This is a genomic window from Erythrobacter westpacificensis (assembly GCF_039542285.1).
GTDB classification, from domain to species: domain Bacteria; phylum Pseudomonadota; class Alphaproteobacteria; order Sphingomonadales; family Sphingomonadaceae; genus Alteraurantiacibacter; species Alteraurantiacibacter westpacificensis.
The window spans coordinates 446,660-553,625 of the sequence record NZ_BAABHV010000010.1 but is presented as its reverse complement, the minus strand read 5'-3'; the positions used below and the strand labels follow the sequence as shown (position 1 = coordinate 553,625).

Here is a 106,966-nt window from a genome sequence, read left to right as displayed (position 1 = left end):
TGGTCAGGAAACCATGGAACTTACCGTGCAGGATGATATGCGGCCCCTTGGCTCTCCTGTCGGGTGCGCCAGCATTTCGATATCCGCCATCGCATGGTTCCCGCAGGTGCAGCTGCGGGCAAGTCAGGCACCGGCAGTTTTCCGTCTCTTCTTCGTTCGTGTCAGCCGGCGCCAGCCCATCCAGCATCCGGTCAGGCACAGCAACGACACGCCCAGCATCAGCGGCAGTGTGACGATGTCCCAGACGGGGCGCGTCCGGAGGCCGGGGAAATCCAGGCGGTGTAGGCCGTAGTGCAGCCATCGATATGCCCGGGCCTCGGCGTCCACCTTGCGGATGGCCTCAGCCGTGCGAGGATCGAAATAGAGCCGGGTCTGCTCTTCGTCGGAGTAGATGACGCGCCATGCCGGAAGGATCACATCCTGCTTGTGGGCATAGTGATAGGCATCTCCGCGCGTGATCATGCTCATGCCCGCGATCGGGTCGGCAGGCCTCGCAAGCTGGGCGCGCCGCGCCAGTTCGCTTTCGCCTGGAGGAGAAGGCGCCAGGCTTGGCAGGCTCGCGCGGCCAAGGCCGCTGTGCGCATCGGCCAGGATGGCGAAGGGAGCGCCGCCTTGCACCGTGAGTTCGGCCCGGACCGTGTCTCCTGCCGGTTGCGCGGTGAGGGCGCGGACGAGAGCGGCCACGTCCTGCGATGTCGCCGGACGCTCCGCCAGCGCCATGTGCTCTGCTTCCGGCCCTTCGCTTTCGAACCAGCCCCACGGTTGCATGGAGAACAGGCCGCTGACGACCCATGTCAGCGTGAAGATGCCGAAGGCCAGGCCCGTCCAGTGGTGCCACAATGCCGCGCCGCGATAGGGTGAGCGGGTCTTGCCTCGGCCATATTGACGCAGGCCGATGTAGATGCCGGTGACAGTAAGGAAGGTGCCGAGTACGGATGTGTAGACGACGAAGTCATACCACAACCACTGTATCTCGCGGAACGCTGTGAAGTAGAGCCAGTGCGGCACAGCGCCCAGCCAGTTCCAGAAACGCTCGTGCGCGGTCGTATCCTGCACCACTTCTCCAGTCAGGCCTGAAACGTAGAGGACGGTTCCCGCTTCATCGCCGAAGCTAGCCTTGTAGAGCGGTCGATGCTGGCGGAACCGCCCGTAGACCGTCCATTGGTCACGATCGATGGTCTCGACTGCAAGTCCAGCTGCCGCCCCGGTCGCTTCGCGGTAGTGGCTGCTTGCGATGCGTCCCGCATGGCTCGCGTCGATCACCGGCGTCTCGCCGGTTGTCAGGTCGATGACCTGCGGACCATCGGGACCGGACCATCGCAAGACTGGCCGATCGACCAGCATCTCGACGGACGGGCCTTCAACTGCGCCATCCTCCAGCGCCTCGAGGTATCCGGACGAGCAGCATTCACCCATTTCCAGGTCGGGCAGGCCGGCGAGGCGCTCGGATGAAGTCGTCTCGGGGAAGGAGACGTACATCATCACCACGCCTGAAACCGCCCATACCGCCATCAGCAGCGCGATTGCGATGCCGATCCAGCGATGCAGCAGGAATGTCATGCGCCGCACCCAGCGCCCCGCCCTTTTCAAGGGCGAGGTCTTGCCGGGCGCGGCGCGGCGGCCAGCGGGGAGGAGGGCCCCGCCATCCGCGTCAGAGCGAGAGGCGATAGGTTGCATGCAGCGTCAGCGGCGTTCCGAGGTTGTCGGCGGCGTAGGATGAGCCATCGGCATCGCGGCGAACGCGGGTGATCCGCGTTGCGTAATCGGCGTCGAACAGGTTTTCGAGCCGGACCCCGATCCGGTGGCGCTGATCGCGATCGGGATATGCAAAGGCCGAAAGGTCGACCACGGCATAATTGCCATGCTCTACGCGCCCGATCCCGCCGGAGACGCTGTCAAAGACGTCGCCGACGTAATTGACCGCCACGTTACCGCCGAACTGGCCGTCGGTGCTGCGCGCATTCAGGATCAGCTTGGCGAGATCGCGGGGTACGTCCTGGATCTGCTCGTCTGTTCCTTCTTCTTCCGCCTCGGTATGCGTATAGTCGAGGGTGACGCTGAATACGTCGCTGAGCTGTGCGTTGACGATGAATTCGCCACCCCAGACCTTCACCTGGCCATCGGTGTTCACGAGGAACCCGTCGGGATAGGCCGGCAGGTCGTATGTGATGCCGATCAGGTCCTCGACCTCGCGATAGAAGCCGAGCAGCTCGACATTGACGCGATCGCCGATGAATCCGAAACCGAGCTCGGTGTTGAAGCTGCTTTCGCCGACCAGGTTGGGGTTGCCGGTCTCGCAGCAAGGATCGATCACGTAGAGTTCGTAGGCGGTGGGAAGCCGAAACGCGGTGCCTACGAGTGCGCGGCCGAAGAAGCCGCTGTCATCGTCATAGCGACCTGACAGGTTCCACACGGTCTTGTCCTCGCCGTCGCTGGGACTGTTGTGCCGGATGCCGGCCGCAAGGGCCAGGTTGTCGAGATCGAATCTCGCCTGATCACACCGCCGACCGCCTGCGTTCCGTAGAACAGCGCCTGCGGGCCTTTCAGCACCTCGATGCGCTCGATCATGTGCGCGGGGATCGTGTCGAGCGGTGTCGTGCCGGCATAGAGGCGATTGGAAATGCGCACGCCGTCGACGAGGAACAGCACCTCGCTGCTGCGCGATCCGGCCAGTGACACGTTCACGTAATCGAAGGCACCGTTCTTGGGCGCGACATAAAGCCCGGGCACGAGCGATTGAAGCGCCTGCGAAGCGTCGACGTAACCCGCTTCGTCGATCAGTCGGCCATCGACGATTTCCAGCCGCGAGCCGTACTCCTCGAGCTCTTCGGGGACCGACTCCTCGAGACGGTCGCCAAGCACGATGATCGCCTCACCGCTGCTATCATCCTGCGGGACTACGCCCTGGGCGTGCGCCTGAACCGTAACCGCAGATATGGCTGCCCCACCCAGCAGCGCAAATTTCACCCTCATGTATTGAATTTCCCTCATCTCCATCTCGGAGCGGGGGCGTTGTGATATAGAGGGGGCCGCGCCTACGTAAATTACGGTAATCCGTACGTTACACGCCGCGTTACACATTGGCGCACTACACGGCCGCAGCTCGATTATTCCAGGTTCATGCGGTCGCGATCGAGTTCGCCGTTACCCGTAATCGTGACCGGCTGAGCCGGCTGCGGTCCTGGTGGGGGCGGCAGCACCTGGACCTCGTCCCCCGCGTCCATGAACCAGGACCAGTCATCGCGTTCCGGGCCTTCCATCGGAGGCGCCTTGGCCTTGGCCACGATCACGTCGGATGCGGTCTCTCGGCCGGACTCCACGTCGGCGCTGGCGATGTTTTCGCCCTCGGAATTTCTCGCAATACTGTCGATTGCGCCACCTTCTTCCACAAGCATGCTCACAAGCAGGAGGACGACGATCGCCACGGCGGCTGACATTCCCTTCGTCATGCTTCGATCCCGGCCATGATAACGCCCTCTTTCCCCGGCCCTGACCTTACGAACACGAGGAGTCCCCTCCGGACCCGGTAACGCCGGGGGCAAGATTGCGGTCGTCCCGGATGGTGAATATGGCTTCCTCGCGGAACAGTGCGGCTTCGGCGAAAGTGCCGCGCAGGATTCCGTCATGCTCGTAATAGATTTCGGCGACCATCACGGCAGAGCCGGGTGCGGCGGTAATCAGATTGTCGGCACTGCCGACCCCCTCGATCTCGCTTGAACCCAGCCCGTTGTTCTCGTCATCGTCGCCGTAGAGAGACGCCTGCTCCAGATCGCCGCGACAGCGCTGCCAGTGGATGTACTGCAGGCCCGTGGTGTCGTCGTATTCGAGACTGGTGAGGATGATGCGGCCATTGGCCTCAAGGTCGTAGTTCTCGCCTTGCCGCAGCGCGCCCGACATGATGGAATCGATATCCGCCTCGGTCACGGTCGGCGTCACGCTGCTGTTATCCGTCTGGCCAAGGCGCGAGGCGTTGTCGGCCAGCGAGGTCGCCGTCTGGCTCACCTGCATGTTGACCGTGGACATGTAGGCCAGTTCGACCCCGGTCAGCCCAAGGCCGATGAAAAGCGGCAGGATGAGGGCGAACTCGATGGTGGAAACCGCGTCGGTGTTGCCGCGCATATGGCGCAGCAAGCTCCGGATGCGGGCGATCTTCCCGGCATTCAACTGCATGTTCCCGCCTCCGACGAATACCCCGACTGATTGGCGAACGGCTGGTTCTTCTTGATCGCGCTGGATGAAAGAGTGCGCGCACCCCATGCCTCGCGCATGAACGGAACCCTGAACGGCGATGTGTAGGTCGCCTCGACTTCATAGATGACCACGTCGTTCGCGCCGCCGTTGCCGGAGACGCCGATATCGTCGTCCCACTGGCCGTTGCGGTTCTCGTCGACGAAAGCCTCGCCGTCGTTGCAGATCCCGTTGTCGTCCGCGTCGTTCCACTGCTCCGCCCGTTCGATATCGGCGAAATCGTAATAGCTCGTGCGGCTGGTGTTCAGTTCGACACCGGGCATCACGCCGCTGATCTGTTCCAGCACCATCGCATCGGCGGCGGCGGTATCCCCGCCCTCGAGCGAGGCATCGCGCGCGGCCGTCTGCACGGCCCCGTTAAGCACGGACTGCGCATAGACCATCTGCCCGATATCGAGCGTGCCCAGCAGCAGCAGCAGGAACGTGGGCGCGATCAGGGCGAATTCCACCACCGTCACGCCGCTCTCGTCCCTGCCGAGATCGCGAACAAGGGTGGTGCAGGTGCGCAGGGCCGTCATTGCACAATCCTCAATTCGCCCACTTCCTTGGCGATTTCCTGGAAGGCCTCGTTCAGCTCGTCCGCGTCTTCGGCGAGGAAGGAGCTGTCGTCGGAAGAGCAGGTTTCCAGATCCTCTGTCAGCCCTGTCGCAAAGGCGATCACCCACAGGCGGATGCCCTTGGCCTTCACCGCCTCGCAAATGGCCAGGAACCGCTCCGTATGCCGGCGCGAGTGGTGGTTGGAACCGTTCGCCGTCACGCGGCGGTCGTGGTATTCGATGCCGTAGGCGCTCTGGATCGAGATGCTCGGCATCATCGCGCCATCGGTCATGAAGATCAGGTGCCGCGACACGTTGCCGCCATTGCCGGGGGCGACGTTGACATTGCTGGCAAAGATGCCCTCCGGCGAACTCAGGCGTGCGCCCCACAGCAGTCCCAGGTCGTGATAGGTGTTGCCGCGGGCGACGAGGGAATCGGCGTAACCGTCGAAATCGTCCTCGTTCATCTCTTGCAGCAGCTGGGCCCGCTGGGGGCAGTGCGACACGGCCGGCCCGCCGTAATCGCTTTCGTGCGCGTTGGTGAGGTCCCAGTAGCCGCCGTACCAGTTTCTCACCCATTCGGTGCGATAGAAGGCCACTTCGGGCCACATGGGCCGCCACTTCGTATCATCGTCCGAAGTGGGTTCGGAGTCGATATCGAGGTCGTTGGCGCTGACCGGGGTGATGCCGACGACCGAGTTGTAGGTGAAACTGGCCGCGGGCGTCGTATCGCGTTCCTCGATGCAGCCCCCCCCAGGTCGAGGAGACGTCTGCGCCGTCGTCGCCGGTGGGCGTCGTGACGGATGTGAACGTCTTGTAGGTGCTGACGTCGTAGCTGACCTGCTTGTAGACGAAGTGCGAGAATTCCGTGCTCTCGATCGTCATCATCACCGGATCGCGGGTCTCGAAATCGTAGTCGTACCGGTCGCGGGCGTATTCGGTGTATCGCGGCGCCCAGTAACGCACCCTGTCGCGCCCCCATCCGCGCTCTTCGCGCGTGCACTGGTAGGTCCGTCGGGTCTGACGCTGGGTTTCGGTCGTGGTGGTTACCTGCTGGCCGTTCCGGTTGATCGAAACGTCGGTATCGGTCGAGGCTGGACCGGAGTTCGACCAGTTGGTGTCGGCTGGCAGAGAGCGGTTGCAGCTGTTGCGCCCGGAATATTCGCTGGCGTTCAGAAAGCCTTCGTCGGTGACCCAGGAATCGCTTTCGCCCGAGGAGCTGGAATAGTCCGGATCGTCCCAGTGCGAGAATTCGCCATCTTCGACGACCACGGTTTCATATTGCGGTTCGCGCGACTGGATATCCATCCGGTCGACCAGCCAGTCCGCCTGCAGCAGGTGGCCGACGTTGATCGACTGGCTGTACGGGACGAAGGCATAGCGGATCCGCGCGTTCCCGCCCGCGGTGGACGCCTGTACGGTGTCGTAGAAGTTCTTCATCGCATTCTGCAGCATGAGGAGCTTCGTATCGCCGCCCGCCTCGATCCGGTCGCCCATCGAACCGGTGCTGTCGAGAACCATCGTGACATCCGAGTTTCCAACGCCCATCGATGCCGAGCAGGTCACGTTGATGGGAACCGTGTCGATCCCGAATATCCGCATGATCGCGGTTTCGACATCGGCCGAAGCGTTGCCGGCCACCGTGTTGCCGTCGTCGTCCGAGCTCGGCGTGAAAACGACATTGCGCGAACGTTGCCGGTCCGGGTCGTAGTTATTTGCGAAATAGGCCTCGGCCTCGGCTTCCACGTCCTCGTCGAAGCCGTTGGTGCTCACCGCCTTGCGCCCGGCGAGAACGCCCGCATCGCATGCCGACTGGAGCCTGCTATGGGCCTTGTAGGCAGTGGCCATGTCGAGACCGCCGCCGACAATGGCTGCCAGAACGACAAAGCCGATGGCCGCCATGGGAAGCACGCTGCCCGCTTCGTTCAGGAGAAGGTTCGCCTGCCGGTGCAGAGGAGACTTCTTGCGCATCATTTCCGTGCCCCCTTGTCGAGGAAATCCCGACTGGTCCCCACTGCAACATTGGTTTCAGGGAGGGCGGCTATGAGGAAAGACTGAAGATTGTGCTAAAAGGCCGATCCGTATGGGGGAGACAATGGGCGCGCGGATTTCAATCGTGTCAGCCGGCTTTCCACCCGGACCTGGGCGCTCTTGTCGGGCTGGCGATGTGCCCGGAGCGGAGCCGCCGCTGGCGCCTAGCTCCAGCCCACCTGCAGGAACTGCACCGCGCATCCCGCCAGGAAGGCGCTGCCTTTCGGCATCACGCTTTCGTCCACGATCATGCGGCTGGAATGGAGACCGCAGCATCCCTGCCAGTCGACGCCCTGTGCCGCGACGCCCAGGAAGAACATCGCTCCGGGCACCTTTTCCAGCACGTAGGAGAAGTCCTCCGCCCCCATCGTGGGCGCGGGGCGAGTGGCCCAGGGTTCCTCGCCGCCGAGCCCCTCTGCAACCTGCTGCCCCAGCGCCACGGCACGGGCATCGTTGATGGTGGGCGGGAAGCCGGGCGTGATCGTGACCTCTGCGGTGCAGCGATGGGCCCTTGCGATATTCTCCGCGACTTCGCGCACCGCATCCTTCATCGCCTGGCGGCGTTCGGGGGAAAGGTTGCGCATGGTGCCGAGCAGATAGGCGCTGTCGGGGATGATGTTGTTGTTGCTGCCCGCCTCGATCTTGCCGATCGTCAGCACGCTGGCCTCGGCAGCGGCAAAGCGGCGTGTGATCATCACCTGCAGGGCCAGTACGATTTCGGCGGCGACCGGCACCGGGTCGATCGAATCGTAGGGCATGGAAGCGTGGCCACCGCTGCCTTTCACGGTGATTTCCAGCATGTCGGCGGATGCCATCATCGCGCCCGATCGCGCTTCCAGGCGGCCATGCGGGGCATTGGGCCAGACGTGCAGGGCAAAGGCGGCATCGGGCAGGGGATAATCATCGGTGCCACCCAGCAAGCCATCTTCGAGCATGTGCCGCGCGCCGTGGAAGCCTTCCTCGCCCGGCTGGAACATGAAGCGCACCTCTCCCGCCAACTGATCGGCCTGCGCGGCCAGCACGCGCGCCGCGCCTACCAGCATGGCGGTGTGGGCGTCGTGACCGCAGGCGTGCATCCGGCCCGGCACGGTGGAGGCGAATTCCAGACCCGTGTGCTCGTCCAACGGCAGGGCGTCCATGTCGCCGCGCAGCAGCACGGCCGGGCCGGGCTTGCCGCCCTTCAGCACGGCGACCGCGCCGGTGCACGAGGGGCCTTCGCGCCATTCCAGCGGCAGGTCGGCGAGGGCATCTTTCACTTTCGCCAGCGTCCTGGGTGTTTCCAGTCCCAGTTCCGGCTCTGCATGGATGGCCCGGCGCAGGGCGGTGATCGCATCGGCGTGGTCGCGAGCGGCGTCGAGAAGTTTTTCAGTCAGCATGGATGGCCTCGGGTGTTGATTGCGGCCTTATGCCACCCATTTCCACCGCGCGCATCCACGAAACCGCCAAGACTTGTGATGCGAGAAGGGCACAGTGCGCCAACGACTTGTTGCAATGCGGCGACAGTTTGCGATCCTTTCCGACAAAAGCATAGTATTTGGCAGGGACCCATGTTTAAGGCGACAAGGTCATGCACGAGAGCATCCATCTCTTCGAGCGCTTGCCGCAAATAGGCGCGATCCCGCACGCGACAAACGACCCTGCGCCATCCCCGGTGCGCACGCGGCCGCTGATCGGCGTGATCCGCAATGCCCGCAGCCACCGCAACGAGGGGCGCTCCGGCACGGAGGAATTGCGCGAGGGCGTGCTGCTGGCAACGCCGCGGCGCCGCAGCGAACTGTTGGGCGTGCTGACGGACTTTGCCGAAAAGCGGGTGGATTACATTGCCATCGACGGCGGTGACGGCACGGTGCGCGACGTGCTGACTTGCGGCGCGGGGCTGTTCGGCGACAGCTGGCCCATGCTGATCGTGCTGCCGGGCGGCAAGACCAATGCGCTGGCGCTGGACCTTGGCGTGCCGACGGACTGGTCGCTCGACGATGCGCTGGCTGCGGTGCAGCGCGGCAAGCTTGCCCGCAGGCAGCCGCTGGTCATCGCAGAGCGCGGCGACGAACGCTCGCAGGTGCGCGGTTTCGTGCTGGGCGGAGGTGCCTTCAACCAGGTCATCAATCTTGGCCAGCGCAGCCACCAGCTTGGCGCATTCAACCAGGCGGTGGTGGCCGTCACCACGGTGTGGAGCGTATTGCAGGCCATGTTCGGAAGATCGGGCAACAAGTGGCGACAGGGCACGCCCATGCGTCTACACATGGCCGATGGCAGCGAACTGGCGCACCGGGGCGGCTTGCCCGAGGACGAGCGTTACCTGCTGTTCGCCTCCACCCTGCAATCCTTCCCCGCCGGGCTCGATCCCTTCCGCGATGTGAAAACCGCGCTGCAGGTCGCGATAATGGACAACCCGCGACGCGGGCTCTTGCTGCGCCTGCCGTCGATCTTCCGTGGCACGGCCTCCGAAGAAACGAAACGCCGCGGTTATCACGTTTTCGGCGACGAGGCCGTGGACCTCGATATCGGCGATTCCTTCATCCTCGACGGGGAGGCTTTCCCGGCTGGGCAGTATCGCCTGTCCGCCGGGCCGAAGTTGCGGTTCGTCGTCCCGTGAACCTGCGCGCGCGCGTCCGCGCGGCGCTATCGCGGGATGTCGATCCTGCCGTCACCGCCTTTGCCGAACGGCTGGCGAGCGAGGCGGATGCGCGGGCGGTGCTGTTCTACGGCTCCAACCTGCGCACCGGATCGCGCGAGGGCGTGCTCGACTTCTACGTGCTGACTGACGGGGAGGCCGAGAAGGGCCTGTGGCCGACCGTATCCTACCGGGAATGGGAACACGACGGGGAACCGCTGCGCGCCAAGATCGCCACGATGACGCTGGCCAAGTTCACCGAGGCCGCGCGCGGTGAGAGCTTCGACACCACGATCTGGGCGCGCTTCGTGCAACCCAGCGCGCTGGTGTGGCAGGCTGACGAAACTGCGCGCGAGCAGGTCTGTGTCGCTATCGCGGCAGCGGCGATGACGGCGGCACGGCTGGCCGTCGCAGTCGGCCCGGACAGCGGCACGGAAGACCAGTTCTGGCGCGCCCTCTTCCAGGCGACCTACCGCGCCGAATTCCGCGTGGAGAAGCCGGGGCGCGAGGACTCGATCCTCACCCTCAATGCCGAGCATTTCGATGGCCTGCTGCCTGCCGCCCTCGCGGCGACGGGTATTCCCTATGGCCGGGACGGCAAGATCCTGACCCCGCGCATCACCGTGGCGGAGCGCGAGGAAGTGCTGCGCTGGTGGAAGAAGCGCCGCCGTATGGGAAAGCCGCTGAACGTGGCAAGACTGGCGCGCGCCACCCGCACGTTCGACGGGGCCGCGCGTTATGCCGCGTGGAAGGTGGAGCGCCACACCGGCACGAAAATCGAGATCACGCCGTTTCGGGAAAAGCACCCGATCCTGTCCGCGCCCGCCGTTGCTTTCCAGCTCTGGCGGGCGAAGCGGAAACACCGGGACTAGTCCCTAGAGGTAGCGCATCCGGATCGCCATCGGCAGCACTTCGCGGCCGATCGAGAAGCGGGTCTTGTCGATCGACGGCTTGCCGAGATTGAACACGTTGATGCTGGGGTTGTTCGACATGCCGCCGCCATCGCTGGTGATGTCGGTGCGGCCGTTGTTGTTCTTGTCGTGACGGATCGCGATGGCATAGTTGCCCGGACGCGGCACCGGCATGCAGACCTGCATCGAACCTGCGCGTGCGGGCACTTCGATCCGGTTGATCCAGCGGCCCCTCTCCAGCCAGTCGGCCGACGTGCCGGGATAGAGCTGGATGCGCATGGTGCCGCTCGACCCTTCGATGCCGGAAACCTGGATCCACACCGCCGGGCCATTGCCCTGGCATGGTGCGACGGAATGGGTAATCTCGTTGCGGAACTGCGCGCCTGCCGGGGCGGATAGTCCCACCGCGATGGCCGCTGCTGCGGCGAAGCGAAGAATGCGCTTAGTCATCGAAAACATAATTCCTTTTCACCAGCGAAACGCCCGTGCCGCAGACAATGGGCATCGATCCGGCAATTTCCACTGACAATAGCTGTTATTTGCCAGTCTTTTGCTGCCAGCGCAGTGAACCGGGGCTGAAGCGTCCCGAAATCGCACGGCAAGGGCAACACGTCGCAACACTGGTGGAAAACGCCGCGCACGGCGCTTGTTAGGCGATTCGCACCCCTCTAACGCGAATAGTTAATCATGGCCCGACCACTCATTTCACCCTCGATCCTTTCCGCCGACTTTTCGAAGCTGGGCGAAGAAGTGCGCGCAATCGATGCCGCAGGCTGCGACTGGGTGCACGTGGACGTGATGGATGGGCATTACGTGCCCAACCTCACCATCGGGCCGGACGTGGTGAAGGCGTTGCGCCCGCACTCCGAAAAGACCTTCGACGTGCACCTGATGGTGTCGCCGGTGGACCTGTGGATCGAGCCTTTCGCCAAGGCCGGGGCCGATATCATCACCGTCCATCCCGAGGCGGGCCCGCACGTGCATCGCAGCGTACAGGCGATCCGCGCTGCGGGTTGCAAGGCGGGCATTTCGCTCAATCCCGGCACGCCTGCCAAGATGCTCGATTACCTGCTCGAAGAAATCGACCTGGTGCTGATCATGAGCGTGAACCCCGGTTTCGGCGGGCAGAGCTTCATCCCCTCGCAGCTTCGCAAGATAGAAGCCGTGCGCAAGGCCATCGACAAGGGCGGGCATGATGTCCTGATCGAAGTGGACGGGGGCGTGAACGTCGATACCGCCCGGCAATGCGTTGATGCAGGGGCCGACGTGCTGGTGGCGGGATCTGCCACCTTCAAGGGCGGGCCGGATTGCTACGCCGCTAACATCGCGGCTCTTCGGGGAGACAGTCGGTGAACGCACATTCTGCCGAGCTTTCGCGCAAGGTCTCGAGGGAGAGGCTGGAGAAAGCCGGTCAGATGGCAATGCCGCTCGGTGCGGAACAGCGAGAGGACCTTATCGAGAGCGAAGAGGATAACGGCAGGACGGAAGACCTCGCGCCCGATCGCGCACTGGTGATCACCGATTTCTCGCCGCCCGCCGCCTCGCCCGCCGATCGCCTGATGCGGCTCGCCTTCAGTCTCGGCGTATCGCACTCCACGATTGTCGCGCCCTTCCGCAAACCCCTGCGCCCGCGCCTGCTGGCGACGGTGGAAGCGCCGCTGGAAGGCGACCGCGCGGCGGGCATGGCTCTTCGGGCGGGGCATTTCTACATCCACGGTGTGAAGGCGCCTTTCGCGCAGGTCGACATGGGCCCGCTGGGCAATCTCAGTCCCCCGTTCGAGCGGGTGGTGCAGGGCTTCACCTGGTTGCAGGACCTGTCCAGTTCCGGCCTGCTGCACCAGTGCCGCCCGGTGGGCGAGCGATTGGTCGCCGCGTGGCTGGATGCCAACCCGGTCATGGGCAAGGGGCCGGCATGGCGGGTGGAAAACGTGGGCCTGCGCCTGCTGAACTGGCTGGTCCATGCGCCGCTGCTGATCTCGGGCGAGGACCGCGCACTGCGCCACCGCGTGCTGGGCGTGATGGCTGATACCGCCCGCTGGCTGGACCGCAACGTGCGCAAGGCCGACGACCGGCTGGGCGAAGTCATCGGCTGGTGCGCGATCATCGCCGCGGGCCTGCTACTGCCCGAAGGCAAGCCGCGCCGCCTATTCGGCGAGGCTGGCCTGGCCAAGGCGCTGGGCGAGGCCGTGGGAGAGGACGGCGGACTGCTGTCCCGCAGTCCCGATGCGCAGATGCAGGCGATTGCCAGCCTCGTCGACCTGAAAGCCTGTTACGAGGCGGCAGGGCGCGAGGCGCCGCAACTGCTTTCCACCATGCTGCATATGCTGGTGCCGCCACTGCTGGCGCTGACGCACGGCGATGGCGGGATCGGCAACTGGCAGGGCAGCGGGGCGATCAAGGCCTCCCGCCTCGCCAGGCTGATCGAGGCAAGCGGCGTGCGCGCCCGTCCGTTGAAGGACCCGAGTGGCTGGGGCTACCAGCGCGTGACCGCGCGCAAGGCCACGCTGCTGGTGGATGGCGCACCGCCGCCCCACGGCAAGCACGCGCGCCACGGCTGCGCGTCAACGCTGGCGTTCGAATTCAGCCACGGCGAGCATCGCCTGATCGTCAATTGCGGTGGCGCTGCATTGGCGGGCGGACAGGTGCCGGTGCGCATCGAGCAGGGGCTGCGTGCCACCGCGGCCCATTCCACCATGGTGCTGGGCGATGCCAATTCCACCGCCGTCATGATCGACGGCAAGCTGGGCGCAGGCGTTGGCGAGGTGGAGATCGACACCCGGCAGGTGAAGCTGGGCAATGGCTCTGCCACCCGTATCGAGGCCAGCCACGATGGCTATGCCTCGCGCTTCGGCCTCGTGCATCGCCGCATCCTGATGCTGCGCGACGATGGCCATGAACTGCGCGGGGAGGACGTGCTCGTCCCCTCCGGCCGCAAGGGCAAGCGCGGCAAGGTGCCCTTCGCCATCCGCTTCCACCTAGGCCGCAATATCGAGGCGAAGGTTGCCGACAATGGCAAGGGTGCCAGCCTGCTGCTGCCCGATGGCAGCCTGTGGCAATTCATGACGGGCGCCGAAGGCGTGACGCTGGAAGAAAGCCTGTGGGTCGATGGCAATGGCAGGCCTCATCCGGTACAGCAGCTCGTGATCGAGGGATTCGCCTCGCGCGGGGGCGGAAATTTCGCCTGGCTGCTCAAACGAATGGGATAGATTTAACGCGATGACTGATGTTGCGATCAAGCGGGCACTGCTCTCGGTGTCCGACAAGACCGGTATTGTGGAACTGGGCGCCAAGTTGGCGAAGGCGGGAGTGGAGCTGGTGTCCACCGGCGGCACGGCGCGCGCGCTGCGCGATGCCGGGCTGGACGTGCTCGACGTGTCGGACATCACCGGCTTTCCGGAAATGATGGATGGGCGCGTGAAGACGCTGCACCCGATGGTTCACGGCGGCCTGCTGGCCGTGCGCGACGATCCGGATCATGCCGCGGCGATGGAAGCGCACGATATCGGCGCGATCGACCTTGTCGTGGTCAACCTCTACCCCTTCGTGAACACCGTGATGAGCGGCGCGGACCGCGACACCATCATCGAGAACATCGACATCGGCGGCCCTTCCATGGTGCGCAGCGCGGCGAAGAACCACGCCTATGTGACGATCCTGACCGATCCGGCGGACTATCACGGCCTCTACGACGAGCTGGCCGAGCACGACGGCGCCACGACGCTGGCCTTCCGCAAGGCCATGGCGGCCAAGGCCTTTGCCGCGACCGCAGCCTATGATTCCGCCATCAGCAGCTGGTTCGCCTTTGCCGACCAGCACGAGCAGTTTCCCGCCGCGCTGACGGTTGCCGGAAAGCTGGGCGATACGCTGCGCTATGGCGAGAACCCACACCAGCAGGCGGCGCTCTACCTGCCGAACGGCCCCGCCACCCTGGGCGTGCCGCAGGCCGAGCAGGTGCAAGGCAAGGCGCTCAGTTACAACAATCTCAACGATGCCGATGCGGCGCTGGGCCTTGTCGCGGAATTCCCGGCGGACAAGCCGGCCATCGTCATCGTCAAGCACGCCAACCCCTGCGGCGTGGCCGTGGCCGACACCTTGCTGGAAGCGTGGCAGGCCGCGCTTGCCTGCGACAGTGTTTCCGCATTCGGCGGCATCGTGGCGGCGAACGTGCCGCTGGACGGCGCGACGGCGAAAGCCATTACCGAGATCTTCACCGAGGTCGTGATCGCGCCGGGCGCAGACGACGCCGCGCGCGAAGCCTTTGCCGCCAAGCCGAACCTTCGCCTGCTGATCCTGGGCGAAATGCCCGACCCCGCGCGTCCGGGCCTCGACATGAAGACCATCGCGGGCGGCATTCTGTTCCAGTCGCGCGACAACGGCGTGATCGGGGAGGGCGACCTGAAAGTCGTCACCAGGCGCCAGCCGACCGACCAGGAAATTGCCGACGCGCTGTTCGCGTGGAAGGTGGCCAAGCACGTGAAGTCCAACGCCATCGTCTATGCGAAAGACGGCGTGACGGCGGGTATCGGCGCAGGCCAGATGAACCGCCGCGATTCCTCCCGCATCGCCGCCGTGCGTGCCGGAGAGGCGGCGGAGGCTGCCGGTTGGAGCGAACCGCGCACCGTGGGCAGCGCGGTTGCTTCCGATGCGTTCTTCCCCTTTGCCGATGGCCTGCTGAGCGCGGTGGAAGCTGGCGCGACCATGGTGATCCAGCCGGGTGGCTCAATGCGAGACGATGAAGTTATCGCCGCTGCCGACGAAGCGGGCATCGCGATGGTCTTCACCGGAATGCGGCATTTCCGCCACTAAGGCGACCTTAACCATGTGCGACAAGGCGTGGCTCGCCTGCGATGGGCGCGCGATGCTGCGCGTCAAGTTCAGTCGGTCGTAAGTATCTGTTTGCTAGATCCTGATCGAACACGAAAACAGACACACGACCCGACTGGACAATTCCCGATGGAACTCTTTAACTCCGAACTCTACCGCTCTTTCCTTGCCGGATTTGCGGTAACCGCTGTAGTACTTGCAGCGAATATTCTGCCGCAAATCGGAGGAATGTAATGCATATCAAGTCGCTTTTTGCTGCCGCTGCGCTGGGCCTGTCGGCCTGCGCGCTGCCGAGCATGGCGATGGCGGACGAAGTGTTCGACGCACCCGTGGCCACGCGCCAAGCCAATGAAACCGGCCTGCAGACCGCAATTTTCGCCGGTGGCTGCTTTTGGGGGATCGAGGGTATTTTCAGTCACACGCGCGGCGTGACCAGCGCGGTATCGGGCTATCACGGCGGAACGGCCAATACGGCCACCTATCGCCAGGTTGTCAGCGGCACGACCGGCCATGCCGAATCCGTGCGCGTCACCTACGATCCCAGCGTGATCCGTTACGACCAGCTCTTGCAGATCCTGTTCTCGGTCGGTGCGGACCCCACGTTGCACAACCGCCAGGGCCCGGACCGGGGTCCGCAGTACCGCGCGGCCATCGTGCCGACGACGGACGAGCAGCGCGCCGTGGCGCGAGCTTACGTGGCGCAGATGGAACGGTCCGGCGTGTGGGATCGGCCCATGGCCGTCTCGATCGAGCGTTACCGGACGTTCTACGAGGCCGAGGACTATCACCAGGACTACATGCTGAAGAACCCGCGCGCCGCCTATATCGTGCGCTGGGACGCGCCCAAGGTGGAGGCGCTGGAGGAGATGTTCCCGCAGTTCTACCGCGCCCGCTTCCGCACGGGCTGAGGCCGGATGACGGCAACCGCCTTTGGGATAGATTGCCGTTCCCTGTCGCCCGTCCTATGTAGGTGCGATGGCTACGCAGCATAAGCATCACGAACATTCGGGCGACCGGCTCGTTGACGAGGCGGGCAAGGTTCTCGCCGACGCCGGAGAGCAGTGGACCACCATGCGCGAGGACGTTTTCCGCGCGCTGGCTGACCATGACCGGCCCGCATCCGCTTATGACATCGCGGAGGAAGTGGGCAAACGCCGCGGCAAGCGCGTGGCGGCAAACTCCGTTTACCGCATCCTCGACCTGTTCGTGCGCACCAATCTCGCCAACCGGATCGAGAGCGCGAACGCCTATCTCGCCAATGCCCATCCCGGCTGCCGCCACGACTGCATCTTCCTGATCTGCGACGATTGCGGACAGGCGGAGCACTTTGACGACGACAAGCTGACAGGCGCCCTGCGCGAGGCGGGCAAGGCACATGGTTACTCCGATGTGCGCCCGGTGGTGGAATTGCGCGGCCTGTGCAGCGAATGCGCCGCGTGACGCTCGATATGACAGCGATGAGCCGTGCCAATTTGTCGATGAAGCGTTCATCGACAGGCCAGATTTGAGCGTGTAGAGCCGAAGGTTATGACAGCCAAGCGCCCCGACACTCCCCTGCTCGACACCGTCGACACGCCCACCGATCTCCGCCAGCTCAAGCCGGAGCAATTGCGCCAGCTTTCGGACGAATTGCGGACCGAGATGATCGATGCCGTCGGCTCAACCGGGGGCCACCTCGGCTCCGGCCTTGGCGTGGTCGAACTGACCGTGGCGATCCACTACGTGTTCAACACGCCCGAAGATCGCCTGATCTGGGACGTTGGCCACCAGGCCTACCCGCACAAGATCATCACCGGCAGGCGCGATCGTATCCGCACCCTGCGCCAGGGCGGCGGTCTCTCGGGCTTTACCAAGCGCAGCGAGAGCGAATACGATCCTTTCGGCGCGGCGCACTCGTCCACCTCGATCTCGGCCGGTCTGGGCTTCGCCATTGCCAACAAGCTGAACGACAAGCCGGGCAAGGCCATCGCCGTGATCGGCGACGGCGCGATGAGTGCGGGCATGGCCTACGAGGCGATGAACAATGCAGAGCAGGCGGGCAATCGCCTGATCGTGATCCTGAACGACAACGACATGTCGATCGCCCCGCCGGTGGGCGGCCTCTCGGCCTATCTTGCGCGCATGGTGTCGAGCAGCGAGTACCTGGGCCTGCGTTCGCTGGCATCCAAGGTGGCGCGCAAGCTTTCGCGCAAGGTTCACCACGGCCTTGAAAAGGCGGAGGAATACGCTCGCGGCATGGTGACCGGCGGGACCATGTTCGAGGAGCTGGGCTTCTACTACGTAGGCCCCATCGACGGACACAACCTCGACCACCTTCTGCCGGTGCTGGAAAACGTGCGTGACAGCGAGCAGGGCCCGGTCCTGATCCACGTCGTCACCACCAAGGGCAAGGGCTACGAACCGGCAGAGAACAGCGCCGACAAGTACCACGGCGTGCCCAAGTTCGACGTCGTGACGGGCGAGAAGGCCAAGTCCAAGGCTGGCCCGCCTGCCTACCAGAACGTGTTCGGTGAAACGCTGGCCAGGCTGGCGGAGACCGACAAGCGCATCTGCGCGATCACCGCCGCCATGCCCAGCGGCACCGGCGTGGACAAGTTTGCCAAGGCCCATCCCGAGCGCGCTTTCGATGTCGGCATTGCCGAACAGCACGGCGTCACCTTTGCCGCCGGCCTTGCCGCGCAGGGCATGCGTCCGTTCGCGGCGATCTATTCCACCTTCCTTCAGCGCGCCTACGACCAGGTGGTGCACGACGTGGCGATCCAGAACCTGCCCGTTCGTTTCGCCATCGACCGCGCCGGACTGGTGGGTGCCGACGGTGCGACCCATGCGGGCAGCTTCGACGTGACCTACCTTGCCAGCCTTCCCAATTTCGTGGTGATGGCCGCCGCCGACGAGGCGGAACTGGCGCACATGACCTACACCGCCGCCGAGTACGACGAAGGCCCCATCGCCTTCCGCTACCCGCGCGGCAACGGCGTGGGCGTGGAAATACCCGAGACGCTGCAGAAGCTGGAAATCGGCAAGGGCCGCATTGTGCGCGGCGACGCGGAAAAGGGCGGCAAGGTCGCCATCCTTTCGCTCGGCGCACGCCTGGAAGAAGCGAAGAAGGCTGCCGACCAGCTGGAAGCCAAGGGGCTTGCCACCACGGTTGCCGACATGCGCTTTGCCAAGCCCATCGACAGCGAATTGATCCGCAAACTCGCCGCCACGCACGATGTGCTGGTGACGGTAGAGGAAGCGGCCATCGGCGGCCTCGGCGCGCACGTGCTCACGATGGCGAGCGACGAAGGCCTTACCGATGGCGGGCTGAAAATCCGCACGATGCGCCTTCCCGATGTGTTCATCGACCATGACAGCCCCGAAAAGCAGTATGACGAAGCACGCCTCAACGCGCCGCACATCGTCGATACGGTGCTCTCGGCGCTGCGTCACAACAGCGCCGGCGTAGAAGAGGCGCGGGCTTGATACTTGCCCTCATCGTGGCGGCCGAGGTGTCGACCGCCGCGCCGCAATGGCACGTCGATGGCGCGTTTCCAGCACCTGAGGCCGTGACGAGTGTCGAACAATGCGGCGTGCAGCACGCGCAGGCGGGTTTTGACGAGGTTCTGCAATTCGAAGCGGTGACGCTTCCGGAAGACAGCGTGCTCGATGAGCCGCAGATAGACTGTCTGGCCGAGGTCTCGTTCGAAACCGGCTATTTTCTCATCGTTCCTCAAGCCTATCGTCCCGCTCTCATTCGGCGTGAACAAGAGCTTGCCGCACCTTGGAGCCGCGAACTTGCGGCACACCATCTCGAGGAGATGGGCATCTCCGAGCCTGTTCCCCTTCGCAATGAAGAAGAAACGGACGAGGCGTTTGCGCGAAGGCTCGAGCTGTTTTGCGATGCTCCCGGCGCACTTACGTCTGAGTATGGACCATACACCATCGACTCGGAATGGATGGCAGGACGCGCTGGCGATTTCCAGGGAACGGGGGAAGCGCTGCTATGTCTGACAAGTGCAGGCACCTTGTCGAACTTTCGCATCGGATTCATCGGCAACGAAAAATTGCGCACAGACCCCGCAGCGACAGGGGACCGGTAGACCAGGATAGGTCTCGCCTGCGGGACGTTCGATGAGGACCCCCTGAAATTTGCCCTGGCATTGGCCCTTGGGCATAAGGCACAGTGTCGCAATGGCTGGACTTTGGCAGCGAAAGGGGGTGCGAATGTTCGTCTATTTCGCCGTTACCCTGACCGTCATCTACGGCGGGCTCGTTTCCATCGTCTATTTCAACCAGCGCCAGCTGATCTATCCCGCCCCGCCGGTGCAGACCGATACGCCTTCGGGCTTTGAGCGTGTGACCTTCCCGACGCCCGACCGGCTGCAGCTGATATCGGGCTATCGCCCGGCGCGCGAGGGGATGCCCACGCTGCTGTTCTTCCATGGTAACGGCGCAAGCTGGCAAAGCTCGACGCTGGTAACGGCCCGCCTCGTGGCGCAGGGCTATGGCCTGCTGGCAGCGGAATACCGCGGTTACGGCGGCAATCCGGGGACTCCCTCGGAAGAAGCGCTCTACCAGGATGCGCGCGGGGCGTGGAACTACTTACGCGGGCAGGGCGTGGATAATGGCGACATCCTGCTGGTGGGCAACTCGCTAGGGGCCGCCGTAGCTCTGCAGCTGGCCACCGAAGTTACCGCGCGGGCGCTCGTGCTGGTCTCGCCCTTCAACAACCTCGGCGATACGGCCGCGCGGCGGGCACGCTGGTTGCCGATGCGGCTGTTGTTGCAGGATCGCTATGCCAACGAGGAGAAGATCGTCCAGATCGGCGAACCCATCCTGATCCTGCATGGCGAGGAGGACTCGCTCATCGCGCTGGAACAGGCGCAGGCGCTGGCCTCCGTGCGCGACGATACGGTGATCGAGACGTTTCCCGGCTGGGGCCATGACCTGATCGCTCACGAGCCCGTGCAGGAGCGGATTGCCGCTTTTGTCGAGGCAATTCCGTCTTCCTAGAACCAGAGCCAGGCACCCGCGGGAATATCGGCCAGCCACAGGTGCAGCCACGTAACGCCCAGCCATGCGGCGATCGCCGTCAGCCACAGACCCCAGCCTGCCGACAGCAGCTTGCTCCACCGAGGCCAGTAGCGCGTTCTCGCTTCCCAGGTGGCCCAGGCGTTGCCCATCAGCGCTTCCTTCTTCCGGTCCTGCAAATGCGCGCCGACAAGGGCGAGAACGAGGATCGCCAGCGCCACCACGTTCGTGCGCCAACTCCACCACAGCACCCCGTGAGACACGGCCCAGAGCGCGAACGCCCACATCATCGGATGCCGGGTGACGGCGAACACGCCGGTCGGCTCGCGCGTGGCGGCAATGTTATCGGCACCGGGCGCGGGAAGGGCAGGGTTGGCGCGGAAGGAGCCGAGCAGAAGCACCAGCGCCGCTACGGTGAGCACGCTGGCGATGATCCAGCCGAGAGTGCCGCTCCCCCAAGCGATGCCGGGGCGGCGGCCTTGAACGCCTCGGACATCCAGTAGAGGCAGGCCAGCGCGACGACGGAATAAAGGGCCATGAACCCGTTGTCGCCAAGCATCCGGACGAGCGGTGCGCGTAGCGGGTGGGACAGGGCGAAGTGCGTGCCGACGAAGGCCGTGGAGGCAGCGATCAGTTGAACCAGCGACTCGTCCACGGCAATCCCCTCCGTCTTCTGGCGCAGGATATCATGCGGGCTGCCGATGCGAAAAGGGCGGAACCTTTGCGGTTCCGCCCTCTCCCCCCGTTCAGGATGGCATCACCATTCGTAGGCGCGCGGCCGCTCGCTCTCGTCGAGCGAACGGTAGCGGTCGCGCAGCCGCGTCTGGTGGTTGGTGAGCGGTTGCTCCACGCCATCCACGAAAACCCTGACAGGTGCCGAACTGGTCTCCAGCGGGTCGCCATCCCATACCACGAGATCGCCGTGCGCGCCCGCGGAAAGTACGCCCACGCGCCCGCCCAGCCCGGCGACTTCGGCGGGCACGGATGTGATCGCGGCGAAAGCCTCGCCCCAGCTCAGTCCCGTTGCCCCCGGCACCCGGCTCAGGGCGACCATGTTGCCCGCCTGCTGCGGCAGGTTGCGCGGGTGGTCGCCGCTGCTGTCGTAACCGCCGATGGCGACTTTCACGCCCGCATCAACCATGCGTCCGACGTTGCTCTGCGTTGCCGCAAGCTGTTCGAAAGACGCGGGCAGGTCACGCAGGGCATTGGCGATCACCGGCACGCCCGCTGCGGCGATCCGGTCCGCCACCATCCAACCCTCGGTCGCACCGACCAGCACGATGTCGAGCGCCGGGAATTCTTCCTGCATGGCGAGCACGGCAAGAATGTCGCTGGCGCGCTCGACCTTGACGTAGAGCTTCTGCTCGCCGCGAACGACGGGCACCAGGGCGGCGGCATCGAAACGCGTCAGCAGCACATCCCCCTGCCGGTCGACATTGTTGGGCATACGCGAATCGAGCCCCAGACCCTCGCGCTGGCCGCCCGCGCTGCCTGCGGTCCGCAATTCTCCAGCGCCGCCGTAAGTGCCCGCTTCGTGCAGCGCGTTGCGCAGCAGGGCGTGGACCGAGGTGCGGCTTCCGCCTGCAAGGCGTGCGCCGCGTTCGCCGAATTCGACGACCTGGAAAGCGCGCGGGTGGCGCACCGCGTCGTAATCGGCGCCAAGGTCTATGATCGCGCCCTGTCCGCCGAAGATCGAGGCTCCGGCCTCAGGCATCACGCTGGCGCGGGTGACGCCGCCTGCACGGCTGTAGCCGAAATCCTGCGCGTTGGGATTGATGACGGGGGACACGTCAAGCGCCGCGCCGAACGGCGAATCGTCGGCATCGGCATCGTTGCTTTCCGATACGGCCCCAACGTCTACCAGCCCGAGGTTGGTGATCGACGCGAAGATGCCGGGCGTCACCCAGGTGCCGGTGCCGTCCAGCACGGTCATGCCCGCAGGTACGGTCACGCCTGCGCCAGCGGCCACCACGCGCCCGCCGCGCACGACGACGGTAGCGTTCTCCACCGGATCGCTGCCATCGCCCAGCGCGACGGTAGCGCCGGTAATGGCGATATCCTGCGCGGCGGCGGGAGAGGCGGCGAGGGACAGGGAAGAGACTGCGAGGGTCAGGAGGCGCTTCATTTCACGTCTCCTTCACCCGGCTGGCCCAGTTCGAAATCGCTCACCGGGCGCATCTGCGGATCGTTCATGTCGTACATCACCGCGCCGTCGATCCAGACCATTTCCGGCCGCGAATAGATGCTGAGCGGATCGCCGTTCCACAACACCACGTCGGCCATCTTTCCGGCTTCCAGGCTGCCGGTGACATCGCCGATGCCCATGGCGCGCGCGGCGTTGAGCGTGATCCAGCCGATCACGTCCGCATCGGCAATGTCGATGCCCATGCGGCGGCCATCGGCCTGCGCCTTGGCGGCTTCCTGGTTGAGGCGCTGGATGCCGTTCTCGTCGTCCGAGTGGATCACCACGCAGGCACCCTGATTGTGGATGAGCGCGGCGTTTTCGGGGATGGCGTCGTAGGCTTCCATCTTGAACCCGTACCAGTCGGCCCAGACAGCGCTGCACACCTCGTTGTCGCGTAGCATGTCGGCGATCTTGTAGCTTTCCACGGCGTGATGGAAGGCGGAGACGCGGTAGCCGAATTCGTCTGCCATGCTCAGCACCAGCGCCATTTCGTCGGCGCGGTAGCAGTGGTTCTGGATCATGATCTCGCCCGAGAGCACCCCTGCCAGCGTTTCCATCGCGAGGTCGCGGTCAGGCTCTTCCTCGGCCATGTACTCCTGCGCTTCGATCCACGTCTCGCGGTTGACGGCGAAGTTGCCCATGCGCGTGCTGGGCATGCGGTTGCGCCCGCCGTAGACGCGCTTGGGGTTTTCGCCGCAGGCCATCTTCAGCGAATAGGGCGCGCCGGGGAATTTCATGCCCTGCACGGTGCGGCTGGGCACGTTCTTCAAGGTGACCGAGCGGCCACCCATCAGGTTGGCCGAGCCGGGCAGGATCTGCAGGCTGGTGATCCCGCCGTTGGCCAGCGCGCGGCTGAAGCCGGGGTCCTGCGGCCAGACGGAATGCTCTGCCCATACCTCGGGCGTGGTGGGATCGGTCGCCTCGTTACCGTCGCTGTGCGCGTCGACCGAGGGCGTGGGATAGTCACCCAGGTGCGAGTGAATATCGATGATGCCCGGCGTCACGAAACGGCCCGTGCCATCGACGCGGGTGTAGCCAGCGGGAATGGCAAGGTCCGCCCCGCCGATGCCGACCACTTCGCCATCGGCGAACAGCACCGTGCCGTTCTCGATCATACCACCCGCGCCATCATAGATCGTGGCACCCACGATGGCGGTCGGCACGCCGGGATAGCGTTCGTAGGTGGAGGCGTAAGGCTCCTCCGCCCCGACAGGCGCTGCCGCCACGGCGGGACGATCGCTGCCCGATGCCGAGGTGCAGCCTGCCAGCGCCAGCGATGCGGCAGTGGCAAGCAGCAGGGCGACAGGGCCGCCCTTTTTCACGTGACGACCCATGTTCTCTTCTACTCCTGCGGGCGGGTGCTGGGATGGATGCCTGCGCCCTGCGGTTCGCCGGGGCCTTCGGCCTGACCTTCGAGGTCGTCACCGACATCGTCGTCGCCCAGCGTATCGAGGTGCATCAGGTTCTTCACGAAGCGGGCGATCACGATGACCACGATGCCGACGACGATCGCGACCCAGCCGATCTGCTGGTAGACCGCCAGCGTGCCTTCGCGGGTCATTTCGCCGTCTTCGCCGCCGGTGGCCGCACCGATCAGGCCGGCCACGAAATTGCCGCCTGCCGTGGCGAAGAACCATGCGCCCATGATGAGCGATGCCAGATGCCTCGGCGCAAGCCGGTTCATGGCCGAAAGGCCGACCGGGCTGAGGCAGAGTTCGCCCGTGGTGTGGAACAGGTAGATGCCGAACAGGAAGACCACCGGGATCAGCGCCTCCGGGCTGACCGTGGCGGCGCCCCAGACCAAAACGAGGAAGCCGAAGCCCAGCTGCACCAGACCGAGGCCGAACTTGGCCGGGGTGGACGGTTCGAGCCCGCGCCGGCCCAGCCACGTCCACAGTCCGGCGAACACGGGTGCCAGCAGGATGATGTAGATGGGGTTGATCGACTGGAACAGCGAAGCAGGCACGCCCTGGCGATCGATGTAGCGATCGGTGAACAGGTTGAGCGAGCCGCCGGCCTGTTCGAACAGGCCCCAGAACAGCGGCTGCAGGGCGATCAGGAAGAGGATCGCGAACATGCGTTCACGCGGGTGCTTTTCCAGCTTGAAGGCTTCGACAAGCACGTAGAGCAGCAGCGCGGCGCCGCACACCAGCATCAGCCAGCCGACGACCGACTGGTACTGGATCAGCACCCACATGATGGCCACGCCCAGCACGCCGATGGCGTACATCGTGGTCTCGGTGCGCTTGGCCAGCGGACGCGGCGGCTCGCCACGGCCCAGCAGCAGCGGCTTGCCGAGGATGAACACGACGAGGCCGAGCAGCATGCCGATGCCGGCCGCGCCGAAGCCGTAGGCCCAGCCCAGCGTCTGGCCGAGGTAGCCGGCGATGATCGTGCCGACGGCGGCGCCCACGTTAATGCCCATGTAGAAGATGGTGTAGGCACCATCGCGGCGTACGTCGGTGCGCGGATAGAGCTGGCCGACGATCACCGAGATGTTGGCTTTCAGGAAGCCCGAGCCGACGATGATGAAGCTGAGCGCCAGCCAGAAGATGTTGATCGTGGGATCGTTCTGCCCGCCGGTACCCTCGAAAGCCATGAAGAAGTGGCCCAGCGTCAGCAGCACCGCGCCAAACAGCACGGCCTTGCGCTGGCCGAGGTAGCGGTCTGCCAGCCAGCCGCCCAGGACCGGCGTGATGTAGACGAGGCTGACGTAGGCGCCGTAGATGATGTTCGAGGAGCTGTCGTTGTAGAGCCAGTGCTGCGTGAGGTAGAAGATCAGCAGCGCGCGCATGCCGTAGTAGGAGAAACGCTCCCACATCTCGGCGAAGAACAGGATGTATAGACCCTTGGGGTGTCCGCCGACCTCGGGCTCCCTGCGGGTAACCGCCCAGGCGCCGGCGATCAGGAACAGCGCAAGGACGACGGAGGCAATCGCCACGATCCAGTCGCCCTCGTTCCACAAGGCCATGTCTTTCATTCGTCTTCCCCGAATATCTGTTCGTCCGGTGTTCCGGACTTGTCCCGAAAATCGGGCACCCTAACGATTGTTTCGGGCATGTGAAGCCAAGTTGCGCATGAAACCGAATTTTGTTTGGCCGCCTCCGGGTCAATCGCTTGACCTGACCCGCTGTATTATGGCACTCACTCACCTATGGCCGACACCCGCCCCGTCTACCTTCGTTTGCGCGAGCAGATTGCCGCTGCGATCATCGACGGCAGCTATCCCGAAGGTGAGATGCTGCCCTCCGTGCGGGCTTTCGCGGCGGAGCAGGGCGCCAATCCCCTGACCGTGGCCAAGGCCTACCAGCAATTCCAGGCGGACGGGCTGATCCGGGTCCAGCGCGGGGTGGGCATGTTCGTGCGCGAGGGCGCGGCGCAGGCATTGCGGCAGGCGGAGCGGGAGACCTTTCTGAAGGACGAGTGGCCCGACATTCGCGCGCGGATAGAGCGTCTGGGCCTCGACCCGGCAGACCTGCTCGATCACGCCTAGCTTCCCGGTCGATCCAGCCCTTCGAAAATTGACCCAAATCATTGCGCTAGCGCGCATGTTCTGGCACGTTAACAAATGTTAGCTGCGCTTCGGGTCGTGCGCATTGGACGATAACATCGGCAACGCAATTGCGTGACCGAGCCTACTGGGGGGAATAAAATGATAAGGTCAGAACTTCTCCAAGCTCTTTCGGCAGACAATCCCGACCTGCGACCGGAAGAGGTCGAGCAGGTGGTTGACATCTTCTTCGAGGAAATCACGCAGCGACTGGCAGAAGGCGGCCGGGTCGAACTGCGCGGTTTCGGCACCTTCTCTACGCGCGAACGCGATGCCCGCACGGGCCGCAACCCGCGCACCGGGGAGACGGTGGACGTCCCGGCCAAGCGTGTGCCCTATTTCAAGCCGGGCAAGGAAATGCGCGAGCGGCTGAACCCGGAGGGCTGATCCTTCCGGCACATTTGCCTTGCTGGGAAGGAAGGCCCCCGCCGAAGCGGGGGCCCCTTTCCATCAGAAGCGGCGTTCGACCGACAGCGACCAGGTGCGCGGCAGGCCGGGCACGCCGGTGACGACGCCGAGCGAAGTGGTCACATCGCTGACCGAGTTGAAATAGTACTCGTCGAAGATGTTGTCGACGCGCAGCGCAAGCGTCCACTGATCGCGCGGATCGGTGAAGGCGACGCGGGCGCCGCCCACGAAGTAGCCTTCGATTTCCGACCAGACGGTGTTGAACACGTCGGTGTAGATCGTCGACTGGTAGCTGCCGTCGAAACGGGCCGAGATCTGCGCCCCGTTCTGCAACTCGTGGTCGTACTGGGCACCGAAGCTCCAGGTCCATTCCGGCGTGTAGGGGGTGATCTCGTCACCCGTCAGGCCGGCAGGGGCCACCGAGGCATCATCGTAGTTGAAGTCGATGTAGCTCAGCGCACCGTCGAGCGAGAAGCCATCGGCCGGGTAGGCCGTCACTTCCAGTTCGAAGCCCTTCACCTCGGCCTCGCCCACGTTGCGCGGCTGCAGGCAGGGCACGCTGGGGCAGGCGGGCAGCGTCAGGATGATGTTCTTGTAGTCGTTGTAGAACGCTGCACCGTTGAGGCGCAGGGCACGATCAAGAGCATCGACCTTGAAGCCGATTTCGTAGGTGGTGATTTCCTCCGGATCGAAGGAACGCAGCTGGTTACACGGCGCGGGGGCGACTTCGAGCTCCGGCCCGAGCAGCGAACCGTTGTCCACGAACGGTACGGTCCCATCGGGGTTCGAACGGAAATAGGTGTAGAGCTTCTCGTCCTTCGTGTAGCGGATACCGCCCGTGATGCTGAACACTTCGCTGGGCGTAATGGTCAGCGTGCCGAACACCGCCTCGGTCGTGCTTGGCGTGGTGTCCGGACCGTGGATGAAGTCGATCCCGGCGTAGTTCAGGTCGACGCGGGCGGTGTATTCGCCGTCCTGGTCGAGGTAGAAGCCGCCGACCGTACCCTGCACCAGTTCGTCCGCGAATTCGAAGTTCAGGCGGACTTCCGCGCTCCAGGCTTCGTGGTCGAGCTGGTTGTCCAGCTGCGCGACCGGAACCGGGGTTGCATCCTGGTCCTGGCCCCAGCGCGAGGTGTAGGTGCGGTAGGAGCCGATGGCCACCAGTTGCAGCGCATCGGTGAAGTCATAGGTGACGTTCGACATCACGCCCCAGCCTTCGAACTCCGTGATCGGAAGGGCGAAGTAGGGCTTGTACGGTGCCTGGCCGGTCGGAACCTTGGTATCGGCGAAGTTGGAATAGCTGACGTAGCGCGGATCGTAGCCGAGGCTGGAAAGGTTGGCGCTGTCGCAGCTGTACTGTCCGGCGGGCACGAAGCGGCAATCCACCGGCACCGGCTGGCCGTTCACGCCCGGCAGCCACGCATTGCCGTTGGCATCCGTCGCCGGGTTGCTCGAAGTCGGATCGAAGTTGGCAGCATTGCCCACCGGCGCACCGGCTGCGAGCAGCACGGTCGGGATGGCGTCGGAGTCCTCGCGGTTGAAATCGCCCGCGACGTAGACGTTGAGGCGATCGTTGGGCTCCCACTCCAGCGCGACACGGCCGGCGACGACGCTCTGGCCGCCCATCGTCTCGTAGCTGGTCTGCGCGCCGCGCGCATTGTTGGACGGCACGTTGGAATTCGGGTGGGTCAGCGAATAGTCGACGATATCGACGTAGCCATCGCGCGAGCGGCCCATGCCGGACACGCGCATGGCAAGATTGTCGGTCAGCCCGATATCGGCCATGCCGCGGATCGAGATGCTGTTGTAGGAACCGTACTCGGCGCGCAGCGAGCCCGAGCCGTCACCAGTCGGACGAGCGGAGAACAGCTTGATGGCGCCGCCCAGCGAGTTCTAGCCGGCAAGCGTGCCCTGCGGACCGCGCAGGATTTCCACCCGGTCGAGGTCGACCAGTTCCAGCAGCGAGCTGGAGAGCGTGGGAATGTAGACGTCGTCCACATAGACACCCACTGCCGGGTCGAGCGCGTAGTTGAAGTCCGTCTGGCCGACGCCGCGGATGAAGGCGATGAGGCCCGAACCACCGTTCTGCGGCTGCGGGCGCAGCGTCACGTTCGGGGCCTGGGCGGCGACCTGGGAAATATCCGTCTGTCCGCGGGCTGCCAGCATTTCCGCGTTCACCGCGGTAATGGCGATCGGCGTTTCCTGCAGGTTCTGTTCGCGGAACTGCGCGGTCACGACGATGACGTTGGTCTGGTTATCCCGACGCTCGGCCGTTTCCTGGGCGTCCGTTTCATCCTGGGCGAGGGCCGGCGAGGCCATGCACACGGCAATGGCCAGCGACGACGCTACGCTGAGCTTCTTGAATTTCATCAGGCATCCTCCCTATGGCGCGCCGCCCTTTCGGACGGAACGCAAATGCTATGTATTCCGAGCGCCCATTATTGGCGGGTCGCTTCGAAGTCTGGCGAGGGTGCAAATGCAGATACGCCGCCTGCAAGACGCGGGTTTCTGCCATTTTCCTCTCCAGTCGTCTTTTTACAATCACGACTGTTACAATCAAGCGCGTTGCGCACGAATCCAAGAAGCTGGGCGTGATTGTCGTAATCAAGCAACAGCATTGGTCGATCTGCTTGAAACGAATAGCAAGCTTCGAGAGGGAATTGGCACCTGCGCGACTTGCGGCGCACCAGCGCTTGGCGATATGGCGGGCGTGGAGAGCGGGAGGTTAGGCAAGGCCGATGCAAAACGACAGCGATACGATCACCCACGATGTGGAGGCGGAAATCCGCTATGTCGTGCGAGGAGAGAAGGCGACCTTCTACGCCGGCGACCGCGACCGCAGCTACTGGCCGGGGGAGGACCACCTCGTCACCATCCACGATATCCGCGGCGAGAAGGACCGGCTGGCGTTCGACCGCAACGGCTTCGTGGTGCTGGACGAGCCATCGCCCGTTTCGGACTATGCCGATGCGGACCAGCTCGCCGCATACTGCCGCTATTGCGAGGACACGGTGAAGCGGCTGACGGGCGCATCGAAGGTCGTCAGCTTCGGGGCTATCCGGCGCACCAATGCCACCGGCACCCACGGGCACAACCAGCCCGCCAACGGCGCGCACGTGGATTACGGAGCGAAGACCGTGGCCGATTACACCCGCCAGATACTTCCCGCCGACGAAGCAGAGGAGCGGCTGGCGAAGCGGCACATGCTGTTCAACCTGTGGCGGCCCATTTCCACGGTCGAAAGCGCACCTTTCGCCCTGTGCGATGCCAGCACGGTAAAGCGCGAGGACCTGTTCCCCAGCGAGATCGTGGGCGGCCTTGGCGGCGTGGATTTCTCGCTGTGGGGGTTCAACCTCGCTTACAATCCGGCCCATCGCTGGTGCTGGCTGCCTTACCAGCGGCCCGAGGAAATGATGGTGTTCAAGCTTTTCGACACCGAGGACGATGCCGTCCAGTTCACCGCGCACACCAGCTTCAACCCGCCGGACGTGCCGGGTGACGCCGCACCGCGCGAGTCCATCGAACTGCGCACCATCGCCTACTTCGATTGAGCTTGATGCGGGGCACAAGCCTCGCCTACGCTAACGATCGTTAGAGTCGACCGGAGAACAAACCAGGCGGCTTCACAAGGGGAGAGCAGGATTGGCGCACGTCGAAATCGCGCAGGATATCGAAGCGCGCGGGAGTACGTTTCCGCTGCACGGCCATGTGGCCGCAGGGTTCGAGGGGGTGGCAGAGGCCTTTGCCACCAATTTCCGCGAGGAAGAGGAACTGGGGGCTGGCTGCTCCGTGGTTGTCGACGGACAGACCGTGGTGGACCTGTGGGGCGGCTTCGCTCGGGCCGACCGTTCCGCCAAGTGGGACAAGCATTCCACCGTCTGCATGATGAGCGTTGCCAAGGGCGTGACCGGCATCGCGTTCAACATGCTTGCCGACCGGGGGCTGGTGAACTTCGACGAGCCGGTGGCGACCTACTGGCCCGAATTCGCGCAGGGCGGGAAAGAGGCGATCACCGTGCGGATGATCCTCGATCATACCGCGGCCATCCCGGTGCTCACCAACGATGTCATGTATCCCGGCGGCCTGCTCGATTACGATAACTACATCCGCGTGCTGGAAGTGCAGGAACCCCTGTGGGAGCCGGGCACCGTTGCCGCCTACCACGTGCACAACCAGGGCTTTCTGCTGGGCGAGATCATGCGCCGGGTGACGGGCATGACCGTCGGCCCGTTCCTGCGCAAGAACGTGACGGGTCCGCTTGGCGCGGAATACTACATCGGCGGGATGAACGCCGAAGAGCAGGGCCACGTCGCCGAAGTGCTACCCAACACCAAGGCGCGGCTGTTCGCGGCGAAGGACCAGCAGGTGCCCGACAAGCCGACCACGCCCGAAGGGTGGCAGGACGGCGCGGTGCTACGCAGCTTTGCCTTCCTGCAGAACGCGAAGGAGCCGTGGTACGATACGATGAACTCCGCCCGTTGGCGCGAGGTGGAGATCGCCAGCGGCTCCGGCCACGGCAACGCACGCGGCGTGGCGCGCATCTACGGCGCGGCGACTGGCGTTGTGGACGGCGTGGACCTGCTTTCCGATGGGCAGCTCGAAGCGATGATTACAGAGCAGCACAACCAGGTCGAGCTGCTGCAGGACCGGCCCTACCACCAGGCCAACGGCGTGCTGCTGAACACGCCCGAGGCCGTCTACATGGGGCCCAACATGCGCAGTTTCGGCCATCACGGCCTCGGCGGATCGATCGGTTTCGGCGATCCCGATGCGAAGCTCGGTTTCTCCTACTGCTGCAACCAGATGCACGCCGTGGGCGACAACGGCCCGCGTGCGCGGCGGCTGATCGACGCGGTCTACGCGGCTCTCTGAAAAGGACACACCATGGACAAGGATCTCTTCGACAAGGGCATGAAAATCCGCCGCGAGGTGCTGGGCGATGCCTATGTCGACAAGGCGACGGCCAATCCCAACCCTTTCAACGACCCGCTGCAGGAACTGGTCGCCACCTATTGCTGGGGCTGGACCTGGGGGCGCGAGGAAGAATTGTCGCGCCGTGATCGCAGCCTGATCAACCTCGCCATGATTTCCGTGCTGGGCCGCAAGCACGAGCTGAAGGTCCACACGCGCGGGGCGCTGAACAACGGCCTCTCGCGGGAGGAAATCCGCGAAGTCCTGCTTCAGGTCGGCATCTACGCCGGCATTCCGGCGGCGGTCGACAGCTTCCGCATCGTGAACGAGGCGCTGGCCGAGATCGACGCCGAAAACGACAATGCCGAGAATCCCGATGGATGACGGGCATCGCCTCGCCATAGAACTGGCCTGCGGCAAGCTGCCGCTGCTGTTCGCGAAGTATGCCGACAACGGCGATGCCGGGGCGTTGGCGCAGCTGTTCACCACCGATTGCGAATTCTCCCGCCCCTTCCAGCCGGAATACCCGTTCTGCGGGCGCGCGGCCGTGGAACGCGTGTTCCGCAACCGCCCGCCGATCCTCGTGCGCCACGTGGTCACAAACGTGCTGGTGGAAGCGATCACCGAGACGCGGGCGCGCGGGACGAACTACCTCACCATGCTATCCAGCCACGCCAGCACCGAGCCGCCGCAGGAAGCGGGCGCGCTCTACGTCGGCGGGTTCGAGGATGAATACGTGCTCGACCAGTCGGAGCCGGGCGGCGTCTGGCGCTTCGCCAAACGCGCCGGGATGGTGGCGCTGCACATGGGCGGGGCCATGCCGGAGATTCCGCCACCCAGCGACGAAGCGCGCGGGCTGGCCTGAGACAAGAACGGAGAGGATGATGGCAGTCGAGGCAAAGAACGAAAACGAACAGCTGGTGCTGGATTTCTTCGAGGTGCTCTCCTCGGGCGACCTCGAAAAGCTGCGCACCTTCTATCACGAACACTCGGTGTGGGAGCCGAAGGTGAAGGACATTGCCGGTGCCGGAAAGCACGTGGGCATGGACATCATCGACAAGTTCCTCGCCCCCGTGCGCGGCATGTTCGAACCCGGCGATCCCAAGGTCCACGTGCAGAACATGTTCTCCGTCGGCCCGTGGGTCTGCGTGGAGAGCAATTCCACCGGCAAGACGATGGATGGGCTGGTCTACGACAACGATTATTGCTGGGTGTTCGAGGTCTCGAACGGCAAGATCGATGCCATGCGCGAATACATGGATAGCCACTACACCGCCAAGCTGTTCGGGATGTGACGATGGACGGCCGGTTCGCAAAACAGCCGATCCTGATTTCCGGCGCCGGGCGCGGGCTGGGCGAAGGCATTGCGAAACACCTCGCCAGCGAGGGCGCGATCATCGGGATCGTCGACATCAACGGCCAGTCCGCGATGGACGTGGCAGAGGCGATCAACGATGCGGGTGGACGCGCCTACAGCTACGGCGCGGATTGCGGCAGCCGTGCGGCTTTCATGGAAGCCGCGCAGGACTTCGCCAGCGATGCGGGGCCGCTTCGCGCCGTGATCAACAACGCCAGCGTGCTGGTTTACGAGCCGATCGAGGCCGTGACCGAGGAAACGCTCGATGCCATGCTGTCGGCGGGTCTGAAAAGCGTGTTCTGGGGCGTGCAGGCTTTCCTTGCCACGCGGGACGAGGACGCGCCGGGCAATATCCTCAATTATTCCAGCCCCGTCGCCTATCGCGGACGGCCCAACACCGGAGCCTACACTACCATCAAGGCCGGCATCGCCGGGCTGACGAAAGTGCTGGCAGGCGAACTGGGACCGCGCGGCATCCGCGTGAACGCGATGGCGCCGGGCAGCGTGCCCACGCCCGCCACCGAAGGCTTCGTTACGCCGGAGCAGTACGAGCAGCGGGCGAAGAACATCCCGCTTCGCCGCAACGGCACGGTTGAGGACGTCGCGCAGGCGGCGGCCTTCCTGCTCAGCGACGAGGCGAGTTTCATCAATGGCGCGATGCTGGCCGTGGACGGCGGCATCATCGCGGCGGGCTGAGGGGAATTTGGCATGAGCAGGATCTGGCAGGAACGGCTCGACCATCTGAAAGCCGTGATCGAGGCCGATATCGAGCGCGGCGACTATTTCGGCGCGGTGCTGAAGATCGGGCGTGGTGACGTGGTGGTGTTCGAGGAAGCCATTGGCCACGCCTATGCGGACAAGCGGCGCCCGCTGAAGAACGACGATGTCTTCTCGCTGTTTTCCGTCACCAAGGCGTTCACCAACGTCCTGATGATGAAGGCGATCGAGGAAGGCCGCTTCCAGCTCACCACCAAGGTGAAGGAGGTGCTGCCGGAATTCACCGGGCAACCGCGCGAGGAAGCGACGTTCTACCACCTGCTTACCCACACCGCCGGGATGCCGGGCGTCTGGTCGCCCAAACCCGGCATGTATCTCGACCGTTTGCAGGAGCTGTTCGAGGAAAGCATTGCCAATGTCCACGGCGCGACGCCGCCGGGCGAGCGGTGCGACTATTCGCCGCTGGTGAACCACGTGCTGATGGGCACCGCGCTGGTGCGCACCGACCCCAAGGGCCGCAATTACCAGACGCTGCTGGCCGAGGACCTGTTCGAACCGCTGAAGATGCACTCCACCAGCATGGGCCTGCGTGCCGACCTCAACGAGCGGCACGTTCGCCCCGACATGCGCGGCACGGTGCCGATCAAGCACCTGTCGCGAAACCTCGAGGGCGATCATGCGCTGTTCGAGGACCCGGAAGTGGAGGCTCCGCATGTCGGTTGCGCGTCGACCTGCGGCGATCTGTGGCGATTTGCCGAGATGCTGCGGCGCGAGGGTGAGCTGGACGGTGTGCGCCTGCTGTCCCCGCGGATGGTGCGCCTCGCCCGCAAGGTGCACACCGGCGACAAGCCCAACGAACTTTATCGCGGCGTGGCGCTGCGGGCCGGGTGGGAAGTGCCGCCCGCCAACCAGGGCATCGGCTTCCAGGTTCGCGGGGAAGGCGTGTTCCACCACCTCTTCGGCCAGCTCTCCAGCCCGGAAACTTTCGGCAACTACGGCGCGGGTTCGACGATGTTCATGGTCGACCCGGAAGCGGACCTGTCTTTCAGCTTCCTCAGCGCCGGGGTGATGACGCAGGCCGCCAATATCGAGCGCATGGGCAAGCTTTCCGACATCGCGCTTTCCGCCTGTCTCTAGAGGATACCAAATGGCAGACGCAGACATCATCATCATCGGATCGGGCCACAACGGGTTGGTCGCGGGCGCCTATCTCGCCGTGGCGGGCAAGCGCGTGCTCGTGCTGGAACGCAACGAATGGCACGGTGGTGGCGTGGTCAGCCGGGAGCTGACGCGCCCCGGCTTCATGCACGACCAGCATTCGATGAGCCACATCTTCATCCAGGGTAATCCGCTGCTGGCGAGCGACGATCTTGGCCTGAAATCGAAATACGGCCTGAAATACGTCTTCCCCGACGTGCCGATGATGAGCGTTTGGGAAGACGGCACCACCCTCCCGCTCCACCGCGATCCAGCGAAAAGCGCAGAGGCCATCTCCCGCTTCTCGCAGAAGGACGCCGAGACGTTCCTCAAGATGAGCCAGCAGGCCGCGCAGTGGCTGCCGATGATCCAGGCGGGGCTCTATTCTCCGCCCATGCCGCAGGGCGCGCAGGCGGCGATGATGGACCAGTCGGTCGAGGGGCGTGAAATGTGGCGCACGACGCAGGTCTCCACCTTCGACCTGATGGAAGAACTGTTCGAGCACGAGAAAGTGCGCGCCCACTTTGGCCGGGTGGCGGGCGAGAACCTCGTCTCGCCCGATGAAAAGGCGACCGGCATCGGCGCCTACGTCTTCCTCGGCTTCCTCGAGAAATACGGCTTCGGCGTGCCGGTGGGCGGTTCGGGCAGTCTCACCAATGCGCTGATCGCCTGTATCGAGGGCCATGGCGGCAGCGTGCGCGCCTCCGCCAGCGTCCGCGAAGTGGCCACCGAAGGCGGCCGCGCGACGGGCGTGGTGCTGGACGATGGCGAGCGGCTGTCGGCTAGCGACGGCATTATCGGCGCGCTGCACCCGCATATCCTGCCCGATATGGTCGACGCCCTGCCCGCCGACGTAGGCCACCGCGCGAAACGCACCCATATCACCGATGCCGCCTGCTTCACCGTGCACGCCGCGCTCGATGCGCCGCTCGAATTCCGGGCGAAGCGCCACGATGGCGAGCCGCTTTCCGCCGTGATGTACGAGCTGATGCCCGCCAGTTACGAGGACATGCGCCGCGCCTTCGATGAATTGCGCTATGGCAACATGAGCCCCACCCCGCTGGTGGGCGTGGGCCAGTTGCCGCAGCACGATCCCACCCGCTGCCCCGAAGGCAAGTCCATCTTCCACGCCTGGGACTACGTGCCCTACACCCGGCAGGACGGCAGAAGCTGGGACGAGGCGAAGGGCGAATTCGCCGAAAAGATGATCGCGCAGATGGGCAAGTACATCGCCAACGTGCCCGATGTGGTGCTGGACTATCACTGCGACAGCCCTGTCGACATGGAGCGCACCAGCCCCAGCTTCTATCGCGGCGACCTGCACGGCATTGCCACCACCACCTACCAGTCCGGCAGCCACCGCCCGACGCCGGACCTTGGCCAGTACCGCGTGCCGGGCGTCGACAGGCTCTACCTCGTCGGCCCGTTCCAGCATCCGGGCGGCGGAGTGTTCGGGGCAGGGCGCGCCACCGCGATGGTCGCCGCCGAAGATCTCGGCATCGATTTTGACGAGGTGCGCGTGTCATGAAGATACACGCTGCCGACAAGAGCGAGCTGATGCAGGTCAGCAAGATCGAGCGGAAAGGGAACGACCTTGTCCTCAAAGGCAAGGTCTACGGCACCATGCCGATGACCGCGACGCTGACGCCGGAGGAGGCGAAGAACTTCCTCAAGCTGATGACGCCGAAGCTGGCGCTGTTCCTGCTCACCATGCCGTTTCGCAAATCGAAGAAGGATTGATCGCATGACCAGACGCCACGAGGGGAAGTCCATGCTGGTGACCGGCGCTGCCGGTGCCATCGGTTTTGCCACCTGCGAAATTCTCGCCCGTGAAGGGGCGCGGGTGATGATGGTGGATGTCGACGAAGGCGGGCTCGCAGAACGCGTGGAAGCCATGACCAAGGCCGGCTACGAAGCGATCGGCCACGTGGCGGACGTGTCCGACGAAGCGCAGACCATCGGCTATGCCGAGGCGGCGCTGGAGGCTTTCGGACAGGTTGACGGGTTCTTCAACAATGCCGGGATCGAAGGCAGTCTTGGGCCGACCCACACCTATGACGTCGATGAATTCGACAAGGTTCTGCGCGTGAACCTGCGCGGCATGTTCCTCGGGCTTCGCTACGTACTGCCCGACATGGTGCGGCGCGGATCGGGCGCGGTGGTGAACACTGCTTCCATCGGTTCCGAACGCGGCCTCGCGGGCGCCTGTGCCTACAATGCCGCGAAGCACGGCGCGGTCGGGCTGACGCGCACGGCGGCCAGCGAGGTCGCGCAGATGGGCGTGCGGGTAAACTGCGTGATGCCCGGCGTGATCGAGACGCCGCTGCTGGTCGGGATGCTGGAACAGATGTTCGACAGCGTGGAGGCCGGGATGCAGAAGCTGGGCGAAGTCGCGACGCTCAACCGCGTGGGCCAGCCGCGCGAGGTTGGCGACGTGGTCAGCTTCCTGCTTTCGGAAGAGGCCAGCTACGTCAACGGCGCCAAGTGGGAGATCGACGGCGGCGCGCTGGCCACCATTCGCAACGATATCTAGAGCCGCGAGACCACGAAGTTGGCGGCCATGCTGCCCCGGTTGGAGTTCGCCGTGCAGGCCACGGTCGAAACCTCCTCGTTCGCGAAATAGATTTCGCACACGCCGCGCACTTCGTAGGTGCGCCCATTCGGGAGGGTGACGGAAGAAACCGTCATGCGGCTGCCTTCGAAAATGCCGTTGAACTGCGTGCGGCTTTGCCAGCCGCGCTGGCCGAAGCTGATCTGCCCGTCGCTGATATGCACTTCGTTACAGGAGACGAGTTCACCCGGCGCAGCGCGTTCCTCGACCGCTTGCGGGTAGAGGCAGGTGCCGCTGTAGGTGCCGGTGGGCAGGGCATCGGCGGCGAATTGCGCGGCCAGAAGGAAGGCGAGACTCAGCATGGGGCCGAACATGCGCCTGAAACGGCCGACCCGCAATCGCGGTAACCATGATTCGTATGGTCAGCGCTCCGGGTCCAGCCCGGCGGCCTCCTCCACCACCTTGGCAATTGCGGTGAAATCGGCCTGCAGGCCTTCGCGTTCCAGCGTGCGCTCCAGGTAGTCAGCCACGATCCGGCCCAGCGGCAGGGGCACCTCGGCCGCGTCCGCTTCGTCCAGCAGCAGCTTCGTGTCCTTCAGGCTGAGCGCGGCGGCAAAGCCGAAGTCGAAGGTGCGCGGCAGGACGGATTGCGGCCACTTGTCGCGGGTGGCGGAATTGATGCCGGTGGATTGGTTCAGCACCTCGATCATGCGCGCCGGGTCCAGCCCCTGCTTGATGCCGAAAGCCATGCCTTCCGCCGTCACCCCGATGGCAACCGCGCCCAGCAGGTTGTTGACCAGCTTCATGGTCTGCCCGGCACCGGGCGTCTCGCCCATGTGCGTCGGCTTGCCCATGGCTTCGAGCAGGGGGCGCACCTCCTCGAAAGCCGCTTCCGGCCCACCGACCATTATGGAAATCGTGCCCGCCCTGGCACCGGCGATTCCGCCTGAAACGGGTGCATCGAGGCAGGCCGTCCTGCCTTCCAGCGCCTCTGCCAGCTCGGCGGCGAGTTGCGGGCCACTGGTGGAAAGGTCGCAGATGATGCGCGGAGCCTTGGTCGTCGCAATGCCATCCGCCCCCAGCACCGCCTCGCGCACGATTGGCGGGGTCGGCAGGCTGGTGAAAACGACGTCGCATCGCTCGCCAAGGGTCGCCGCGCTGCCCGCGGTTTCCGCCCCCTTTTCGACCAGCGCGGCGACGGCCTCTTCAGAAACATCGTGCACGAGCAACTGGCTGGTATGGCGCAGAAGGTTTTCCGCCATCGGGCCGCCCATGCGGCCAAGGCCCAGGAATCCAACAATCATGGCAAGCCGACGATCATGTTAAAGCATCTCCGTAACGGGTGTATGCGGGGGCAGGTCCACCAGCGCGATATCGTTTTCGCTCTCGAAACATGCCAGCACCAGCGGATCGTGTCCCGGTATCAGGTGATCGAGCGACCCGCCCGCAAGGTCCAGCGCGCGGGCCTGTGCGCGGGCGTAGTCCTCCTCGTCAACGAAGATCGGGAAGGGCAGCTTGCGCGTGATATTGGCGTAGAGGTGCGCCGCATCGCTGGCGAGCACCACGGGGCCGCGCGCCGTGTCGCACACCACCAGTTGCAGCCCGGCCGTGTGACCGTGCGCGAGGCGCAGCGCGATGCCGGGTGCGAATTCCTCGTCCCCGTCGTGAAAGACCACGCGGCCTGCGTAGAGCCGCCGCACCAGTTCGGCGACCGGCTCGCCATCGAACGGTGCGCGTGCCGTCTCGTCGCAGACATGGCGGCTGGTGGCCCAGGCAAGTTCGGCATCCTGCACGTGGAAACGGGCATTGGGGAAATCGTCGAGCCCGCCTGCATGGTCGTAGTGCAGGTGCGTGAGGATCACGTCCTCCACGCCCAGCCGGTCTATCCCCGCATCGCGCAGGCTCTTGCGGATGGGGCGGGTGATTTCGCGCCCGCGCGCTGCCGCCGCTTGCGCGCCGAAGCCTGTGTCCACGATCACGGGCGGATGGCCGTCGCGGTGGATGGCCCAGACATAATAATCGAGCGGCATCGGCAGGTCGTGATCGTCAACGGCTCGCGTGAAATTGGCCTGCGCGGTGCGCTCGTGCCGGGCGTAACGAATGGCCTGGATCGCGGTGACGGGCGCAGGATTTCCGGGCGGTCGCACGGTTAATTCAAGCTAGCTTGAGCTATTGTGGAGAAAGCCGGAATCACCGGTCCGCCACGCCAAGGCCGCGGAACCACGTCTCGCCATCGCTGCCGGTGACGAAATGGCCTGCCGTCGGCTCGAAGAAATGCATGCCCACCACCAGAGTGCCGCTATCGCGGTACTTCTCCACGAAGGCCTGCCGCGTTGCGCTGCCCGCCTCGCGGTTCATGTCGAACGTCGCGTGGCGATGCGGCATGGCGCACTGCATCGGATGGTGCATCAGGTCGCCTGTCACCACGGCGCGCTCGCCCTTGCTTTCGATCACCACGTGGATGTGGCCCGGAGTGTGGCCGTGGCTCGGTTCGGCAAAAATGCCCGGCGCGATCTGGTGATCGGCATCGATGAAGTCGACCAGCCCCGCCGCCACGATGGGATCGACGCTTTCCACCATGTGCTTGTCGTCGTGGTGGCCGTCCTTGCGCAAGTCGTTCTGCCACGCTTCGTATTCGGTCTTGCCGAACAGGTAGCGGGCGTTGGGAAAGGTCGGCCTGTATTCGCCCGTTTGCGGATCCTTGTAGGTGTTCCAGCCCACGTGATCGAAATGCAGGTGGGTGCAGAAGACGGTGTCCACGTCATTGTGGGTAATGCCGAGTTCGGCCAGGTCTTCGAGGAATCCCTCGGGCAGGTCCGTGAACACTTCGTACTCGCGCTCCCGCCCGGCACCGATGCAGGTATCGACCACGATGGTGCGATCGGGCGTTTGCAGCACGATGCCCTGGAAGTTCATCCGCATCTGCCCCTCTGGCGTGGCGTAATGGGGGTGGAGCCAGTCCATCGCCTTCACTTCCTCCGGCGTGGCATCGGGCATGGCCATGTGGATGTCATCCTGGAAGTCCCAGATCTCGACGATGCGGCTGATCTTCACATCGCCTACCTGCCAGGTCTTGATATGCTCCTTGGCCATGCGGACTCTCCCTCTCTCTCTCTTACTTATAGCGTGCGACGCTTTCGGGCGGCAGCTGCGCCGGTTCCATCGGCGGCTTGCCCAGGATGAAGTCGGCGCAGCGTTCGCCGATCATCACGCAGGGCGCATTGGTGTTGCCCCCGATCACCGTGGGCATGACGCTGGCATCGGCAACGCGCAGCCCCTCGAGCCCTTTCACGCGCAATTGCGGGTCGACCACCGTTTCGGCTGCCGCCGGATCGCCCATGCGGCAGGTGCCGACGGGGTGGTGGACGGTGTAGCCGGTCTCCCGGATGTAGGCGTCCCATTCATCGTCGCTCTGGCAATCGGGGCCGGGGGCGACTTCGGTGCCGTTGTAGCGGGCAAACGGCTTGCTGGCGAAAGCCTCTCGCGAGATTTTCAGCGCGCGGATCAGCGGCTTGATGTCGTCGGGATGCTCCAGCAGGTGCGGGTCGATCAGCGGGTCCGCAGCCGGATCGGGTGAGCCGAGCCGAACCGTGCCCCTGCTCTTGGGATAGAGCGCCACCGGGCTGATCGCATAGCCGTGGCCCAGCGGGAACGGTATCTTCGGATTGGTGAGCCGCTTCGCAGGCTGGAAGACGAACTGCACATCCGGCTTGGGCAGCGAGGGATCGGTGCGCAGAAAAGCTACGCTTTCGAATACGTTGCCCGCCAGAGGTCCGGTGCGTTTCAGCAGGTATTCGATGCCGTAATAGATGTCTCGCGGCAGCACCTTCCAGCTGATGCCGTAGCTGGTGGTGTCGTCCGTTTCCATGTGGATCGGGCTGGCGACATGATCCTGGTAGTTCCCGCCGACGCCTTCCAGCGAATGAACCACGTCGATGCCGTGTTCGCGCAAATGCTGGGCGGGGCCGATGCCGGAAAGCATCATGATCTGCGGCGTCTGCACCGTGCCCGCGCTCAGCACGATTTCGCGCCGCGCGCGGATCGTGCGCCCGTCGACCAGTTCGACCCCGGTGGCGCGGCCATTTTCCACCACGATGCGGGCAACGCGGGCGTCGGTCTGCACATGCACGTTTCCGTGCGCGAGCGCTGGCTTCAGCATCTGCTGCCACGTGCTTTGCCGCTGGCCGTTGCCGATCAGGCCCTGCCGCCTTCCGTAGCCTTCCGGGTCCGGCCCGTTGAAATCGGGGCAGGCGGGGAATTGCAGCGAGCCGAGCGCATCCATGAAGGCATAGTTCAGCGCATTCGGATTCTCGACCAGCTTGACGTTGATCGGCCCATCGGTGCCGTGGAAGACGCTTGCGGGATAATCCTCGTTGCGCTCCGTCCGGGTGAAATAGGGCAGCACCTCGCGGTACGACCAGCCCTTGCACCCGGCATCGGCCCAGTCGTCGTAATCGGTGGGGTGGCCGCGGAAATAGACCATGCCGTTGATAGCGCCCGAACCGCCCAGGACGCGCCCGCGCGGCACGCCGATCTGGCGGCCCGCCATGCCCGCCTGCGGCACCGTGGCAAAGCTCCAGTTGCTCGCCTTGCGCCCGATGGCGGCGGCGACGAAGCTGGGCACGTGGAAGAAGGGGTGCGTATCGTGCCCGCCCGCTTCCAGCACGCAGGTGGTGGAGCCAGTGTCCTCCCCCAGGCGTGCGGCCAGTGCGGCACCGGCAGAGCCTGCACCGATGACGATGAAATCGAATTCTGCTGCGCACATTATCTTTCGGCGCCTCTCCCTAACGAGCGTTACAGTGCGCGAGGCGGGGGGTGAAACGCAAGAGCCAATTGGCAAGGGCACCCGATAGCGGCTAGGGCGCTTGGCGAGTGCGGGCGTGGCGGAATGGTAGACGCCGGGGACTTAAAATCCCCTGTCCTTTGTGACGTGCCGGTTCGAGTCCGGCCGCCCGTACCAGCTTGTATTGCGGGCGTTTCATGCTCCTTGTCTCCGAAACGCACACGGCGACCGCTTCCGCCGACTTACCCCCACCGGCGCCGAACTAGAGATTGCCGGGCAGGCCTTCGACGCTATACAGCCGGGCCATGTGGGGTCAGACAGTACAACTGCGGCGGCCGGTGAGCGGGTTCGCCTCAACTCATCCATACTACGCGCATCTCGATGGAATCCGTGCGCTTGCCGTCCTGTCTGTCTTACTGTTCCACCTCGACCACTCGATCTTGCCCGGCGGGTTTATCGGAGTGGACGTTTTCTTCGTTCTTTCCGGCTACCTCATAACCGGGGTTATCCTCCGCGAGATAGAGCAGGGGCGGTTTTCCGTCGCCCGCTTCTATCAACGGCGCATCGCCCGTATTTTCCCGGCATTCGCGGTCGTCATAGCAGCAACCTACGTCGCCAGCCTCTATCTCTATTCGGCGCAGGATATCGCATCCGTGGGGACGAGTGGCGCGGCCGCCGCGCTGTCACTCATAAACATGAAACTGATCTTCCAGGGGGACTACTTCACCATTTCGCAGGATGCCCAGCCGCTCCTGCACTATTGGTCGCTGTCGGTAGAGGAACAGTTTTACTTCCTGTACCCGCTCGCGCTCCTTTGGCTGACGAAGCGGCGGATCCTGCCGCCGTTGCTGGGCGCGGCCGCGGTCAGCTTTGCCTGTGCAATCGTGCTCACTTACCTCGCGAAGGACATTGCCTTCTACACACTTCCCACGCGGGCATGGGAACTGCTGGGTGGAGGTGCCTTGGCTGTCTGGCACGCAAGACGCGAGGCAACGCGCCGACCCGGACTGGCCGAGCTTGGACTCGTGGGTCTGCTGCTGTCCTTCCTGTTCCTGGGCCCGGAGCATTTTCCAGGTCCGACGGCGGCATTCCCGGTTCTGGCAACGCTGGCAATTCTGGAGGGATCGCGGGCCGAGGGATCACGGGTTCAACGATATCTGGCGTGGCGTCCCGCAGTTGCCATAGGACTGCTCTCCTATTCGCTGTACCTTTGGCATTGGCCCATCTTCTCTTTCATCGACTACCGCCTTTTCGCAGCCTCGGCAGAAGTGCGACTTGCTCTCAAGGTGGTGCTTACAGTTGTGCTGTCGGTCGCGAGCTATTTTCTGATCGAGCGTCCGGCAAGAAGGTACTTCAACCGGCAGGGCATGGTTCGCGCAGCGCTGTTGTTCTTCGTGACCGGCGTGCTCGCTCTTTCGGCAGTCGGCTACTATCTTCGGGAAAGCCACTATCTCGGCGCGGATCGCGGGGACATTGCCGCCGGCGGAATCGAAGCCGTGTCCGGCCACGATCGAGACGTTCTCCTTCTCGGAGACAGCCAGGCCTACATGTATGCCCTCCAGTTGGCAGAACTGGCTCGCGAGGAAGAATTCAACCTGAGGGTAGCGGGCATGCCGGCGGGCAACCTCCTGCCTGGAGAAGAGGAAACGGTCTGGAGCGACGTCGCCAGCATGGTTGCGCGCGAGCAGCCCGACGTGATCGTGTTTGCCTATGCCTGGGGCATAAAGATCGGCGAGCATCCCGAGCGGCTCGCGCAGGCCATGCGCCACCTTACATCGCACACTGGCAACATCGTCCTCGTCCAGCAAATGCCGCTTCTGTCGGACGCCGTGACCCGCCAGTCGATCAGGGAAGGTCTGAGGCCACCATTCGTCGAGCCGGAAGACAGGGGCAGCAAACGCAGGTCAGGCGCGGCTGTGGTAGACACCTATGCCTCGCAGGCGACCATCGTGGACGTGTTTCCGATCTTCGACGGTCCCGATGGCACGAGGGTCATCGGCGAGGATGGACGCTTCCTCTATCAGGACGCCGGCCATCTTTCCGATTCAGGCGCCGCGCTGACGATGCCGCTGTTCGAAGAGGCGATCAGGTAACCGCGCCGAGTCTCCGCGCAAAAGGAGTGATCGGGCGGTTAACCACCAATCACAGGGAAATACGCATGGAAGCGCTCTAATGGCGGTAACGACAAGCCAATAGGAGTGAGGTCTGTCAGCAAGCTCGGCCAGCCCGGCCGCCGGCAACATGGGGACCATATGCACAACGCGCTACATCAGGACGAGGTGCTGTCGGGCGCCGGTAACGCTGCCGCCAGCGATGTCGAGCAACGCGCGGCAACACGTTACACCCTGCTGATCCGTGCCGCGAAGCTGTTGTGCAATGCCGGTGAATTCCTGTGCGTCATTCGCGACGTATCGGAAAGCGGGATCAGCGTGCGCACCTTCCATCGCCTGCCTCCCACGGCGCGCATGGTGGTGGAATTGCAAAACGGCGACCGGCACGAAATGGAGCCGATCTGGCAGAAGGACGACCGCGCCGGTTTCCGGTTCGTCCACCAGGCCGATATCAGCCGGATCATCGCCAGCCCCAGCCGCTATGCCAAGCGCGCCATCCGTCTCAATCTCAGCGCGTCCGCCGTGATCGAGACGATGGACGGACGACGCGAGGACGTGGAGATCGTGGACCTCTCGCAGCAGGGCGCGAAGGTCGCCTGCGAATGCCGTTTTGCGCTGGACGAGCGGGTGAAGATCTCGGCGGCGGGTTTGCCCGAAACCCATGCCAAGGTGCGCTGGCGCAAGGATGGCGGTTGCGGGCTGATCTTCGAGAACACCTACCAATACGGCGATTTCGCGCGCATCGCGGCAGACCTGCAACTGGGCGAATAAGCCTTCGCAACGCCTTGCTCGAACAGGCGTCTTAACCGGCTCATAACCATTTTCCTTCACTCCCGGTCAGGACCAACAACCGGGGGCATTCATGCACGATCTTTCCAATGGCAACGCGGGTTTCGCGAGCGGCGAAATCGAAGTCGACGTGGCCATTATCGGCGCGGGTCCGGCAGGGCTTACGGCGGGATACCTGCTGACGAAGCAGGGCAAGTCCGTCGCCATCATCGAGAAGGATGCCACCTACGTCGGCGGGATCAGCCGCACGGTCGAGCACGAGGGCTATCGCTTCGACATCGGCGGGCACCGCTTCTTCTCGAAGAGCCAGCAGGTGGTGGACCTGTGGAACGAGATCCTGCCCGACGATTTCATCCAGCGCCCGCGCATGAGCCGCATCTATTACGAGGGCAAGTTCTACAGCTATCCGCTGCGCGCGTTCGAAGCGCTGTGGAACCTCGGCGTGTGGCGTTCGACGCTTTGCATGCTCAGCTACGCAAAAGCCAAGGCCTTCCCGCAGCGCGATATCCGCAGCTTCGAGGACTGGACCAGCAACCAGTTCGGCAAGAAGCTGTATTCCATCTTCTTCAAGACCTACACCGAGAAGGTGTGGGGCATGCCCTGCAACGAGATGAGCGCTGACTGGGCCGCGCAGCGCATCAAGGGCCTATCCCTGTGGGGCGCGGTGGTCGACGGGCTGAAGCGCTCGCTCGGCCTCAACAAACTGAACGACGGCAGCGGCAAGCAGGCCAAGACGCTGCTCGAAACCTTCCGCTACCCGCGCCTTGGCCCCGGCATGATGTGGGAAGCCGCGCGCGACAAGATCGTGGCTACCGGCAAGGGCGAGGTGCTGATGGGCCATGCGCTCAAGCAGCTTGCCGCAGACGGCAAGGGCGGCTGGCGCATGACGACCGAGAGCGAGCAGGGCGAAGTGGTCATCCGCGCGAAGGACGCGATCAGCAGCGCCCCGATGCGCCAGCTCGCCGCGCGCATGCACCCGCTGCCTGAGACGACGCTGAACGCCAGCAATCTCAAATACCGCGACTTCCTGACCGTGGCCCTGATGATCCGCAGCGAGGACCTGTTCCCCGACAACTGGATCTACATCCACGATTCCAAGGTGAAGGTTGGCCGCGTGCAGAACTTCCGTTCGTGGTCGCCCGAAATGGTGCCGGATGAGAACGTGGCTTGCGTTGGCCTCGAATACTTCTGTTTCGAAGGTGACGGCCTGTGGTCGATGGACGACGATGATCTCGTCGAACTGGCCAAGAAGGAAATGCACATTCTCGGCCTCGTCGCGCCCGAAAAGGTGATTGGCGGCGCGGTGGTGCGGCAGGAAAAGGCCTATCCCGTCTATGACGAGGATTATGCCGCCAACGTCGATGCCATGCGCGCCGAACTGGAAGCGAAGTATCCCTCCCTGCACCTCGTCGGTCGCAACGGGATGCACCGCTACAACAACCAGGACCACGCCATGATGACGGCGATGCTGACGGTCGAGAACATCCTCGCCGGAGAGCACCTGTACGATACCTGGTGCGTCAACGAAGACGCCGAGTACCACGAGGCTGGCGACGAGGGCGCGGAGAAGGTGCTGCCCGAGAGCCGCAAGAGTGTGACCGAAGACCAGGCCGCCGCGCTTTCCTCCGTGCGGGACGTGCCGGAACGCGTTGCCTCCAAGGGCAAGAGGGCAGCCTAGGCCATGCCCGCCGTGTTCATGCGGATGATCGATACGCGGCTGGTGCGCTACCTGCTGGCGAGCGTGGGCGCGCTGGCTGTGGACATGGGCACGTTCCTTGCCCTGCTGTCGCTGGGTATCTGGGCGGCGGGCGCATCTGCCGTGGGCTATTGCCTCGGCATCGCGGCGCACTGGCTGATGAGCAGCCGCGCGGTCTTCATCGGCAATGTTGCCGAGCGCGGTGCGGCGCGCACGCGCCAGAAGGCGCTGTTCGTGATCTCCGCGCTGGTGGGCCTTGGCCTGACCACCGCAATCGTCTGGGCAGGCGATGCCAGCGGGTTCGACCCGCGCCTTGCCAAGCTGTTGGCGATTGCCGTCAGTTTCGTTGCCACATGGCTCCTACGCAGCCGCGTGGTTTTCCGTTAGGGACTTTGCCCGATGATCGGTCGGGGGTTCGAGTGGCGCAGGTTCGTGCGCACGTGGCAGGCGGTGCTGGCCGTGTGGCTGGCCTATGCCGTCGTGCGCATCGCCATCCAGCCGCTGCTGGGGTGGGAGCCTGTCGACCCCGATGACTGGACTCGCCTGTTGCAGGTGCGCGCCTGGCTGGACGGGCAGGCGTTCTGGGACGTCACGCAATACCGGATGAACCCACCCGAGGGCTTTTCCATGCACTGGTCGCGCCTGGTCGACCTGCCGCTGGCCGCGCTGATGCTGCTGTTCGGGGAGAGGGCCGCGCTGGTGCTGGTGCCGCTGCTGTGGCTACTGCCCGCACTCTTCGCCCTGCGCGCGATCATGCTGCGGCTGGATTTCCCGCCGCTGGCCTTGGCCTGTGGCCTGCTCATCATGCCGCTGTTCCCGATGGTGCCGGGCAATTTCGCACCCATGCGGATCGACCATCACGCGCCGCAGGCTGTGCTGGCGCTGGTATGCGTGGCGCTGCTGATCCGGGACTCGCGCTGGAGTGCAGTCGCCTGCGGGCTGTGCGCGGCGGCGTGGGTGGTGATCTCGCTGGAGGGCCTGCCACTCGTCGCCGTGATCGCGGGCCTCTACGGTGTGCGCTACTGGTTCGGAGAGCGCACCTTGCTGCCGTGGTTCCTCGGCTCGCTAGCCATCGCGGCGACGGCGCTCGCCTACGGTACGCGCGGCCCGCTCGACACCGCCTACTGCGACGTGCTGCTCCCGGGTCACCTGCTGACCTTCGCCGCCGCTGCGCTGATCGCGGCGATCATCCCCTTCCTGCCATGGCAGGACCGGGTTCAGGGCCGCCTGCTCGCGCTTGGTGCGATGGGACTGGTCTGCCTGCAACTGGCAAGCGCGCTGCTCGGTCCCTGTGCGACAAACCCGATGGCAGAGCTCGATCCCATGTTGCAGGAATGGTGGCACGGCATGATCGCCGAAGGTCTGCCGATCTGGGAGCAGTCGCCTTCGGTCGCGCTGTCGCTGGTGTGGACCATCGGCCTCATCGTGGTGGGCTGGTGGCGCGCGCATTGCCGAGGACTGTTCCACCAGGGCCGCGCCCTGCCCTGCACCCTGCTGTTCCTGTTCGCGCTGGCGGCAGGTGGCTATTCATTGCTGGTGATGCGCGAGGGCGTGGTGGCGCAGCTCTTGGCCATCCCCTTCGCGGCGCTGCTGATGGCGGAATTCCTGCCCAAGGCCCGCGCTATTGCCTCGCCGGTGCCGCGTATTGTCGCCACGCTGGCAGCCGTGGGTCTGACGACGCCGCTGTTTGCGAGTGCCCTTGTCGCCCCGCTGGACGACTACGTGTCCCGCGACGGCGTGCCGCCGGATGCGGAGGATTTCACACAGCGATGGGGCTGCAATTACGGTGCGCTCGCCGATCTTCCGCCCGGCCTCGTCATGGCGCCTTTCGATGGCGCGCTGGAGATACTCGGCAAGACCGATCACACGATCATGGCAGCCAGCTATCACCGCAACCAGCGCCCGATGGTGGACCTGCTGCTGGCGATGACCGGATCGGTCGACGAGGCCGAAGCCATCGTGCGCGAATACGGCATCGATTACGTGGTGATCTGTGGATCGGCGAGCGACGTGGCGTTCTACCGCACGGCCTCGCCGAACAATTTCGCGAATGCGCTCGTATCAGGCGAGCCTCCGGAGTGGCTCGAGCCAGCTCTGACCCCCAGCAACTCTTCGCTGCGCGTCTACCGCGTCGAGCGTTAGGCGGGGCGGAATTCCAGCGCCACGCCGTTGATGCAGTGGCGGTGGCCGGTCGGCTCCGGTCCGTCGTCGAAGCGGTGTCCAAGGTGCCCGCCGCAGTCGGCGCAGTGTTCTTCGGTGCGCGGATAGCCGAGGTTGTAGTCGGTCGAATATCCCACTGCGCCGTTGTCGATCGCACGCCAGAAGCTGGGCCAGCCGGTGCCGCTGTCGTACTTGTGCGCGCTGGAGAACAGGCGGTTGCCGCAGCCCTGGCAATGGTATGTGCCCCGGCGCTTCTCGTTATTCAGCGGGGAGGTGTAGGGCCGCTCCGTCGCGGCTTCGCGCAGCACGCGAAATTCCTGCGCGGTCAGGCGGCGACGCCATTCGGCTTCGGAATAGGATACCGGGAAGTTGCCCTGCGCACGCGCCTCGTTGCCGCCACAGGCGGCGAGGACGGGAACGGATGCTCCGGCACCTAGCCAGGCGAGGGCGGAGCGGCGATTGGCGGTAATCTTGGTCATGACAATGGATTCTATTCCATAGAGGTCGAACGGTTCCTGAACATACCGCCCACCAGCTTCAGGAGCGAGCGCGAACCCCTTGCGCTGCGGGGGCCGCTCTTCATCACCCGCTTGCGGAACAGGCTGGCCCCGGCTTTCACGAACACGGCCACGCACAGCGCCTGCCAGGCGAGCGCCAGCAGGTGCGGCCACAGCGTTTCCTCGGTCGCGGCGCGCGCCACCATCGCGAAGGGCGAGGACAGGGGGAATGCCATGGCCGTGTATTCGATCCATCCCCCGCGATCGGTGACGGCAAGGCTGGCGAAGAAGAACACGATGATCTGGAACATGGTGGCCGGCATGGACAAGGTCTGCACCTCGCGCACGGTGGTCGCCAGCGATCCGACGGCGAGGAAGATCGCGCCCAGCAACAGATAGCCCATGCCGAAATAGGCAGCGAAGAGCAGGAAGAACATCGGCCAGCCGACCCCCGGATTGGCATAGTCCGAAAGCGTGACGCCCCCCGCCGTCAGCACTGCAAAGCCGGTGGTGCCCCACACCGCGATACCCACCACGGAAATGCCCAGCATCGCGAAAAGTTTTCCCAGGAATACCGCGTCCATCGGGATGGCGGCTGCGAGGATCTCGATGATCTTGTTCCCCTTCTCCTCGACGAGGTTGGAAAGGACCATGCTGGCCAGCAGCATGATCAGCAGGAACAGCAGCAGTTGCCCGCCCTGCGCGGTGCGCAGCCGCCCGGTATTTTCCGACGCACCGCTGGTTTCCACTGTCGCCGTCGATACCGCAGGGTAGGACTGCGCGCCGGGCTGGCTGGCGTGGGCGGCGACCAGTGCGACCATGCCATCCCAGCGCGCCAGGCGACCGGCGGTGGCGGTCAGCACCGGGGCTTCGGGCGAACCGGTGACGATGGCCGCGAGGCTGCCTTTCTCGTTTTCGAGGTAGGTGGAAGCATTGAATGTCTCGCCGGGTGCGACCCGTTCCAGCTCCACCATGCTGGGCAGGGCCGGGCCGACGAGATCGTGCACCTCTTCCCGCGCTGCCAGCATGGCATCGACATCGCGCGATTCCATGGCGATGCCGACATCGGCGGAAATCGCTTCGGACTGCACCTGTGCGCCGACCCCGCCCGCCAGCGCCATGACCATCACCGGGAACAGTGGGCCGAGCAGGAAGAAGATGAACGCGCGGCTGAACAGGATTGCGGTGAAATCCCGCCGGGCGATGACGTAGGCGGCCTGCCAGATGGAGAGGCGACCCGGATTGCGCGCGCTCATGCCTTTTCTCCCTCGGCGCCGGAAACCATGTCGCGCGCGGCGGCCTCGCCTGCGATAGCGACGAAGGCATCGTGCAGGCCCGCCCGCTCGATGGAGAGCGAAAGGATACCTGCCTCGCCTTCGATCAGTGCCTTCAGCAGTGGCTCGATCCCGCTTTCGGGTAGCGGGAAGTGGAAGAAATCGCCCACCTGCCGCGTTTCAGGGGGCAGGGCGGCGCGCCATGCCCCGTCGCGCTTGTGCGTTTCCAGTCGCACCTGCGCCGGGATCCGGTCGCGCGCTTCTTCCACGCTGCCCGCATAGGGCACCTTGCCGCCTGCGATGATGGCGATGTTCTCGCACAGACGCTCCGCATGGGCGATCACGTGGGTGGAGAAGATCACCGTCGTGCCCTTGTCGGCAAGGCCGCGGATCAGCCCTTCCAGCTTGCCCTGGTTGATCGCGTCGAGCCCGCTGAACGGCTCGTCGAACACCACCAGTTTCGGCTCGTGCACCAGCGTGCCGAGCAGCTGCACGGTTTGCGCCATGCCCTTGGAAAGCTGGCGGATCTGCTTGTCGATGGCGTGGCCCAAGCCGTGGGCCTCCATCAGCTCCTTGCCACGCTCTCGCCCCACGTCCAGCGGCAGGCCGCGCAGCGCGCCCATGAAACCGATCGCCTCGTAGGCTTTCATCGCCGGATAGAGCCCGCGCTCCTCGGGCAGGTAGCCGATCAGGCGGGCAACGTGCTGCGGGTTCTCGGCCCCCAGCACCCGGCGATAGCCTTCGTCCGGGTCGATGATGCCCAGCAGCATCCGCAAGGACGTGGTCTTGCCCGCACCGTTGGGGCCGAGCACGCCGTAGATCGCCCCTTCGGGCACGGCGATGTCCACGCCGTCCACCGCCAGTGTGCCGTCGAACCGCTTGACGAGGCCGCGCGCCTCTATCGCCAGATCGCGTGCCGTATCCACGCCCGCCTGGAATTCACCTGTCGCCATATCCATGCCCTATCAGCTATCGCGAAGGAATGAACGGGTTGAACGTGCATAATGGTTAATAGCCGCGATACCGCTTCGCTTGAGGATGCGCTGAAAGCAAAGGCGCGCGAGCTTGGCTTCGCGGCCGTGGGCATTGCCCCGGCGGCGGACGACCCGGTGCGGGCCGAGCGGCTGCACGAATGGCTTGCGGCGGGTCATCACGGTGACATGGCCTGGATGATGGACCGCGCCGATGTGCGGCAGGGCCCGCAAAGCATGTGGCCCGCGGCGAAAAGCGTGATCGCGCTGGGCATGAGCTACGCGCCCGAGGTCGATCCGCTGGCCGAGGGGGAGGCAAAGATATCGGTCTATGCCCAGGGCCGCGATTATCACGACGTGGTGAAGAAGGCGCTGAAGGCGCTGGCACGCTGGCTGGTGGAGCAGCGACCGGGCACGGAACTCAAGGTCTTCGTCGACACCGCGCCGGTGATGGAAAAGCCGCTTGGCGAGGCGGCGGGCATCGGCTGGCAGGGCAAGCACACCAACCTCGTCAGCCGCGAACACGGCAGCTGGCTGTTCCTGGGTGCGATCTACACCACGCTGGAGCTTGCCGCCGACGCGCCGCACGACGATCGCTGCGGTTCGTGCCGAGCCTGTCAGGATGCCTGCCCGACCAATGCCTTTCCCGAACCGTATCGGCTGGATGCGCGGCGCTGCATCTCCTACCTGACGATCGAGCACAAGGGGCCGATCCCCAAGGAGTTTCGCGAAGCCATCGGCAACCGCATCTACGGCTGCGACGATTGCCTGGCGGTGTGCCCCTGGAACAAGTTTGCCGACACCGCAGCGCGGCACGCGAAACTCGCCCCGCGCGAGGATCTGGTCGATCCCGATCTGGAGGAATTGCTGGCGCTGGACGATGCAGCCTTCCGCGCGAAATTCTCTGGCAGTCCGATCAAGCGGGTGGGGCGCGACCGCTTCGTGCGCAACTGCCTGATCGCGGCGGGCAACAGCGGCGATGCCGCGCTGGTTCCGAGGGTACGTGCCTTGCTTGGCGATGATGACCCAGTCGTGGCCGAGGCTGCGGAGTGGGCGCTGGCGAGACTTACAACATCTCCTTGAGCGGCACATCGGTATCCATCAGCAGTTCCGGCGCGACCTGCGCGCGGGCCTTCACCAGCTTGCCGCCCTGGGCATAGTCCTTCGTACGGTTCACCGCGTCCACCGCGATCACCACGCCGTCGCGCAGGTAGATCACCGAGAAGCTGCGCTCTTCCGGATTCCCGCGCAGCACGGTGGTATCGTAATCCACGCTGAGGCCGGCGGTCTGCAATTTCAGGTCGTACTGGTTCGACCAGAACCACGGCATGGCATCGTAGGGTTGCGGATCGCCGCAGATTGCTTTTGCCACGGTCGTGGCCATGTCGTTGGCGTTCTGCACGCTTTCCAGCCGCACCACCGCGCCATTGGCATATGGGTTGGCATGGGCGGCGCAGTCGCCGATCGCGTAGACCTTTTCCAGGCTCGTGTGACAGGTGTCGGAAACATCGACGCCGTTGGCACCGGCGGCCCCGGCGGCAATCAGCGGGCCGACCGAGGGGACGATGCCGATCCCGGCCACCACCGCGTCGCAAGCGATGGTCTCGCCATCGGCCAGCGTCACGCCCGTCACTCTCTCCTCGCCCTCCAGCCGCTCGACCTGGCAGCCCAGTCGCACGTCCACGCCCTGGCGGCGGTGCTCTTCTGCGAAGAACCGTGACATGTCCTCGCCCGCGACGCGCGACAGCAGCCTGTCCTCCGCCTCGACCAGCGTGACTTCGCACTCAAGCTTGCGCAGCACGGCGGCAGCTTCCAGGCCGATGTAGCCGCCACCGATCACGACGAACTTCCTCGCGCCTGCATCGAGGTCTGCCTTCAGGTTCTGCACGTCGCGCCGGTCGCGCACGGCATGAACGCCATCGAGGTGCGATCCGGGGCACGACAGCCGCCGGGCGTCGCCGCCGGCGGACCAGATCAGCCTGCCGTAGCCCACGCGTTCCCCGGACCCGAGAACCACTTCCTTCAATTCGGGTTCGATCTTCGAGACCGTTTCGCCCAGCGTCAGGCCGATATCCTTGTCGGCCCAGAATTGCGCCGGACGGATGAGGATCCGCTCGAACGGCTTCTCGCCAGCGAGGTATTCCTTGGACAGCGGCGGGCGCTCGTAAGGCGGGTTGGCGTCGCGCCCGATCATCTGGATCGAGCCTTCGAAACCGTTCTGGCGCAGGGCTATTGCGGCCTGTGCGCCGCCATGTCCGGTGCCCACGATGACAACATCATATCGGGTCATGGACATGGCGGTCGCCAATATCGGGCCGTGCGTCAAGCCTCATGAGCTCGGCGCGCCTTACCCCAGCAACAGGTTGCGGGCCTGGCTGGCCACCTGCGCCAACATGGCGGGAGCGACGGGCGTGGCCGCCTGTGCGCGCTTCACCATGCGGCGGAACTGGTCGACAGGCTTCTCGTTCGCGTTCGCCCATTCCTCGATCAGGGCCATGGGGTCGCCTGCCGACTTGCCGCGCTTGCGGGCAAGGCCACGCAGGAATTCGAAGCGCATCGCCTGGAAATCGCGGGCGAGCCCTGCCACCAGCAGCCGCTCCCACGGGTCGGAGGGCGACATGACTGCGGCGCGCGACTGCGCCCAGTCGATGCCCAGCAGGTGGCCCAGCTTCACGAAAGCGTGGGCAAGGTCCATCGGCGCGATTTCGGTTTCGCTGCCGAGGCAGGCGAGGCCGATCACGCCATCGAGTGCGAAGAGCTGTGCCACCTTCTGCGCCAGCTTTGCAGGCGCGCCCTTTTCGCACATGCGGTCGGCAATGTCTTCCACGTGCGCGCGTGCTTCGTCGCCCAGCAGGCTGTCGACCTTGTCCGACAGCTCGGCCACGGTATCGCCGATTTCCTCGCGCAATTGCGATGGCGACTTGGTGCCGCCGCCCGAACGCAGCAGGTCCGCGATATGGCCGCGCAGCGCCAGTGCGGCCTGGTCGAACAGCATCAGGCGCGCGTTTTCCGGCATCTTGGTGCTTTCGATCGCGTCCCAGATATCCTCCATGCCGAGCAGGTGACTGGCGGCGACGAAGCCGCTGCCGATCACGTCCAGCCCGGAACCCTCTTCCTCTGCCAGTTCGAAGGGATGGAGCATGCCCATGCGGTTGACGATCCTGTTCGCCACCACCGTGCCGACGATCTCGTTGCGCAGGCGGTGGTCCAGCAACTGCTTGCGGAACCCCTCCTGCAACTGCGGCGGGAAATCGCCCAGCACCAGCGGATCTGCCGCGTCGTCGCCCGCCAGCGGGCTCGACTCGACGGCGTCCTGCAGAACCAGCTTGGAATGCGAGAGCAGGACGGCAAGCTCGGGCCGCACGAGGCCGCGGCCATCGCTGGCGCGGCGCTTCAGGGTCTCGGCATCACCGAGTCCTTCGTTGGTGCGGTCCATCCCGCCCAGCTCTTCCAGAGTCTCGATCAGGCGGGCCTGCGCACCCACGGTGCGGCTGCCGCCCTGTTCGGCGATGGAGAGGGCGAGGGCCTGGAGGCGGTTGTCCTCCAGCACCAGCTCGGCCACTTCCTCGGTCATATCCTTCAGCAGCGCATTGCGGCGTTCCTCGGACAGGCGACCGGCCTCGCGCGCAGCGGCCAGCGCGATTTTGATGTTCACCTCGTTGTCCGAGCAGTCGACGCCTGCCGAGTTGTCGATGAAATCGGTATTGATGCGCCCGCCGTTCAGGGCGAACTCGATGCGCCCCTCCTGCGTCACGCCGAGGTTCGCGCCTTCGCCGATCACCTTCACGCGCAGGTCCTCGCCGTTCACGCGCAGCCCGTCGTTGGCGGGGTCGCCCACTTCGGCGTGGCTCTCGTCGCTCGATTTCACATAGGTGCCTATGCCGCCGAACCAGAGCAGGTCGTTTGGGCTTTTGAGGATCGCGGCAATCAGGCTGTCGGGATCGATCCCGCCTTCCTTGATATCGCCTTCGGCAATGCCGAGGGCATCCATCGCGGTCTTGGTGAGTTCGATGCGCTTCATTGTGCGCGGGTAGATGCCGCCCCCGCGCGAGATCAGCTTCTCGTCGTATTCGGCCCAGTTGGACCGATCCATCTCGAACAACCGCTTGCGTTCTTTCCAGCTGGCGGCGGGATCGGGATCGGGGTCGATGAAGATGTGGCGGTGGTCGAAGGCGGCAATCAGCTTGATCGACTTCGACAGCAGCATGCCGTTGCCGAACACGTCGCCCGACATGTCGCCGCAGCCGACCACGCGCACCGGATCGGTCTGCACGTCCACGCCCATTTCGAGGAAATGGCGCTGCACGGAAATCCACGCGCCGCGCGCGGTGATGCCCATGGCCTTGTGGTCATAGCCGTTGGAACCGCCGCTGGCGAAAGCGTCGCCCAGCCAGAAATCCCTTTCCAGCGCGATGGCGTTGGCGGTGTCGGAGAAGGTCGCCGTGCCCTTGTCTGCGGCGACGACGAAATAGGGGTCTTCCCCGTCGTGGATCACCACGCTTTGCGGGTGAACCACCTTGTCGCCTTCGTAGTTGTCGGTGATCGACAGCAGCGAGCGGATATAGAGCTTGTAGCTTTCCTTGCCCTCGGTGAACCAGGCGTCGCGGTCGATCGCCGGGTTGGGCAGGCGCTTGGGGTAGAAACCGCCTTTCGCGCCGGTCGGCACGATCACGGCGTTCTTCACCTTCTGCGCCTTCATCAGGCCCAGCACTTCGGTGCGGAAGTCGTCGCGCCGGTCCGACCAGCGAATACCGCCGCGTGCCACGGGTCCGGCGCGCAGGTGCACGCCTTCGACGCGGCGCGAATAGACGAAGATCTCGCGCCACGGAACGGGCTTGGGCAGGCCGGGCACCTGCGCGGAATCGAACTTGAAGGCGAGGGCTTCTGCCGCCGACGGGGCAAAGGCATTGGTGCGCAGGATGGCGCGCAGCGTGCTCCAGTAAAGGCGCAGGATGCGATCGTCGTTGATCGCGGTGACTTCGGCGAGGCCGGAGCGGATTTCGTCGTCGATGGCTTCTGCGGCCTTGGCGCGGTCGCCTTTTGCGGACGGATCGTGCAGCGTCACGAACAGGTCGATCAGCCCGCGCGTCACCTTGGGTGCAGCCGCCAGGGCATCGACCACCGTGTAGATGGTGAAGGCGATGTTGGCCTGGCGCAGGTAGCGGTAGAAGGCGCGCAGCCAGTCGGTTTCGCGCGCCACGAGGCCGGAGACGACGACGAGGCGATTGAACACGTCATCCTCGGCGCGTTCGTTGAGGACGGCGGAAATGGCCTCCTCGATATCGGCGGAGCGAACGAGGACGTCGTCGTGCTCCACACCGGCCGGCAGGCCGAGCGTGAAATCGTGGATGGTGCCTGCGTCCTCTCCCTGCAGGCGGGCGGGAATCTCCGAAAGCACGCGGAAGCCGAAGTTCTCCAGCGCGGGCACGGCATCGGACAGCGGCAGCGAGCCGTGGTGCTGGTAGACCTTCAGCCGCAGCCGGTCATCGTCGTCAGCTTCGGAATGGTAAAGGCGCACGTCGCGCGCCTCTCCGCCATCCTCTGCATGGGCGGCCAGCAGGCGCAGGCGGCCGATATCGGCGGCGGCATCGGTGGCGCTGTAGGTGGTGCGATAGAAGGTCGGGAAGCTCTCGGCATAGCGCAGCGCGAGGGCGGCGGCGCGGCTGGCGTCCTCGGTTTCCAGCAGCGCGTCTTCCACCGCGTCCTGCCACCCGCGCAGCATGGCGTTCAGCGCTGCGTCGACCGCGTCGGCATCCACGCTGGTGCCCTTGCCGCGGAAATCCATCACATAGCGCAGCAGGGCGAGGTTGCCGCCTTCCACCATCAGGCTCCAGTCGAGCGTGATCGCCCCGGTCTGGGTTTCCAGCATGTCCTGGATCTGCAGGCGCACGGCGGTGGAAATCATGTCGCGCGGCAGCCAGACGAAGCCGAAGACGTGGCGGCCCAGCGGCGCGGTGACGAGCGTGGCGCGCGGGCGCGGACGATCGGCGAGGCCCATCATGGCCGTGGCGACACGGGTGATGTCGTCGTCGGAGAAGCTGATGATAATGTCGTGCGGCAAGGCAGTCAGCGCGTGGACCAGCGACTTGTAGTCGTGGCTACCCGGCTCGAAATCCAGCCGGTCCATGATCGTCTTCAGCTGCTGGCGCAGCACCGGCACGTTATCGGGCGAAGTGACCAGCGCGGCGCTCGTCCAGATGCCGGCGTGGACGCTCAGCGCCTCGACCCGGCCACCTTCCATGCGCGGCACGATGAACAGGTCCAGCGGGACGCGGCGGTGCACCTTGGACAGGCGGTTGGCCTTCACGATCAGCGGGGCGCGGCCCTGGTGGCCCTTGTTGCCGTCGAACCAGGCGAAGGCCTTGTCGTAGGCATCGTCGGCCATCAGGTCCGGCGTGGAGCGGCGACAGATGCCGAATTCGTCGGACTGGCTGCCGTCGCGCTTGCGGGTGACGTGGCCAAGCTGCGTCATCATCCCGTCGCCCAGCCAGCGCAGCAGCGCCGCGCCCTCGGCATCGGGCAGGCGGTCGGCATCCTCGCCGATGGCCTCGCGCAGCTTGGGCCAGTCGGCTACCGCAGCGCGCACATCGAGGATGGCGGTGCGAAGCTCCGCTTCCAGCTCGCGCCGGTCTTTCGCGTCGATCCGGCCTGTCTCGATGTAGACCCAGCTTTCCTTTTTCTCGCCGGTGCCGTCGCCCTCGGGCACTTCGACCAGCGCCTCGTCACGCCGGCGCACGGGCAGGATTGGGTGAACCAGCAAGTCTATCGCAAGGCCGCGCGCAGACATGGTGGCGGCGATGGAATCGACCAGGAACGGCATGTCCTTGTTGATGATGGCGATGCGCATGAAGCGGCGTTCGCCCGATTCGGTGCGCAGCAGGATGGAGGGCTTGCCGTCCTCGCGGGTGCGGGCGGCCTCGACGACGAAGGCAGCGGCCTCGTCCATCTGTTCGCCTTCCAGCGCGCTTTCGCCCGGCAGCAGCGAATCGCTGATCCGGTCCTTCAGCACGGCGGCAAAGCCCCGTTCTTCCTTGGTGAGTTCCTTGAAAGCCGCGGACTTGCTGCTCGATTTCGCCATGCCTGCCTGTCTCCTCTAGAGCCCGGCCCCACGGGCTGGCGCCGCGACTCCCTCTTCCAGCGATGACCCTTACCGGAAGTTCCCAAGCGCCTCTATCGCTGTCGTTCGGCGGACGCGAGTGAAAAGTTACGAGTGAAACCTTGTTAATTAGTCCCTCAAGCGCCGGGCGGGGCGCGCCCTCGCCCCTTGGCTTTCCTCGCATTGGCTCGGGCGCGCGTTCGCGCTTGCGGTCGCTGCGCGCCCGTGTCCCGCGCGAGACCTCGAGTTTGGCAAAAGTTCCGGTTCGCGACTAGCGGACCGCCACGCCGAACGGCCGCCCGCAGCGGGCGCGTAGCGTAGCGAAGCGCGTCTAGCGAGGATGTGAGCGCGGAGGCGCTCACAAAAACAAACAATCCCTACCCCAGCGCACTCATCGTCAGCTTCAGAGATTCCTGCCTTGCCGCCGGGTCATGCGTCGCGCCTGCAACGACGATCTCGTCCGCCTTCGTGCGCTCTATGAAGCGGCCGATCTTCTCGCGCACGGTGGCGGGTGAGCCGACGGCGCGGGCGACGTCCATCCCTTCCAGCATGGCGCGGGCCTGCATCGGAAGGGTGTCGCGGTAGCCGGGGATCGGCGGGGGCAGCTTGCCGGGTTCGCCCGTGCGCAGGCGGACGAAGGCCTGGTCCTGGCTGCTGGACAGCAGCTCCGCTTCCTCGTCCGTCTCGGCGCACATCACGCCCATCGCGGCCATCACGTGCGGCTTCTCAAGTGCTTCGGACGGGCGGAAATCCTGCCGGTAGATGCGCAGCGCCTCGTCGAGGTGGGTGGGCGCGAAGTGGCTGGCAAAGGCGTAGGGGAGGCCGAGGCGCGCGGCCAGTTGCGCGCCGAACAGGCTGGAGCCGAGCATCCACATCTCCACTTTCGCCCCGCGTCCCGGCGTGGCGGTGATCGGCAGATCGACGTCGCCGGTGAACAGCGCGCGCAGTTCCACCACGTCCTGCGGGAAATATTCCGATGCACGGTGCAGGTCCTTCCGCAGCGCCTGCCCGATGATCGGCGCGGAGCCGGGCGCGCGGCCAAGCCCAAGGTCCACGCGGCCGGGGAAAAGCGCATCCAGCGCGCCGAACTGCTCGGCGATCACGAAAGGGTTGTGGTTGGGCAGCATGATGCCGCCCGCGCCGATGCGGATCGTGCTTGTGACATGGCCGATGTGGCTGATGACGACGGCGGTGGGACCACCCGCGATACCCTCGCTGGCGTGGTGCTCCGCCACCCAGAACCGCTTGTAGCCCGCTTCCTCAGCCACCTTCGCCAGTTTGCCGGCCTCGGCAATGGCCTCGGACACGTTGCTGCCCACGCGAACGGGCACGAGATCGAGAACGGAAAAATCGGTCATAGTATCTCCACGGTGCGCAGCAGCAGCGCGATATCGCCGTCGCGGGAAAGGCGGTGGTCGCCGCCTTTCACCAGCGTCACCTGCACGTCCGCGCTCGCCAGCGCACGGGCGAGGCGCAGCGATGTTTCGGGCGGAACGTCGGTATCCTCCTGCCCGTGCAGCAGGCGCACCGGCGCGGTGATCGGCACCTCGCGGTGGAGCAGGCGGTTGTCCTCCGCGTCCTGCCAGAAATTCGCATGGGTCGGCGTGGGGTCGTAACCGTAGTTGTTCTTTTCGTAGATCGTCGCGCCGCTTCGCAACTGGCTCTTCTGCACCTCGTCGAAACCCCAGTCCGAGAAATCGGGCGCGGCCGCAATGCCCACGAGGGCGTGTAGCCTCTCGCCCAGCGCCGCGCCGACGAGCAGCATCAGCCACCCACCCATCGAGGAACCGATCACGATCACCTTGTCCGATGCAATCTTCGCCTGCACCAGCGCCAGCACTTCGTCTCGCCAGCGGCTGAGCGCGCCATCGGCAAAGTTGCCGCTGCTTTCCCCGCAGCCGGAATAGTCCAGCAGCAGGCACTCGCGCCCGTTCGCGGCGCACCATTCGAACAGCGCGGTCGCCTTGCCGCCCGCCATGTCGGACATGTAGCCGGGCAGGAAGACCACGGCGGGTCCGCTGCCCGGATTGTGGCGGTAGGCGATGCTCTGGCCGCCCACGTCGTGAAATTGCGTTGTCATGACACAACTATGGGCGCGAAAATGCGGCCTGCAAGGATGATTGCAGGCTTGGCGCAATCGCCTTGGCGCACTAGGTGGCTTATCCATGACCGAACTAGTCCAGATCAGCCTTCCCGATGGTTCCACGCGACAGGTGGAGCCGGGCAGCACTCCCGGCGACGTCGCCGCCGCCATCGGCCCCGGCCTTGCCAAGGCTGCACTTGCCGCGCGCGTGAACGGCGAGGTGCGCGACCTCAACCGGCCTTTCGATTGCGACAGCGAGCTGGAACTCATCACCGCGCGTGACGAGGAAGATGCGCTGGAACTGGCCCGGCACGACTATGCCCACGTGCTGGCCGAGGCGGTGCAATCGCTGTGGCCCGGCACGCAGATCACCTTCGGCCCCGCCACCGACGATGGCTTCTACTACGACGTGAAGGCCCCCGACAGCCGCGAGCCGTTCTCGATGGACGACCTGCCGCAGATCGAGGAGCGGATGCGCGAGATCATCAAGGCGGACAAGCCGCTGGTGCGCGAGGTGTGGAGCCGCGAACAGCTGATCCAAAAGTGGGAAAAGGAAGGCGAGACCTTCAAGGCCGAATGGGCGAAGGAACTGCCCGAGGACGAGGAACTGACCGTCTACTGGTCGGGCGAACCGGGCAGCGACGGCGCCTGGCTGGACATGTGCCGCGGCCCGCACCTCGCCAGCACCGGCAAGCTCGATCCGCAGGCATTCAAGCTGATGCGCGTGGCCGGTGCCTACTGGCGCGGCGACCAGAAGAACGCGCAGCTCACCCGTATCTACGGCACCGGCTGGCTGAACAAGAAGCAGCTCAATGCCCACCTCACCCGGCTGGAGGAAGCCGCCAAGCGCGACCACCGCAAGCTGGGCCGCGAGATGGACCTGTTCCACCTGCAGGAAGAGGCGCACGGCAGCGTGTTCTGGCATCCCAACGGCTATCGCATCTGGCGCGAGCTGGAGAGCTACATGCGCCGCAAGATGGACGGCGCGGGCTACCGCGAGATCAAGACGCCGCAGGTGATGGACGTGCGCCAGTGGGAGCAGTCCGGCCACTGGGGCAAGTACGCGCAGAACATGTTCGCCGTGCCAGACATCGTGCCCGAGGTAGACGAGGACAGCGGCATCGCTTCGCCCACCGTCGCCAAGGATGCGGACTGGATGGCGATCAAGCCGATGAACTGCCCGGCGCACGTGCTGGTGTTCAAGCAGGGCATCACCTCCTATCGCGACCTGCCGATCCGGCTTGGCGAGATGGGCTGCTGCCACCGCAACGAACCGCACGGCGCGCTGCACGGCCTGATGCGCGTGCGCCAGTTCACGCAGGACGACGCGCACATCTTCTGCACCGAGAAACAGGTGGTGGACGAGGTGCGCGCCTTCATCGAGCTGGCGGACGCGGTCTACAAGGATTTCGGCTTCACCTATTCGATCAAGCTGGCCCTGCGCCCCGAGCAGCGCTTCGGCAGCGATGCGGACTGGGACAAGGCCGAGCAGGAACTGCGCGATGCCGTGCAAGAAGCCGGCATGATGAACGAGGAATACGGCTGGGAAGAACTGCCCGGCGAAGGCGCGTTCTATGCGCCCAAGCTGGAATGGCACCTCACCGATGCCATCGGCCGCACATGGCAGGTCGGCACGATCCAGGGCGACCGAGTGCTGCCCGAACGCCTCGATGCGACTTTCATCGGCGAAGATGGCGAGAAGCACCGCCCGGTCATGCTGCACCGCGCGATCTTCGGTTCCTACGAACGCTTCATCGGCATCCTGATCGAACACTTCGCCGGACGCCTGCCGACATGGCTCGCCCCGGTGCAGGCGGTGGTCGCTACCATCGTCTCCGATGCGGACGACTATGCGAACGAGGCGGTCGCCAGGCTGAAGGCGGCGGGCATTCGCGTGGACAGCGATCTTCGCAACGAGAAGATCAACTACAAGGTGCGCGAACACTCGCTGGCGAAGGTTCCGCACATGCTGGTGGTCGGCAAGCGAGAGGCCGAGGAAGGCACCGTCGCCATGCGCACGCTGGGCGAGAAGGAGCAGAAGTTCATCTCGCTGGATGAGGCGATCGCGCTGATCAAGGGCGAGGCGACGCCGCCGGACCTGCGATGATCGTCCGCGAAGGGACTTCGCAGGACGCCACCCGTGCGCTGGTAATCTGGCGTCTGGCGGTTGATGCGACACATGGCTTCCTGTCCCCCGCGGACCGCCGGTCGATCGACGCGAAGGTCAGCGGGTTTCTTCCCGCAGCACCACTGTGGATCGCGGAATGCGAGGGCGAAGGTGCCGGCTTCATGGTGCTGGACGGCGACAAGATAGAAGCCCTGTTCGTCGATCCCGCCAGGCACGGACGCGGTGTCGGCACGGCGCTGGTCGACCACGCGCGCTCGATCGCTCCGTGCGTGAAGGTCGACGCCAACGAACAGGCGGACAATGCCGTGCCGTTCTATGTCGCTCGGGGATTCGAGCGCATTGGCCGGTCCGACAATGACGAGCAGGGAAGGCCCTACCCCATCGTGCATTTCCGTTATCCCGGGATAGACTAGGACGGCCATGGATCTGCTCGCCGGGTTCAGTGCGATCCAGATCGTGGTGGCGGCTGCCAGCACTCTGGGCGCCGCTTTCATTCGCGGGCTGACGGGCTTTGGCTTCGGCATCCTGCTGGTGCCGATCCTGGCGCTGGCGATCACTCCGGTCGAGGCGGTGCTGGCATTGAACATCATGGCCGGGCTGCTGGCGCTGAGCGAGATCCGCTACGTGTTGCGCGAGGCCGAACGCTCGGCGCTGAACATCAGCGTCTTGCTGGTGATCACCACCTTGCCCGGCCTGTTGCTGCTCGATGCGCTTTCCACGGGCCTCGCCCGCCTGCTGATCGCGCTGGTGGCGCTGTCCGCCTTTGTCGCGATCCTGCTGCCGCGCCGCGCGGCGCATGTCCCCGGACCGATGACGACGGGCCTGACCGGCCTTTCCGCCGGAATCCTCACCGGGTTTGCCGCCATGCCGGGACCGCCCGTGGTGCCCTATTATGTCGGGCGCGACATCCCGCGCACCACCGCGAAGGCCAGCATGATCGGCATTTTCGGTGTCGCGGCGATGGCGGGTGTTACGTCGGGCGCGGTTTCAGGCTTGCTGGAATGGCGCATCGTTGTGCTTGGCCTCGCGCTGTTCCCTCTCGTGCTGCTGGGCAACTGGCTCGGCTCGCTCGCGTTCGGCAAGGTGAGCGACAGGGCATGGCGCATCTTCGTGGGTCTGGTGCTGGGCGCGGCCGCGCTCGCCGCGCTGGTGAAGCTGGTCTAGCCGATGTTCGGCTTTCCCATCGAAGCGGTGATCGTCGCCGTGTTCGCGGCCGTGGCGGCTGGGTTCGTGCGCGGTCTCGCAGGCTTCGGCCTTTCTGTGGTGCTGGTGCCAGTGCTGCAACTGGCGATCGCGCCCAGCGCCGCGGTGCTGGTGGGCATCGTATCGCTGTTCCTGATCGGATTGACCGACGTGAAGCGCATCCATCGCGATGCCGACCGCTCCTCCGCCGTTCCGATCACCTTGCTGGCGCTTGCCTGCATGCCGCTGGGCATGTGGGCGCTGGTCGCCCTGCCACCGGCGTGGGCGCGCATGCTGATCGCGCTCGTCTCGCTCGGCGCATTCGTGCTGGTGGTGGTGCCGCTGGGCAAGGTGGCCATGCCGCGCCGCCCGGCGATGGCGCTGTCGGGTTTCTTCACCGGCTTCTTCGGCGGGTTCGCCGGGATGCCCGGGCCGGGGATGGCGCCGTTCTACCTGCGCGGACGGCTGGAGCCGAAAGTCGCTCGCGCCTCCATGATGGCGATCTTCTTGGTGCTGACGCCGCTATCGGCGGTGCTGTTCATCTGGCTGGACGTGGGCGGCTGGCCCGAAGTGGAACTGGCAGCACTGCTGTTTCCCGCCGTGCTGCTGGGCGACTGGTTCGGGCACCGCGCCTTCGGCCGCGTGAGCCAGCGGCAATGGCAGGTCGCCACCGCGCTGGTGCTGGGCGGCGCAGCGGCCGGCGCGCTGTGGAAGCTGGCGGGCTAGGCCGCGATCATCTTGATCGCCGAGACCGCCAGCATCGCCGCCAGCGCGTAACGCACGAGGTTCTCGTCCACCCGGCCGCTAGCGAGCGAGCCGAGGATGATGCCGGGGATCGAACCGATCAGGAGGCTGGCGAGCAACCATCCGTTGACGTTGCCGAGGAAGCTGTGGCCGGTCGCCGCCACCAGCGTGAGCGGGACTGCATGCATGATATCGGTGCCACGATGGTCTTGGTGGAAAGCCGGAGCGGATAGATCATGGCCAGCACCACGGCCACCAGCGCGCCCGCGCCCACCGAGGTGAGCGTGACGAGCGCGCCGATCGCCGCGCCGCTCCCCACGGTAAGCACCAGTTGTTGCGAGCGGATCGTCGGCCCGAGGCTGTCTTTCAGCTTGCGCATGGCCGGCTGGATCTTCGGCTTGCAGATCATCAGGGCGGACGTCAGCAGCAGCGCACCGCCCAGCAATCGCATCAGGAACGTGCTGTCGAGCCGTCCGCCCTGTATCAGCCACAGCCACATCAGCGTGAGCATGGCGATGGGAATGCTTCCCAGGGCCAGCCGTTTTACCAGTTGCCAGTCCACCGTGCCGAGGCGGTGGTGGACGGCACCGCCGGCGGTCTTGGTGATAGCGGCAAACCACAGGTCGGTGCCGATGACGACCGCCGGGTTGATGCCGAACAACAGGATCAGGATCGGCGCCATCAGCGAACCGCCGCCCACGCCGGTTAGGCCGACAAGGAAGCTGACGAAAGCCCCCGCGACCGAATAGCCTAGGTCTATGCCCCCCAGCATTCGGTCAGGCTGTTGCCAGTGCCCTGACCTCGGCCAGCACGCGTTCCGCCCATTCAGGACGGCAGATCAGCAGGTCGGGCATGTAGGTATCACGCTGGTTGTAGACGAGCGGGGAGCCGTCGATGCGCGAACAGTGAAGGCCGTGCGCCCTGGCGACAGCGGCGGGCGCGCAGCTATCCCACTCGTACTGTCCGCCCGAGTGCAGGTAGATCTCGGCCTCTCCGCGTACGACCGCCATGGCCTTTGCCCCGGCGCTGCCCATGGCGACCAGTTCACCGCCGATGCGCTCGGCCACGGCCACCGCTTCGGCCGCCGGGCGTGTGCGGCTGACGACGAGACGCGGCGTCTCGGCGGCGTCTGGTACGGCGGCGGTCTTGTCGGTGCGCAGCACTTCGCCAAGGCCGGGCAGCGCGACCGCGCCGATCTCCGGCTTACCGCCGATAGCCAGCGCGACGTGCACGGCCCAGTCGGCCCGCGCCTCCCCGTATTCGCGGGTGCCATCGACGGGGTCGATGATCCAGACGCGTTCCTTGTCCAGCCGCTCTGCCGTATCCTTGCTTTCCTCGGACAGCAGGCCGTCGTCGGGCCGTTGCTGGCGCAGGGCGTGGACGAGGAACTGGTTCGCGGTTTCGTCGCCCGCCTTGCCCAGCGGCTTGCCCTCGATCAGGCCGGACTGGCGGACCTGCAGCAGGATCTGCCCCGCGTGATGGGCCAGCTGGGCGGCGAGTTCTGCGTCGGTCATGCTGGTCCTCACTTCAGCGGCAGGATTTGCTGGATAATGTGATCGGCAGCTTCTGCCGGGGTCATTTCCACCGTGTTGACGGTGATCTCGGGATTCATCGGCGGCTCGTAGGGGCTGTCGATACCGGTGAAGTTCTTGAGCTCGCCCGAACGCGCCTTCTTGTAGAGGCCCTTCACGTCGCGTTCCTCCGCCACTTCCAGCGGCGTGTCGACGAAGATCTCGATGAATTCGGCCTCGCCCATCATGTCGCGCACCATTTGGCGTTCGGCTCGGAACGGGCTGATGAAGGCGGTCAGCACGATCAGGCCGGCATCGGTCATCAGCTTCGCGACTTCGCCGATGCGGCGGATGTTCTCGATGCGGTCCGCTTCGGTGAAGCCGAGGTCCTTGTTGAGGCCGTGGCGCACGTTGTCGCCGTCGAGCAGGAAGGTGTGGCGGTTCATCAGCGCCAGTTTCTTCTCCACCTCGTTGGCAATGGTCGACTTGCCCGAGCCGGACAGGCCCGTGAACCACAGCACGCGCGGGGTCTGGTTCTTCATCTGCGCGTGGTGCTCACGCGTGATGTCGGTCGCCTGCCAGTGCACGTTCTGGCTGCGGCGCAGGCTGAAGTTGAGCATGCCCGCGGCCACGGTGGCATTGGTGATCTTGTCGATCAGGATGAACCCGCCCAGAGTCCGGTTCGTCTCGTAGGGCTCGAACACCAGCGGCTTGTCGGAATAGACTTCGGCCACGCCGATATCGTTGAGCGACAAGGTCTTCGCCGCCAGCTCGTCCATCGTGTTCACATCGATGCGGTACTTGGGCTGCTGCACCGTGGCGGAGACGGTCTGCGAGCCGATCTTCAGCCAGTATCCGCGCCCGACGTGCATGTCCTCGTCGTTCAGCCAGACGAGCGTCGCCTCGAACTGGTCGGCGGTTTCGGGAGGATTGTCGGCCACGCACAGCACGTCGCCGCGCGAACAGTCGATCTCGTCGGCTAGCGTGATGGTGACGGATTGCCCGGCAACCGCCTCGTCAAGATCGCCATCGAAGGTGACGATGCTCTTCACCGTGCTGGTCTTGCCCGAGGGCAGCACGCGCACCGCGTCGCCCGGCTTGACGGAGCCGGTGGCGATCAGGCCCGAGAAGCCGCGGAAATCGAGGTTGGGGCGGTTCACCCATTGCACCGGCATGCGGAACGGCTTGTCCGCCGCGACGTCCGACAGGACTTCGACGCTCTCGAGGTGCTCGATCAGGCTGGGGCCATCAAACCACGGCGTGTTGGCGCTTGGCGCAGTGGTGATGTTGTCGCCCCTGAAGCCGCTGATCGGCATGGCGGTGAAGCTCTCGATGCCGATTTCTGCGGCGAACTTCGCGTAATCCGCGACGATGTTGTCGAAGACCTCCTGGCTGTAATCCACCAGGTCCATCTTGTTCACCGCCAGCACGATGTTCTTGATGCCGATGAGGTTGCACAGGTAGCTGTGCCGCCGCGTCTGGACGAGCACGCCCTTGCGCGCATCGATCATCACCACGGCAAGGTCGGCGGTGCTGGCGCCCGTCACCATGTTGCGAGTGTACTGCTCGTGCCCCGGACAGTCGGCGACGATGAACTTGCGCTTCTCCGTATTGAAGAAGCGGTAGGCAACGTCGATGGTGATGCCCTGCTCGCGTTCCGCCGCGAGGCCATCCACCAGCAGCGCGAAATCGATTTCCTGTCCCTGCGTGCCCACCTTCTTGCTGTCGTTCGTCAGCGCGTCGAGCTGGTCCTCGAAGATCATCTTCGAATCGTAGAGCAGCCGTCCGATCAGCGTCGATTTGCCGTCATCCACGCTGCCACAGGTGATGAAGCGCAACATGGTCTTGTGCTGGTGGGTTTCGAGATAGGCGTCGATATCCTCGGCAATGAGGGCATCGGTCCTGTAGATCGCGTCCGTCTTCTGTTCGGTCATCAGAAGTACCCTTCCTGCTTCTTCTTTTCCATGCCGGCGCCGCCTGCATCCTTGTCGATCACGCGGCCCTGCCGTTCGCTGGTGGTGGTGAGCAAAGTTTCCTGGATCACTTCCGATAGCGTGCTCGCCTCGCTCTCAACCGCGCCCGTCAGTGGGAAACAGCCCAGCGTACGGAAACGCACCGAACGCTCCGTGATTTCGGGCCGCTTGCCCATCACTCTCTCCAGCCGTTCGATGTCGTCGGCCATGAACAGGCCGCCTTCGTAGATGAACGTGGGGCGCGGCGCGGCGAAGTAGAGCGGGACGATCTCGATGTTCTCCAGCTGGATGTATTGCCACACGTCCAGCTCGGTCCAGTTGGAGATCGGGAAGACGCGGATCGATTCGCCCTTCTTCTTCTTCGCGTTGTAGAGGTTCCACAGTTCGGGCCGCTGGTTCTTCGGGTCCCACCCGTGGCTGGCGGTGCGGAAGGAGAACACGCGCTCCTTCGCGCGGCTCTTCTCCTCGTCACGCCGAGCGCCACCGAAAGCGGCATCGAAACCGTACTTGTCGAGCGCCTGCTTCAGCCCCTCGGTCTTCCACATGTCGGTGTGCAGCGGGCCGTGGTCGAACGGGTTGATGCCGCGCTCCTTCGCTTCCGGGTTCTGGTAGACCAGCAGGTCCATCCCCGCGTCCTGCGCGGCCTTTTCGCGCAGGGCATACATGTCCTGGAACTTCCAGGTGGTGTCCACGTGCAGCAGCGGGAACGGCGGAGGCGAGGGGTAGAACGCCTTCTTCGCCAGGTGCAGCATCACCGCGCTGTCCTTGCCGATGGAATAGAGCATCACCGGCTTCTCGGTCTCTGCCGCCACTTCGCGGATGATGTGGATCGCCTCTGCCTCGAGGCGCTGGAGATGGGTGAGCGTAGCTGTCATGCGTCGGGCCTCGCGAGTAATTGTGCGTCGCAATATCCCGCCCTGTTACGGTTTTGACTTCCCAAATGGGAGGTATATAAATTTGGCATGCGGATACCCAATCTTGGCGAGACGGAACTGCTCGTGCCCCTGCACGACGGCATGTTCGAAAAGCCGATGTGGGATACCTTCCTGAAGCGGCTGAAACTGGCGGCGGAATGCGACGACGCCAGTTTGCTGATCCGCGCGGCCGACAGTGCATCGATCATCCAGCTGACAGCAGCGCCCGGCGCGGCTCCGGTAGGGCTGCGCAACTTTCTCGCGGCAAGCTCCATGCGCGAAGGGCGGGTCTACAGTCTGGCCGAATTGCTGGAGAGCGCGGAGGAACCTCAACCGGATCCGGCGCGCAAGATGCTGGAATCGAACGGCATTGCCCACATGCGGGCCGTGCGGCTGAGCGATCCGGGCGGCCTGAACGCCTGGCTGGCGCTTTCCTCGCGCGAGGCCATCCCCCCGTCCGCCAGTGCGCTGCTTTCGGCGCTGGTGCCGCACATGCGCGTGGCGCTTCGTGTGCTGGCGCGGATGGAGGACGAGCGGGCTCGCGCCTCGATGACTGCGGGTGCTTTCAGTCATATCGACTTTGGCTGGATCGCGGTCGATCGCCGCTGCCACGTGGTCGACATGGACGAGCAGGCCGAGCGTTTCCTCAGCCGCACCGGGGCGCTGAAGCAGGGGCCCTACGGCAGGCTGACACCCTCCGCCCCCGCAATCGACCGCGAGCTTACCGCGCTGGTGAAGGAATTTGCCGACCAGCCGGAGGCCCGTCCGCGCGCCGTCAATCTCAGCCAGGACCCGTGGATCGACATTCTCGTTTCGCCCGTGCGCGTCGCTTCCCTCTCGGCAGGCGGCAAGGCGGTGGCGGTGGTGTATTTCCGCGGCGACCAGAGTTCTTCTGCCGACAGGTGCCAGCAACTCGTCGACGTGTTCAAGCTGACCCAGAGCGAGGCGCGCTTCGCATGGTCACTCGCGCAGGGCATTTCCATCGCCGACGCGGCGGAAAAGCATGGCCTGACGATCGAGAGCGCGCGGCAGTATTCGAAGAAGATCTACGCCAAGACCGGCGCGAGGGGGCAGGTGGATTTCATGCGCCGGGTGCTCACCAGCGTCGTCGCGCTGACCGTGCACTAGATTGGCAGGGGCTTTAGCTGGCGAGGATCACGGCCAAGGCGCAACCGCACACGATCACGCTGCGCAGCAGGTCGTGCGGAACGGCAATGGTCTGCCGGGTGAAGGCGATTGCGTGGGCCATTGGCAAGGGATAGCCCTGCAAATCCTAACAACTGGTTAAGATTTCGCCGCGGGCACATGCTGGCTGGCGCAGTGGAAGCTGCCCCCGCCGGTCAGCACTGCGTCGGCGCGCAGGCCCACGGCGACGCGGCCGGGGAACAGGTCGCCAATTGCGGCCACCGCCTCGTCGTCGTGGGCGGAGCCGTAGGTCGGCACCACCACCACGCCGTTGCAGATCGCGAAATTCATGTAGCTGGCAGGCTCCGCCTCGTCGCCTTCACCCATCCATCCCGGAGAGGGGATGTCGCGCACGGTCAGCCCGAAGTCAGCCGCGCGGGCGCGGGCATCGTCGTAGACGGCGGCGTTGGGATCGTCCGGCGTAGTGGCACGCGGGATGGCGATGGTGTTCTCTCCCACCAGGCGGGCAAGGTTGTCGACATGACCGTCGGTATGGTCGCCCGCCAGCCCGTCGCCCAGCCACAGGATGCGGTCGAAGCCGAGGTCGCGCTGGAGGTTCGCCCAGATATTCTCGCGCGAAAGCGAGGGGTTGCGATTGGGGTTGAGCAGGCATTGCTCCGTGGTGACGACCAGCCCGGTGCCGTCGCTTTCCACCGCGCCGCCTTCGAGGATCCAGTCTGCGCGGGAATAGGGCAGACCGCCTGCGTCTGCGAGCGAGGGGCCGGTCTCCAGATCGCCTTCGAGCAGGTATTTCCCGCCCCAGCCGTTGAAGCCGAACCCTTGCGCCCGGCGCTCGCCATCGGGGCCGAGCACGGTGAGCGGCCCGGTATCGCGCAGCCAGATGTCGCCATAGGGGTGCCGTTCGAACTGGACGTTGCCGGAAACGAGCTGCTTCGCGCGCATTTCCGCCGCTGCATCGCGAACCACCAACCGCACCTGCTGCCCGGTTTCGGCAACGGCATTGGCGAAGGCCGCCATCTGCTCCTGCGCGGGCGCGAGGTTTTCCTCCCAAAGGTCGCCGTGGGCGGGGAAGCCGATCCAGATCCAGTCCTGCTTCGCCCATTCGGCGGGCATCAGAAACGCCATGGTCTCAGCACCCTTCCGGCGATGCGGCGCAGCTTTGCTGGCGCACGGCGCGGAATTCGTCGCCTTCGTACCATTCCGGCCAGTCGGTGGTGCTCGCCAGGTCGCGCGCGAGGCGGTAGTAGAGGTCGAGGTCCTGCATCAGGCCCGACCAGTCCCAGTCCGGATCGTATTCGTCGTCCGGCCCGTGGTAGGCATTGGCGCGGTATGCGGCTTCGGCAGCCTCGCCCGCCGCCGTGCCGCCGTTCACCAGGTCGAGGCCCGACTTCACGTAGAACATCGGCACGCCGCGCTTCACCATCGGGAAGTGGTCGGAACGGTAGTAGTAGCCCGCTTCCGGCGCCGGATCGGGGGAGGCGGTGCGGCCTTGCGCGTCCAGCGCGGTGGCGAGGTAGGCGTCGAGATCGCTCTTGCCGCCGCCGCGCACGTTCACATCGCGCGATTGTCCGCGCACCGCGATGCCATCCATGTTGATGCCCGCCACCGTCTGGTCGAGCGGATAGACCGGATTGGCGGCGTAGTATTCCGCTCCCAGCAGGCCGGATTCCTCCGCCGTCACCGCCAGGAACACGAGACTGCGATCGGGCGCGCCGACCTCGACGTGCGCCTCTGCCAGCGCGACGAGGCCCGCCGTGCCGGTGGCATTGTCGACCGCGCCGTTGCAGATGTCGTCGCCCGCCGCATTGGGCGTGCAGCGGCCAAGGTGGTCCCAGTGCGCGGTGTGCAGTATCACCTCGTCGGGACGCTGCGTGCCCGGCAGAATGCCGATCACGTTGTTCGAGGTGTAGCGGCGATAGGAATTGGCGAAGCTGGTGGAGGCGGTAACGCCCAGCGGCACGGCCTGGAAACCGGGCCGCGAAGCAGCCCGCGTCATTTCGGCAAGGTCCATCCCGGCCTGCTGCGCAATCGCCTGCGCGGCTTCCAGCTGGACCCAGCCGTTCATCAGCGTCTGATCCGATCCGTCGCCGCCGGTATCGGCATAGGCCTGCGGGCCGGACCAGCTCGATTCGACCACGTTCCAGCCGTAGCTGGCGGGGAAATCCTCGTGGACGATGATGGCCGCGGCAGCGCCCTGCCGGGCGGCTTCCTCGTACTTGTACGTCCAGCGGCCATAGTAGGTCATGGCGCGCCCGCCGAAGGGGCCTTCCAGCCCATCGGCCATGTAGTCGGGATCGTTGACGAGGATCAGCGCGGTCTTGCCCGTCATGTCCACGCCTTCGTAGTCGTTCCACCCCCGCTCGGGCGCGTTGATGCCGTAGCCGACGAACACGATCTCGCTGTCCGCCAGCGTGGTGGAGGGCGTCTGGCGGTAGGATACGCCCACCCAGTCCTCGCCGTGCTGCAATTGCAGATCGCCCACGCTCAGCGGCGCGAAGTCGCTGCCGGTGATTTCCACCAGCGGTACTTCCTGCAGCCACGAATCGCCGTTGCCCGGCTGCAGGCCCGCCGCCGCGAACTGCTCGACGAGGTAGTCCACGGTCATCTGCCCGCCCGGCGTTCCTGGCATCCGTCCCTCGAACGCGTCGGAGGACAGCGTGCGCACGGTTTCCTTCATCGTCTCCAGCGAAAGCGGAGGGACAACCTGCTCGCCTTGCGTGTCGGGTGTCGTGGCGCAGGCAGCAAGCGGCAGCAGGGCCAGCGTGGCGGCGATCCGGATCATGGATTTCCTTTCAGGCGAAATCATCAGCGGCCCATTTGGCATTGCCACGGGCGGGGGGCAAGGGCAGGAGTCGTGGCAATGACAGTCGACTGGCAATCCGCCCTCAAGCGCGCCGAAGCGCACTCCCCGTTCCTGAAGCGCGCGATGGACAACCGCGCCGATCTCGTCGCTCTGCTGCGAGAGGGGCGCGGTGATGATGCGCTGGCAATGGCAAAGGCTGAAGGTAAGGGGGTTGAGGATACGGGGGTAGCCCTTCGCCGAGAACGCCTCTCGCTCGCGCTGGTGCTGGCAATCGGCGACCTGGCCGGGGCCTTCGACCTGACGAAGGTCGTTACCGAACTCTCCGACTTTGCCGACCGGGCACTCGATTCCGCCATGCTGGCCGTGGTGCGCAAGCGCGTGGAGGACGCCGACACCAGCGGCTTTACCGCGCTGGCGTTGGGCAAGCAAGGCGCGCACGAGCTCAACTATTCGTCCGATATCGACCCCATCCTGCTGTTCGATCCCGAACGCCTCGCCCGGCGCGGGCGGGACGAGCCGGGGGAGGCGGCGCAGCGTTACGCGCGGCAGGTGGTGGAGATGCTGGGCCAGCCAACCGGCGATGGCTACGTGTTGCGCGTCGACCTCAGGCTGCGCCCAGCCAGCGAGGTCAGCCCGCTCGCCATATCCTTCAACGCCGCGATCTCGCACTACGAATCGAGCGCGCTGGCATGGGAGCGCGCCGCCTACATCCGCGCCCGCGCGGCGGCGGGTGACATTGCGGCGGGCGAGCATTTCCTCGACGAGATTCGCAGTTTCGTCTGGCGTCGCAGCCTCGACTTTACCGCGATCGAGGAAGTGCGCCGCCTCACCATGCGCATTCGCGAGGCCTACAAGGGCACGCGCGAAGTGGGGCCGGGGTTCGACATCAAGAAAGGCCGCGGCGGCATCCGCGAGATCGAGTTTTACGCCCAGACCCACCAGCTCATCTACGGCGGCCGCAAGCCTGCCCTGCGCCAGCGCGGCACCCGCGCGGCGCTGGACGCGCTGGCCGAGGCAAAGATCATCGGCAGCGAGGATGCGCGGGTGCTGGGCGAGAGTTACGACCGGCTTCGCACCATCGAGCACCGGTTCCAGATGGTATCCGACCGGCAGACCCATTCCTTCCCCGACAACGCGGAGAAGATCGACAACGTCGCCCGGCTCGACGGCCTGCCGGACGGGGCCGCGCTGATAGAGGAGGTGCGCGCGATCTGCGACCGGGTGGCGCAGCGTTATGACGACCTGCTGGGCGAGGACGACGAGGACACGCGCACCAGCGTTGCCGTGCCATCCGACTTCCGCGAGCATTTCGAGGCCCGCGTCGAGCACTGGCGCGGCACCTTGCGCGCCCTGCGTTCCAACGAGGCGCGCATCGCCTTTGCCGCCATCGAGGACGAATTGCTCACCTCGCTCGCCGCCGCGCCCGACCCGGACCATGCGATGGCCCGCTGGGAAACGCTGCTGGAGAGGCTGCCCACCGCCATCAACCTGTTCCGCCTGTTCGAGCAGCGCCCCGGCCTGCTCGATCGCGTGCTGCGCATCCTGACGCTGGCAAAGCCGCTGGCCGATGCGCTGGCGCGGCGTGCGGAACTGCTGGATGCCTTGATCGATCCCAACGCGCTCGACCTGCCCGGCTCCATCGAGACCCTCGCCGCGCGCATGGAAGCGGCGGAGGACAGCGATACCGAATCCCGGCTCGACCGGCTGCGGCAGGTGGTGGGGGAGGAACGTTTTGCGCTGGGCGCGCAGATGGTGGAATGCCGCCACGACCCGCTGGAAATCGCCGAGGGGCTGTGCCGCGTGGCGGAGGCCGCCGTGCGCACGGGTGCCGATGCCGCCATTGCCGATTTCCGCGCCAAGCATGGCACCATTCCCGGCAGCGAACTGGTGATCCTGGGGCTGGGGAGGCTGGGCGGCGGCGCGTTGACCCATGCCAGCGACCTCGACGTGGTGTTCCTGTTCACCGATCCGGCGCAAGACGGCGCTGAATCGGATGGCGAACGCCCGCTTTCCACCGCGCTCTATTACAACCGCCTCGCCGCGCGGGTGACGGCGGCCCTCAGCGTGCCCACGGCCGAGGGCGCGCTGTACGAGATCGACACGCGCCTCAGGCCGCAAGGCGCGCAGGGACCGCTGGCGACGGGTTATGAGGCGTTCGCCCGTTACCAGCACGAGTCTGCCTGGACGTGGGAGCACATGGCGCTGGCCCGTGCGCGGCCCATTTACGGCTCACCGGCAGCGCAGGAGAAACTGTCGGACCTGATCCGCGAAGTGCTGTGCGATCCGCGCGATCCGGACAAGCTCAAGGCCGACGTCTTGAACATGCGGAACGAGATGCTGGCCGCCAAGCCTCCCAAGGGGCCGCTGGACGTGAAGCTGATGCGCGGCGGGCTGGTGGATTCCGAATTCCTGATCCACTACCTGCAACTGCGCGAGGGGCTGGGCTTCGATCCGGCCATAGAGAAAGCCGTTGCCGGGCTGGCCGCCGAGGGACTGCTTCCGCAGGACTACGCCCGCCACCACCTCGCCATTACGCGATACCTTGTCGCGGTGCGACTGTTCGCGCCCGATGGGGCCGAACCGGCAGAAGCGCACCGCGCGGTGCTGGCCGAGGCTTGCGGCGAGGATAGCTATAAGGCCCTGTTGCAATCGCTGCACGAGGCAAGGCAAGGCATCGCCGCGCAATGGGCCGAACATTTCGGCGAGACACTGGAGATCGACTGATGAGCAACAATTTCCCCGGCGAAGGCGACCAGATGCCCGACGTGGCGATGGAAGGTGCGGATGGATCGGTGGTGAAGCCCTCCGACTTTCGCGGGCAGAAGCTGGTGCTGTTCTTCTACCCCAAGGACATGACGCCCGGCTGCACCACCGAGAACATCGAGTTCAGCCAGGCGAAGGATGAATTCGCCGCTTCCAACACCGCGCTGCTGGGCGTGTCGAAAGACCCCTATGCCCGGCACGAGAAGTTCATCGACAAGCACGACCTGACCGTGCCGCTCGCCTCCGATCCCGAAGACGGCGGGCTGTCCGATGCGCTGGGCATCTGGGCCGAGAAGAAGATGTACGGCAAGACCTTCATGGGCATGGTGCGCACCACCTACCTGGTGGATGCGGACGGCAAGATCGCCCGCGTCTGGCCGAAGGTGAAGGTGAAAGGCCACGTGGACGAGGTTCTGGAAGCGGCAAAGGCGCTGTAAGCCCTTTCGTGCCCGACCTGTCGGAAGCGATCCGCGCAGCCCTGCTCACAGGGGACAAGCGCGGCAAGGTGATGGCCACCCGCGCGCTGGTGCGGGATTGGCGCCGGGACGCGCTGCCCACCGGGTTTTCCGCTTCGATGCCGGACCATCCTGCCTGGCCGGACGGACTGGAGGTTCTGCCGCCGGGAAAGATGCCCAAGCGCGGAAAAGGGGGTTCGCACCGCAACCGCATCGCGCTGTGGCACAGCCTCGCGCATATCGAATTCGTCGCCATCGACCTCGCGCTCGACATCGTCGGACGGTTCGGGGCGGAAATGGGCAAGGACTTCGTTGCCGACTTCCTCGCCGTCGCGGCTGACGAGGCGATGCACTTCGCGCTGATCGACCGGCATCTCGCCACGATGGGCGCGACCTATGGCGACCTGCCGGTCCACGCGGGGCTGTGGCTGTCGGCGCAGGAGACCGCGCACGATGCCGGCGCGCGGCTGGCGGTGGTGCCTATGGTGCTGGAAGCGCGCGGGCTGGACGTAACGCCGGGCACCCTCGCCCGTGTCGAATCACAAGGCGATTTGCGCGGCGCACAAATCCTCCAGCGAATCCTTGACGACGAAATCCGTCACGTTGCGGCGGGGGCAAGACATTTCGACGTCTTTTGTCGCACCCACGGCAAAGAGCCGAAGAATCACTGGAAAATGCTGGTGAATCGCCACTTCAAAGGCGTGCTGCGGCCACCGTTCAACGACTCGGCGCGTCTTGCTGCCGGTTTGTCGCGCGATCTCTACGAAACTGTTGTGTAGTTAACCTTTGCCCTCATAACCCATACTCACAGACACGGCGGGAGGTTCCGCAGGGTCGAAAAAAATGGACGAAATGAAGAGCCGGGGACGCCGGGTCGCCATAGAAACCGAAAGGGCGTTGGAAAGCGCCTGACGAAGCAAAAGGGATCGTATGCTCGTCAAGATTGCTACCATTCTCGCCATGGGCACCGCTGCTGTTGCAAGCCCTGCCATGGCCGAAGAAGCCCCCGCCAACGGCGTGATCGATACCAATACCGTGGCCCAGGGTTCCCTGGGTGACGACGAGGAATTCACCGAACTGTTCGCCAGCTGGGAAGACTTGGAAGACGGCGGCCGCATCACGGCAACCGGCGATATCATCGCCGCGCCGCGTATCGCCGTTTCGGTCCCCTCGCGCATGCCGGTCGACGGTGTGCAGCTGACCAGCGGCTACGGCATGCGCGATCACCCGATCCTGCGCCAGCGCCGCCAGCACAACGGCGTTGACCTCGCCGCCCCGCGCGGCACGCCGGTTTACGCGACTGCCGATGGCATGGTCGAAATGGCCAAGTACTGGGGCTCCTACGGCAACTACGTGCAGATCGGCCACGGCGGCGACCTGGAAACGCGCTATGCCCACCTCTCCAGCTACACCGTCAGCGATGGCCAGCAGGTCCGCAAGGGCGACCTCATCGGCTACATCGGCTCGACCGGCCGCTCCACCGGCCCGCACCTGCACTACGAAGTGCGCGTTGCCGGCGAAGCGGTGAACCCGATCCCCTACATGGTAGCGCACCTCGAAACCACCGATGACGAGCAGGCCGCACGCGGCGGCCCCGAGTAAGGCTCTCATCACGCTGACATGAAAAAAGGCGGGCCTCGCGGTCCGCCTTTTTCGTTTCGGATGGGGTTTACTGGGCGAGCAGTCGCTGCGCCATGGCGCGAACCTGCTCGCCCATGTCCTCTCGCTCCAGTGCCAGCGCCAGCGTGGCTTCCACAAAGCCCAGCTTGCTGCCGCAATCGAAGCGGCGGCCCTCGAACGTGACGGCGTTGAACGGCTGGTTGCCGATCATGCGCGCCATCGCGTCGGTCAGCTGGATCTCACCGCCGGCACCCTTGCCCTGCGTTTCCAGCGTGCGCATGACTTCTGGTTGCAGGATATAGCGGCCGGAGACGATCTTGTTCGAGGGCGCCTCGTCGACCGGCGGCTTCTCGACCAGGCCCTTCACCTCGGTCAGGTTGTCGCGCTCCTCGCCCGGATCGATCACGCCGTAGCTGGATACCTCGTCGTGCGGCACTTCAAGCACCGAGATCAGGTTGCCGCCAACCTCGTTGTAAGCCTCCACCATCTGCTTCATGCAGCCGCCCTTCGCACTGGCATCGCCCACCATCATCTCGTCCGGCAGCAGGATGGCGAAGGGCTCGTCACCCACGATGGCACGAGCGCACCAGATCGCGTGGCCGAGGCCCAGCGGCACCTGCTGGCGCACGGTGATGATGTCGCCCGGCGTCGCGCGCGTGGCATCGAGCACGGACATGTCCTTGCCGCGCTCCTCCATGGTGGTTTCCAGTTCGTAGGCCATGTCGAAATGCTCGACGATTGCGGTCTTGCCGCGCCCGGTGACGAAGATCATCTGCTCGATCCCAGCCTCGCGCGCTTCGTCCACCGCGTACTGGATCAGCGGGCGATCGACGATCGGCAGCAGTTCCTTCGGGATGGCCTTGGTGGCGGGCAGGAAGCGCGTGCCCAGCCCGGCTACGGGGAAGACGGCTTTACGGATCGGTTTGCGGGTAGTCATGGGCGCTGTTTGTGGAGTGCGGCACCAATGCGGTCAACCGTGATCGCGCCGTGTCGATCGGTGGACCGGGCGAAATATCACCCTGAACTTTCGGCCATGTCGCGCGTTGATGAGGCGAGAAAGGAGTTATGCGCCATGCTTATCAAGCTCGCAGCGCTGGGTGCCCTCGGGTACGCCGGCTATCGCTATTACGACAGGAACATCCGCAACCATCAGAACGAGGCCTTTGCGGCCAATCAGGCCGGGGGTTCGAACTTTAAGCAGGTTCGCAACGCCGGTCCCAATGCGATGGCAGACAAGCCCAAGAAGGATACCTGGGACGAGGTGGACGAGGAGCTGGACGAGACTTTCCCGGCCAGCGATCCGCCAGCCAATTATTGATCCATTTGGCGGCGCAAGTCGTCCACCAGCCACAACCTGATGGCTGTCGCGAGGCCGGGCGCAAGCTCGGCCTCGATGCGTTCGGCGTCGATTCGCGCAACGACGGCATTGAGCGGCAGGCCCTCACGCGCGGCGACGGCGTTGAGCATCTCCCAGAACAGCGGTTCGAGGCTGATCGAGGTCTTGTGCCCGGCAATCTCGACGGAACGCTTGACCGGCGGATGATAGAGGTCAGCCACCGGCGCGCGCATCAGTACATGTGCTGGCCGCCGTTGATCGACATGGTCGATCCCGTCACGAAAGCGCCGTCTTCCGAAGCGAGGAAAGCCACGCCACGCGCGATTTCGCTGGCCTTGCCGAGGCGGCCGACCGGGATCTTGGCGACGATCTTCTCCAGCACGTTTTCCGGTACGGCGGCCACCATGTCCGTATCGATGTAACCCGGTGCAATGGCGTTCACGGTGATGCCGTAGCGCGCACCTTCCTGCGCCAGCGCCTTGGTGAAACCGTGGATACCGCTCTTGGCAGCGGCATAGTTGACCTGCCCGTACTGCCCGGCCTGGCCGTTGATCGAACCGATGTTGATGATGCGGCCCCACTTGCGCTCCTTCATCCCGGCGAAGGTTGCCTTGGCCATGTTGAAGCAGCCGCCGAGGTTGGTGCGCATGACCTCGTCCCAGTCCTCGTAGCTCATTTTCATCAGGGTGCCGTCGCGGGTGATGCCGGCGTTGTTCACCACCACGTCGATCGGGCCGACCTCGGCGGCGATCTTCTCGCACGCGGCCAGCGTCGCATCGTGATCGCCGACATCGAACTTGTAGGCGGGGATGCCGGTTTCCTCGGTGAAGGCGCGCGCCTTCTCATCGTTTCCGGCATAGCTGGCCACTACGGTAAAGCCGTCATCTTTCAGCGCCTCGCAAATCGCGCGGCCAATGCCGCGGGTCCCGCCGGTAACGACTGCTACGTGTGCCATGAATTATCCCCTTCGTTCACTTCGGTGAGTTGCATGAAGCGTAGCCGCCACTTGCAACGGGCGCAAAACAAAACCCGCCGAAGCGGGTTTGTGAGAGGGTAGTATTTCCAGTGGCGATCAGAAGCGGAACTGCGTGCCGACGTAAACGGCTTGGCTGTCCTGCTGGTCTAGGTCCGGAACCTTGATCAGGTCACGATCCTGCTCGTACCGAACACCCGCGGTGATATCGAGGTTGCGCGTCAGGCGGTAGCTGCCGCCAACGTCCAGCATCTGGTCGCGCAGGGTCTCGCCGGAAACGGCGACATCATCCGCTGTCCTGTCCTGCTCGAGGTCGATCCGCGCGGCAAAGCGGCTCGGCTCTTCACGCGTGCTGGTGCGCGGCGTGAACTGCGCAAGATCGGGAATACGCGCGCTCGAAAGGTTGCTGGACAGCGAGGGAGCCGAAACGGCACGGGTCGCGCTTTCGGTGCGGCCGGCAGCGGGCGCTGCGGCGAAGCTGGAATAGCCACGGGCAAGACCGAGGTTGTAACGCGTCGGCGTGACGCGCAGACCAACGGTGCGTGCCTCAGCGTTGCGCGGCGAACCAAGCGAGCTTGCGGCCAATGCATCGGCGGTCTGCTGGTCGACCCGGACGGCGACTGTCACGCTGCGTGCGCCGGGCGCGCTTGCAGCGCCGGCGGGCGTGAAGCGCATCATCGGAGCGAGCCCGCGACGTTCGGCAATCGCTTCCGCGAGCCGGGGGTCGCCATCGGCAGGCGTGAAGGCGAGGAAAGCATCTGCGGTTTCTTCCACGCTGCCCGAATCGGAGAGTGAAACAAAGGCGAGACCGGCACTGGGAAGCGCGACAGCAAGCAGCGCAGCGGACGCCGCGAGCGTCGCCTTTCCTGCCAGACCTTTGCGCAACTTCAACATGATGCCTCTTATAGTCCTCTGCCCATGGACTCCCGATGAACCTGTCGGTTCCCTCGTTTCGAGTCGTTTCAAGCAGTCCTCTTGCTACGACGGAATCAAGACGAATTCCAGACATCGCTTTCAAAGCGAATGCCTTTTCGATGACTGTTGCGAGTTTTCCACACGTCCGCCGGATGCCGATGCCCGATGGCGGGCGCCGACCGATTAAGCGGCTATTCACGCCGGATGGTCGTTTTTGTGACCGCCTTCGCGGCTGCGGGGGCCGCTTCGCCTTGCCGCGGGCGACATGCCCGTTATAGAGGCTGGCGACCGCGAATACTCGTTTACAGGACCAATGATGGCTTTTTCCTCACTCCGCACCTTTTCCCGCCAGATAGCTGGTGCCGCCATGCTGGGCACGGCAACCTTCGCGCTGTCGGCATGCGGCGGCGGCAATGACGAACGGTTGCAGACCGACCTGGCTGCTGCCCGCGTCACTTCCATCGGGGTGAATTCCTACCTCTGGCGCGCCAGCCTGGAGACGCTGAGCTTCATGCCGCTGACGCAGGCGGACAGCAACGGCGGCGTGCTGGTGACGGACTGGTATGCCTCTCCCGACAACCCGAACGAGCGGGTGAAGGTCTCTGTCGCCATCCTCGACCAGGATCTGCGCGCCGATGCCCTGCGCGTCGCCGCCAGCCGCCAGGTGCTGCAAGGCGGCACCTGGGTGGAAGCGCCGGTGCAGGCCGCCACCGTGCAGCGACTGGAAGACATCATCCTCACCAAGGCGCGCGACCTGCGGCGTTCCGCTGTCGGCTAAACTGCCTTAGGGGCATCGAACATGACTGCTGAACGATTCGATCCGTCTGTCGCCGACGGTCGCTGGCAACGCGCGTGGGACGAGGCCAAGTGCTTCGAGGCCGACAGCGCCAGCGACAAGCCGAAGAGCTATGTGCTGGAGATGTTCCCCTACCCCAGCGGGCGCATCCACATCGGCCACGTGCGCAACTACACCATGGGCGACGTGCTGGCGCGCTATCACAAGATGCGCGGGCGTGAGGTGCTGCACCCGATGGGCTGGGACGCGTTCGGCATGCCTGCCGAGAATGCGGCGATGGAAAAGGGCGTCCACCCCGGCGGCTGGACCTATGACAACATCGCCACGATGAAAGGCCAGCTGAAGCAGCTGGGCTTCGCGCTCGACTGGAGCCGCGAATTCGCCACCTGCGACCCGGAATACTACGGCCACGAGCAGGCGCTTTTCATCGACCTGTTCGAAAACGGCCTCGTCTACCGCAAGGAAAGCGAGGTCAACTGGGACCCTGTCGACATGACCGTGCTCGCCAACGAGCAGGTGATCGACGGCAAGGGCTGGCGTTCGGGCGCGGACGTCGAGAAGCGCAAGCTCAACCAGTGGTTCCTCAAGATCACGCAGTTTGCCGAGGACCTGCTGGAAGGGCTCGATACCCTGAAGGACTGGCCACAGAAGGTGCGGCTGATGCAGGAAAACTGGATCGGCAAGTCGCAGGGGCTGGAATTCGCCTTCGACCTGTCGAACGGTGAGAAGCTGCCCGTCTATACCACGCGGCCCGACACGATCTTCGGCGCGAGTTTCGTCGCCGTGGCTGCGGACCATCCGATTGCACAATCGCTGGATAGCGAGGCGGCGCGCGACTTCATCGCCTTGTGCAAGAAGGGCGGGACCACGGCTGCCGAACTGGAAACGGCGGAGAAGCTGGGCTTCGACACCGGCATCACTGCGCGCCATCCGTTCACCGGGGCAAACCTGCCGCTCTACATCGCGAACTTCGTGCTGATGGATTACGGCACCGGCGCGATCATGGCGGTGCCGGGGCATGACCAGCGCGACTTCGAATTCGCCACCAAGTACGGCCTGCCGATCCCGCGCGTCGTCGCGCCCAGCGTTGACGAGGCGGCAAAGCCCTTCGACGGGGAAGCCGAAGCAGGCGAGGGCGTGCTGGTGAATTCCGACTTCCTCGACGGGATGGCGGTGGAAGAGGCCAAGGCCGAAGTCATTTCCCGCGCCGAGAGCGGCGGCTGGGGCAAGGGCACCACGGTATGGCGCCTGCGCGACTGGGGCGTTTCGCGCCAGCGGTACTGGGGCACGCCCATTCCCTTCATCCACTGCGATGACTGCGGCGTGGTTCCCGTCCCGAAAGACCAGTTGCCGGTGAAGCTGCCGGAGGACGTTTCGTTCGAGCAGCCGGGCAACCCGCTGCTGCGCCATCCGACGTGGAAGCACACCGAATGCCCCAAGTGCGGCGGCAAGGCCGAGCGCGAGACCGACACGCTCGATACCTTCGTCAATTCCTCGTGGTATTTCCTCCGCTTCGCCAGCCAGCCGGCCGACAAGCCGTTCGACGCTGCCGAAGTCGCCCGGTGGATGCCAGTGGACCAGTACATTGGCGGCATCGAGCACGCGATCCTGCACCTGCTCTACGCCCGCTTCTGGACCCGTGCGCTGGCCCATTGCGGCAAGCTGGAGGTAAAGGAACCCTTCGCTTCGCTGTTCACGCAAGGCATGGTCACGCACGAGACCTACAGCCGCAAGGACGGTCCGCGCGAGGTGTACTACACGCCAGCCGAAGTGGACCGCACCGGCGATGGCGCGACGCTGAAGGCCGATGGCCAGCCGGTACAGATCGGCAAGGTCATCAAGATGTCCAAGTCGAAGAAGAACGTCGTCGACCCCGAGGACATCATCCGCGATTACGGTGCCGACGCCGTGCGCTGGTTCATGCTGTCGGACTCTCCGCCCGAGCGCGACCTGCCTTGGTCGGAAGCCGGGATCGAGGGCTGCGGCCGCTTCGTCCAGCGCCTGTGGCGTCTGTTCGGCAAGTACGAGGACGGCGCGAGCGGCGAGGACAAGGACCTTGCCCGCAAGACGCACCAGACCATCGCCGCCGTTGCCGAGGATATCGAGGCGCTGGCCTTCAACAAGGCCGTGGCGCGCATCTACGAACTCACCAGCGCGGCGGAAAAGGCCGAAGCGTCGGCAGACCGCAACTTTGCAATCCGCAGCCTGCTGCTGATGGCCTCTCCCATGATGCCGCACCTTGCCGAAGAGGGCTGGGCCGCGATGGGCGGCGAAGGCCTGATCGCCGAAGCCGATTGGCCGAAGGTCGATCCGGCATTGCTGGTGGACGACGAAGTCACCATCGCCGTGCAGCACAAGGGCAAGCTGCGCGACACGCTGACCGCGCCCAAGGATGCCTCGAAAGAGGATCTCGAGGCTCTTGCGCTTGCCAGCGAGAAGGTCCAGCGTTCGATCGATGGCGCGGAAATCAGGAAGGTGATCGTGGTGCCCGGCAGGCTGGTGAACATCGTCACGTGAGGCACCCGCTTCGTCTTTCCCTGGCCCTTGCAGCCCTCTCCCTGCCCCTCGCCGGATGCGGCCTCCAGCCCATCTACACAGGCGGCGGCGACGGCTTCGTGGCGCGCGAACTGGCCGCGATCGACGTTCCCGCCATACCGGGCCGCGAAGGCTGGCTGGTGCGCAATGCCCTGACGGACCGGCTGGGCCGCGGGTCCTCGGGCAGCACGTCGCAGTACCGTCTCGATGTCGTGCTGGACGACGATCTCGAAGGACTCGGCCTGCTGACCGACGACACCATCGGTCGCCAGCGCCGCATCCTTCGTGCGCGATACCAGTTGGTGGATGTCACCACCGATACCATTCTGATCGACGCAACCGCAGGGTCCGACGCCGGAATCGACGTCGTCTCCAGCGAATTCGCCACCATCGCGGCCGAGCAGACTGCGCTGGAAAACCTCTCGCAGGAAGTGGCGGACCAGATCGTCGTGCGCATCACCCGCACCCTGCGCGAGCGGCAATGAAGGCGACCCAGCGCGACTACGCCCAGGCCGCCCAGAAAGCGGGCAAGGGCCTGCGCATCTGTTTCTTCTGCGGTGCCGACGAGGCCGGGGCGTCCGCTGCGGCAAAGAAACTGATCGCCAAACTGGACGACCCCGGCGAACGTGTCGAACTGTCCGGACAGGACCTGAAATCCGACCCGGCCCGCCTGCTGGACGAGGCCCGGTCCACGTCGCTGTTCGGCGATTCGCGCCACATCTTCGCCCGCGTTTCGGGTGACGAAGCCTACGAGGCGATCAACACCTATTGCGAACTGGCGGACCGGGGCGAAGCGGAAAACGCCTGGCCCATCTTCATCGTCGCCACATCCGCCACGGACAAATCGCGCAGCGCCAAGCTCCTGATAAAGCGCGGCGATGCGCTAGCCGCCGTGTTCTACCCGCCCGATCTTCGCTCCGTCACCGCAGACGTGCGCGCCATGGCCGATGCCGCAGGGATGCGACTCAACGGCAACCTCGCCGAGCGGATAGCCCATGCAGCCGGGCTCGACGTGCGGCTGGCGCAGTCCGAGGTCGACAAGCTCGCGCTCTACCTCGATGCCTCGCCGCAATCGCCCAAGCAGGCGAACGCGGAAGATTTCGACATGATCGGCGCCTCCACCGAGGAAGACGGCTTCATGCCGCTGGTCAACGCCGCGCTCAGCGGTGAAGTGCGCAAGCTGCCGGGTGAACTGCGGCGCCTCCGCGAGGTGTCGCTCAACCCCGTGGGCGTGGCCTTGGCGCTGGAACGCCGTGCGGCACAGCTGGCACGGCTTTCGGCAAACCTTCGGCCCGGAGACGACATGCAGGGCTTCCTGAAATCGCAAGGCGTCTTCTTCCGGGAACATCGCGAAGTGGGTGACCAGTTGCAGCGCTGGCGCGGGGGCAAGCTCGAGCGGCTCGTGCCGCGGCTGTGCGAACTGCATCGCTCGCTGCTGGCCAACAGTCAGTCGGCAGAGCTGATCCTGTCGCAGGAATTGACGCAGATTGCCCGTTATTCGGCAACTCGGAGGTAGCGCATCTGGCTTGGGTTGATTATGCACTCAGAGGCGTTTGGGTCGCTAGCCGGGGATGATTTGCTAGGAAATTTCAACAATGTGCTTGATCTTGATGAAAGCAGCCCTTTGGCCCAACCGAGCTCTTTGCTGATGTAGGTGTTGGCAATCGCGATGTAGACTCTGTGAAGATCAGCGAGGCGTCAATTCAAGGTTTCGGTTGCAACCGGCGGACCTGGAGAACCGATTTGGGTCATGGCGATTCGAGCGCGTTTCAAGTCGCAATCTGCTTCACGTGAAAGGCATCATGGCTGGCCATGCACAACAAAGCTGCATCGAGCGGCTGGGTCTATCGGCGCCTCAACTAGCGAAGAAGCGAAAAAATGTTTTCAGGTCTCGCTCGCCCATAACAGTTTCAAAAAAGAACAGAAATGACGACCACGGATTCAAACCCCTTGGAGGGCTTGCTGGTGCCGGAGAATACGGGCTAAAGTACTGGTTGAGGGATCGGAATTAGCGAACATATGGGCTCGCTCCGGAAGGCCTTGGTCTGGTTTTTGACCGCGGTCAATTCGGCCGGAGCGAAGAATACTTACGGTATATTTGTGGCTTAGCGGGGTTAGGTAATGTCGTCGTCGAATGGAAGCGGAGGGGAGGCCATTGTACCTCTCGCTCCCGACCTCTGGTTCGGCAGGCTCAGGACCCTCGCCAAACGGCTGAAAGATGACGAAGCACGGCTCGAAGAGGCCTTGCGCCACGCATATCACCTGACTCAAATGGCTCCCGGCCCTTTCAACGAAATCGTCGAATGCAAGACTGCAGAGGAAGTGTGAACCGGCATGCAAGATTGACCCCTGTATTGGGGTAATCGGCGTCCAAAAGTGACCCCCCTGATATTTCTGTTCAGAAGCTTCCTCAAAGGATTGAGGGAGCGATTTGGGGATGTTGGTTGTGGAGACGATTGCGAAGATCAGGCGGGCGCATTTCATCCAGGGGAAGTCGATCAAGCAGATCTGCCGGGAGCTGCGGGTATCACGGAACACGGTGCGGAAGGTGGTGCGGTCCGGGGCAACCGAGTTCAGCTATGACCGGCCACGCAGCCCCGCCCCAAGATCGACCCGTGGCGGTCCGATCTGGATGAGATGCTGGCTGAGAATGACCGGCAACCCAAACGCCAGCGGCTGACACTGGTTCGGATTTACGAAGAGCTGCGCAACCGGGGTTATGACGGCAGCTATGATGCGGTGCGGCGCTATGCGGCGAGTTGGTCGAAGGCGACCCGGGAAGCTTCCGCCGCTGCCTACGTGCCGCTGAGCTTCGACCCGGGCGAAGCCTATCAGTTCGACTGGAGCCATGAGGTTGTCCTGATTGACGGCGTGACCACGACGGTGAAGGTTGCGCATGTGCGCCTGAGCCACAGCCGGATGCCGTTTGTGCGGGCCTATCCCAGAGAGACACAGGAGATGGTGTTCGACGCCCACGACAAGGCGTTTGCCTTCTTCGGTGGGGCCTGTGCGCGGGGCATCTACGACAATATGAAGACCGCCGTTGACGCGATCTTCATTGGCAAGGATCGGGCCTATAACCGGCGGTTCCAGCAGATGTGCGGCCATTACCTGGTCGACCCGGTGGCCTGTACCCCGGCCTCGGGCTGGGAGAAAGGCCAAGTCGAGAACCAGGTCGGCGTGATCCGCCGGCGCTTCTTCGTGCCGCGTCCGAAGTTCAAATCCTATGCCGAGTTGAACGCCTGGCTGGAGGATCGCTGCCTGGCCTATGCCAAGGCGAACAAACATCCAGAGTTGCGCGACAAGACGATCTGGGAGGTGTTCGAGGACGAGCGCCCGAGCCTTGTGCCTTACGTCGGCCCTTTCGATGGATTCCATGCAGTTCCCGCATCGGTGTCCAAGACCTGCCTCGTGCGGTTCGACAAGAACCGCTACTCGGTCGATGCCCGGGCGGTCGGGCGGCCGGTGGAGATCAGGGCCTATGCCGCCCGGCTGGAATGCTGGCAGGATGGGCAAATCGTTGGCCAGCATGAGCGGGCCTTCGGGCGGGACAAAACCATCTTCGATCCCCTGCATTACATCCCCGTTCTGGCCCGCAAACCCGGCGCCCTTCGCAACGGGGCGCCCTTCAGGGAATGGGAGCTGCCGGTGCCAATCCGCCGCGTGTGGCGCAAGCTGGAACGCCAGCCGGGCGGTGACCGGCAGATGGTCGACATCCTGAGCGCCGTGCTGACCGACGGGATTGATGCGGTCGAGGCGGCCTGCGCCGAAGCCCTGTCGCACAATGTCCATTCCGCAGGCGTCGTGCTGAACATCCTGGCCCGGCACCGCGAGCCGCCACCACCCCTGACAATCACCACCCCGGATGCGCTGAAGCTGGCCTGCGAGCCCATTGCCGACTGCAACCGATATGACAGCCTGAGGAGAACACAGAATGGAAAGATCCGAGGTAATCGACGCGATGGGAAAGCTGAGGCTCTACGGAATGAGGGCCGCCTATGACGAGGTCCTGACCACCGCCGTCAAACGCCAGCACGAGCCGCAACAGATCATTGGTGACCTGCTGACCGCCGAGATCAGGGAGAAGCAGGCCCGGTCAGTCAAATACCAAATGACCATCGCCAAGTTGCCGCTCGCCAAGGAACTGGAGGAGTTCGACTTCGAGGCCGCCGAGGTTAACGAGACCCTGATCCGCGACCTGGCCAACGGCGACTTCCTCGACCATCAGCGCAACCTCGTCCTGATCGGCGGCACAGGCACCGGCAAAACCCATCTTGCCGTCAGCATCGCCCGGACCTGTATCCGGGCAGGGCGCCGGGGCCGGTTCTTCAACGTGGTCGACCTGGTGAACAAGCTCGATGCCGAAGCCCGCGCCGAGCGCCAGGGCCGGACCGCCGACCTGATCTCCCGCCTCGACTTCCTGATCCTGGACGAGCTCGGCTATCTGCCCTTCGCCCAGACCGGCGGCCAATTGCTGTTCCACCTGATCAGCAAACTCTACGAACGCACATCCATCATCGTCACCACCAACCTGGCCTTCGGCGAATGGCCCAGCGTCTTCGGCGATGCCAAGATGACCACCGCACTGCTCGACCGGCTCACCCACCATTGCGAAATCGTCGAAACCGGTAACGAAAGCTGGCGCTTCAAGAACCGCGCATAGCGCCAACCCGAAACCCCGCAGGCCCGCCGCCGCTGCGCTATGTGAGGGCTACGCAGCGCCGGGCCTGCTCACCACCAAGGGGGTCAATATTGGATGCCGATAGGGGGTCAAACTTCAATGCCGATTGACACTATAACGATCTCCTGTTGGCTGATGTGCAATCGGGAGGGGTGCAAAGTTTCATCAGGTGGGATTTGCAGACCGATGAGCTGGCTTGGCAAGCCTGTGACCTGGGGCTGGGGTTAGCCTATCACTTGTTCAAAGGAGCCTCTGGAGGACGCTGGGAGCCCACCAAGGTCCATGTTGCGCATGCTGCAGAGGGAGATCTCTCGATATGGCATAGGACATTTAGGTGCCCAATCGAGTTCAACAGTCCAACAAACGGGTTTTCTTGTCCCACTCTTTCCCTCGAAACTGCGCTCCCGCGCGCCAACGAAGTGATGGCTAAACACGCTTATGAACTGCTCAAGATTGTCGAGCCATCGGAAATTGGGAAAACATACAAGGAGCAGGTCTCGCGACTGCTACGTTTGATGATCCCTAGAGGCAAAGCTTCTCTAAAAGAGGTTTCTAAGCACCTTGAGGTGAAGCCACGAACACTTCAAAGGTATTTGGCGAGGGAGGGGTGCAATTTCGAGAGCCTGCTTGAAGACGAGAAAATGAGTTATGTGTTTCGAATACTCTCGAACTCATCTTTCAGCCTCGGCCTAATCTCCGAAACGCTTGGCTACTCGTCGCCGTCTGCATTCACACGTTGGTTTAGCAAGAAGACTGGTATGTCCCCTTCGGCATGGAGAAGGAACCGAGCGGGCGTGGTGCAACTACTGCCACCTCCAACATGGAGGCCGTAAGCCGAGGTGGACGCTGTACGGTCAGCCATTTTTCTGGACCCTTTGCGTCGGAAGTTACCGCACAATGCGAACTGATGGCCTAGGTCGATGGGCATTAATGGGGCAACCCATCGAGGTGTTGGCCAGACCAAACTCTAGGTCAGTTTCCTCCATAGCGGTGCGGCCAAACTATCCGACCACCGATAGAAACGCGCTTGTTGACTGGGGGCAAGCCTGCCTGCCAGGCGGCAAATTCAGGGTGGACTTTAGTGCTGGCTCCGGTCCATCCGGATTTTATGGATAGCGACCCCTTTTTCAGATTGCGCGACGGCCAGCTTTGGGTTTGCTGGCTTGGAGGAAGGCCAGCAATAAACCTCGGGGACGGCGGCGCAGTTGTAGAAGCCATGAAAGAGTTCCTGCGTGGCTCAGGGACACACGCTCCTGTGCAAGAGGACCCGTCGGTAAATCCGCTGACAGAAAAATCAGTGGCATATGCGAACGAAGGATCTTCCAAAGAGAACGCCATTCTCGGCGGCGAGCATCGTCTCGATGAGCGCCACGAAATCACGATTGTGGCCAGAATACGTACCCCTACTGGATCGCGGGATGTGACGATCGAGGATTTATCGGGCAAGGGATGCAAGTTCGCAGACAGGAGCGGATACTTGGCGGTTGGCACGCCGATCACCGTTAAATTGGGGCCAATTGGTCCTGTTGAGTCGTTGGTCCGATGGCGCGAGGGGAAGAAGGCAGGGGTTGAGTTCGCAACTCCGCTTCACCCTTCGGTACTGGACCACATCCGGCAACACTTCGATCAGAATTCTAATGGCGAGTGAGCCCGGCAAGCTTGTACCCAAATTGAATTAGATAAGTCGCGAGCAGCCCGCGCTAGGAAGCGTTGGCTGCTCGCCAAAGGCACGGGAATGGGTGCATTTCGCGTTGCGAAATGGCGGCGAGCCTGTCAGTTGAGCGCCGCCACCCGGCACCGATTGGAGAAAACACGCATGCGCGTTTTGGTTACAGGAGCTGCCGGGTTCATCGGCTCTGCGCTCGTCGAACGCCTGCTGGCGCGCGGCGACAGCGTGATCGGCATCGACAATTGCAACGACTATTACGATCCGGCGTTAAAAGCAGCCCGGTTGGCCCGGCTCGAAAAACCTGGCAGCACATTCACGTTCCAAAAGCTCGATTTCGCCGACATGTCCGCGCTAGAAGCGGCGCTGGCAGGCGAACGGATCGATCGTATCGTGCACCTTGGTGCCCAGGCCGGTGTCCGCTACTCGCTCGAGAACCCGGCAGCCTACATCCAGTCGAACATCGTGGGCCATGCCAACCTGTTGGAAATCGCGCGACGCCGCAGTGTCGAGCACATGGTCTATGCAAGTTCGTCCAGCGTATACGGCGGCAACGACAAGGTGCCATTCAGCGTGGAAGACCGGGCAGACCACCCGGTGAGCCTTTACGCCGCGACCAAGCGCGCCGACGAGATGCTGAGCGAAAGCTACGCGCACCTCTATCGCATCCCGCTGACGGGCCTGCGCTTTTTCACCGTTTACGGTCCGTGGGGGCGGCCGGACATGGCCTACTGGATTTTCACGAGAAAGATCCTGGCAGGAGAGTCGATCCCGGTGTTCCACAAGGGCGAGATGTGGCGGGATTTTACCTACATCGACGATATCATCGCGGGCGTGCTAGCAGTGCTGGACAGCGCGCCTGTCGATGATGGTTCGGTAAAGGCAGGCGGGTCCACGAAGCCCCACGCGATCTACAACATCGGCAACAACCGGACCGAGAAACTGACCGACCTCATCGCTATCCTGGAAGACGCGTGCGGGAAGAAGGCCGTGATCGACTGGCAGCCGATGCAGGCGGGCGACGTCGTACGCACCTATGCTGACATCGAGGCCATCAGCCGGGACCTCGGCTACCAGCCGACCACGGATATCGCGGACGGATTGCCCAAGTTTGTTCGATGGTATCGAGACCATTTCCAGGCATGAGACACGGACTCTGGCAGAATTTGGCTCTGAGACAACGGCGGTATTAGGTCGCCCAAATCGCTTTTGTCCTAATTCGCAGTCTCGCGGTCAATTCGCTTCCGCGACAATCTGGCTGGGACCATGACCCGGTCAGGTCAGTGTCGATGGCATAGACATCACAGCGCTGGACGTACAGGACCTAAGGCGGCAAATCGGCTACGTTCTCCAGTGGCCTCTCCTGTTTAACGGTACTGTTCGTGAGAACATCGCAGTTGAAGTGCCATGAAGCAAACCGCATCAAGTTGCCAATGCTCGAGAACTCGCTCAGGCGCCGCACTTTGTTGAGCATCTCCCAGATGGTTTGGATACGGCAATCCGCGACAATCGGATACGCTTATCTGGTGTTCAGCAACAGCGGCTAAGCTTGGCGCGTACGCTGATGACAGGCCCGTCGATCCTAATTCTCGACGAGTCACCCTCGATGTGGGACATCGAGGGTGAAGCCGCCTTTGTCGAAACCTTGCGAAGATGCGTTCAAAGGCCGCACCGTCATCCTAATCAACCACCGCCCTGCCAGTCTGAAACTGGCTGAAAGAGTCATCATGATCGGAGGCGGCAAATGCCGTGAACTGGGGGGTCGAGGAGCGGGCCGACCTCCAGGCTGGTCGCCGACAGCACCCTGGGCAGGGACCAAACTTAGTCGCCTTCGGGCACTGCGAAAGTGCCGGATACCCGGCCGCTCTCGCCGTTGGATTGCGCTCCCGCGCCATCCACGCTGGAAAGGCCGGAGTTTAGGTCGATTGTCAGGCGTCCGCCGTTCAGAGTGTCACTTCCTCGGCGAAGGGCGACGTTGCCTGACATCACGATGACCCGGCGGTTGAAGTCATAGACGGCTGCATTACCGCTAGCGCGCTCGTTTCCGCGCGTGACAGTCACACCGCCGGTCGCGTCGATACGCTGGATCCGAAGCGAGCCTGTATCCGAATAGGCAACGGTGGTGCGCGCGGCCGTGAGCCGGAGATCGCCCTGCTCAATCTGCACGTCGCCCGAGAGGACGACACGGTTCTGTCGGTCCTGAAGTTCGATACGGTCTGCAGCGTAGTTCACCGGCTGGTTGGAGTTGAACCCGGCGATTGTCTGCGCACCCGCAATGGAGCCGAACGACAAGGCGGCGACCCCGCCAGCGAGAAGGCCTCCCGCGAGCCCGCGCGTGGCAAGGCGGCGAAGGGTCGGTCGGGTGAGGGTGGAAACAGTGGTCATGCTATCAGGTTCCGTCATTGCATTTCACTCGGCAAGCGCAGGCGTCCCGGGACCATGCGCAGCCGGGCGTTGCCATTAAGGGAGAAGCTGCGCTCATCCAGATCGGCACGCATGGCATCGGCGGAGAAGGACCCGGCCGGAATGGCCCCGCTCACCTGTCCGTCGCCGACAAGTGTGCGGGTAGGCAGATTAATTGTCACGTTGCGGGCGATGAAGTTGTAGCCGTCGGCGGCCTCGAACTGGACGGTCCCCGGTATACGCACCTGTTCGTCGTCGATATCGTAGACTCCACGCGGTGCAGTAAGGACGGCCGGTCCCTCGGGAAGTACCATGCGTGCTGTCATGTCCCGCATTTCCACGAGCGGGACTGCATTGCTCCGTTGCACCGCCTCGCCTGCCACCAAGCTGAACGGCCGCGACCTGTTGTCCTGTCCGCGGTACATGGCATCGTCGACGCGCAGCCGGTCGTCCGCGATGGCGACCTTGTTCCGGTCGAGCAGGAAGCTGATCTCGCCGCGCGGCGACAGCGGCGTAATCAGCATCATCGCCGCGACGACGCCCACCAGCGCTGGCAAGCCCACGGCCAGCACGCGCACGATCCGGTCGAGCGAACCGCCCGGTGCAGCGAACTGCTGGCGCCTGTTGCGCATCCTGTCTGCGGCTCTGGTCATGCGATGCTTAACCGCCCGAGATCATGACTCGTGGCTGAAAATGTCCTTGTCTGCCCAACCTGCAATATCCAGCCGGGCGCGTGCGGGGAGGAAATCATAGCAGGCTTGTGCCAGTTCAAGCCTATCTTCGCGTTCAAGCCGCTCGACGAGGATATCTCGAAGGCGGTGCAGGTAGCGCACGTCGGAGGCGGCATATTCGCGCTGTGCATCGTTCAGCTCCGGCGCGCCCCAGTCGCTCGACTGCTGTTGCTTGGAGATATTCTCGCCCAGCAGCTCCTCCACAAGGTTCTTCAGGCCATGGCGGTCGGTGTAGGTGCGGGTCATCTTGCTGGCGATCTTGGTGCAGAACACCGGCGCGGCGACCACGCCCAGGTAATGCTCGATGGCAGCGAGGTCGAAGCGGGCGAAGTGATAGATCTTCACGCGATCGGGATCGGCCAACACGGCTTTCAGGTTGGGCGCATCGTAACTGCTGCCCTTGGCAAAGCGCACGAGGTGCTCCTCACCGTTGCCATCGCTGATCTGCACCACGCATAGCCTGTCGCGCGGGGTGACGAGGCCCATTGTTTCGGTGTCAACGGCGATGGGGCCATCGGCCAGCACGCCGGCGGGCAGGTCTTCTTCGTGGAAATGTACTGTCATGACGGGTGTCCTTAGAGGCATTAGCAATGCCGGGGAAGGGGAGGGTGCCCAAATCCCCTCGCCCTGGGTGGCACTGGTACGACGGTTCTTTCACTCGGTAGTTGCCCGCCAACCACGGCCCCTTGTGATCTTAGCGGCTTGAATGCGCTGCGGACCACATGATTATTTCGTTTCGAGCCAAAGGCGGAACGCGGCCAATCGATCCTCGGCTTCTAGGGTTGCTTCGAGCAATTCGTCAGGCGGCGTTTCCTGACTGACCAAAGCAAGCCATTCTTCCACAGCGATTCGAGTCTTTCCTGGCTCGTCCGTCGGTCCGGCAGTATTCATCTTGTAATCCAACTCCGCAATCTCTGGTATCAAGCTAACTTTGACGAATCCCAGTCTTCGAACTCTAAGGGTTTGAACAATGGCGCAATGCGCAGTGCTACCTCCCTTATGGACCAATTGGACCTGGAGCTTTCCACCATGCCCGGATCAGGCATGTCGGTTTGAAGGGGTGGGTCTATTAGCTTGATCGTGACCCTCGCTCCTTGCGCTCTGCACGGTTTCTTCACGTTGCAATGGCCGGAAGTACAACCCTTCGATGATACTATCGGCCTAAAACTAAGATTATAGAAGCTCTTGCATTGAATGATATTAATTATCCGATTTGAGCGCTTTTAGTTGCGCTATAGTCTTGTTGACCTGATTTCCTAGCATCGTTTGGTAGCGTCCTACTAGAAGTTGATAATCTATATTGAGCGGAGTCTGGCTTCCATAGGGATTTATTTCGTTTTCGGTTTCCCGAAGTGTCTGCGCCTCGGACACCGCCAAGCGCTTTTCGCGCCAAAACAAAACTGCGAGGCGATGGACCAGCGAATATTCGGTTGCGGTACCTGGATCGAACTCGCGTTCCAGTTCGTCAAGCAGGTCATCGAAGGCGGCCTGCTCCTCACGTGAGCCCACGACCTGGGTACTGAGTGCGCCGTGCCGTGTTGCGTTCTGCGCGCTAATTGCACGGCCCGCGCGGGGAGGAACACGTTCTCGCCTGCGCGCAGGTGGGAGCGGTGATTGCTCGTCGTTATTGGAACTATCGGTCGTCAATTTTTCTCTCCATTTTCGAGGGTTAATGCTCATCGAAGGTCTGGTGTGATCTTGCAACCGGTTGCAGCAGCTTGTTCCCATCCCGCTGAATGGAAAAAATTTCCAAACGAAATCCAGTTCGCAGATTGAGTAGGGCGGCGAGTGCAACGGACTTGTCAATCCGGCGTGCGCCCGTCATGTCACTATCCATGCCAGAGGCCGTACCTCCAAGCTGGGCACCTGTCCTCGAACCCTTATTGGCAACGCCCGAAGCGCGAAAGCTGGGCGGCTGGCTGCGAGCCGAGGAAGAGGCCGGGAAGGTCGTCTATCCACCCAGAGGTTGCCGCCTGAAAGCGCTGGAACTGACCCCGCTGGAGGATGTGCGCGTCGTGATCCTCGGCCAGGATCCCTATCACGGGCCGGGGCAGGCGCACGGGCTGTGCTTCTCCGTCCCCGACGGCGTACGGCCACCCCCTTCACTGAAGAACATCTTCAAGGAGATGGAAAGCGATCTTGGCCTTCCCAGGCCCGACCACGGTTCGCTGGAAAGCTGGGCGCGGCAGGGCGTCCTTCTTCTCAACAATACCCTGACCGTGCAGCAGGGGCAGGCGGGCAGCCATGCGGGTAAGGGCTGGGAGGCGATCACCGATGCCTGCGTCGCCGCCGTCGCGGCAAGGAGCGAGCCCAGCGTCTTCATCCTCTGGGGTAGTCACGCGCAGGGTAAGGCGTCGCGCATCGCGGCGCTGCGCGATAGCGATCGGCATCTTTCCATCAAGAGCCCGCATCCCAGTCCGCTGTCGGCGCATCGGGGCTTCTTCGGCTCAAGGCCCTTCTCGCAAACCAATGCTTTTCTCGAGAAAAACGGACGTGGCAGCATTGATTGGCGTCTTTGAACGCCGTGTGCGACTAGGCCCTTCGAAGGAACGCTTCTTAAACGATTGCCCGCCTATGGTTGCCGCGAAATTAGGCAATCCGCGCCGCGTCTCAGGGCCCGGCGCGCACCGGGGTAATCGATGTATATCAACCAGTCGCAGCTGACCGACGACAAGCAGCTTTCCGAGGCCAGCAAGGAGCAGGCCGAGCGTTTCGACGTTGCCATGATAGGGCTAGGCTACATCGGCCTGCCCACAGCAGCGGTGATCGCGCGTGCGGGCCTTTCCGTGCGCGGCGTGGATATCTCGGGGCGGATTGTCGACCTCGTCAATCAGGGCAAGGTCCATATTCAGGAAACGGACCTCGACGCGCTGGTGAAGAGCGTCGTGACCGACGGGATGCTGACGGCCTCGACAGAACCGCCGGTGGCCGACATTTACCTGATCGCCGTGCCCACGCCCTTCGGCGAGGACAAGCAGCCCGACATTTCCATGGTGCTGGATGCCGCGCACCTGATCGCCCCGGTTCTACCGGTAGGAGGCTGCGTCATTCTCGAAAGCACGTCGCCCGTCGGGACGACGCAACAGGTGGCAAGCGTCCTGGCCGAGATGCGCCCCGATCTCGCCATTCCCGGCCACTGCGGCGACAAGTCGCCCGACGTGCACATCGCCTACTGCCCGGAGCGCGTGCTGCCGGGCAAGATCATCGAGGAACTCGTCGCGAATGACCGCGTGGTGGGCGGCATGACCAGCGAATGTGCCCGCCATGCGCAGCAATTCTACACCCGCTTCGTGCGCGGTGATTGCATCGAGACGAGCGCCGGCGTGGCGGAGATGGTGAAGCTGACCGAAAACAGCTTCCGCGACGTGAATATCGCCTTCGCTAACGAACTCTCGCTGGTAGCCGAGCACATGGGCATAGACGTGTGGGAAGTGATCCGCCTGGCGAACCGCCATCCGCGCGTGAACGTGCTGCAACCCGGCCCCGGCGTTGGCGGCCACTGCATCGCGGTGGACCCGTGGTTCCTCGTCTCCAGCGCGCCGGAACAGACCCGCCTGATCCGCACCGCCCGCGAGGTCAACGATGCCAAGCCCGCGCACGTGATCGGCAGGCTCAATGCCATGCTGGCGGCCAGTCCCGAGGCGAAGATCGCCCTGCTCGGCCTCGCTTTCAAACCCAATATCGACGATTTCCGCGAAAGCCCGGCACTCGAAATCGCGCAGCGCATCGCCAGCGAGCACGGCGAACGCGTGCTGGTGGTGGAGCCATTCACCGACGAATTGCCGCCAGCCCTGGCAGACAGCGGCGCGGTGCTGAGCACCTACGAAAAGGCGATGGCCGAGGCGGAACTGGTCGGCGTACTGGTGGACCACGACGCCTTTCGCTCCGCCCCGCGTTACCTTAGTGTTGGCAAGATCGTATACGACACCAGGGGCATGTGGGCGCAATGAGCGAAACGGCGGGTGAGAAACCCCGCATCCTGGTCTGCTTCGGCACGAGGCCCGAAGCGATCAAGATGTTTCCGGTGGTCCACGCCCTGCGCAATCGCGGCGGCATGGACGTGCGCGTTGCCGTGACGGCCCAGCATCGTGACCTGCTCGATCAGGTTCTCGAAATCGGCGAAATCGTGCCGGATATCGATCTCGACCTGATGCGGGCCGGGCAGTCGCTGGACGAACTCTCCGCGCGTATCCTGACCAGCTTCGGCAAGGCGCTGGATGAACTGAAGCCTGATCGCGTGCTGGTCCACGGCGACACGCTGACCACGATGATGGTCACGCTCTCCGCCTATTTCCGCAAGATCCCCGTCGGCCATGTCGAGGCGGGCTTGCGCAGCGGCAACATCTATTCGCCGTGGCCGGAAGAAGTGAACCGCAAGGTGGCAGGGGCCATCGCCGACCTGCATTTCGCGCCGACGCAAGGCGCAGCCGAGGCGCTGCTCTCCGAGAACGTGCCGGCTCCCGCCATTCACGTGACCGGAAACACGGTGATCGACGCGCTCTTCGCCACCCGCGCAAAGGTGGAAGCGAACCCCGAACTCGCCGCAGGCCTGGACGGAGTGGCATCACGCTTTACGGGCAAACGCGTGATCGCTGTTACCGCGCACCGCCGCGAGAACTTCGGCGCAGGAATGCAGAACATTGCCGATGCCATCGCTACGCTGGCCGAGCGCGAGGACGTGGCGGTGATCTTCCCCGTCCACCCAAATCCCAACGTGCGCCCGGTGATGGAAGCGACCCTCGGCGACCTCGATAATGTCGCCCTGCTCGAACCGCTCGACTACCCGCATTTCGTGCGCCTGATTGCCATGGCCGACCTCCTGCTGACCGACAGCGGCGGCGTGCAGGAGGAGGGGCCGAGCTTCGGCAAGCCGGTTCTGGTGATGCGCGATACGACTGAGCGACCGGAGGGAATCGAGGCGGGCACGGCAAGGCTGGTCGGCACGGACCGCGAGCTGATCGTGCGCGAGGCTACGCGCTTGCTCGACGACGCCCAAGCCTACAAGGACATGGCCCGCGCGCACAATCCCTTTGGCGATGGCCAGGCGTCCGCTCGTATCGCGGACGCTGTTGCCCAGGCGCACAGGCCAGGCTGATCGATACGGGACTTTGACAAGACGCCCGCGTGTGGGCCAGCGTGACTGCGATGACCGAGAACGAAGCCCGCATCGCACTGGTAGAGCACCTTGCCGAACTCGATCGGCTCGATGCTTTGAATGCAGACGGCCGCGCGCCCGTAACCTTGCAGCATGACAGTGTCGGACGCCTCTCGCGCATGGACGCGATGCAGCAGCAGGCTATGGCCAAGGCGGAGGAGCGCCGACGCAAAGCCGAGCGCAAGCGGATTGGCGCTGCGTTGGAACGCATCGGCGAAGGAGAGTGGGGCTGGTGCGTAACCTGCGGCGAGGAGATCGCCGCCGGCCGATTGCAGGGCGATCCCTCTGTCGCGACATGCGTGAAATGTGCCGCCGCGGGTTGATTGATGGCAAGACCCACTACTTCACGCGTGTTGGCGCTGGCTGCGGGAACTGGCGTCCTGATCTTCTCGGCCGCAGTCTTGATCGCCATGCGGGCGACGAACCTGCTTGGCGACGAGTACACCTATGCCGCCGGCGCGAGAACCATCGCCCGATGGCTGGCCGGTGATGCATCGGCAGCCGATACGCTTGATGCAGTAATCGGGACAGGCTGGTTCATGCCGGGAATGGCCATTGCCGGCGCGCCGATATACTTCTTCAGTGACGATCCGCCGCTCTGGCTCCTGCGGCTCTTTCCCCTCCTCCTCAACCTTGGATTGTTTGCGCTGGTGTGCGCCATCACCTGGCGGGAATGGGGACGCACGCATGCCGCAGCGCTTGCTATATGTCCTGGCCTGGTGGTCGGCTGGTACGTCGCCGCCGCCGGGTGGTGGCCCGAAGTGCCCGCCGGCCTTTTGACGATGCTGGCGCTTGTCTGCTGCTGGAAGATCGGCATGCGCGTGATCGGTGAAAGGCCAGTAGGCTGGCGCGTGCTGCTGCTGTTCGAACTGGCTTTGGTCGCCGCGCTTTACTTTCGCGGGCCAGTGCTGGTGCTGGCGGCCGGATTGCATGCCATCCTCATCGTCCTCCTGCTATCCCGGAGACCCGTGTTGCCGCGCCGCCTGTTGCAGATGGCTGCCGGCATCGCATTGTTCGCTGTACTGCTGCTTCCCTGGAGCATTGCCATAAGCGCGAAGTTCGACAAGGCGGTGCCCACGACGACCAACGTTCCGCTAGTGCTGGCGAATAGCTTCGCCGGACCGGAAAAATCCTGCTTCGGAGCCTGTGAACCCGGCCCCGATATCTGGCCGGCATGGTATTTCTCTCAGGATGTCGCCGCGGAAACGGGCGAGAACATGCTGGATGTGCAGGCAAGGATGCTGGACCATGCGCTGGCAGATCTGACTGCAAGCGAATACCTCGCCTCGGTCAGGGAAAATTTCGGCCGTTTCCTTTTCGATCCGATGCAGCGACTGCGCGCTTACCAGGATCGAATGTATGCCGTTCCCGAAGATTGGCGCGAGCCGCTTATCGGTCTGGTCAGCGCGGTCACACTGATTGTCTATGTGCCTTTCCTGCTGGCACTACTGCTCGCCAATTTCCTGCCATTCCGGCGCAGCGATAACCTGCGGATGCAGTCTATCCTGCTCAAGGCGGCGACGGCGTGCGCGTTCATCCAGCCGTTCGTGCACAAATCCAGTGCCAGATACTGGACCGGCTTCGCACCTCTCATGGCCTGGGCGGCTGCCCTTCTGATGTCTGCATGGTTGCAGCGGCGTGCCGGAAAAACCGCAAGCACCATGCCGGGATGGATCGACTGGGCGCAGCGTGGCTATGGCGTAGCATTTTTCGCGTGCGGCGTTCTTATCGCGGTCGGCTTGCCCGCGTAAGGAAAGTTCGGCCACCGCATGGCAAGGCCGGGGTTAGCCAATGGTTCGCGCAGGCTCGATGGAAAGGAAGTTCGCCAGCGGGTAGCGAGCGACCTCCGCATCCTCAGCATCGAGCACCATGACGTCCTGTTCGAGGTACAGGTGCCCGGTGCCGAGCTCGCGGGCGGCGAGGGAGCGCGCCACCTGTTTCGCCACGAGCCCTACCGCCCATACGTCGGGAAGATCGAAAGCGATCGCGGGGCTGCGGGTGTTGCCACGCTCAAGGCAGAATCGATAGTCCGGCATCGCTTGCAACGAAGACCAGACACATTGCACCTTTATGACAGTTCGGTGACAGTCAGGCGCCTGTGACGCTGGCACAGTCACCCGTGTCTGCTAGGGGGCTGGACCATGGCCGCGCTCGGATGCTTTCTGCTGTTGATCCTGCCGATGCTGGGTCTCGTGATCGGCGGCTGGCTGGCCGGCCGCGAGGGCATGATCTGGGGCGCGGGAATCGGCTTTGCCTTGGCTATGTGTGTTTCCGGCATCATGGGGCACGCGCTGGTGCTGGCCAGGCGTAAATAGAAAGGGCGCTTCCCTTTCGGAAAGCGCCCCCGCTGTAACTGGCGGTAATCGCGATCAGCGCGGCAGTTCGGTCTTGCCCATCAGCGCTTCGTCCACGGATGCGGCGCATTGGCGGCCTTCGCGGATGGCCCAGACGACCAGCGATTGGCCACGGCGCATGTCGCCGCAGGCGTAGATGGCGGGGTCCGAAGTGCGATAGTCCTTCACGTTGGCATCCACGTTGCCGCGATCGGTCAGGGTGACGCCGCTCTGCTCGATCATGCCCTGCTGGCGCGGGCCGAGAAAACCCATCGCGAGCAGGATGAGATCGGCAGGCAGGGTGAACTCGCTGTCGGGCACTTCCTTCAACTGGCCTTCCGACCAGTCGGCGCGCACACATTTCAGGCCGGTGACGACGCCGTCCTTGCCGACCACTTCCTTGGTCAGCACGGACCAGTCACGCTCCACGCCCTCTTCGTGGCTGCTGGAGGTGCGCAGCTTCATCGGCCAGTCGGGCCAGGTCAGCAGCTTGTTCTCCTTCTCGGGCGGCTGCGGCATGATCTCGATCTGGGTGACGCTCTTGGCGCCCTGGCGATTGCTGGTGCCGACGCAGTCGGAGCCGGTGTCACCGCCGCCGATCACGATCACGTGCTTTCCGGTGGCCGTCAGCGTGCCGCGCGGGGCAGCGCGGTTCTCATCGTCGCCCGCGTTGCGCTTGTTCTGCTGGGTGAGGAATTCCATCGCCAGACGAACGCCCGACATTTCCGCGCCGGGAATTTCCAGCATCCGGGGGTGCTCGGCGCCGCCTGCCAGCACGACCGCGTCGAAATTCTCCTTGAGGTTCTTCATGGAGATGTCGACACCGACTTCGGTGGAGGTTTTGAAGGTCACGCCCTCGGCCTCCATCTGCACCGCGCGGCGGTTGATCTGGGTCTTCTCCATCTTGAAATCGGGGATGCCATAGCGAAGCAGGCCGCCCACACGGTCGCTCTTCTCGAACACGGTCACGGAATGACCGGCGCGCGCAAGCTGCTGCGCGCAGGCCATGCCCGCCGGGCCGGAGCCGACAACGGCCACGCTCTTGCCGGTCTTTACTTCCGGCGGCTGCGGCTTCACCCAGCCTTCCTTCCAGCCACGATCGATGATCGCGCACTCGATGGACTTGATGGTTACCGGTTCGTCGGTGATGTTCAGCGTGCAGCTGGCCTCGCACGGGGCGGGGCACACGCGGCCGGTGAATTCCGGGAAGTTGTTGGTGGAGTGCAGCACTTCGAGCGCGTTCTGCCAGTCACCTTCGTAGACGAGGTGGTTCCAGTCCGGGATGATGTTGTTCACCGGACAGCCGTTGTGACAGTAGGGAATGCCGCAATTCATGCAGCGGGCGGCCTGGTTCTTGAGGCCTTCCTCGCTGTGGGGAATCACGAACTCCTTGTAATGCTTCAGTCGTTCCTTTGGATCGTCGTAGGTACGATCCTTGCGCTCGATTTCGAGGAAGCCGGTTTCCTTGCCCATGTTCTGTATTCCTTACTCGGCCGCGACGGAGGCGGCTTCTTCGCGCTCTGCCTCAAGCTGCTTGAGTGCGCGAGCATAATCCTTCGGCATGACCTTCACGAAGGCCTTCACCGCGTTGTCCCAGTCGGCCAGCAGGTCACTGGCGCGCTTCGATCCGGTGTGCAGCTTGTGCCGCTCCAGCAGGATCTTCAGGCGCGCGGCATCGTGGTACAGCGGGTCGCCCATGCCAAGATCGTCGACAGTGGAGGGGCGCTGCTGCGGCAGGCCGGTGCCTTCGGGATCGTCGGCCGCGGTGTCGATGCCCAGCAGGTCCACCTGCGCCATGTTGCAGCGGCTGGCGAACGTGCCGTCCGGATCATAGACGTAGGCGATGCCTCCACTCATGCCGGCTGCGAAGTTGCGGCCGGTGGGGCCGAGCACGGCGACGGTGCCGCCGGTCATGTATTCGCAGCCATGGTCGCCCGTGCCCTCGACCACCGCGATGGCGCCCGAGTTGCGCACGGCGAACCGCTCGCCCGCAACGCCGCAGAAATAGGCTTCGCCCGAAATCGCGCCGTAGAGACAGGTGTTGCCGACGATGATGTTGTTCACCGGATCGCGCGAAACGCCGTCAGGAGCGCGCACGATCACGCGGCCACCCGACAGGCCCTTGCCGACGTAGTCGTTGGCATCGCCCACCAGGTCCAGCGTGATGCCATGCGCCAGCCACGCGGCGAAGCTCTGCCCCGCCGTGCCGGTGAAGTTGATGCGCACCGTGTCGACCGGCAGGCCCTTGTGGCCGTGCGCCTCCGCAATGCGGCCCGAAAGCATCGTGCCGACGGTGCGGTTGAGGTTACGGATCGGGTATTCCAGCTGCACCGGAGTGCCGCTTTCGATCGCGTCCTGACAATCGGCGATCAGCTGGTTGTCGAGCGCGTTCTGCAGGCCATGGTCCTGCTCCTCGGTGTGGAACAGCTTCTTGCCTTCGGGCAGCTCAACGGTGTGCAGCAGCTTCGACAGGTCCACCCCGTCTGCCTTCCAGTGGCGGATGGCGCGGTTCATGTCGATGCGGTCCACCCGGCCGATCATTTCCTCCACCGTGCGGAAGCCCATTTCGGCCATGATGGCGCGCAGTTCCTCCGCCACGAAGAAGAAGTAGTTGATGACGTGCTCTGGCTGGCCGACGAAGCGCTTGCGTAGTTCGGGGTTCTGCGTCGCCACGCCCACCGGGCAGGTGTTGAGGTGGCACTTGCGCATCATGATGCAGCCTGCGGCGATCAGCGGGGCAGTGGCAAAGCCGAACTCGTCCGCGCCTAGCAGCGCGCCGATGGCGACGTCACGGCCCGTGCGCAGGCCGCCGTCCACCTGCACCGCGATGCGGCTGCGCAGGTCGTTCAGCAACAGGGTCTGCTGGGTTTCAGCAAGGCCGATTTCCCACGGGCTGCCCGCGTGCGTTAGGCTGGTGAGCGGCGATGCACCGGTGCCGCCTTCGTAGCCGGAGATGGTCACGTGATCGGCGCGCGCCTTGGATACGCCAGCAGCCACGGTGCCCACGCCCACTTCGGAGACGAGCTTGACCGAGACACGCGCAGACGGCTGTACGTTCTTCAGGTCGTGAATTAGCTGCGCCAGGTCCTCGATCGAGTAGATGTCGTGGTGCGGCGGCGGCGAGATCAGGCCCACGCCCGGCGTGGAGTGGCGCACCTTGCCGATGCGCTTGTCCACCTTGTGGCCGGGCAACTGGCCGCCTTCGCCGGGCTTCGCGCCCTGCGCCATCTTGATCTGGATATCGTCCGAATTGGCGAGGTACTCGGTCGTCACGCCGAACCGGCCGGAGGCGACCTGCTTGATGCGGCTGCGCATCGAATCGCCGTTCTCCAGCGGCAGGAAGCGTTCCGGCTCCTCCCCGCCTTCGCCGGTGTTGGAGCGTCCGCCGATGCGGTTCATGGCGATTGCCAGCGTCGAGTGCGCCTCATGGCTGATCGAGCCGAAGCTCATCGCCCCGGTGCTGAAGCGCTTGACGATTTCCTCCGCCGGTTCGACCTCGGAAATGTCGATGGCCTTGTCGGCCTTCTTCAGTTCCATCAGCCCGCGGATCGTCAGCAGGCGCTCGGCCTGCTCGTTAACCGATGCGGCAAAGGCGTTGTACTGTTCCTGCGCATTGGCATCGCGGTTTTCCGCGCGCACGGCGTGCTGCAGGTTGGCGATGTTGGTGGGCGTCCAGGCGTGTTCCTCGCCGCGCAGGCGATACTGGTAGATGCCGCCCACATCGAGCATGGAACGATAGATCGGGTTGTCACCATAGGCAGCGGCGTGGCGGCGCACGGTTTCCTGCGCCACTTCCTTCAGGCCGATGCCCTCGATGGTGGTGGCGGTGCGGGTGAAGAACTTCTCCACGAAGTCGGTGGAGAGGCCCACCGCGTCGAAGATCTGCGCGCCGCAGTAGGACTGGTAGGTGCTGATGCCCATCTTGGACATGACCTTGCGGATGCCCTTGCCCACTGCCTTGATGTAGTTCTGTTCGACCGTCGCCGCGTCAAGTTCGGGGAACTTGCGGGCGCGGATGTCTTCCAGCGTCTCGAACGCGAGGTAGGGGTTGATGGCTTCCGCGCCATAGCCCGCCAGCACGCAGAAGTGGTGCACCTCGCGCGCTTCGCCCGTTTCCACGACGATGCCGGTTTGCATGCGCAGGCCCTGCCGCACGAGCTGGTGGTGCACGGCGGCGGTTGCCAGCAGCGCGGGCATGGGAATCCGGTCCGGGCCCTGCTTGCGATCGGACAGGATCAGGATGTTCTTGTCCTGCAGCACGGCCTCGGTCGCCGCCCAGCACATTTCCTTGATCGCCATTTCCAGGCCGTCGGCCCCGGTTTCGGCGTCCCAGGTGATGTCGATGGTGGCGGTGCGGAACGCGCCGTCGAGGCTGGATTCAACCGAGCGGATTTTTTCCATACCGCGGTTGGTCAGGATCGGCTGGCTGATTTCCAGGCGCTTGTGCGTGCCCGCTTCGCGGCCCAGCAGGTTCGGACGCGGGCCGACCATGGTCAGCAGGCTCATCACCAGCTCCTCGCGGATCGGGTCGATCGGCGGGTTCGTCACCTGGGCGAAGTTCTGCTTGAAATAGTCGTAGAGCAGGCGGCTGCGGCTCGAAAGCACGGCAATCGGCGTGTCGGTGCCCATCGAGCCGATGGGATCATCGCCGTTCGCGGCCATCGGCTCGAGGAACTTGGCGATGTCTTCCTGCGTGTAACCGAAAGCCTGCTGGCGATCGAGCAGGCTGACCTCGTGCTCCTGCACGGCGTCCTGCGCGGTCTCAATCGCGTCCAGGTCCTTCAGCTTGTACTGCGCCTTCTCCAGCCACTCTTCGTAAGGATGGGCATTGGCGAGTTCGGCCTTCAGTTCCTCGTCCTCGACGATGCGGCCCTGCTCGAGGTCGATCAGCAGCATGCGGCCCGGCTGCAGGCGCCACTTGCGGGTGATCTCGTCCTCGGTAAAGGGCAGTACGCCGCTTTCGGAGGCGAGGCAGACGAGGTCGTCCTTGGTCACGCAATAGCGCGCGGGGCGCAGGCCGTTGCGGTCCAGCGTGGCGGCGATCTGGCGGCCATCGGTGAAGGCGACGGCGGCGGGGCCGTCCCACGGCTCCATCAGCGCGGCGTGGTATTCGTAAAAAGCGCGGCGCTTGGGATCCATCAGGTCGTTGCCGTTCCACGCTTCGGGAATCAGCATCATCATGGCATGGGCAAGCGAGTATCCGCCCAGCAGCAGCAGCTCCAGCGCGTTGTCGAGGCAGGCCGTGTCGGACTGGCCGTGCGGCACGATGGGCCACAGCTTGTCGAGGTCCGCGCCCAAAAGGTCGCTTTCCATCGTGCGGCGGCGCGCGTTCATCCAGTTCACGTTGCCGCGCACCGTGTTGATCTCGCCGTTATGGCAGGCGAGGCGGAACGGCTGCGCAAGACGCCAGGAGGGGAACGTATTGGTGGAGAAGCGCTGGTGCACGAGTCCCAGCGCGCTCTCGCAATCGGGATCGCGCAGGTCGTCGTAGAAACTGCCCACCTGGTTTGCCAGCAGCAGGCCCTTGTAAACAACGGTGCGGCTGGAGAAGCTGGGCATGTACAGCTTTTCGAGGCCCGGCATCGCGTGCTTCTTCGCCAGTTCCTTCAGCGGATTCTGGGTCTGCTTGCGGATGACGATCAGCTTGCGCTCGAACGCGTCCTGATCGGCGCAGTTGTCACCCTTGGCGA

Annotated in this window: 96 protein-coding genes, 1 tRNA gene and 4 pseudogenes (1 of these 101 only partly in view); 55 read left to right on the top strand and 46 right to left on the bottom strand. The window is 64.4% G+C overall.

All coding sequences use genetic code 11. The annotated features are described in order from the left end of the window. Positions 1-123: 123 nt before the first annotated feature. The 9 genes from ABFX23_RS10620 to ABFX23_RS10580 all read right to left on the bottom strand — a co-directional run bounded on the left by ABFX23_RS10620 (position 124) and on the right by ABFX23_RS10580 (position 8,191). Complete coding sequence (locus ABFX23_RS10620) at positions 124-1,560, bottom strand: PepSY domain-containing protein (RefSeq protein WP_346033030.1); 1,437 nt, start codon at positions 1,558-1,560, stop codon at positions 124-126. 91 nt (positions 1,561-1,651) lie between these two features. Beyond that, entirely contained in the window at positions 1,652-2,452 is an 801-nt protein-coding gene (locus ABFX23_RS10615) for a TonB-dependent receptor domain-containing protein (protein WP_346033048.1), read from the bottom strand. Further along, on the bottom strand, positions 2,353-2,973 hold the full coding sequence (locus ABFX23_RS10610; RefSeq protein WP_346033029.1) for a TonB-dependent receptor plug domain-containing protein: 621 nt from the start codon (positions 2,971-2,973) through the stop codon (positions 2,353-2,355). Before ABFX23_RS10610 ends, ABFX23_RS10615 begins: the two co-directional genes overlap by 100 nt. 134 nt (positions 2,974-3,107) lie before the next feature. After that, complete coding sequence (locus ABFX23_RS10605; RefSeq protein WP_346033028.1) at positions 3,108-3,449, bottom strand: hypothetical protein; 342 nt, start codon at positions 3,447-3,449, stop codon at positions 3,108-3,110. A 46-nt stretch (positions 3,450-3,495) separates the two neighbouring features. Then, a complete protein-coding gene (locus ABFX23_RS10600; RefSeq protein ID WP_346033027.1) occupies positions 3,496-4,170 on the bottom strand; it encodes a TadE/TadG family type IV pilus assembly protein in 675 nt (224 codons plus the stop codon). Beyond that, complete coding sequence (locus ABFX23_RS10595) at positions 4,161-4,766, bottom strand: TadE/TadG family type IV pilus assembly protein (protein ID WP_346033026.1); 606 nt, start codon at positions 4,764-4,766, stop codon at positions 4,161-4,163. The genes ABFX23_RS10600 and ABFX23_RS10595 overlap by 10 nt, the downstream gene beginning before the upstream one ends. Beyond that, complete coding sequence (locus tag ABFX23_RS10590) at positions 4,763-5,395, bottom strand: hypothetical protein (protein ID WP_346033025.1); 633 nt, start codon at positions 5,393-5,395, stop codon at positions 4,763-4,765. The genes ABFX23_RS10595 and ABFX23_RS10590 overlap by 4 nt, the downstream gene beginning before the upstream one ends. Before the next feature lie 16 nt (positions 5,396-5,411). Further along, a complete protein-coding gene (locus tag ABFX23_RS10585) occupies positions 5,412-6,758 on the bottom strand; it encodes a TadE/TadG family type IV pilus assembly protein (RefSeq protein ID WP_346033024.1) in 1,347 nt (448 codons plus the stop codon). Positions 6,759-6,979: 221 nt separating this feature from the next. Next, positions 6,980-8,191 carry a M20 metallopeptidase family protein gene (locus ABFX23_RS10580; protein WP_346033023.1) on the bottom strand — a complete coding sequence of 404 codons (1,212 nt, stop codon included), beginning with the start codon at positions 8,189-8,191 and terminating at the stop codon, positions 6,980-6,982. A 191-nt stretch (positions 8,192-8,382) separates the two neighbouring features. Here ABFX23_RS10580 and ABFX23_RS10575 point away from each other — a divergent pair, with 191 nt between their 5' ends. Further along, on the top strand, positions 8,383-9,411 hold the full coding sequence (locus ABFX23_RS10575; RefSeq protein ID WP_346033022.1) for a diacylglycerol/lipid kinase family protein: 1,029 nt from the start codon (positions 8,383-8,385) through the stop codon (positions 9,409-9,411). After that, positions 9,408-10,301: a hypothetical protein gene (locus ABFX23_RS10570; protein ID WP_346033021.1), complete on the top strand. Its 894-nt coding sequence runs from the start codon at positions 9,408-9,410 to the stop codon at positions 10,299-10,301. The genes ABFX23_RS10575 and ABFX23_RS10570 overlap by 4 nt, the downstream gene beginning before the upstream one ends. 3 nt (positions 10,302-10,304) lie before the next feature. Here the strand turns inward: ABFX23_RS10570 and ABFX23_RS10565 are convergent, their stop codons facing one another. Continuing rightward, positions 10,305-10,790: a DUF2141 domain-containing protein gene (locus ABFX23_RS10565; RefSeq protein ID WP_346033020.1), complete on the bottom strand. Its 486-nt coding sequence runs from the start codon at positions 10,788-10,790 to the stop codon at positions 10,305-10,307. A 237-nt stretch (positions 10,791-11,027) separates the two neighbouring features. On the opposite strand from ABFX23_RS10565, the gene rpe reads away from it, so the two are divergent. From rpe to ABFX23_RS10525, 8 genes are all read left to right on the top strand, one after another. Continuing rightward, a complete protein-coding gene (rpe, locus tag ABFX23_RS10560; protein WP_346033019.1) occupies positions 11,028-11,693 on the top strand; it encodes a ribulose-phosphate 3-epimerase in 666 nt (221 codons plus the stop codon). Further along, positions 11,690-13,546 carry a heparinase II/III family protein gene (locus ABFX23_RS10555; protein ID WP_346033018.1) on the top strand — a complete coding sequence of 619 codons (1,857 nt, stop codon included), beginning with the start codon at positions 11,690-11,692 and terminating at the stop codon, positions 13,544-13,546. Before rpe ends, ABFX23_RS10555 begins: the two co-directional genes overlap by 4 nt. 10 nt (positions 13,547-13,556) lie before the next feature. Then, positions 13,557-15,146 carry a bifunctional phosphoribosylaminoimidazolecarboxamide formyltransferase/IMP cyclohydrolase gene (purH, locus tag ABFX23_RS10550; RefSeq protein ID WP_346033017.1) on the top strand — a complete coding sequence of 530 codons (1,590 nt, stop codon included), beginning with the start codon at positions 13,557-13,559 and terminating at the stop codon, positions 15,144-15,146. 251 nt (positions 15,147-15,397) lie between these two features. Then, positions 15,398-16,072, top strand: a complete 675-nt coding sequence (msrA, locus tag ABFX23_RS10545) for a peptide-methionine (S)-S-oxide reductase MsrA (protein WP_346033016.1) — start codon at positions 15,398-15,400, stop codon at positions 16,070-16,072. A gap of 67 nt (positions 16,073-16,139) precedes the next feature. Next, positions 16,140-16,604: a Fur family transcriptional regulator gene (locus tag ABFX23_RS10540; protein WP_346033015.1), complete on the top strand. Its 465-nt coding sequence runs from the start codon at positions 16,140-16,142 to the stop codon at positions 16,602-16,604. A gap of 87 nt (positions 16,605-16,691) precedes the next feature. Continuing rightward, positions 16,692-18,629, top strand: a complete 1,938-nt coding sequence (gene dxs / locus ABFX23_RS10535) for a 1-deoxy-D-xylulose-5-phosphate synthase (RefSeq protein ID WP_346033014.1) — start codon at positions 16,692-16,694, stop codon at positions 18,627-18,629. Further along, the gene (locus ABFX23_RS10530; protein ID WP_346033013.1) at positions 18,626-19,246 is read left to right on the top strand and encodes a hypothetical protein; all 621 of its coding nucleotides are present in this window, start codon (positions 18,626-18,628) and stop codon (positions 19,244-19,246) included. Before dxs ends, ABFX23_RS10530 begins: the two co-directional genes overlap by 4 nt. A gap of 124 nt (positions 19,247-19,370) precedes the next feature. Continuing rightward, entirely contained in the window at positions 19,371-20,159 is a 789-nt protein-coding gene (locus ABFX23_RS10525) for an alpha/beta hydrolase (RefSeq protein ID WP_346033012.1), read from the top strand. On the opposite strand, the pseudogene ABFX23_RS10520 reads toward ABFX23_RS10525, so the two are convergent. From ABFX23_RS10520 to ABFX23_RS10505, 4 genes and pseudogenes are all read right to left on the bottom strand, one after another. Then, positions 20,156-20,832, bottom strand: a pseudogene (locus tag ABFX23_RS10520) (NnrU family protein). The gene ABFX23_RS10525 and the pseudogene ABFX23_RS10520 overlap by 4 nt on opposite strands. Positions 20,833-20,934: 102 nt before the next feature. After that, positions 20,935-22,302 carry an amidohydrolase family protein gene (locus tag ABFX23_RS10515; protein WP_346033011.1) on the bottom strand — a complete coding sequence of 456 codons (1,368 nt, stop codon included), beginning with the start codon at positions 22,300-22,302 and terminating at the stop codon, positions 20,935-20,937. Continuing rightward, positions 22,299-23,696 carry an amidohydrolase gene (locus tag ABFX23_RS10510; protein ID WP_346033010.1) on the bottom strand — a complete coding sequence of 466 codons (1,398 nt, stop codon included), beginning with the start codon at positions 23,694-23,696 and terminating at the stop codon, positions 22,299-22,301. The genes ABFX23_RS10515 and ABFX23_RS10510 overlap by 4 nt, the downstream gene beginning before the upstream one ends. Positions 23,697-23,704: 8 nt before the next feature. Beyond that, positions 23,705-25,342: a peptide MFS transporter gene (locus tag ABFX23_RS10505; RefSeq protein WP_346033009.1), complete on the bottom strand. Its 1,638-nt coding sequence runs from the start codon at positions 25,340-25,342 to the stop codon at positions 23,705-23,707. Between the two features lie 174 nt (positions 25,343-25,516). Here ABFX23_RS10505 and ABFX23_RS10500 point away from each other — a divergent pair, with 174 nt between their 5' ends. Together ABFX23_RS10500 and ABFX23_RS10495 are read left to right on the top strand one after the other, a co-directional pair. Then, a complete protein-coding gene (locus ABFX23_RS10500; RefSeq protein WP_120076153.1) occupies positions 25,517-25,855 on the top strand; it encodes a GntR family transcriptional regulator in 339 nt (112 codons plus the stop codon). Between the two features lie 159 nt (positions 25,856-26,014). Further along, on the top strand, positions 26,015-26,299 hold the full coding sequence (locus tag ABFX23_RS10495; RefSeq protein WP_120076152.1) for an integration host factor subunit beta: 285 nt from the start codon (positions 26,015-26,017) through the stop codon (positions 26,297-26,299). Positions 26,300-26,362: 63 nt separating this feature from the next. Here the strand turns inward: ABFX23_RS10495 and ABFX23_RS10490 are convergent, their stop codons facing one another. Together ABFX23_RS10490 and ABFX23_RS10485 are read right to left on the bottom strand one after the other, a co-directional pair. Then, positions 26,363-28,105 carry a TonB-dependent receptor gene (locus ABFX23_RS10490; RefSeq protein WP_346033008.1) on the bottom strand — a complete coding sequence of 581 codons (1,743 nt, stop codon included), beginning with the start codon at positions 28,103-28,105 and terminating at the stop codon, positions 26,363-26,365. Between the two features lie 108 nt (positions 28,106-28,213). After that, the gene (locus ABFX23_RS10485) at positions 28,214-28,690 is read right to left on the bottom strand and encodes a TonB-dependent receptor plug domain-containing protein (RefSeq protein ID WP_346033007.1); all 477 of its coding nucleotides are present in this window, start codon (positions 28,688-28,690) and stop codon (positions 28,214-28,216) included. A 368-nt stretch (positions 28,691-29,058) separates the two neighbouring features. On the opposite strand from ABFX23_RS10485, the gene ABFX23_RS10480 reads away from it, so the two are divergent. The 10 genes from ABFX23_RS10480 (at position 29,059) to ABFX23_RS10435 (ending at position 37,035) form a co-directional block, all read left to right on the top strand. Beyond that, positions 29,059-29,871, top strand: coding sequence for a CmcJ/NvfI family oxidoreductase (locus tag ABFX23_RS10480; RefSeq protein WP_346033006.1), 813 nt, complete (start codon positions 29,059-29,061; stop codon positions 29,869-29,871). A gap of 91 nt (positions 29,872-29,962) precedes the next feature. Continuing rightward, a complete protein-coding gene (locus ABFX23_RS10475; RefSeq protein WP_346033005.1) occupies positions 29,963-31,192 on the top strand; it encodes a serine hydrolase domain-containing protein in 1,230 nt (409 codons plus the stop codon). A 12-nt stretch (positions 31,193-31,204) separates the two neighbouring features. Next, complete coding sequence (locus ABFX23_RS10470) at positions 31,205-31,615, top strand: carboxymuconolactone decarboxylase family protein (RefSeq protein ID WP_346033004.1); 411 nt, start codon at positions 31,205-31,207, stop codon at positions 31,613-31,615. After that, positions 31,593-32,096 (top strand): nuclear transport factor 2 family protein, encoded by a 504-nt coding sequence (locus tag ABFX23_RS10465; protein WP_346033003.1) that lies wholly within the window; start codon positions 31,593-31,595, stop codon positions 32,094-32,096. The genes ABFX23_RS10470 and ABFX23_RS10465 overlap by 23 nt, the downstream gene beginning before the upstream one ends. A 19-nt stretch (positions 32,097-32,115) precedes the next feature. Further along, positions 32,116-32,526 carry a nuclear transport factor 2 family protein gene (locus tag ABFX23_RS10460; protein ID WP_346033002.1) on the top strand — a complete coding sequence of 137 codons (411 nt, stop codon included), beginning with the start codon at positions 32,116-32,118 and terminating at the stop codon, positions 32,524-32,526. Between the two features lie 2 nt (positions 32,527-32,528). Beyond that, positions 32,529-33,284 carry an SDR family NAD(P)-dependent oxidoreductase gene (locus ABFX23_RS10455; RefSeq protein WP_346033001.1) on the top strand — a complete coding sequence of 252 codons (756 nt, stop codon included), beginning with the start codon at positions 32,529-32,531 and terminating at the stop codon, positions 33,282-33,284. A 12-nt stretch (positions 33,285-33,296) separates the two neighbouring features. After that, positions 33,297-34,442 (top strand): serine hydrolase domain-containing protein, encoded by a 1,146-nt coding sequence (locus ABFX23_RS10450; RefSeq protein ID WP_346033000.1) that lies wholly within the window; start codon positions 33,297-33,299, stop codon positions 34,440-34,442. Between the two features lie 10 nt (positions 34,443-34,452). Continuing rightward, positions 34,453-36,030: a phytoene desaturase family protein gene (locus ABFX23_RS10445; RefSeq protein ID WP_346032999.1), complete on the top strand. Its 1,578-nt coding sequence runs from the start codon at positions 34,453-34,455 to the stop codon at positions 36,028-36,030. Continuing rightward, a complete protein-coding gene (locus tag ABFX23_RS10440) occupies positions 36,027-36,242 on the top strand; it encodes a hypothetical protein (RefSeq protein WP_346032998.1) in 216 nt (71 codons plus the stop codon). Before ABFX23_RS10445 ends, ABFX23_RS10440 begins: the two co-directional genes overlap by 4 nt. A 4-nt stretch (positions 36,243-36,246) precedes the next feature. Next, positions 36,247-37,035 carry an SDR family NAD(P)-dependent oxidoreductase gene (locus ABFX23_RS10435; protein ID WP_346032997.1) on the top strand — a complete coding sequence of 263 codons (789 nt, stop codon included), beginning with the start codon at positions 36,247-36,249 and terminating at the stop codon, positions 37,033-37,035. Here the strand turns inward: ABFX23_RS10435 and ABFX23_RS10430 are convergent. From ABFX23_RS10430 to ABFX23_RS10410, 5 genes are read right to left on the bottom strand one after another with little or no spacing between them, the layout of a single operon-like run. Beyond that, entirely contained in the window at positions 37,032-37,415 is a 384-nt protein-coding gene (locus ABFX23_RS10430; protein ID WP_346032996.1) for a hypothetical protein, read from the bottom strand. The genes ABFX23_RS10435 and ABFX23_RS10430 overlap by 4 nt on opposite strands. Before the next feature lie 60 nt (positions 37,416-37,475). After that, a complete protein-coding gene (locus tag ABFX23_RS10425; protein WP_346032995.1) occupies positions 37,476-38,357 on the bottom strand; it encodes an NAD(P)-dependent oxidoreductase in 882 nt (293 codons plus the stop codon). Positions 38,358-38,375: 18 nt separating this feature from the next. Next, positions 38,376-39,200 carry an N-acyl homoserine lactonase family protein gene (locus ABFX23_RS10420; RefSeq protein WP_346032994.1) on the bottom strand — a complete coding sequence of 275 codons (825 nt, stop codon included), beginning with the start codon at positions 39,198-39,200 and terminating at the stop codon, positions 38,376-38,378. A 43-nt stretch (positions 39,201-39,243) separates the two neighbouring features. Continuing rightward, positions 39,244-40,146 carry an MBL fold metallo-hydrolase gene (locus ABFX23_RS10415; RefSeq protein WP_346032993.1) on the bottom strand — a complete coding sequence of 301 codons (903 nt, stop codon included), beginning with the start codon at positions 40,144-40,146 and terminating at the stop codon, positions 39,244-39,246. A 22-nt stretch (positions 40,147-40,168) separates the two neighbouring features. Next, positions 40,169-41,818 (bottom strand): GMC family oxidoreductase, encoded by a 1,650-nt coding sequence (locus ABFX23_RS10410; RefSeq protein ID WP_346032992.1) that lies wholly within the window; start codon positions 41,816-41,818, stop codon positions 40,169-40,171. Between the two features lie 109 nt (positions 41,819-41,927). On the opposite strand from ABFX23_RS10410, the gene ABFX23_RS10405 reads away from it, so the two are divergent. The 6 genes from ABFX23_RS10405 (at position 41,928) to ABFX23_RS10380 (ending at position 48,574) form a co-directional block, all read left to right on the top strand. Further along, positions 41,928-42,013: transfer RNA gene (locus ABFX23_RS10405), tRNA-Leu, on the top strand. A 128-nt stretch (positions 42,014-42,141) separates the two neighbouring features. Further along, entirely contained in the window at positions 42,142-43,929 is a 1,788-nt protein-coding gene (locus ABFX23_RS10400; RefSeq protein ID WP_346032991.1) for an acyltransferase family protein, read from the top strand. 159 nt (positions 43,930-44,088) lie between these two features. Further along, the gene (locus ABFX23_RS10395; RefSeq protein WP_346032990.1) at positions 44,089-44,718 is read left to right on the top strand and encodes a PilZ domain-containing protein; all 630 of its coding nucleotides are present in this window, start codon (positions 44,089-44,091) and stop codon (positions 44,716-44,718) included. Positions 44,719-44,809: 91 nt separating this feature from the next. After that, entirely contained in the window at positions 44,810-46,414 is a 1,605-nt protein-coding gene (locus tag ABFX23_RS10390) for an NAD(P)/FAD-dependent oxidoreductase (RefSeq protein WP_346032989.1), read from the top strand. 3 nt (positions 46,415-46,417) lie between these two features. Next, on the top strand, positions 46,418-46,819 hold the full coding sequence (locus ABFX23_RS10385; RefSeq protein ID WP_346032988.1) for a GtrA family protein: 402 nt from the start codon (positions 46,418-46,420) through the stop codon (positions 46,817-46,819). A gap of 12 nt (positions 46,820-46,831) precedes the next feature. Beyond that, complete coding sequence (locus ABFX23_RS10380) at positions 46,832-48,574, top strand: hypothetical protein (RefSeq protein ID WP_346032987.1); 1,743 nt, start codon at positions 46,832-46,834, stop codon at positions 48,572-48,574. Here the strand turns inward: ABFX23_RS10380 and msrB are convergent. Genes msrB through ABFX23_RS10365 form a run of 3 tightly spaced genes read right to left on the bottom strand, consistent with a single transcriptional unit; the run spans position 48,571 to position 51,322 of the window. After that, positions 48,571-49,071, bottom strand: coding sequence for a peptide-methionine (R)-S-oxide reductase MsrB (gene msrB, locus ABFX23_RS10375; protein ID WP_346032986.1), 501 nt, complete (start codon positions 49,069-49,071; stop codon positions 48,571-48,573). The genes ABFX23_RS10380 and msrB overlap by 4 nt on opposite strands. A gap of 11 nt (positions 49,072-49,082) precedes the next feature. Beyond that, positions 49,083-50,345, bottom strand: a complete 1,263-nt coding sequence (locus ABFX23_RS10370) for an ABC transporter permease (RefSeq protein ID WP_346032985.1) — start codon at positions 50,343-50,345, stop codon at positions 49,083-49,085. After that, on the bottom strand, positions 50,342-51,322 hold the full coding sequence (locus tag ABFX23_RS10365) for an ABC transporter ATP-binding protein (protein WP_346032984.1): 981 nt from the start codon (positions 51,320-51,322) through the stop codon (positions 50,342-50,344). Before ABFX23_RS10365 ends, ABFX23_RS10370 begins: the two co-directional genes overlap by 4 nt. A 45-nt stretch (positions 51,323-51,367) precedes the next feature. On the opposite strand from ABFX23_RS10365, the gene queG reads away from it, so the two are divergent. Continuing rightward, positions 51,368-52,417 (top strand): tRNA epoxyqueuosine(34) reductase QueG, encoded by a 1,050-nt coding sequence (queG, locus tag ABFX23_RS10360; protein WP_346032983.1) that lies wholly within the window; start codon positions 51,368-51,370, stop codon positions 52,415-52,417. Here the strand turns inward: queG and ABFX23_RS10355 are convergent. From ABFX23_RS10355 to ABFX23_RS10340, 4 genes are all read right to left on the bottom strand, one after another. Beyond that, positions 52,401-53,624 (bottom strand): NAD(P)/FAD-dependent oxidoreductase, encoded by a 1,224-nt coding sequence (locus tag ABFX23_RS10355; protein WP_346032982.1) that lies wholly within the window; start codon positions 53,622-53,624, stop codon positions 52,401-52,403. The two genes, queG and ABFX23_RS10355, sit on opposite strands and share 17 nt — an antisense overlap. 57 nt (positions 53,625-53,681) lie before the next feature. After that, positions 53,682-58,412 (bottom strand): NAD-glutamate dehydrogenase, encoded by a 4,731-nt coding sequence (locus ABFX23_RS10350; RefSeq protein WP_346032981.1) that lies wholly within the window; start codon positions 58,410-58,412, stop codon positions 53,682-53,684. Positions 58,413-58,807: 395 nt separating this feature from the next. Beyond that, positions 58,808-59,788 carry an LLM class flavin-dependent oxidoreductase gene (locus tag ABFX23_RS10345; protein ID WP_346032980.1) on the bottom strand — a complete coding sequence of 327 codons (981 nt, stop codon included), beginning with the start codon at positions 59,786-59,788 and terminating at the stop codon, positions 58,808-58,810. Then, positions 59,785-60,510 (bottom strand): alpha/beta hydrolase, encoded by a 726-nt coding sequence (locus tag ABFX23_RS10340; RefSeq protein ID WP_346032979.1) that lies wholly within the window; start codon positions 60,508-60,510, stop codon positions 59,785-59,787. The genes ABFX23_RS10345 and ABFX23_RS10340 overlap by 4 nt, the downstream gene beginning before the upstream one ends. Positions 60,511-60,595: 85 nt before the next feature. On the opposite strand from ABFX23_RS10340, the gene thrS reads away from it, so the two are divergent. Genes thrS through ABFX23_RS10320 form a run of 4 tightly spaced genes read left to right on the top strand, consistent with a single transcriptional unit; the run spans position 60,596 to position 64,549 of the window. Beyond that, positions 60,596-62,620, top strand: a complete 2,025-nt coding sequence (gene thrS, locus ABFX23_RS10335; RefSeq protein ID WP_346032978.1) for a threonine--tRNA ligase — start codon at positions 60,596-60,598, stop codon at positions 62,618-62,620. Next, a complete protein-coding gene (locus ABFX23_RS10330) occupies positions 62,617-63,054 on the top strand; it encodes an acetyltransferase (RefSeq protein WP_346032977.1) in 438 nt (145 codons plus the stop codon). Before thrS ends, ABFX23_RS10330 begins: the two co-directional genes overlap by 4 nt. 7 nt (positions 63,055-63,061) lie before the next feature. Further along, positions 63,062-63,805: a sulfite exporter TauE/SafE family protein gene (locus ABFX23_RS10325; RefSeq protein WP_346032976.1), complete on the top strand. Its 744-nt coding sequence runs from the start codon at positions 63,062-63,064 to the stop codon at positions 63,803-63,805. A 3-nt stretch (positions 63,806-63,808) separates the two neighbouring features. Beyond that, positions 63,809-64,549 carry a TSUP family transporter gene (locus tag ABFX23_RS10320; RefSeq protein WP_346032975.1) on the top strand — a complete coding sequence of 247 codons (741 nt, stop codon included), beginning with the start codon at positions 63,809-63,811 and terminating at the stop codon, positions 64,547-64,549. Here the strand turns inward: ABFX23_RS10320 and ABFX23_RS10315 are convergent. From ABFX23_RS10315 to cysD, 4 genes and pseudogenes are all read right to left on the bottom strand, one after another. Next, positions 64,546-65,249, bottom strand: a pseudogene (locus ABFX23_RS10315) (sulfite exporter TauE/SafE family protein). The gene ABFX23_RS10320 and the pseudogene ABFX23_RS10315 overlap by 4 nt on opposite strands. A gap of 94 nt (positions 65,250-65,343) precedes the next feature. Further along, on the bottom strand, positions 65,344-66,081 hold the full coding sequence (locus ABFX23_RS10310) for a 3'(2'),5'-bisphosphate nucleotidase CysQ (protein WP_346032974.1): 738 nt from the start codon (positions 66,079-66,081) through the stop codon (positions 65,344-65,346). An 8-nt stretch (positions 66,082-66,089) separates the two neighbouring features. Next, the gene (gene cysN / locus ABFX23_RS10305; RefSeq protein ID WP_346032973.1) at positions 66,090-68,012 is read right to left on the bottom strand and encodes a sulfate adenylyltransferase subunit CysN; all 1,923 of its coding nucleotides are present in this window, start codon (positions 68,010-68,012) and stop codon (positions 66,090-66,092) included. Continuing rightward, positions 68,012-68,947, bottom strand: coding sequence for a sulfate adenylyltransferase subunit CysD (gene cysD / locus ABFX23_RS10300; RefSeq protein WP_346033047.1), 936 nt, complete (start codon positions 68,945-68,947; stop codon positions 68,012-68,014). Before cysD ends, cysN begins: the two co-directional genes overlap by 1 nt. Positions 68,948-69,013: 66 nt before the next feature. On the opposite strand from cysD, the gene ABFX23_RS10295 reads away from it, so the two are divergent. Then, positions 69,014-70,093: a helix-turn-helix transcriptional regulator gene (locus ABFX23_RS10295; RefSeq protein WP_346032972.1), complete on the top strand. Its 1,080-nt coding sequence runs from the start codon at positions 69,014-69,016 to the stop codon at positions 70,091-70,093. A 156-nt stretch (positions 70,094-70,249) separates the two neighbouring features. Here the strand turns inward: ABFX23_RS10295 and ABFX23_RS10290 are convergent, their stop codons facing one another. Together ABFX23_RS10290 and ABFX23_RS10285 are read right to left on the bottom strand one after the other, a co-directional pair. After that, positions 70,250-71,236, bottom strand: a complete 987-nt coding sequence (locus ABFX23_RS10290; RefSeq protein WP_346032971.1) for an agmatine deiminase family protein — start codon at positions 71,234-71,236, stop codon at positions 70,250-70,252. 4 nt (positions 71,237-71,240) lie between these two features. Continuing rightward, entirely contained in the window at positions 71,241-72,917 is a 1,677-nt protein-coding gene (locus ABFX23_RS10285) for a M28 family peptidase (RefSeq protein WP_346032970.1), read from the bottom strand. A gap of 54 nt (positions 72,918-72,971) precedes the next feature. Here ABFX23_RS10285 and glnE point away from each other — a divergent pair, with 54 nt between their 5' ends. The 4 genes from glnE (at position 72,972) to ABFX23_RS10265 (ending at position 77,734) form a co-directional block, all read left to right on the top strand. Continuing rightward, the gene (glnE, locus tag ABFX23_RS10280) at positions 72,972-75,638 is read left to right on the top strand and encodes a bifunctional [glutamate--ammonia ligase]-adenylyl-L-tyrosine phosphorylase/[glutamate--ammonia-ligase] adenylyltransferase (protein ID WP_346032969.1); all 2,667 of its coding nucleotides are present in this window, start codon (positions 72,972-72,974) and stop codon (positions 75,636-75,638) included. Further along, positions 75,638-76,114 carry a peroxiredoxin gene (locus ABFX23_RS10275; protein WP_346032968.1) on the top strand — a complete coding sequence of 159 codons (477 nt, stop codon included), beginning with the start codon at positions 75,638-75,640 and terminating at the stop codon, positions 76,112-76,114. The genes glnE and ABFX23_RS10275 overlap by 1 nt, the downstream gene beginning before the upstream one ends. Before the next feature lie 8 nt (positions 76,115-76,122). Continuing rightward, complete coding sequence (locus ABFX23_RS10270; RefSeq protein WP_346032967.1) at positions 76,123-76,911, top strand: ferritin-like domain-containing protein; 789 nt, start codon at positions 76,123-76,125, stop codon at positions 76,909-76,911. 151 nt (positions 76,912-77,062) lie between these two features. Further along, positions 77,063-77,734 (top strand): M23 family metallopeptidase, encoded by a 672-nt coding sequence (locus tag ABFX23_RS10265; protein ID WP_346032966.1) that lies wholly within the window; start codon positions 77,063-77,065, stop codon positions 77,732-77,734. A 67-nt stretch (positions 77,735-77,801) separates the two neighbouring features. Here the strand turns inward: ABFX23_RS10265 and galU are convergent, their stop codons facing one another. Further along, positions 77,802-78,689: a UTP--glucose-1-phosphate uridylyltransferase GalU gene (galU, locus tag ABFX23_RS10260; RefSeq protein WP_346032965.1), complete on the bottom strand. Its 888-nt coding sequence runs from the start codon at positions 78,687-78,689 to the stop codon at positions 77,802-77,804. 135 nt (positions 78,690-78,824) lie between these two features. Between galU and ABFX23_RS10255 the strand changes: the two genes are divergently transcribed. Then, the gene (locus ABFX23_RS10255; protein ID WP_240624524.1) at positions 78,825-79,070 is read left to right on the top strand and encodes a hypothetical protein; all 246 of its coding nucleotides are present in this window, start codon (positions 78,825-78,827) and stop codon (positions 79,068-79,070) included. Here the strand turns inward: ABFX23_RS10255 and ABFX23_RS10250 are convergent. The 3 genes from ABFX23_RS10250 to ABFX23_RS10240 form a co-directional block, all read right to left on the bottom strand. Beyond that, the gene (locus ABFX23_RS10250; protein ID WP_346032964.1) at positions 79,064-79,321 is read right to left on the bottom strand and encodes a ribbon-helix-helix domain-containing protein; all 258 of its coding nucleotides are present in this window, start codon (positions 79,319-79,321) and stop codon (positions 79,064-79,066) included. The genes ABFX23_RS10255 and ABFX23_RS10250 overlap by 7 nt on opposite strands. Next, on the bottom strand, positions 79,321-80,043 hold the full coding sequence (gene phbB / locus ABFX23_RS10245) for an acetoacetyl-CoA reductase (RefSeq protein WP_346032963.1): 723 nt from the start codon (positions 80,041-80,043) through the stop codon (positions 79,321-79,323). The genes ABFX23_RS10250 and phbB overlap by 1 nt, the downstream gene beginning before the upstream one ends. 117 nt (positions 80,044-80,160) lie before the next feature. Next, positions 80,161-80,955: a hypothetical protein gene (locus ABFX23_RS10240; RefSeq protein WP_346032962.1), complete on the bottom strand. Its 795-nt coding sequence runs from the start codon at positions 80,953-80,955 to the stop codon at positions 80,161-80,163. A gap of 388 nt (positions 80,956-81,343) precedes the next feature. On the opposite strand from ABFX23_RS10240, the gene ABFX23_RS10235 reads away from it, so the two are divergent. The 10 genes and pseudogenes from ABFX23_RS10235 to ABFX23_RS17760 form a co-directional block, all read left to right on the top strand. After that, the gene (locus ABFX23_RS10235; protein ID WP_428831658.1) at positions 81,344-81,754 is read left to right on the top strand and encodes a DUF3576 domain-containing protein; all 411 of its coding nucleotides are present in this window, start codon (positions 81,344-81,346) and stop codon (positions 81,752-81,754) included. Positions 81,755-81,775: 21 nt separating this feature from the next. Next, complete coding sequence (gene leuS, locus ABFX23_RS10230; RefSeq protein WP_346032960.1) at positions 81,776-84,289, top strand: leucine--tRNA ligase; 2,514 nt, start codon at positions 81,776-81,778, stop codon at positions 84,287-84,289. Continuing rightward, positions 84,286-84,792 (top strand): LPS assembly lipoprotein LptE, encoded by a 507-nt coding sequence (lptE, locus tag ABFX23_RS10225; protein ID WP_346032959.1) that lies wholly within the window; start codon positions 84,286-84,288, stop codon positions 84,790-84,792. Before leuS ends, lptE begins: the two co-directional genes overlap by 4 nt. Further along, on the top strand, positions 84,789-85,823 hold the full coding sequence (gene holA / locus ABFX23_RS10220) for a DNA polymerase III subunit delta (protein ID WP_346032958.1): 1,035 nt from the start codon (positions 84,789-84,791) through the stop codon (positions 85,821-85,823). The genes lptE and holA overlap by 4 nt, the downstream gene beginning before the upstream one ends. 921 nt (positions 85,824-86,744) lie before the next feature. Continuing rightward, a pseudogene (istA, locus tag ABFX23_RS10215) lies at positions 86,745-88,309 on the top strand (IS21 family transposase). Continuing rightward, the gene (gene istB / locus ABFX23_RS10210; RefSeq protein ID WP_083783480.1) at positions 88,242-88,970 is read left to right on the top strand and encodes an IS21-like element helper ATPase IstB; all 729 of its coding nucleotides are present in this window, start codon (positions 88,242-88,244) and stop codon (positions 88,968-88,970) included. Before istA ends, istB begins: the two are co-directional and overlap by 68 nt. 155 nt (positions 88,971-89,125) lie before the next feature. Further along, complete coding sequence (locus tag ABFX23_RS17765; RefSeq protein WP_428831657.1) at positions 89,126-89,821, top strand: helix-turn-helix domain-containing protein; 696 nt, start codon at positions 89,126-89,128, stop codon at positions 89,819-89,821. A 275-nt stretch (positions 89,822-90,096) separates the two neighbouring features. Beyond that, on the top strand, positions 90,097-90,636 hold the full coding sequence (locus tag ABFX23_RS10205; RefSeq protein WP_346032957.1) for a PilZ domain-containing protein: 540 nt from the start codon (positions 90,097-90,099) through the stop codon (positions 90,634-90,636). A 168-nt stretch (positions 90,637-90,804) separates the two neighbouring features. Then, positions 90,805-91,800 (top strand): SDR family NAD(P)-dependent oxidoreductase, encoded by a 996-nt coding sequence (locus ABFX23_RS10200; RefSeq protein WP_346032956.1) that lies wholly within the window; start codon positions 90,805-90,807, stop codon positions 91,798-91,800. A 319-nt stretch (positions 91,801-92,119) separates the two neighbouring features. Next, positions 92,120-92,371: pseudogene (locus ABFX23_RS17760) on the top strand (ATP-binding cassette domain-containing protein); the annotation flags it as partial. A gap of 104 nt (positions 92,372-92,475) precedes the next feature. On the opposite strand, the gene ABFX23_RS10195 reads toward ABFX23_RS17760, so the two are convergent. From ABFX23_RS10195 to ABFX23_RS10175, 5 genes are all read right to left on the bottom strand, one after another. After that, positions 92,476-93,039, bottom strand: coding sequence for an LptA/OstA family protein (locus ABFX23_RS10195; RefSeq protein WP_346032955.1), 564 nt, complete (start codon positions 93,037-93,039; stop codon positions 92,476-92,478). 14 nt (positions 93,040-93,053) lie between these two features. Beyond that, complete coding sequence (locus ABFX23_RS10190) at positions 93,054-93,710, bottom strand: LPS export ABC transporter periplasmic protein LptC (protein ID WP_346032954.1); 657 nt, start codon at positions 93,708-93,710, stop codon at positions 93,054-93,056. A 21-nt stretch (positions 93,711-93,731) separates the two neighbouring features. Next, positions 93,732-94,352: a ribonuclease D gene (locus ABFX23_RS10185; protein ID WP_346032953.1), complete on the bottom strand. Its 621-nt coding sequence runs from the start codon at positions 94,350-94,352 to the stop codon at positions 93,732-93,734. A 162-nt stretch (positions 94,353-94,514) separates the two neighbouring features. After that, a complete protein-coding gene (locus tag ABFX23_RS10180) occupies positions 94,515-94,679 on the bottom strand; it encodes a hypothetical protein (RefSeq protein WP_346032952.1) in 165 nt (54 codons plus the stop codon). A gap of 309 nt (positions 94,680-94,988) precedes the next feature. Next, positions 94,989-95,468, bottom strand: a complete 480-nt coding sequence (locus tag ABFX23_RS10175) for a hypothetical protein (RefSeq protein ID WP_346032951.1) — start codon at positions 95,466-95,468, stop codon at positions 94,989-94,991. 155 nt (positions 95,469-95,623) lie between these two features. Here ABFX23_RS10175 and ABFX23_RS10170 point away from each other — a divergent pair, with 155 nt between their 5' ends. The 5 genes from ABFX23_RS10170 (at position 95,624) to ABFX23_RS10150 (ending at position 100,694) form a co-directional block, all read left to right on the top strand. Then, entirely contained in the window at positions 95,624-96,307 is a 684-nt protein-coding gene (locus ABFX23_RS10170; protein ID WP_346032950.1) for a uracil-DNA glycosylase, read from the top strand. Positions 96,308-96,511: 204 nt separating this feature from the next. Further along, the gene (gene wecC, locus ABFX23_RS10165; RefSeq protein ID WP_346033046.1) at positions 96,512-97,738 is read left to right on the top strand and encodes a UDP-N-acetyl-D-mannosamine dehydrogenase; all 1,227 of its coding nucleotides are present in this window, start codon (positions 96,512-96,514) and stop codon (positions 97,736-97,738) included. Further along, the gene (gene wecB / locus ABFX23_RS10160) at positions 97,735-98,883 is read left to right on the top strand and encodes a non-hydrolyzing UDP-N-acetylglucosamine 2-epimerase (protein ID WP_346032949.1); all 1,149 of its coding nucleotides are present in this window, start codon (positions 97,735-97,737) and stop codon (positions 98,881-98,883) included. The genes wecC and wecB overlap by 4 nt, the downstream gene beginning before the upstream one ends. A 50-nt stretch (positions 98,884-98,933) precedes the next feature. Further along, positions 98,934-99,266 carry a TraR/DksA family transcriptional regulator gene (locus tag ABFX23_RS10155; RefSeq protein WP_346032948.1) on the top strand — a complete coding sequence of 111 codons (333 nt, stop codon included), beginning with the start codon at positions 98,934-98,936 and terminating at the stop codon, positions 99,264-99,266. A 30-nt stretch (positions 99,267-99,296) separates the two neighbouring features. Further along, the gene (locus ABFX23_RS10150) at positions 99,297-100,694 is read left to right on the top strand and encodes a hypothetical protein (RefSeq protein WP_346032947.1); all 1,398 of its coding nucleotides are present in this window, start codon (positions 99,297-99,299) and stop codon (positions 100,692-100,694) included. 33 nt (positions 100,695-100,727) lie between these two features. Here ABFX23_RS10150 and ABFX23_RS10145 read toward each other — a convergent pair whose 3' ends face one another. Continuing rightward, a complete protein-coding gene (locus ABFX23_RS10145) occupies positions 100,728-100,979 on the bottom strand; it encodes a DUF6894 family protein (protein ID WP_346032946.1) in 252 nt (83 codons plus the stop codon). A gap of 105 nt (positions 100,980-101,084) precedes the next feature. Here ABFX23_RS10145 and ABFX23_RS10140 point away from each other — a divergent pair, with 105 nt between their 5' ends. After that, complete coding sequence (locus ABFX23_RS10140) at positions 101,085-101,258, top strand: hypothetical protein (RefSeq protein ID WP_346032945.1); 174 nt, start codon at positions 101,085-101,087, stop codon at positions 101,256-101,258. 54 nt (positions 101,259-101,312) lie between these two features. On the opposite strand, the gene ABFX23_RS10135 is transcribed toward ABFX23_RS10140, so the two are convergent. Next, the gene (locus tag ABFX23_RS10135; protein ID WP_346032944.1) at positions 101,313-102,749 is read right to left on the bottom strand and encodes a glutamate synthase subunit beta; all 1,437 of its coding nucleotides are present in this window, start codon (positions 102,747-102,749) and stop codon (positions 101,313-101,315) included. Between the two features lie 12 nt (positions 102,750-102,761). After that, positions 102,762-106,966, bottom strand: partial view of a glutamate synthase large subunit gene (gene gltB / locus ABFX23_RS10130; protein WP_346032943.1) — the 3' portion only. It continues 454 nt past the right edge of the window; the window shows 4,205 of its 4,659 coding nt (coding positions 455-4,659); its start codon lies off the right edge, out of view — the gene reads right to left on this strand; the stop codon is at positions 102,762-102,764.

Coding starts and splice junctions, on each gene's coding strand:
- ABFX23_RS10285 (WP_346032970.1), bottom strand. CDS start 72,917: ATGATTTCGCCTGAAAGGAAATCCATGATCCGGATCGCCGCCACGCTG.
- ABFX23_RS10395 (WP_346032990.1), top strand. CDS start 44,089: ATGCACAACGCGCTACATCAGGACGAGGTGCTGTCGGGCGCCGGTAAC.
- galU (WP_346032965.1), bottom strand. CDS start 78,689: ATGACTACCCGCAAACCGATCCGTAAAGCCGTCTTCCCCGTAGCCGGG.
- ABFX23_RS10200 (WP_346032956.1), top strand. CDS start 90,805: ATGCGCGTTTTGGTTACAGGAGCTGCCGGGTTCATCGGCTCTGCGCTC.
- purH (WP_346033017.1), top strand. CDS start 13,557: ATGACTGATGTTGCGATCAAGCGGGCACTGCTCTCGGTGTCCGACAAG.
- glnE (WP_346032969.1), top strand. CDS start 72,972: ATGACAGTCGACTGGCAATCCGCCCTCAAGCGCGCCGAAGCGCACTCC.
- ABFX23_RS10170 (WP_346032950.1), top strand. CDS start 95,624: ATGCCAGAGGCCGTACCTCCAAGCTGGGCACCTGTCCTCGAACCCTTA.
- ABFX23_RS10155 (WP_346032948.1), top strand. CDS start 98,934: ATGACCGAGAACGAAGCCCGCATCGCACTGGTAGAGCACCTTGCCGAA.
- ABFX23_RS10135 (WP_346032944.1), bottom strand. CDS start 102,749: ATGGGCAAGGAAACCGGCTTCCTCGAAATCGAGCGCAAGGATCGTACC.
- ABFX23_RS10430 (WP_346032996.1), bottom strand. CDS start 37,415: ATGCTGAGTCTCGCCTTCCTTCTGGCCGCGCAATTCGCCGCCGATGCC.
- ABFX23_RS10445 (WP_346032999.1), top strand. CDS start 34,453: ATGGCAGACGCAGACATCATCATCATCGGATCGGGCCACAACGGGTTG.
- ABFX23_RS10325 (WP_346032976.1), top strand. CDS start 63,062: ATGGATCTGCTCGCCGGGTTCAGTGCGATCCAGATCGTGGTGGCGGCT.
- ABFX23_RS10310 (WP_346032974.1), bottom strand. CDS start 66,081: ATGACCGACGCAGAACTCGCCGCCCAGCTGGCCCATCACGCGGGGCAG.
- ABFX23_RS10320 (WP_346032975.1), top strand. CDS start 63,809: ATGTTCGGCTTTCCCATCGAAGCGGTGATCGTCGCCGTGTTCGCGGCC.
- ABFX23_RS10600 (WP_346033027.1), bottom strand. CDS start 4,170: ATGCAGTTGAATGCCGGGAAGATCGCCCGCATCCGGAGCTTGCTGCGC.
- phbB (WP_346032963.1), bottom strand. CDS start 80,043: ATGGCACACGTAGCAGTCGTTACCGGCGGGACCCGCGGCATTGGCCGC.
- ABFX23_RS10515 (WP_346033011.1), bottom strand. CDS start 22,302: ATGAAGCGCCTCCTGACCCTCGCAGTCTCTTCCCTGTCCCTCGCCGCC.
- ABFX23_RS10190 (WP_346032954.1), bottom strand. CDS start 93,710: ATGACCAGAGCCGCAGACAGGATGCGCAACAGGCGCCAGCAGTTCGCT.
- ABFX23_RS10510 (WP_346033010.1), bottom strand. CDS start 23,696: ATGGGTCGTCACGTGAAAAAGGGCGGCCCTGTCGCCCTGCTGCTTGCC.
- ABFX23_RS10565 (WP_346033020.1), bottom strand. CDS start 10,790: ATGACTAAGCGCATTCTTCGCTTCGCCGCAGCAGCGGCCATCGCGGTG.
- ABFX23_RS10240 (WP_346032962.1), bottom strand. CDS start 80,955: ATGTTGAAGTTGCGCAAAGGTCTGGCAGGAAAGGCGACGCTCGCGGCG.
- cysN (WP_346032973.1), bottom strand. CDS start 68,012: ATGACCGAACAGAAGACGGACGCGATCTACAGGACCGATGCCCTCATT.
- ABFX23_RS10525 (WP_346033012.1), top strand. CDS start 19,371: ATGTTCGTCTATTTCGCCGTTACCCTGACCGTCATCTACGGCGGGCTC.
- ABFX23_RS10435 (WP_346032997.1), top strand. CDS start 36,247: ATGACCAGACGCCACGAGGGGAAGTCCATGCTGGTGACCGGCGCTGCC.
- ABFX23_RS10425 (WP_346032995.1), bottom strand. CDS start 38,357: ATGATTGTTGGATTCCTGGGCCTTGGCCGCATGGGCGGCCCGATGGCG.
- ABFX23_RS10235 (WP_428831658.1), top strand. CDS start 81,344: ATGCTGGGCACGGCAACCTTCGCGCTGTCGGCATGCGGCGGCGGCAAT.
- ABFX23_RS10390 (WP_346032989.1), top strand. CDS start 44,810: ATGCACGATCTTTCCAATGGCAACGCGGGTTTCGCGAGCGGCGAAATC.
- ABFX23_RS10365 (WP_346032984.1), bottom strand. CDS start 51,322: ATGGATATGGCGACAGGTGAATTCCAGGCGGGCGTGGATACGGCACGC.
- rpe (WP_346033019.1), top strand. CDS start 11,028: ATGGCCCGACCACTCATTTCACCCTCGATCCTTTCCGCCGACTTTTCG.
- ABFX23_RS10490 (WP_346033008.1), bottom strand. CDS start 28,105: ATGGCCGATATCGGGCTGACCGACAATCTTGCCATGCGCGTGTCCGGC.
- ABFX23_RS10140 (WP_346032945.1), top strand. CDS start 101,085: ATGGCCGCGCTCGGATGCTTTCTGCTGTTGATCCTGCCGATGCTGGGT.
- ABFX23_RS10500 (WP_120076153.1), top strand. CDS start 25,517: ATGGCCGACACCCGCCCCGTCTACCTTCGTTTGCGCGAGCAGATTGCC.
- ABFX23_RS10205 (WP_346032957.1), top strand. CDS start 90,097: ATGGATAGCGACCCCTTTTTCAGATTGCGCGACGGCCAGCTTTGGGTT.
- ABFX23_RS10485 (WP_346033007.1), bottom strand. CDS start 28,690: ATGAAATTCAAGAAGCTCAGCGTAGCGTCGTCGCTGGCCATTGCCGTG.
- ABFX23_RS10275 (WP_346032968.1), top strand. CDS start 75,638: ATGAGCAACAATTTCCCCGGCGAAGGCGACCAGATGCCCGACGTGGCG.
- ABFX23_RS10370 (WP_346032985.1), bottom strand. CDS start 50,345: ATGAGCGCGCGCAATCCGGGTCGCCTCTCCATCTGGCAGGCCGCCTAC.
- ABFX23_RS10495 (WP_120076152.1), top strand. CDS start 26,015: ATGATAAGGTCAGAACTTCTCCAAGCTCTTTCGGCAGACAATCCCGAC.
- ABFX23_RS10255 (WP_240624524.1), top strand. CDS start 78,825: ATGCTTATCAAGCTCGCAGCGCTGGGTGCCCTCGGGTACGCCGGCTAT.
- istB (WP_083783480.1), top strand. CDS start 88,242: ATGGAAAGATCCGAGGTAATCGACGCGATGGGAAAGCTGAGGCTCTAC.
- ABFX23_RS10180 (WP_346032952.1), bottom strand. CDS start 94,679: ATGAATACTGCCGGACCGACGGACGAGCCAGGAAAGACTCGAATCGCT.
- ABFX23_RS10295 (WP_346032972.1), top strand. CDS start 69,014: ATGCGGATACCCAATCTTGGCGAGACGGAACTGCTCGTGCCCCTGCAC.
- ABFX23_RS10330 (WP_346032977.1), top strand. CDS start 62,617: ATGATCGTCCGCGAAGGGACTTCGCAGGACGCCACCCGTGCGCTGGTA.
- leuS (WP_346032960.1), top strand. CDS start 81,776: ATGACTGCTGAACGATTCGATCCGTCTGTCGCCGACGGTCGCTGGCAA.
- ABFX23_RS10505 (WP_346033009.1), bottom strand. CDS start 25,342: ATGAAAGACATGGCCTTGTGGAACGAGGGCGACTGGATCGTGGCGATT.
- ABFX23_RS10470 (WP_346033004.1), top strand. CDS start 31,205: ATGGACAAGGATCTCTTCGACAAGGGCATGAAAATCCGCCGCGAGGTG.
- ABFX23_RS10175 (WP_346032951.1), bottom strand. CDS start 95,468: ATGAGCATTAACCCTCGAAAATGGAGAGAAAAATTGACGACCGATAGT.
- ABFX23_RS10185 (WP_346032953.1), bottom strand. CDS start 94,352: ATGACAGTACATTTCCACGAAGAAGACCTGCCCGCCGGCGTGCTGGCC.
- ABFX23_RS10585 (WP_346033024.1), bottom strand. CDS start 6,758: ATGATGCGCAAGAAGTCTCCTCTGCACCGGCAGGCGAACCTTCTCCTG.
- ABFX23_RS10400 (WP_346032991.1), top strand. CDS start 42,142: ATGTGGGGTCAGACAGTACAACTGCGGCGGCCGGTGAGCGGGTTCGCC.
- ABFX23_RS10480 (WP_346033006.1), top strand. CDS start 29,059: ATGCAAAACGACAGCGATACGATCACCCACGATGTGGAGGCGGAAATC.
- ABFX23_RS10540 (WP_346033015.1), top strand. CDS start 16,140: ATGGCTACGCAGCATAAGCATCACGAACATTCGGGCGACCGGCTCGTT.
- ABFX23_RS10605 (WP_346033028.1), bottom strand. CDS start 3,449: ATGACGAAGGGAATGTCAGCCGCCGTGGCGATCGTCGTCCTCCTGCTT.
- ABFX23_RS10595 (WP_346033026.1), bottom strand. CDS start 4,766: ATGACGGCCCTGCGCACCTGCACCACCCTTGTTCGCGATCTCGGCAGG.
- ABFX23_RS10350 (WP_346032981.1), bottom strand. CDS start 58,412: ATGGCGAAATCGAGCAGCAAGTCCGCGGCTTTCAAGGAACTCACCAAG.
- msrA (WP_346033016.1), top strand. CDS start 15,398: ATGCATATCAAGTCGCTTTTTGCTGCCGCTGCGCTGGGCCTGTCGGCC.
- ABFX23_RS10290 (WP_346032971.1), bottom strand. CDS start 71,236: ATGGCGTTTCTGATGCCCGCCGAATGGGCGAAGCAGGACTGGATCTGG.
- ABFX23_RS10440 (WP_346032998.1), top strand. CDS start 36,027: ATGAAGATACACGCTGCCGACAAGAGCGAGCTGATGCAGGTCAGCAAG.
- ABFX23_RS10265 (WP_346032966.1), top strand. CDS start 77,063: ATGCTCGTCAAGATTGCTACCATTCTCGCCATGGGCACCGCTGCTGTT.
- ABFX23_RS10575 (WP_346033022.1), top strand. CDS start 8,383: ATGCACGAGAGCATCCATCTCTTCGAGCGCTTGCCGCAAATAGGCGCG.
- msrB (WP_346032986.1), bottom strand. CDS start 49,071: ATGACCAAGATTACCGCCAATCGCCGCTCCGCCCTCGCCTGGCTAGGT.
- dxs (WP_346033014.1), top strand. CDS start 16,692: ATGACAGCCAAGCGCCCCGACACTCCCCTGCTCGACACCGTCGACACG.
- thrS (WP_346032978.1), top strand. CDS start 60,596: ATGACCGAACTAGTCCAGATCAGCCTTCCCGATGGTTCCACGCGACAG.
- ABFX23_RS10145 (WP_346032946.1), bottom strand. CDS start 100,979: ATGCCGGACTATCGATTCTGCCTTGAGCGTGGCAACACCCGCAGCCCC.
- ABFX23_RS10340 (WP_346032979.1), bottom strand. CDS start 60,510: ATGACAACGCAATTTCACGACGTGGGCGGCCAGAGCATCGCCTACCGC.
- ABFX23_RS10620 (WP_346033030.1), bottom strand. CDS start 1,560: ATGACATTCCTGCTGCATCGCTGGATCGGCATCGCAATCGCGCTGCTG.
- ABFX23_RS10455 (WP_346033001.1), top strand. CDS start 32,529: ATGGACGGCCGGTTCGCAAAACAGCCGATCCTGATTTCCGGCGCCGGG.
- ABFX23_RS10465 (WP_346033003.1), top strand. CDS start 31,593: ATGCCGAGAATCCCGATGGATGACGGGCATCGCCTCGCCATAGAACTG.
- ABFX23_RS10380 (WP_346032987.1), top strand. CDS start 46,832: ATGATCGGTCGGGGGTTCGAGTGGCGCAGGTTCGTGCGCACGTGGCAG.
- ABFX23_RS10385 (WP_346032988.1), top strand. CDS start 46,418: ATGCCCGCCGTGTTCATGCGGATGATCGATACGCGGCTGGTGCGCTAC.
- wecB (WP_346032949.1), top strand. CDS start 97,735: ATGAGCGAAACGGCGGGTGAGAAACCCCGCATCCTGGTCTGCTTCGGC.
- ABFX23_RS10355 (WP_346032982.1), bottom strand. CDS start 53,624: ATGACCCGATATGATGTTGTCATCGTGGGCACCGGACATGGCGGCGCA.
- wecC (WP_346033046.1), top strand. CDS start 96,512: ATGATAGGGCTAGGCTACATCGGCCTGCCCACAGCAGCGGTGATCGCG.
- ABFX23_RS10250 (WP_346032964.1), bottom strand. CDS start 79,321: ATGCGCGCGCCGGTGGCTGACCTCTATCATCCGCCGGTCAAGCGTTCC.
- ABFX23_RS10610 (WP_346033029.1), bottom strand. CDS start 2,973: ATGAGGGTGAAATTTGCGCTGCTGGGTGGGGCAGCCATATCTGCGGTT.
- ABFX23_RS10580 (WP_346033023.1), bottom strand. CDS start 8,191: ATGCTGACTGAAAAACTTCTCGACGCCGCTCGCGACCACGCCGATGCG.
- ABFX23_RS10450 (WP_346033000.1), top strand. CDS start 33,297: ATGAGCAGGATCTGGCAGGAACGGCTCGACCATCTGAAAGCCGTGATC.
- ABFX23_RS10410 (WP_346032992.1), bottom strand. CDS start 41,818: ATGTGCGCAGCAGAATTCGATTTCATCGTCATCGGTGCAGGCTCTGCC.
- queG (WP_346032983.1), top strand. CDS start 51,368: ATGGTTAATAGCCGCGATACCGCTTCGCTTGAGGATGCGCTGAAAGCA.
- ABFX23_RS10460 (WP_346033002.1), top strand. CDS start 32,116: ATGGCAGTCGAGGCAAAGAACGAAAACGAACAGCTGGTGCTGGATTTC.
- ABFX23_RS10345 (WP_346032980.1), bottom strand. CDS start 59,788: ATGACCGATTTTTCCGTTCTCGATCTCGTGCCCGTTCGCGTGGGCAGC.
- ABFX23_RS10415 (WP_346032993.1), bottom strand. CDS start 40,146: ATGGCCAAGGAGCATATCAAGACCTGGCAGGTAGGCGATGTGAAGATC.
- ABFX23_RS10195 (WP_346032955.1), bottom strand. CDS start 93,039: ATGACCACTGTTTCCACCCTCACCCGACCGACCCTTCGCCGCCTTGCC.
- holA (WP_346032958.1), top strand. CDS start 84,789: ATGAAGGCGACCCAGCGCGACTACGCCCAGGCCGCCCAGAAAGCGGGC.
- ABFX23_RS10590 (WP_346033025.1), bottom strand. CDS start 5,395: ATGTGGCCCGAAGTGGCCTTCTATCGCACCGAATGGGTGAGAAACTGG.